This is a genomic window from Bacillus sp. FSL H7-0578, from assembly GCF_038630855.1.
In the GTDB taxonomy this organism is placed as follows: domain Bacteria; phylum Bacillota; class Bacilli; order Bacillales; family Bacillaceae; genus Bacillus; species Bacillus safensis.
The window spans coordinates 2535322-2650664 of the sequence record NZ_CP152045.1 but is presented as its reverse complement, the minus strand read 5'-3'; the positions used below and the strand labels follow the sequence as shown (position 1 = coordinate 2650664).

The 115343-nt window shown below is 42.0% G+C and carries 110 protein-coding genes and 2 other annotated features (2 of these 112 only partly in view); of the genes, 76 read left to right on the top strand and 34 right to left on the bottom strand.

Annotated elements, in window-relative coordinates:
• The 3 genes from MHB41_RS13560 to MHB41_RS13550 form a co-directional block, all read right to left on the bottom strand.
• Positions 1 to 916, bottom strand: partial view of a BCCT family transporter gene (locus MHB41_RS13560; protein WP_034279475.1) — the 5' portion only. Its footprint begins 617 nt before the window's first position; the window shows 916 of its 1533 coding nt (coding positions 1-916); the start codon lies at positions 914 to 916; the stop codon falls past the left edge of the window.
• 140 nt (positions 917 to 1056) lie between these two features.
• Positions 1057 to 1254, bottom strand: a complete 198-nt coding sequence (locus MHB41_RS13555; RefSeq protein WP_024424878.1) for a hypothetical protein — start codon at positions 1252 to 1254, stop codon at positions 1057 to 1059.
• Positions 1251 to 2522: an NAD(P)/FAD-dependent oxidoreductase gene (locus MHB41_RS13550; RefSeq protein WP_340900040.1), complete on the bottom strand. Its 1272-nt coding sequence runs from the start codon at positions 2520 to 2522 to the stop codon at positions 1251 to 1253. The genes MHB41_RS13555 and MHB41_RS13550 overlap by 4 nt, the downstream gene beginning before the upstream one ends.
• 175 nt (positions 2523 to 2697) lie before the next feature.
• On the opposite strand from MHB41_RS13550, the gene MHB41_RS13545 reads away from it, so the two are divergent.
• Positions 2698 to 4320: a polysaccharide biosynthesis protein gene (locus MHB41_RS13545; protein WP_340900042.1), complete on the top strand. Its 1623-nt coding sequence runs from the start codon at positions 2698 to 2700 to the stop codon at positions 4318 to 4320.
• A gap of 16 nt (positions 4321 to 4336) precedes the next feature.
• Complete coding sequence (locus MHB41_RS13540; protein WP_024426193.1) at positions 4337 to 5053, top strand: pseudouridine synthase; 717 nt, start codon at positions 4337 to 4339, stop codon at positions 5051 to 5053.
• Positions 5054 to 5330: 277 nt separating this feature from the next.
• On the opposite strand, the gene MHB41_RS13535 is transcribed toward MHB41_RS13540, so the two are convergent.
• Both MHB41_RS13535 and MHB41_RS13530 read right to left on the bottom strand, forming a co-directional pair.
• Positions 5331 to 5552, bottom strand: a complete 222-nt coding sequence (locus MHB41_RS13535; RefSeq protein WP_008356419.1) for a DeoR family transcriptional regulator — start codon at positions 5550 to 5552, stop codon at positions 5331 to 5333.
• A 372-nt stretch (positions 5553 to 5924) separates the two neighbouring features.
• Positions 5925 to 7223, bottom strand: coding sequence for an NCS2 family permease (locus MHB41_RS13530; RefSeq protein ID WP_034279487.1), 1299 nt, complete (start codon positions 7221 to 7223; stop codon positions 5925 to 5927).
• Positions 7224 to 7317: 94 nt separating this feature from the next.
• On the opposite strand from MHB41_RS13530, the gene pepV reads away from it, so the two are divergent.
• Together pepV and MHB41_RS13520 are read left to right on the top strand one after the other, a co-directional pair.
• Entirely contained in the window at positions 7318 to 8718 is a 1401-nt protein-coding gene (pepV, locus tag MHB41_RS13525; protein ID WP_061109493.1) for a dipeptidase PepV, read from the top strand.
• A 28-nt stretch (positions 8719 to 8746) separates the two neighbouring features.
• Positions 8747 to 9373, top strand: coding sequence for a Type 1 glutamine amidotransferase-like domain-containing protein (locus MHB41_RS13520; protein WP_061109492.1), 627 nt, complete (start codon positions 8747 to 8749; stop codon positions 9371 to 9373).
• A 48-nt stretch (positions 9374 to 9421) separates the two neighbouring features.
• On the opposite strand, the gene cysK is transcribed toward MHB41_RS13520, so the two are convergent.
• Positions 9422 to 10354 (bottom strand): cysteine synthase A, encoded by a 933-nt coding sequence (cysK, locus tag MHB41_RS13515; RefSeq protein WP_183002042.1) that lies wholly within the window; start codon positions 10352 to 10354, stop codon positions 9422 to 9424.
• 91 nt (positions 10355 to 10445) lie between these two features.
• Here cysK and thpR point away from each other — a divergent pair, with 91 nt between their 5' ends.
• The 4 genes from thpR (at position 10446) to MHB41_RS13495 (ending at position 14021) form a co-directional block, all read left to right on the top strand.
• Positions 10446 to 10997, top strand: a complete 552-nt coding sequence (gene thpR / locus MHB41_RS13510; RefSeq protein WP_061109490.1) for an RNA 2',3'-cyclic phosphodiesterase — start codon at positions 10446 to 10448, stop codon at positions 10995 to 10997.
• Positions 10998 to 11022: 25 nt separating this feature from the next.
• Positions 11023 to 11958 (top strand): hypothetical protein, encoded by a 936-nt coding sequence (locus MHB41_RS13505; RefSeq protein WP_024424870.1) that lies wholly within the window; start codon positions 11023 to 11025, stop codon positions 11956 to 11958.
• 48 nt (positions 11959 to 12006) lie between these two features.
• The gene (locus MHB41_RS13500; protein ID WP_034279500.1) at positions 12007 to 12936 is read left to right on the top strand and encodes a YegS/Rv2252/BmrU family lipid kinase; all 930 of its coding nucleotides are present in this window, start codon (positions 12007 to 12009) and stop codon (positions 12934 to 12936) included.
• Between the two features lie 284 nt (positions 12937 to 13220).
• Complete coding sequence (locus tag MHB41_RS13495; protein WP_024424868.1) at positions 13221 to 14021, top strand: phosphotransferase family protein; 801 nt, start codon at positions 13221 to 13223, stop codon at positions 14019 to 14021.
• On the opposite strand, the gene MHB41_RS13490 is transcribed toward MHB41_RS13495, so the two are convergent.
• Positions 14018 to 14293, bottom strand: a complete 276-nt coding sequence (locus MHB41_RS13490; protein ID WP_024424867.1) for a YtzH-like family protein — start codon at positions 14291 to 14293, stop codon at positions 14018 to 14020. The two genes, MHB41_RS13495 and MHB41_RS13490, sit on opposite strands and share 4 nt — an antisense overlap.
• 188 nt (positions 14294 to 14481) lie before the next feature.
• Between MHB41_RS13490 and trmB the strand changes: the two genes are divergently transcribed.
• The 3 genes from trmB to MHB41_RS13475 all read left to right on the top strand — a co-directional run bounded on the left by trmB (position 14482) and on the right by MHB41_RS13475 (position 17860).
• Positions 14482 to 15123, top strand: coding sequence for a tRNA (guanosine(46)-N7)-methyltransferase TrmB (gene trmB / locus MHB41_RS13485; RefSeq protein WP_024424866.1), 642 nt, complete (start codon positions 14482 to 14484; stop codon positions 15121 to 15123).
• Positions 15124 to 15239: 116 nt separating this feature from the next.
• On the top strand, positions 15240 to 16088 hold the full coding sequence (locus tag MHB41_RS13480) for an MBL fold metallo-hydrolase (protein ID WP_340900043.1): 849 nt from the start codon (positions 15240 to 15242) through the stop codon (positions 16086 to 16088).
• A 74-nt stretch (positions 16089 to 16162) separates the two neighbouring features.
• A complete protein-coding gene (locus MHB41_RS13475; RefSeq protein WP_340900044.1) occupies positions 16163 to 17860 on the top strand; it encodes an NAD-dependent malic enzyme in 1698 nt (565 codons plus the stop codon).
• A gap of 41 nt (positions 17861 to 17901) precedes the next feature.
• On the opposite strand, the gene MHB41_RS13470 is transcribed toward MHB41_RS13475, so the two are convergent.
• Positions 17902 to 18216: a PepSY domain-containing protein gene (locus tag MHB41_RS13470; protein ID WP_003217759.1), complete on the bottom strand. Its 315-nt coding sequence runs from the start codon at positions 18214 to 18216 to the stop codon at positions 17902 to 17904.
• Positions 18217 to 18415: 199 nt separating this feature from the next.
• Here MHB41_RS13470 and MHB41_RS13465 point away from each other — a divergent pair, with 199 nt between their 5' ends.
• The gene (locus MHB41_RS13465) at positions 18416 to 19489 is read left to right on the top strand and encodes a M42 family metallopeptidase (RefSeq protein ID WP_034279511.1); all 1074 of its coding nucleotides are present in this window, start codon (positions 18416 to 18418) and stop codon (positions 19487 to 19489) included.
• A 46-nt stretch (positions 19490 to 19535) separates the two neighbouring features.
• Here the strand turns inward: MHB41_RS13465 and MHB41_RS13460 are convergent, their stop codons facing one another.
• On the bottom strand, positions 19536 to 19982 hold the full coding sequence (locus MHB41_RS13460; protein WP_024426182.1) for a YtoQ family protein: 447 nt from the start codon (positions 19980 to 19982) through the stop codon (positions 19536 to 19538).
• Between the two features lie 200 nt (positions 19983 to 20182).
• Between MHB41_RS13460 and MHB41_RS13455 the strand changes: the two genes are divergently transcribed.
• The 11 genes from MHB41_RS13455 to ccpA all read left to right on the top strand — a co-directional run bounded on the left by MHB41_RS13455 (position 20183) and on the right by ccpA (position 31749).
• Positions 20183 to 21211: a PTS sugar transporter subunit IIC gene (locus MHB41_RS13455; protein WP_101676755.1), complete on the top strand. Its 1029-nt coding sequence runs from the start codon at positions 20183 to 20185 to the stop codon at positions 21209 to 21211.
• Positions 21198 to 21518 carry a thioredoxin family protein gene (locus MHB41_RS13450; protein WP_024424860.1) on the top strand — a complete coding sequence of 107 codons (321 nt, stop codon included), beginning with the start codon at positions 21198 to 21200 and terminating at the stop codon, positions 21516 to 21518. Before MHB41_RS13455 ends, MHB41_RS13450 begins: the two co-directional genes overlap by 14 nt.
• A gap of 20 nt (positions 21519 to 21538) precedes the next feature.
• Entirely contained in the window at positions 21539 to 22351 is an 813-nt protein-coding gene (locus MHB41_RS13445) for a DUF1444 domain-containing protein (RefSeq protein ID WP_034279516.1), read from the top strand.
• A gap of 16 nt (positions 22352 to 22367) precedes the next feature.
• On the top strand, positions 22368 to 22973 hold the full coding sequence (gene ytpR / locus MHB41_RS13440; RefSeq protein ID WP_024424858.1) for a YtpR family tRNA-binding protein: 606 nt from the start codon (positions 22368 to 22370) through the stop codon (positions 22971 to 22973).
• A gap of 195 nt (positions 22974 to 23168) precedes the next feature.
• Positions 23169 to 25901: a DNA translocase FtsK gene (locus MHB41_RS13435; protein ID WP_061109486.1), complete on the top strand. Its 2733-nt coding sequence runs from the start codon at positions 23169 to 23171 to the stop codon at positions 25899 to 25901.
• A gap of 301 nt (positions 25902 to 26202) precedes the next feature.
• A complete protein-coding gene (gene murC, locus MHB41_RS13430; RefSeq protein ID WP_025092288.1) occupies positions 26203 to 27501 on the top strand; it encodes a UDP-N-acetylmuramate--L-alanine ligase in 1299 nt (432 codons plus the stop codon).
• Positions 27502 to 27724: 223 nt separating this feature from the next.
• Positions 27725 to 28144, top strand: coding sequence for a DUF948 domain-containing protein (locus MHB41_RS13425; RefSeq protein ID WP_024424855.1), 420 nt, complete (start codon positions 27725 to 27727; stop codon positions 28142 to 28144).
• Between the two features lie 26 nt (positions 28145 to 28170).
• Entirely contained in the window at positions 28171 to 28641 is a 471-nt protein-coding gene (locus MHB41_RS13420; RefSeq protein WP_034279523.1) for a YtxH domain-containing protein, read from the top strand.
• 33 nt (positions 28642 to 28674) lie between these two features.
• On the top strand, positions 28675 to 28998 hold the full coding sequence (ytxJ, locus tag MHB41_RS13415; RefSeq protein ID WP_046312088.1) for a bacillithiol system redox-active protein YtxJ: 324 nt from the start codon (positions 28675 to 28677) through the stop codon (positions 28996 to 28998).
• 221 nt (positions 28999 to 29219) lie between these two features.
• Positions 29220 to 30296: a bifunctional 3-deoxy-7-phosphoheptulonate synthase/chorismate mutase gene (locus tag MHB41_RS13410; RefSeq protein WP_034279528.1), complete on the top strand. Its 1077-nt coding sequence runs from the start codon at positions 29220 to 29222 to the stop codon at positions 30294 to 30296.
• Positions 30297 to 30747: 451 nt separating this feature from the next.
• A complete protein-coding gene (gene ccpA / locus MHB41_RS13405) occupies positions 30748 to 31749 on the top strand; it encodes a catabolite control protein A (RefSeq protein WP_024424851.1) in 1002 nt (333 codons plus the stop codon).
• A 44-nt stretch (positions 31750 to 31793) separates the two neighbouring features.
• Here ccpA and MHB41_RS13400 read toward each other — a convergent pair whose 3' ends face one another.
• From MHB41_RS13400 to MHB41_RS13390, 3 genes are read right to left on the bottom strand one after another with little or no spacing between them, the layout of a single operon-like run.
• The gene (locus MHB41_RS13400) at positions 31794 to 32954 is read right to left on the bottom strand and encodes an acetoin utilization protein AcuC (RefSeq protein ID WP_061109485.1); all 1161 of its coding nucleotides are present in this window, start codon (positions 32952 to 32954) and stop codon (positions 31794 to 31796) included.
• Positions 32951 to 33592 carry a CBS and ACT domain-containing protein gene (locus MHB41_RS13395; RefSeq protein WP_034279532.1) on the bottom strand — a complete coding sequence of 214 codons (642 nt, stop codon included), beginning with the start codon at positions 33590 to 33592 and terminating at the stop codon, positions 32951 to 32953. The genes MHB41_RS13400 and MHB41_RS13395 overlap by 4 nt, the downstream gene beginning before the upstream one ends.
• 39 nt (positions 33593 to 33631) lie before the next feature.
• Positions 33632 to 34264, bottom strand: coding sequence for a GNAT family N-acetyltransferase (locus MHB41_RS13390; RefSeq protein WP_034279534.1), 633 nt, complete (start codon positions 34262 to 34264; stop codon positions 33632 to 33634).
• Between the two features lie 155 nt (positions 34265 to 34419).
• Here MHB41_RS13390 and acsA point away from each other — a divergent pair, with 155 nt between their 5' ends.
• On the top strand, positions 34420 to 36144 hold the full coding sequence (gene acsA, locus MHB41_RS13385; protein WP_061109484.1) for an acetate--CoA ligase: 1725 nt from the start codon (positions 34420 to 34422) through the stop codon (positions 36142 to 36144).
• Positions 36145 to 36203: 59 nt separating this feature from the next.
• Positions 36204 to 36435 (top strand) — a binding site (T-box leader).
• Positions 36436 to 36487: 52 nt separating this feature from the next.
• Entirely contained in the window at positions 36488 to 37756 is a 1269-nt protein-coding gene (tyrS, locus tag MHB41_RS13380) for a tyrosine--tRNA ligase (RefSeq protein WP_025092286.1), read from the top strand.
• 75 nt (positions 37757 to 37831) lie between these two features.
• Here tyrS and MHB41_RS13375 read toward each other — a convergent pair whose 3' ends face one another.
• Positions 37832 to 38188, bottom strand: a complete 357-nt coding sequence (locus MHB41_RS13375; protein ID WP_061109482.1) for an antibiotic biosynthesis monooxygenase — start codon at positions 38186 to 38188, stop codon at positions 37832 to 37834.
• 207 nt (positions 38189 to 38395) lie between these two features.
• Here MHB41_RS13375 and MHB41_RS13370 point away from each other — a divergent pair, with 207 nt between their 5' ends.
• Both MHB41_RS13370 and MHB41_RS13365 read left to right on the top strand, forming a co-directional pair.
• The gene (locus MHB41_RS13370) at positions 38396 to 39037 is read left to right on the top strand and encodes a triacylglycerol lipase (protein ID WP_024424844.1); all 642 of its coding nucleotides are present in this window, start codon (positions 38396 to 38398) and stop codon (positions 39035 to 39037) included.
• Between the two features lie 196 nt (positions 39038 to 39233).
• The gene (locus MHB41_RS13365; RefSeq protein WP_024426172.1) at positions 39234 to 39800 is read left to right on the top strand and encodes a cysteine hydrolase family protein; all 567 of its coding nucleotides are present in this window, start codon (positions 39234 to 39236) and stop codon (positions 39798 to 39800) included.
• A 26-nt stretch (positions 39801 to 39826) separates the two neighbouring features.
• Here the strand turns inward: MHB41_RS13365 and MHB41_RS13360 are convergent, their stop codons facing one another.
• From MHB41_RS13360 to MHB41_RS13350, 3 genes are all read right to left on the bottom strand, one after another.
• Positions 39827 to 40387 (bottom strand): hypothetical protein, encoded by a 561-nt coding sequence (locus MHB41_RS13360; protein WP_056768221.1) that lies wholly within the window; start codon positions 40385 to 40387, stop codon positions 39827 to 39829.
• Between the two features lie 375 nt (positions 40388 to 40762).
• Positions 40763 to 41365 (bottom strand): 30S ribosomal protein S4, encoded by a 603-nt coding sequence (gene rpsD / locus MHB41_RS13355; protein ID WP_024424838.1) that lies wholly within the window; start codon positions 41363 to 41365, stop codon positions 40763 to 40765.
• Between the two features lie 303 nt (positions 41366 to 41668).
• Entirely contained in the window at positions 41669 to 42166 is a 498-nt protein-coding gene (locus MHB41_RS13350; protein ID WP_061109481.1) for a GAF domain-containing protein, read from the bottom strand.
• 126 nt (positions 42167 to 42292) lie between these two features.
• Here MHB41_RS13350 and refZ point away from each other — a divergent pair, with 126 nt between their 5' ends.
• Positions 42293 to 42958 (top strand): forespore capture DNA-binding protein RefZ, encoded by a 666-nt coding sequence (gene refZ, locus MHB41_RS13345; protein ID WP_024426169.1) that lies wholly within the window; start codon positions 42293 to 42295, stop codon positions 42956 to 42958.
• On the opposite strand, the gene hisJ is transcribed toward refZ, so the two are convergent.
• A complete protein-coding gene (gene hisJ / locus MHB41_RS13340; RefSeq protein ID WP_034279551.1) occupies positions 42928 to 43743 on the bottom strand; it encodes a histidinol-phosphatase HisJ in 816 nt (271 codons plus the stop codon). The two genes, refZ and hisJ, sit on opposite strands and share 31 nt — an antisense overlap.
• Before the next feature lie 341 nt (positions 43744 to 44084).
• On the opposite strand from hisJ, the gene ezrA reads away from it, so the two are divergent.
• Complete coding sequence (gene ezrA, locus MHB41_RS13335) at positions 44085 to 45788, top strand: septation ring formation regulator EzrA (RefSeq protein ID WP_340900045.1); 1704 nt, start codon at positions 44085 to 44087, stop codon at positions 45786 to 45788.
• A 41-nt stretch (positions 45789 to 45829) separates the two neighbouring features.
• Here the strand turns inward: ezrA and brnQ (MHB41_RS13330) are convergent, their stop codons facing one another.
• The gene (brnQ, locus tag MHB41_RS13330) at positions 45830 to 47173 is read right to left on the bottom strand and encodes a branched-chain amino acid transport system II carrier protein (RefSeq protein WP_034279555.1); all 1344 of its coding nucleotides are present in this window, start codon (positions 47171 to 47173) and stop codon (positions 45830 to 45832) included.
• Between the two features lie 215 nt (positions 47174 to 47388).
• Entirely contained in the window at positions 47389 to 48729 is a 1341-nt protein-coding gene (gene brnQ, locus MHB41_RS13325; protein ID WP_061109478.1) for a branched-chain amino acid transport system II carrier protein, read from the bottom strand.
• A gap of 186 nt (positions 48730 to 48915) precedes the next feature.
• On the opposite strand from brnQ (MHB41_RS13325), the gene MHB41_RS13320 reads away from it, so the two are divergent.
• From MHB41_RS13320 to MHB41_RS13295, 6 genes are all read left to right on the top strand, one after another.
• Positions 48916 to 50058, top strand: coding sequence for a cysteine desulfurase family protein (locus MHB41_RS13320; RefSeq protein ID WP_061109477.1), 1143 nt, complete (start codon positions 48916 to 48918; stop codon positions 50056 to 50058).
• Positions 50059 to 50062: 4 nt separating this feature from the next.
• Positions 50063 to 51268, top strand: coding sequence for a tRNA uracil 4-sulfurtransferase ThiI (gene thiI / locus MHB41_RS13315; protein WP_061109476.1), 1206 nt, complete (start codon positions 50063 to 50065; stop codon positions 51266 to 51268).
• Positions 51269 to 51357: 89 nt separating this feature from the next.
• A complete protein-coding gene (locus MHB41_RS13310) occupies positions 51358 to 51570 on the top strand; it encodes an alpha/beta-type small acid-soluble spore protein (protein ID WP_024424829.1) in 213 nt (70 codons plus the stop codon).
• Between the two features lie 226 nt (positions 51571 to 51796).
• Positions 51797 to 53380 (top strand): acyl--CoA ligase, encoded by a 1584-nt coding sequence (locus MHB41_RS13305; RefSeq protein ID WP_061109475.1) that lies wholly within the window; start codon positions 51797 to 51799, stop codon positions 53378 to 53380.
• A 128-nt stretch (positions 53381 to 53508) separates the two neighbouring features.
• Positions 53509 to 54123, top strand: a complete 615-nt coding sequence (locus MHB41_RS13300; protein WP_252049705.1) for a LysE/ArgO family amino acid transporter — start codon at positions 53509 to 53511, stop codon at positions 54121 to 54123.
• A gap of 263 nt (positions 54124 to 54386) precedes the next feature.
• Positions 54387 to 55739, top strand: coding sequence for an amidohydrolase family protein (locus MHB41_RS13295; protein ID WP_041114996.1), 1353 nt, complete (start codon positions 54387 to 54389; stop codon positions 55737 to 55739).
• A 38-nt stretch (positions 55740 to 55777) separates the two neighbouring features.
• Here MHB41_RS13295 and MHB41_RS13290 read toward each other — a convergent pair whose 3' ends face one another.
• From MHB41_RS13290 to MHB41_RS13245, 10 genes are all read right to left on the bottom strand, one after another.
• Complete coding sequence (locus MHB41_RS13290) at positions 55778 to 57715, bottom strand: ABC transporter permease (protein ID WP_327827687.1); 1938 nt, start codon at positions 57713 to 57715, stop codon at positions 55778 to 55780.
• Entirely contained in the window at positions 57705 to 58466 is a 762-nt protein-coding gene (locus tag MHB41_RS13285) for an ABC transporter ATP-binding protein (RefSeq protein WP_041115000.1), read from the bottom strand. Before MHB41_RS13285 ends, MHB41_RS13290 begins: the two co-directional genes overlap by 11 nt.
• 105 nt (positions 58467 to 58571) lie before the next feature.
• On the bottom strand, positions 58572 to 59576 hold the full coding sequence (locus MHB41_RS13280) for a sensor histidine kinase (protein ID WP_340900046.1): 1005 nt from the start codon (positions 59574 to 59576) through the stop codon (positions 58572 to 58574).
• Positions 59576 to 60265: a response regulator transcription factor gene (locus tag MHB41_RS13275; protein WP_065214755.1), complete on the bottom strand. Its 690-nt coding sequence runs from the start codon at positions 60263 to 60265 to the stop codon at positions 59576 to 59578. The genes MHB41_RS13280 and MHB41_RS13275 overlap by 1 nt, the downstream gene beginning before the upstream one ends.
• Before the next feature lie 109 nt (positions 60266 to 60374).
• Entirely contained in the window at positions 60375 to 61295 is a 921-nt protein-coding gene (locus MHB41_RS13270; protein ID WP_176966877.1) for an iron-hydroxamate ABC transporter substrate-binding protein, read from the bottom strand.
• A 197-nt stretch (positions 61296 to 61492) separates the two neighbouring features.
• Complete coding sequence (locus MHB41_RS13265) at positions 61493 to 62092, bottom strand: response regulator transcription factor (RefSeq protein WP_024424818.1); 600 nt, start codon at positions 62090 to 62092, stop codon at positions 61493 to 61495.
• Positions 62089 to 63225: a sensor histidine kinase gene (locus tag MHB41_RS13260; protein WP_340900047.1), complete on the bottom strand. Its 1137-nt coding sequence runs from the start codon at positions 63223 to 63225 to the stop codon at positions 62089 to 62091. Before MHB41_RS13260 ends, MHB41_RS13265 begins: the two co-directional genes overlap by 4 nt.
• A gap of 116 nt (positions 63226 to 63341) precedes the next feature.
• Positions 63342 to 64397 carry a fatty acid desaturase gene (locus MHB41_RS13255; RefSeq protein ID WP_034279598.1) on the bottom strand — a complete coding sequence of 352 codons (1056 nt, stop codon included), beginning with the start codon at positions 64395 to 64397 and terminating at the stop codon, positions 63342 to 63344.
• Between the two features lie 188 nt (positions 64398 to 64585).
• Positions 64586 to 66028 (bottom strand): DEAD/DEAH box helicase, encoded by a 1443-nt coding sequence (locus MHB41_RS13250; protein ID WP_041115008.1) that lies wholly within the window; start codon positions 66026 to 66028, stop codon positions 64586 to 64588.
• A 114-nt stretch (positions 66029 to 66142) separates the two neighbouring features.
• Positions 66143 to 66946 (bottom strand): NAD kinase, encoded by an 804-nt coding sequence (locus MHB41_RS13245; protein WP_034279604.1) that lies wholly within the window; start codon positions 66944 to 66946, stop codon positions 66143 to 66145.
• 445 nt (positions 66947 to 67391) lie between these two features.
• Between MHB41_RS13245 and sppA the strand changes: the two genes are divergently transcribed.
• The 14 genes from sppA to MHB41_RS13175 all read left to right on the top strand — a co-directional run bounded on the left by sppA (position 67392) and on the right by MHB41_RS13175 (position 80767).
• A complete protein-coding gene (gene sppA, locus MHB41_RS13240; protein ID WP_024424813.1) occupies positions 67392 to 68393 on the top strand; it encodes a signal peptide peptidase SppA in 1002 nt (333 codons plus the stop codon).
• A gap of 14 nt (positions 68394 to 68407) precedes the next feature.
• Positions 68408 to 68932 carry an RDD family protein gene (locus tag MHB41_RS13235; RefSeq protein ID WP_024424812.1) on the top strand — a complete coding sequence of 175 codons (525 nt, stop codon included), beginning with the start codon at positions 68408 to 68410 and terminating at the stop codon, positions 68930 to 68932.
• Between the two features lie 97 nt (positions 68933 to 69029).
• Entirely contained in the window at positions 69030 to 69737 is a 708-nt protein-coding gene (locus MHB41_RS13230) for a DUF2953 domain-containing protein (RefSeq protein ID WP_041115010.1), read from the top strand.
• 14 nt (positions 69738 to 69751) lie between these two features.
• On the top strand, positions 69752 to 70204 hold the full coding sequence (gene ytfJ, locus MHB41_RS13225) for a GerW family sporulation protein (RefSeq protein WP_007501733.1): 453 nt from the start codon (positions 69752 to 69754) through the stop codon (positions 70202 to 70204).
• A 112-nt stretch (positions 70205 to 70316) separates the two neighbouring features.
• Positions 70317 to 70817 (top strand): thiol peroxidase, encoded by a 501-nt coding sequence (gene tpx, locus MHB41_RS13220; RefSeq protein ID WP_024424810.1) that lies wholly within the window; start codon positions 70317 to 70319, stop codon positions 70815 to 70817.
• A gap of 88 nt (positions 70818 to 70905) precedes the next feature.
• Complete coding sequence (locus tag MHB41_RS13215; protein WP_342474532.1) at positions 70906 to 71880, top strand: class I SAM-dependent methyltransferase; 975 nt, start codon at positions 70906 to 70908, stop codon at positions 71878 to 71880.
• A gap of 229 nt (positions 71881 to 72109) precedes the next feature.
• A complete protein-coding gene (locus tag MHB41_RS13210; RefSeq protein ID WP_024424808.1) occupies positions 72110 to 73294 on the top strand; it encodes an acetate kinase in 1185 nt (394 codons plus the stop codon).
• Between the two features lie 105 nt (positions 73295 to 73399).
• Complete coding sequence (locus MHB41_RS13205; protein WP_024426150.1) at positions 73400 to 73915, top strand: MogA/MoaB family molybdenum cofactor biosynthesis protein; 516 nt, start codon at positions 73400 to 73402, stop codon at positions 73913 to 73915.
• A gap of 172 nt (positions 73916 to 74087) precedes the next feature.
• Positions 74088 to 75299, top strand: a complete 1212-nt coding sequence (locus tag MHB41_RS13200; protein WP_024424806.1) for an argininosuccinate synthase — start codon at positions 74088 to 74090, stop codon at positions 75297 to 75299.
• A complete protein-coding gene (argH, locus tag MHB41_RS13195; protein WP_041115012.1) occupies positions 75296 to 76669 on the top strand; it encodes an argininosuccinate lyase in 1374 nt (457 codons plus the stop codon). The genes MHB41_RS13200 and argH overlap by 4 nt, the downstream gene beginning before the upstream one ends.
• A 118-nt stretch (positions 76670 to 76787) precedes the next feature.
• Positions 76788 to 77693 (top strand): phosphotransferase, encoded by a 906-nt coding sequence (locus tag MHB41_RS13190; protein WP_061109461.1) that lies wholly within the window; start codon positions 76788 to 76790, stop codon positions 77691 to 77693.
• 96 nt (positions 77694 to 77789) lie between these two features.
• A complete protein-coding gene (locus tag MHB41_RS13185; protein WP_034279624.1) occupies positions 77790 to 78545 on the top strand; it encodes an SDR family oxidoreductase in 756 nt (251 codons plus the stop codon).
• 67 nt (positions 78546 to 78612) lie between these two features.
• Positions 78613 to 79296: a metal-dependent hydrolase gene (locus MHB41_RS13180; protein WP_041115017.1), complete on the top strand. Its 684-nt coding sequence runs from the start codon at positions 78613 to 78615 to the stop codon at positions 79294 to 79296.
• A 148-nt stretch (positions 79297 to 79444) separates the two neighbouring features.
• Positions 79445 to 80767 (top strand): CBS domain-containing protein, encoded by a 1323-nt coding sequence (locus MHB41_RS13175; RefSeq protein ID WP_034279630.1) that lies wholly within the window; start codon positions 79445 to 79447, stop codon positions 80765 to 80767.
• A 37-nt stretch (positions 80768 to 80804) separates the two neighbouring features.
• Here MHB41_RS13175 and MHB41_RS13170 read toward each other — a convergent pair whose 3' ends face one another.
• Positions 80805 to 81107, bottom strand: a complete 303-nt coding sequence (locus MHB41_RS13170; protein WP_003216665.1) for a YtpI family protein — start codon at positions 81105 to 81107, stop codon at positions 80805 to 80807.
• Positions 81108 to 81254: 147 nt separating this feature from the next.
• Here MHB41_RS13170 and MHB41_RS13165 point away from each other — a divergent pair, with 147 nt between their 5' ends.
• Positions 81255 to 82196, top strand: a complete 942-nt coding sequence (locus MHB41_RS13165) for a bifunctional oligoribonuclease/PAP phosphatase NrnA (RefSeq protein ID WP_024424800.1) — start codon at positions 81255 to 81257, stop codon at positions 82194 to 82196.
• A gap of 52 nt (positions 82197 to 82248) precedes the next feature.
• Here the strand turns inward: MHB41_RS13165 and MHB41_RS13160 are convergent, their stop codons facing one another.
• From MHB41_RS13160 to MHB41_RS13150, 3 genes are all read right to left on the bottom strand, one after another.
• Positions 82249 to 82434 (bottom strand): hypothetical protein, encoded by a 186-nt coding sequence (locus MHB41_RS13160; protein ID WP_003216400.1) that lies wholly within the window; start codon positions 82432 to 82434, stop codon positions 82249 to 82251.
• 108 nt (positions 82435 to 82542) lie between these two features.
• Positions 82543 to 83046, bottom strand: coding sequence for a sporulation membrane protein YtrI (ytrI, locus tag MHB41_RS13155; RefSeq protein WP_003216226.1), 504 nt, complete (start codon positions 83044 to 83046; stop codon positions 82543 to 82545).
• Positions 83043 to 83384 carry a YtrH family sporulation protein gene (locus MHB41_RS13150; protein ID WP_024424798.1) on the bottom strand — a complete coding sequence of 114 codons (342 nt, stop codon included), beginning with the start codon at positions 83382 to 83384 and terminating at the stop codon, positions 83043 to 83045. Before MHB41_RS13150 ends, ytrI begins: the two co-directional genes overlap by 4 nt.
• Positions 83385 to 83521: 137 nt before the next feature.
• Between MHB41_RS13150 and dnaE the strand changes: the two genes are divergently transcribed.
• The 7 genes from dnaE (at position 83522) to MHB41_RS13115 (ending at position 93952) form a co-directional block, all read left to right on the top strand.
• Positions 83522 to 86857: a DNA polymerase III subunit alpha gene (gene dnaE, locus MHB41_RS13145; protein WP_340900049.1), complete on the top strand. Its 3336-nt coding sequence runs from the start codon at positions 83522 to 83524 to the stop codon at positions 86855 to 86857.
• A gap of 141 nt (positions 86858 to 86998) precedes the next feature.
• Positions 86999 to 88231: a malic enzyme-like NAD(P)-binding protein gene (locus MHB41_RS13140; RefSeq protein WP_025092260.1), complete on the top strand. Its 1233-nt coding sequence runs from the start codon at positions 86999 to 87001 to the stop codon at positions 88229 to 88231.
• A 304-nt stretch (positions 88232 to 88535) separates the two neighbouring features.
• Entirely contained in the window at positions 88536 to 89411 is an 876-nt protein-coding gene (gene accD, locus MHB41_RS13135) for an acetyl-CoA carboxylase, carboxyltransferase subunit beta (protein WP_034279640.1), read from the top strand.
• A complete protein-coding gene (accA, locus tag MHB41_RS13130) occupies positions 89396 to 90373 on the top strand; it encodes an acetyl-CoA carboxylase carboxyl transferase subunit alpha (protein ID WP_024424795.1) in 978 nt (325 codons plus the stop codon). The genes accD and accA overlap by 16 nt, the downstream gene beginning before the upstream one ends.
• Positions 90374 to 90715: 342 nt before the next feature.
• Positions 90716 to 91675 carry a 6-phosphofructokinase gene (gene pfkA / locus MHB41_RS13125; protein ID WP_024424794.1) on the top strand — a complete coding sequence of 320 codons (960 nt, stop codon included), beginning with the start codon at positions 90716 to 90718 and terminating at the stop codon, positions 91673 to 91675.
• Positions 91676 to 91702: 27 nt separating this feature from the next.
• Positions 91703 to 93463, top strand: coding sequence for a pyruvate kinase (pyk, locus tag MHB41_RS13120; protein WP_024426143.1), 1761 nt, complete (start codon positions 91703 to 91705; stop codon positions 93461 to 93463).
• Positions 93464 to 93562: 99 nt separating this feature from the next.
• A complete protein-coding gene (locus MHB41_RS13115; RefSeq protein WP_340900050.1) occupies positions 93563 to 93952 on the top strand; it encodes an FxsA family protein in 390 nt (129 codons plus the stop codon).
• A gap of 25 nt (positions 93953 to 93977) precedes the next feature.
• Here MHB41_RS13115 and ytvI read toward each other — a convergent pair whose 3' ends face one another.
• Positions 93978 to 95096 (bottom strand): sporulation integral membrane protein YtvI, encoded by a 1119-nt coding sequence (gene ytvI, locus MHB41_RS13110; protein WP_340900051.1) that lies wholly within the window; start codon positions 95094 to 95096, stop codon positions 93978 to 93980.
• A 100-nt stretch (positions 95097 to 95196) separates the two neighbouring features.
• On the opposite strand from ytvI, the gene MHB41_RS13105 reads away from it, so the two are divergent.
• The 19 genes from MHB41_RS13105 to thrS all read left to right on the top strand — a co-directional run.
• Positions 95197 to 95661 (top strand): DUF441 domain-containing protein, encoded by a 465-nt coding sequence (locus MHB41_RS13105; protein WP_024424791.1) that lies wholly within the window; start codon positions 95197 to 95199, stop codon positions 95659 to 95661.
• Positions 95662 to 96037: 376 nt separating this feature from the next.
• Positions 96038 to 97156 carry a citrate synthase gene (gene citZ / locus MHB41_RS13100; protein ID WP_024424790.1) on the top strand — a complete coding sequence of 373 codons (1119 nt, stop codon included), beginning with the start codon at positions 96038 to 96040 and terminating at the stop codon, positions 97154 to 97156.
• A gap of 148 nt (positions 97157 to 97304) precedes the next feature.
• A complete protein-coding gene (gene icd, locus MHB41_RS13095; protein ID WP_024424789.1) occupies positions 97305 to 98576 on the top strand; it encodes an NADP-dependent isocitrate dehydrogenase in 1272 nt (423 codons plus the stop codon).
• A gap of 34 nt (positions 98577 to 98610) precedes the next feature.
• On the top strand, positions 98611 to 99549 hold the full coding sequence (gene mdh, locus MHB41_RS13090; protein WP_008356047.1) for a malate dehydrogenase: 939 nt from the start codon (positions 98611 to 98613) through the stop codon (positions 99547 to 99549).
• A 185-nt stretch (positions 99550 to 99734) separates the two neighbouring features.
• A complete protein-coding gene (locus tag MHB41_RS13085) occupies positions 99735 to 100463 on the top strand; it encodes a response regulator transcription factor (RefSeq protein WP_024426141.1) in 729 nt (242 codons plus the stop codon).
• Complete coding sequence (locus tag MHB41_RS13080; RefSeq protein ID WP_065214541.1) at positions 100456 to 102198, top strand: ATP-binding protein; 1743 nt, start codon at positions 100456 to 100458, stop codon at positions 102196 to 102198. Before MHB41_RS13085 ends, MHB41_RS13080 begins: the two co-directional genes overlap by 8 nt.
• Positions 102199 to 102453: 255 nt before the next feature.
• Positions 102454 to 105093, top strand: a complete 2640-nt coding sequence (gene polA, locus MHB41_RS13075) for a DNA polymerase I (RefSeq protein ID WP_340900052.1) — start codon at positions 102454 to 102456, stop codon at positions 105091 to 105093.
• A 26-nt stretch (positions 105094 to 105119) separates the two neighbouring features.
• Positions 105120 to 105953 carry a DNA-formamidopyrimidine glycosylase gene (gene mutM / locus MHB41_RS13070; RefSeq protein ID WP_061109457.1) on the top strand — a complete coding sequence of 278 codons (834 nt, stop codon included), beginning with the start codon at positions 105120 to 105122 and terminating at the stop codon, positions 105951 to 105953.
• A gap of 174 nt (positions 105954 to 106127) precedes the next feature.
• Positions 106128 to 106760, top strand: coding sequence for a sporulation membrane protein YtaF (gene ytaF / locus MHB41_RS13065; protein WP_034279660.1), 633 nt, complete (start codon positions 106128 to 106130; stop codon positions 106758 to 106760).
• A 13-nt stretch (positions 106761 to 106773) separates the two neighbouring features.
• Positions 106774 to 107379: a dephospho-CoA kinase gene (coaE, locus tag MHB41_RS13060; RefSeq protein WP_034279663.1), complete on the top strand. Its 606-nt coding sequence runs from the start codon at positions 106774 to 106776 to the stop codon at positions 107377 to 107379.
• Positions 107380 to 107551: 172 nt separating this feature from the next.
• A complete protein-coding gene (locus tag MHB41_RS13055) occupies positions 107552 to 108574 on the top strand; it encodes a glyceraldehyde-3-phosphate dehydrogenase (RefSeq protein ID WP_024425707.1) in 1023 nt (340 codons plus the stop codon).
• A gap of 235 nt (positions 108575 to 108809) precedes the next feature.
• Complete coding sequence (gene speD / locus MHB41_RS13050) at positions 108810 to 109190, top strand: adenosylmethionine decarboxylase (protein WP_003216492.1); 381 nt, start codon at positions 108810 to 108812, stop codon at positions 109188 to 109190.
• Positions 109191 to 109373: 183 nt separating this feature from the next.
• Positions 109374 to 109760 carry a hypothetical protein gene (locus tag MHB41_RS13045; protein WP_061109456.1) on the top strand — a complete coding sequence of 129 codons (387 nt, stop codon included), beginning with the start codon at positions 109374 to 109376 and terminating at the stop codon, positions 109758 to 109760.
• Positions 109761 to 109764: 4 nt separating this feature from the next.
• A complete protein-coding gene (nrdR, locus tag MHB41_RS13040; RefSeq protein ID WP_003216720.1) occupies positions 109765 to 110223 on the top strand; it encodes a transcriptional regulator NrdR in 459 nt (152 codons plus the stop codon).
• A 101-nt stretch (positions 110224 to 110324) separates the two neighbouring features.
• On the top strand, positions 110325 to 111749 hold the full coding sequence (locus MHB41_RS13035) for a replication initiation and membrane attachment family protein (protein WP_034280722.1): 1425 nt from the start codon (positions 110325 to 110327) through the stop codon (positions 111747 to 111749).
• A gap of 16 nt (positions 111750 to 111765) precedes the next feature.
• Complete coding sequence (gene dnaI / locus MHB41_RS13030) at positions 111766 to 112695, top strand: primosomal protein DnaI (protein WP_034279671.1); 930 nt, start codon at positions 111766 to 111768, stop codon at positions 112693 to 112695.
• Between the two features lie 33 nt (positions 112696 to 112728).
• On the top strand, positions 112729 to 113367 hold the full coding sequence (locus tag MHB41_RS13025) for a TVP38/TMEM64 family protein (RefSeq protein ID WP_046312323.1): 639 nt from the start codon (positions 112729 to 112731) through the stop codon (positions 113365 to 113367).
• Between the two features lie 60 nt (positions 113368 to 113427).
• Complete coding sequence (gene ytxC / locus MHB41_RS13020; RefSeq protein WP_024425712.1) at positions 113428 to 114297, top strand: putative sporulation protein YtxC; 870 nt, start codon at positions 113428 to 113430, stop codon at positions 114295 to 114297.
• A 43-nt stretch (positions 114298 to 114340) separates the two neighbouring features.
• Positions 114341 to 114588 (top strand) — a binding site (T-box leader).
• 45 nt (positions 114589 to 114633) lie between these two features.
• Positions 114634 to 115343, top strand: the start of a protein-coding gene (thrS, locus tag MHB41_RS13015) for a threonine--tRNA ligase (protein WP_024426134.1). Its footprint extends 1231 nt past the window's final position; the window shows 710 of its 1941 coding nt (coding positions 1-710); the start codon lies at positions 114634 to 114636; its stop codon lies beyond the right edge, outside the window.

The window sequence follows — 115343 nt, the reverse complement described above, 5'->3', positions numbered from 1 at the left end:
CTCTCTTTTCAGGATCATTTGGAGATAGACGGAAGCTCATTTGAACGATATTGGATAAGTATTGTCCAATCGAGTCAGTAAATGAATTTAAGATAAAAACAGTTGGACCTACCAAAAGTAAGAAAAACATCAGAACAGCTGCTAATACCATATTGATATTACTTAAGTATTTAATGCCTTTTCCAATCCCGCTTAAAGCAGATGCAAGGAAAAGCACCGTCACAATGATAATAATGATCAATTGTGTGCTAAAGGCAATTGGAATATGAAAAAGATAATTCAATCCACCATTTATTTGTGCCGCACCTAATCCTAGGCTTGTTGCAACACCAACCACAGTTGCAAATACCGCAATACAATCGATGGTTTTACCGATCCATCCGTGAATTTTATTTCCTAAAACGGGCTGCAGTGTTGCACTGATTAAACCAGGTGCATCTTTTCTAAATTTAAAGTAAGCAATGCAAAGTGCAACAATTGCATAAATAGCCCATGCATGAAGCCCCCAGTGGAAAAATGTATAGCGAAGGGAATCGCGGAAGGCCTGCGCAGTTTCAGTCTCCCCTGTTGGTGACTGAATAGCATAGTGGCTGATCGGTTCAGCTGCTCCGTAAAAAACAAGACCAATTCCCATACCGGCACTAAATAGCATAGCAAACCAAGAAAATAAACCAAATTCAGGCTCTTCCCCCGGTTTTCCTAGCGTAATCTTACCGATTGGGCTAAAGATAAAGAATAGACAAAAGCCGACAAGCAGTGATACCACTAACAAGTAATACCAGCCAAAGTCATTTGTAATGTATGTTTGAATTTGATCTGTGACATTTTGCAATGTGTCTGGAGAAAACGCTCCCCACATCACGGCAACAAATGTGATCGCAATCACAATCCAAAATACACTTGATACGTTTTTCACACCATCTCACTCTCCTGTTGTTCTACACGTTTAAGCAGAGGACTTCGCTTAATATCCCCTAACTCAACTTATTTCAAACAAAAAGAGGCGAGCTTCTCACTCGACCTCTACTTTACCGTAACATGTTTTGCTTCCATTTATCAACTATCGATATGGGAAGACGATTTTTCCTCAATCCGTTTGCGAAGACGGTAGACATATTCTTTTAAACATACGGCGAAAATGGTAAACGCCAAAACAATGGCGACTTTTAACGGGGTAATGGACAGCTTCAAGAAAACAGCGGCTGTCAAACTGATAACGACCGCAAGAACAATCGGTAATGCACGTCTGATCATTGATCTCTCTCCTTTGTTTCTAGTGCAGCATTCATGCCGGCAAGCCTGCCTGTCACAAGTGCTGATGTGATATTGTAGCCGCCTGTGTAGCCATGGATGTCTAAAATTTCTCCACAGAAATAAAGACCGGGCATTTTTTTAGACGCCATTTTCTTCGGTTCAATTTCCTTCACAGAAACGCCGCCTCCTGTCACAAACGCTTTGTCCAAGGATAGCGTACCATTTGCATGCACAATAAAATGTTTACAATCATGGGCAAATGCACGCAGTTTATCCTTGGCTAGACCAGAGAATGTGTCTTGTGGATCAATCCCGTTCCGTTCTAACAGAAACAATAAATAGCGTTCTTGCATCCAAGACTTGAGGACATTTTTAATGGCTTTCTTCGGTTCATCTTTAAGGTCACGATGAAGCTTCTGGAACAGCTCCTCGTCATTCAGCTTCGGATATAAGTCTATTTGCAGGCGGACTGTCGGTTGTTTTTTCAATTCCTTCACAACAAATCCGCTGCATCTAAGAACAGCTGGACCTGATAAACCAAAGTGAGTAAAAATCATATCCATGACATGTGTGACGACGGGTTTCCCTTTTTTATTTAAAACACTGACAGCCACACTTCTTAAAGAAAGACCTTGAAGCACTTTTTCTTTAATAAATCGTTCATCGGATGTGACCGGTACCTCTGTTGGGAAGAGCTCTGTAATGGTATGACCGGCTGCTTCTGCCCATGCATAGCCGTCACCAGTAGAGCCGGTATGCGGCACACTTTTTCCGCCGACAGCAATGACGACAGACTTACTTGAAATTTTTTCATCATTATTTGTAACAATTCCAGCTGCTTGTCCGTCTTGATACAGAACTGTTTTAATTTTTTCGTTCGTTCGAATGGTGACATTGAGGGCTCGGAGCCTGTCTAGAAGGGCATCCACAACAGATTGTGCTTTGTTTGAGACAGGGAACATACGTCCATGGTCTTCTTCTTTTAGTTCAATGCCAAGGTTTTCAAAAAACGAAATAATATCCTCGTTGTTGAACTCAGAAAATGCACTATATAGAAAACGGCCGTTTCCGGGAATATGTTTGATGATTTCTTCTACTGGAAGGCGATTGGTGACGTTACAGCGTCCGCCGCCAGAAATGGCCAGCTTTCTGCCAAGTTTGTTTCCTTTGTCAATTAACAGAACAGTCGCACCGTGCTCTGCTGATGCAATCGCGGCCATCAGCCCAGAAGGTCCGCCGCCAATGACAATGACATCATAATGTTTCATGTTACATTCCTCTTTCTACTTTCAGTCATTTTTCTATTATAACGAAGATTAGGGAAGGCTGAAATATGAATTGATTGGTTTTGTGACTTCCGTATTGGATTTGTTACCTGTGTATTGAATTGATGTGGTAAAATAGTTAAGTTGAATATTCATTAGAAAAATGGTGGTTAAGCGCATGTCTAATAAACTGCTTCGTGGTACGTTGGTTTTAACGATAGGGACGTATCTCTCTCGTATTCTTGGTATGATTTATTTAATTCCATTTAGCGCAATGGTTGGAGCTACTGGTGGTGCGCTATTCCAATATGGATACAATCAGTATACGATCTTTTTAAGTATCGCTACGCTTGGTTTTCCAACAGCGGTATCAAAATTTGTTTCCAAATATAATGCGATCGGCGATTATGAGACAACAAGAAAAATGTTCAGGGCGGGTATGTCGGTCATGCTTGTCACCGGGATGATCGCCTTTTCTATTTTATATTTGTCCGCACCGATTTTTGCCAAGATTCAGCTTGGCGGATCAAATGAAACAGGCGGTTTGACTGTCGATCAAGTAGTATATGTGATTCGAATGGTCAGCTTAGGTCTTTTGGTTGTACCGATCATGAGTCTTGTACGCGGGTTCTTCCAAGGACACTCCATGATGGGACCGACAGCTGTTTCCCAAGTGATTGAACAGCTTGTCAGAATCATCTTCCTATTAACGGCAACGTTTATTATTTTAAAGGTGCTTGACGGCGGGCTTGTCATTGCTGTCGGATATGCAACATTTGCGGCTCTGATCGGTGCATTTGGCGGTTTATTCACGCTTTATTTATATTGGCTGAAGCGGAAGGACAGGCTCTTAGCCATGCAGCCGAATACAGGCGCTCACTCTGATTTATCTTATAAGCAAATGTTTACAGAGCTGTTTAGCTATGCGGCGCCGTATGTGTTTGTTGGACTTGCGATTCCTATTTATTCTTATATCGATACAAACACAATTAACAGAGCCATGATTGCATCCGGACATCAGGATATTAGTACAGCGGTATTGTCCATTGTGACGTTATATTTACCGAAGGTCGTGATGATTCCTGTGTCACTTGCCACAGCGTTTGGCTTAACATTGATTCCGACGATTACGGAATCATTTACAGCACGTAATTACAAGCTGCTCAATAGACAAATTGATCAGACGATGCAAGTCATTTTATTTTTCGTGCTGCCTGCTTCATTTGGTATCTCGGCATTGGCTGGACCGGCTTATTGGTTTTTCTATCCGTCTGTTCATCCTGAGATTGGGATTTCCATTTTGTTCTGGTATGCACCTGTTGCATTATTGTTTTCTTTATTCACCATTAATGCAGCGATTCTGCAAGGGATCAACAAACAAAAATTTGCGATCGTCAGTCTTTTGTTAGGGATCATTATTAAAACGGTTCTGAACATCCCGCTGATCAGCTGGCTGCAAGGAAATGGTTCTGTATTGGCAACAGCATTAGGCTACAGTGCGTCCATCTTGTATATGTTTATCATGATTAAACGCCATGCCGGCTATTCGTTCCGCAGAATTTTCAAACGTTTTATTCTCATTGGTATTTTAACGGCGATCATGGGTGTGGTGGCATATATGACAAGTCAGCTTGTGAACCAAGTGATTTCCTATGAAGGCGGAATTGTACAAGCGGGTATCGTGATTTTGATTTCCACGATCACTGGCGGCGGTGTGTATATGTACTTGTCTTATAAGGTGGGATTACTAGAGCGTGTACTGGGCAGCCGTATGCCGAAATTTTTAAGAAAAAAGAGTTAAGAAGAGGTAGATATTCATGAGGCTTGATAAATTACTTGCTAACAGCGGCTTTGGTTCAAGAAAAGATGTGAAAAAGCTTGTCAAAGCCCGGGCGGTCACAGTGAATGGAGAAGTGGCAAAGCAGGTGAAAGATCATGTTGATCCATCAAATGATGAAGTACTCGTACACGGAGAGCGTGTAGAATATAAAGAATTCATTTACTTAATGATGAACAAGCCAGACGGGGTGATCTCGGCAACTGAAGATCTGCGGGATGAAACGGTTGTTGATTTACTTGAGCCGGAGGATATCGCAAGGGAGCCATTCCCTGTGGGGAGACTGGATAAGGATACGGTCGGTCTCCTTCTCCTCACAAATGATGGACAGCTTGCTCATCAATTACTTTCCCCAAAAAAGCATGTGCCAAAAACGTATGAGGTTCATTTGAAAAATCCTTTAGGAGATCAAGACATTAAGCGTCTTGAAGAGGGCGTTGTCATTTTAGATGATTATCACACGAAGCCGGCGAAGGTGGAAGTAGATGCAAATGAAGAGGAAGATACACGCATCCGTTTGACGATTACTGAAGGGAAGTACCATCAAGTGAAGCTGATGGCGCAAGCGGTGGGAAATGAAGTGATCTTTTTAAAAAGGCTCTCGATGGGGGCTGTCTCTTTAGATGAAGATCTAGCACCTGGAGAGTACCGTGAATTGACGGATGAAGAATTAGACAGCTTAATGAATCGTGAATAACGTAAGAACAAAAGAAAAGAACCGGCATATCGCCGGTTCTTCAGCGTGTAGACAAACCCTCGCATTCTTTGTCAGTCCTGCGCGCTGGTGCTCACGAATGTTAAATTCGCTCCGCGCCAGTGCTCGTTCTTCCTAGACTTCAAAGGTTTTCTATCACGCTGTAAAGAAGACAAAGGGCTAAAATAAAAATCATTTTAGCCCTTCGTCAACAATTTGTAAAAGAAAAGAACCGGCATATCGCCGGTTCTTTTTGTTATATGGACAATTCATTATACGCTTAAGATGATATTTTTACTTTTTTTCTCGTTGTTTCCCATTTGCCTCTGCTTGGACTATGAACAAGATCGTTATAGGCAAGCACGTTTAAGTCTCTTTGAATGGTTCTAGGTGTGATCCCGAATTCATCAACCAGCTCTTGTGTCGTCACAAGACCTTTCTCTTGAATGAACATATAGACTGATTTGATTCGAGTCATCATACGGTTTGTTGAAGGTTTCAAAAAACCACTCCCTATCAATAAGATCGGATGGACTTGACTAACCACAACTTACTACACTAAAACTGCGAAATAAGGACAAGCAACAATGGTAAATGTTCGTGTTTCTTAATGTTTTATTCTATTATACACGTTATTATGCATCTAGTTCCACCAAAAAGTCAACTTTACGTGTTTTTAAACTTGTCTTCATGAAATAAAATATGGTATATATCATGATTTGAATCCGGTTACAACCCAATAATGATAAGGGATGCGATTGGAGCTGACATTTTCAAATGTCCGAAAAATAAACACAGAAAATTTACAAAATAAAAAATTCAGTGAAAAGCAAAAAGACACATTCCATGTGAGGATGTGCCTTTTTTGTTTCTGTTATCCTTCTAAGAAAAAGAGCTGAATGAAAAATAAGACCGCAAAGATGAGAACAAGCACATGTACTTCTCTCCATTTCCCTTTCGCCAATTTCACAAGTGGATATGAAATAAATCCAAGTGAAATCCCGGTAGAGATACTAGAAGTCAGCGGCATCGAAAGAATGACAAGAAAAGCAGGGAATGCTTCGTCTAGTTCGTTCCAGCGAATGCGTGACACTGAGTTCATCATCAAACAGCCAACAATGATTAAAACAGGTGATGTGATGGATGGTAAAGAAGAAATCGCTTGAACGAGCGGGCCAAAAAATAATGCCACAATAAACAGTGCAGCGACCGTTAGAGACGTCAGCCCAGTTCTTCCGCCAGCAGCAACTCCTGATGATGATTCAATATAAGCAGTGGTTGGGCTTGTACCAAACATAGAACCAACCGTCGTTGCAGCCGAGTCAGCGAGCAGGGCTCTGCGCACTTTTGGCAGCTGGCCATTTTTCATTAATCCGGCTTGTTCTGCAACGCCGATCATCGTGCCTGTTGTATCAAAAATCGTCACCAGTAAGAAGGAGAAGACGACGGCATACAAATGATGAGAGAACACGTCACCAAAGGCAGAGATTGGATTTGTAATCAGCATGCCTTCAGGCAGTGCAGGGATGTCCATCAGTGTTTTAGGGAAATGAAGCTGGCCGGTTGCGAGCGCAATCAATGTGGTCGCTAACATACCGATAAACAGTGCACCATTTATTTGCAGAACCATTAAAATAACCGAAATCATTAAGCCGACAAGCGTTAAAATGACAACAGGCGAGCTTAAATTGCCAAGCTTCACAAGGTTTTCTGGATCAGCAGCGATGATCCCAGACTGACGAAGGCCGATGAATGCAATGAAAAGCCCAATTCCTGCTGTAATGCCGTACTTTAAATTATCTGGAATGGCTTGAATCAGTTGTTTTCTAAGGGATGTTAACGATAAAATAATAAAGAGTATACCAGCAACAAATACCGCACTAAACGCTGTTTGATAGCTGATGCCGCCACCGCCGACAACGGTAAAGGTGAAATAGACATTCAGCCCCATGCCTGGTGCAATGGCAATCGGATAGTTTGCAAATAGTGCCATCCAGAGCGTACCGACAACAGCAGCGATGATTGTAGCAGTAAAGACTTGGTCAAAAGGAATACCTGCTTTTGAAAGAATTCCCGGGTTGACGGCAACAATATAGACCATAGTAAAGAATGTCGTCATACCAGCGATGATTTCTTTCTTTATGTTGGTTTGATTTTCTTTTAACTGAAACATAAAATCCTCCATTTACGAACATTATTACAAAACAATTAATATAATATTCGTTTTAAGGGTGGATTGCAACCTTTTTTCAAGGAGGAATGGAAAAATGAATTGGGAAGCTGAAGTAATACGAAAAAAAGACGATTTGATCAAGGACACACAATCTTTTTTACAAATTGAAAGTGTCCTTGATGAAGAAGGCGGCAAAGAAGGAAAGCCATTTGGTGAAAAAGTCGATGATGCCCTGCAGTATATGCTGAAAAAAGGGGAAGACGAAGGCTTCACAGTCAAGAATGTCGACGGCTATGCGGGTCATATTGAATATGGGGAAGGCGATGACATTGTAGGTGTGCTTTGCCATGTGGACGTGGTGCCTGCTGGTGACGGCTGGACAACCCCGCCATTTTCAGCTGACATCAGAGAAAATAAAATCTTTGCACGCGGGGCTATTGATGACAAAGGCCCAACCATGGCGGCATTTTATGCGCTGAAGATCTTAAAAGATTCTGGTCTGCAGCTGTCGAAAAAAATCCGCATGATCATTGGAACAGATGAAGAAAGTGATTGGCGCTGTGTGGATCATTATTTCAAGCATGAGCCAATGCCGCAAATTGGATTTGCACCAGATGCCGATTTTCCGATTATTCATGCGGAAAAAGGGATCATTGATGCGGTTGTGTCATTTACATATCAACAAACAGCGAATCATCCGCGCTATACGCTGAAGCAATTTACATCGGGTATGAGGCTCAATATGGTACCAGATGAGGCAGCTGCTACTGTGACTGCTGCACAGGAACACGATGCTGAATCATTAAAAACAGCCTTCGAAGCCTATCTTGCTGATCATCAATTATCTGGTGAGGTAAAAAGCGCAGCAGATGGACTGCATTTTACATTAAAAGGGGTGTCCGTTCATGCCATGGAGCCGGCGCATGGGACAAATGCGGGCATTCATATGGCGAATTTCTTATGCGGACACGAATTAGATGAGCAGGGACTTGCCTTTACTTCCCAAATCAACGCTTTATTTGATCAAGATACAAGAGGACAAAAGCTGGGAATTGCTTGCAAAGATGAGATTAGTGGAGATTTGACGTTGAATGTTGGGACAATCCGCTTTAAACAGAATGAGGAAGCAAAGCTAGGGTTAAATGTCCGCTATCCAGTAACAGCAGACGGCAAGGACGTCAAAAAAGGAATTGAAAGCATCAAAGGGGCAGCCCTGCTAAAATTCGAAGACAGCCCTCCGCATCACGTCTCAAAAAATCATCCGCTTGTGAAAACCTTGCAGCGGGTATATGAGGAACAAACGGGAGATCCTGCAACCCTTATTGCCATTGGGGGAGGAACGTATGCGAGATCTTTAGAAGCAGGCGTTGCCTTTGGACCTTTATTTCCTGGCAGACCAGACTGCGCCCATCAAAAGGATGAATATATTGAAATTGATGACTTACTGAGAGCAGCTGCTCTTTACGCACAAGCTATGTATGAATTAGCAAAATAGAAATGGAAAAGAGAAGAGGGAATTCATAGTGAAAAAAATGTTCTTATGCTCTTCATTCAAAGACAGCTATTCTCTCTTATCTGACTTTGCGGGTGAATCTTTAAAAGGAAAGCACGTGACTTTCTTTCCAACGGCAAGTGCTGTAGAAGAAGTCACGCACTATGTAGAGGCAGCGAAGGAAGCCTTTCAGCAATTAGGGATGCAGCTTGAGACTGTGCAGATAGATGAACAGTCCGCTGAAGAGATCTCGCAGATGATCAAACAAAATGATGTGATCTACGTGTCAGGAGGCAACACGTTTTATTTATTGCAGGAGTTAAGAAAGCATCGTCTCGATGACGTGTTGAAAGAAGAAATCAACAACGGCAAGCTGTACATCGGAGAGTCTGCTGGGAGTATTATCATGGCACCAAGCATTGAATATATCTCTCTGATGGATGATCAAAAGAAGGCACCGGAGCTTTCATCATATCAAGCTTTCAATGAAATAAGCCGCTATCCAGTACCGCATATGCACAATACCTATTTAGGCGAGGCTGCGCAGCAAATCACAGAGAAGCATCAGCAGACGCTTGATTTATGTCCGCTTACTGATGAACAGGCTTTACTTGTCAGAGGGGAGCAGGCTGAGGTGAAATCTGTCAAAACATCTTAACCGTGAAATGAAGAAAAAGGAACAGGGATTCATCGCCCTGTTCCTTTTTTAATCTTGAAAAACATCACTTGATAAGTATCGTTCGCCCGTATCTGCTGTCATACAGATCACAATTTGATCTGCCGGCAATTGCTTGGCTGTTTCAATGGCTGCATAGCAAGCCGCCCCAGAGGATGGGCCTACTAAAATTCCTTCAAGCTGAGCGAGCTGCCGTGTGATGTGATAAGCATCTTCGTCACTTACCTGAACGATGTCATCATAGACGTGCTCGTTTAAAATATGGGGGATAAATCCTGGGCTTGTGCCAACGAGTTTATGCTTCCCAGGTTTCCCGCCAGATAAGACAGGGGAACCCTTAGGCTCTGCCACACGGATGGTTAAATGAGGGAATGCCTTTTTTAATTCCTCTCCAGTTCCTGTAATAGTACCGCCAGTTCCAGCTGTTGCGACAAAGGCTCCAAGTGGCTGTCCAAGTTGTTTCACAGCTTCCATAATTTCGACTGCTGTTGTTCCTCTATGCGCATCTGGGTTCGCCCTGTTGTCAAATTGCATGGGAATAAAGCTGTGAGGAATTTGAGCAGCCAGTTCCTCAGCCTTACGGATGCAGCCTGGCATTTTTTCTTCTCCTGGGGTTAAGACGACCTGCGCCCCGTATGCCTTCAAAATATTGATTCTTTCCTTTGTCATCGTATCAGGCATGACAAGAATGGCTTTATAGCCTCTTGCGGCGGCATTCATGGCTAAACCAATCCCTGTATTCCCGCTCGTAGGCTCAATAATGGTTGCTCCTTTTGTGAGTTTCCCTTGTTTTTCTGCCTCGACGATCATATTGTAAGCCGCGCGGTCTTTTACACTTCCGCTCGGATTAAATGATTCCAGCTTCAAGTAAACAGCCGCCGCATTTTCTGGCTGAAGCCGCTGTAATTTGACAAGCGGTGTATCGCCAATCAGCTCAGCTATATTTTGTGCAACTTTCATCAGATGACACCCTTTCTTCTCATTCCGCATTTCTTTAGTTATACTATCATCAATGGGGATTCGTAAAGTTTGTTAAAAAAGGACAGGTGATATTGTGTCAGAAAACCGTCATTATTTTATAGGGATTCACATCCCTGAACAACTTGCGCATCAAATCAAACAAGACATTGATCAAAGGAGCGGACTGTTCTTTCAAAAATGGACAGCACCACATGATTATCATGTGACCCTTATCTTTTTAGGCGCCATTCCAGAAGAGCGTTTAAAAAAGATCATTCACCTGCTTGACATCCTTTCAAATGAAGCGTCTGCATTTCCACTAGAGCTGAATGAGGTAGGGCAGTTTGGTGCGAAGGAACGCCCAAGAGTCTTTTTTGCAAAGCCTCATGAAAGTGAGCCGCTCATGCACTTAAGAGAAAAGGTAAAGGAAGCCGTCTTGGCAGCAGGACACCCTGTTGAAAAGAGACCGTTTCATCCGCATATGACGATTGCGCGCAAATGGAATGCGGATGACCCTTATGAAAAGCAAGCACCTTTACGCAAAGAGCCATATGTGATGGAGGTTTCTCGTATCACTTTATTTGAAATACGTCCGAAGGAAACCCCTCGTTATCACGCAGTCAAACAATTTACACTACATAAATGATTCTAGAAGTTGGAGTGAGCAGCAGATGGCGCAAATTATCAAAATTCAAGATTATATATCACGATATGAACAAGACCCGCATCACTACATCAATCAATTCAATCGGTTGAAAAAACAAAGATGGGACGAGTTAAAAAAGGCTTCAAAAGAGGAGGCGCAGCAACCGTTTGATCAAATTCCTCAACAAGCGCCAGAACAAGAGGAAGAAAAGAGAAAGAAATTCTCCTTAAAGAGAAAGCAAAAAGAAGCCGATATGAAAAAGGAACGGGACCTGAGTCTTTTTAACGAGCCGACAGATATAGAGCAAGGGGTTTTCAGAAACGTTCCTACCGATGAAACGAAGCTGATTCACTTTTTTAAGGATCATCTCTTTGAAGTGCAATTAAAATGGGCGAGTTCGACGATTTCCCATATTTCAACCGTTTCCCATCATATTCGGTATGATGAAAAGCTGCGGATGCTTGCAAGGCAGCTTCCGGATTCTTATTTTGTGATGTACAAGCCGGTGCTGCTCATTCAAAAAGCTGAGATGGAATTATGTCCGATACTCATCACGCCGCTCGAAGTGATCTGTTTATCTTTCTTAGAGGCTGAGCCAGACAGCGTCTATATCGGAACGAAGGAACGTTTTTGGGAAAAACGGGCGACTGGGAAAGCTGTTCAGTCCGTCTTGAATCCTTGTGCAAGCCTTTTGCGATCTGGCACCGTCGTGTCAAAGATCTTACAGCAAAGTGGTGTAGACCTTCCTGTGAAAAAAATCCTCATCAGCCGAACCTCTTATATTGATTTACCTGAAGTTCCATATGGGATGGAGGTTATCGATAAGAAGAAGGCAGAAGAGTGGTTTGAAAAGCAGCGGAAAAATACGGCGCCGACAAAGCATCAGCAATTTAAGGCGACAAAGGCATTGCTTGCTTATGGTGAATCAGACAGCAAAAGAAGACAGGAATGGCTCGATTAAAGGCATGATGGAAGGTCACGAAAAATGAGACCTGAGTGGAGCTAATATATGAATGAATGGTACTTTATCGTTAATCCAGAAGCAGGACATGGAAAAGGACTCCGCACATGGAGGAGCATAGAGAAAGAATTACAAAAGGTGGAGGTCTCTTATCGATCATTTCTCACCCAGCATGAAGGCCATGCAGAAGTTTTGGCAAGACAAATCAGTGCCATGCAGGATGACAGGCTGAAGCGCTTGATTGTTATTGGCGGTGACGGCACCATTCATGAAGTACTGAATGGCTTAAAGGAAATCGATCATGTGCAGCTTAGTTTTGTCCCTGCTGGTCATTGGAATGATGCTGCGAAGGGTCTCGGTATCCATCGTCATGATGTCCTAAAAGAAGTGAGAAAGCAAAAGAGAATGCTCACCAAAACATTTTCTCTCGGCTCCTTTCAAGATCATGCCGAAAGTCCGCAATCTGTTCTCTTTCTCAATCATATCGGTGCGGGGTTTGACGCACATGTACTGAGGAAAACGGTGCATTTTAGAGGGAAAAAGTGGCTGAAACGGCTGGGGCTTGGCTTTATCATCTACCCTCTGTCATTTCTCCATTCTTTATGGTCGTTTAAGCCGTTTGATCTTGCGTTATTTATTGAAAATGAGAAGAAAGTCTTTCGCCAAGTGTGGTTTGTGATCGTCTGCAATCACCCGTATTACGGGGGAGGGCTGGAAGCGGCACCGGAAGTGAGTGCGAGGCAGCCAGGTTTTCAAACGTTGGTTGTCACAGATTTGAATCCATTCAAAGTCCTCTTGTTTCTAAGCGCGATGGTGTTCCGAAAGCACCTTGGGATGAAGGGGGTTACCCTGTTTCAGCATGAGGAAGCGTTTTTAGAAGCAGATGAAAAAATCTTATTTCACGCCGATGGAGAAGTGATCGGCGCAACGCCTGTCTTTGTAAAGGCAAGTGAACGATCCTTAAAATTACGTGCTTAAATAACTTGCGGTATATCCTTAGTCAAAGAACCATGAAAAAAGCCTTCTTTTTCGTAAGGTTCTTGTCCTGATTTTTTAGTTTTGCTTGACGAGTATAAGAAGGTAACGATAAAATCTATAGGACGGCTATTGTTTAGCATCTCATTCTCAATAGCTGTCCTTTTTGTTTTTATGATCATATAAATAAAAAAAGAAACAGCCAATTGATCCTCAATCGGCTGAATTTTGTCGACTAAAAAAGCAAGATTTAAAATATTTTAAGAAATGATGGGTTGAAAATTGATATGAACTGGTTGGGACAAATATTAGGTAGCGAATGGCACATCTCTCCGGCTGGAGGCGCTACGGGAGATGCGTACTTCGCAACACACAATGACCAAAAGCTATTTTTAAAACGCAATACGTCACCGTTTCTTGCGGTTTTGTCAGCTGAAGGCATTGTGCCGAAGCTTGTCTGGACAAAACGGATGGAAAATGGAGATGTGATTACTGCACAGCACTGGCTGAGCGGCAGAGAGCTGAAGCCAAAGGACATGAATGATCGTCCTGTAGCAGAGCAGCTAAGAAAAATCCATACATCAAAAGAATTGCTCGATATGCTGAAACGATTAGAGAAGCACTCTCTAGACCCAGAATCCATTCTGATGCATCTGAAACAGTCCATATTAAACGAGCAAATTGATTCACAAGACATTTCGCGTGCCATCCAGTATTTAGAGAAGCATGTGGAGGCTGTCCATTTTGAGGACAAGGTCGTCTGTCATTGCGATCTCAATCATAATAATTGGCTGCTGACAGATGAAAACCAGCTCTATTTGATCGATTGGGATGGGGCGATGATTGCAGACCCAGCGATTGATCTTGGACCGCTTTTATACCATTATGTTGAGGAAGAGAACTGGGAAAGCTGGCTCTCTATGTACGGCGCCCCGCTGACGGACAATTTGCGAAAGCGCATGGCGTGGTACGTGCTCGCTGAAACCGTATCGTTTGTCGTTTGGCATAAACGAAAAGGGAATGAAAAGGCGCAAAAAGAAGTGCAAGCGGAGCTAAATGCACTCTTAAAACGGTTAAACATCCATTAAGACAGTGGAATGTTCTCGACCCACTCAGACAGATGTGATTGATGCTCCTCAATATGTGCATCAATTGAACTGACAGAGGTGCCCTTTTGGCTGTAATCATAAATATCTGTTAACAGCTGACGAATGTCGGCATCCAGATCTTCTTTTGCCAGCATTAATTGAATCACGCGTCCCACCTGTTCATATTCTGCAACAGTCCCGCAGCAATCCAGCTGGTGATCGGTTAAAATATCTTTGATTAATTGAAGCTGATGTTGACGGTTTAAACCCATACAAATGCTCCTTTCCTGCGTGTCATTTATGAGGTTAAACTGTGCATTCAGCGTCCAATTTATACATGCGGCAGACCAGCTCAAGCGAAGGGCTGGTCTTTTTATATGGACATAGAAGATGCTGTCTTGCGGGTCTTTATGTTTCATGGTATCTTGATAAAATGTAAAGAAAATAGAGGTGTATCAAATTGAGAATGCGACATAAACCATGGGCGGATGATTACTTAGCTGAGAATGCTCATATTGCTTTAGCAAGTCCCGAGCAATATAAAGGGAAATGGCATGAGCTGTTTGGAAATGATCATCCAATCCATATCGAAGTTGGGACAGGAAAAGGGAGCTTTATTGCTGGAATGGGCAAGCTTCATCCTGATATCAACTATATTGGCATTGAATTATTTAAAAGTGTTATTGTGACGGCAGTAGATAAAATCAAAGAGACAGATGTTGAAAATGTAAAGCTTTTGAACATCAATGCTGAGACGCTGACAGATGTGTTTGCGGAAAATGAGATTGACCGGGTGTATTTGAATTTCTCTGATCCGTGGCCAAAAGCAAGACACGAAAAGCGCAGATTGACGTTTAAAACCTTTTTAGAGCGATATGAACATATACTCCGTCCAGGCGGTGAGTTACATTTCAAAACAGATAACCGCGGGTTATTTGAATATTCCTTAAAAAGTTTTTCTGCATATGGCCTTCTTTTAACGTATGTCAGCCTAGATTTACATGAGGACGGCTTAGAAGGAAACGTGATGACTGAATATGAAGAGAAATTCTCGTCTATGGGACAACCGATCTATCGATCAGAAGTCAAATTCCCAGAATAACAAGTGATATCAAGCTGGCTGCAAAGAAAAATGGCAGTCAGCTTTTTTTATGAAAAGATTGGTGCATGCGATTTTTGGCTGTATTTGCTACGATAGAAAAAGGAGGGATGACAGCAATGGAGACAATGAAAATAGGTGAAATGGAACTGTTTTGGTTAAACGGGGGAGATACGCACATGGACGGCGGAGCGATGTTTGGTGTCGTGCCAAAGCCATTATGGTCAAAAAAATACCCGGTAAATGACCGCAATCAAATTGAATTACGATGTGATCCAATTCTCATTCGGTGGAAGGGTCTTCACCTGTTAGTGGATTCCGGCATCGGATCAGGGAAGCTGACAGATAAACAAAAACGCAATTACGGCGTGACAGAGGAAACCAAATTGGAAGAATCTCTAGCGGCGCTTGGCCTGCGCCCAGCAGATATTGATTACGTATTGATGACACATCTGCACTTTGATCATGCCAGCGGATTAACAAAACGTGAAGGCGATAAGCTCGTGTCTGTTTTTCAGCAGGCAAAAATCATCACATCGAAAATCGAATGGGATGAAATGAGAGCGCCAAACATTCGCTCAAGAAATACATATTGGAAAGAAAACTGGGAGCCTGTGGCAGACCAAGTGGTCACATTTGAAGAAAGCATCGAAGTGACAGAAGGAATCGAGCTACATCATACAGGCGGCCATAGCAATGGTCATAGCATTTTAACGCTCACAAGTGAGGGCGAAACAGCGATTCATTTAGCTGATATCATGCCAACACATGCTCATAAAAATCCACTTTGGGTTTTGGCATATGATGATTACCCAATGACCTCGATTCCAGCCAAGCAAAAGTGGCAGACATTTGCAGAAGAAAAAAATGCGTGGTACTTGTTTTATCATGATGCCATTTATCGTGCTGTAAAATGGGACGAAGACGGGCAGATCACACACGAAATCAAAAGAGAAACAGGAAGATAAAAGATCATCTGTATGTTTTTTTCACCTTTCACACAAAATAACGACAAAATGAACTTGTGAAAGGAAGAGTGCAGGTGAACCAATTTTATCGTGTACATGGTGATGTGATCGAAACACCATTAAGAGGAATGGAAGTCATGTCAGTCCCTTATTTAAACAAAGGGGTTGCATTTACAAAGGAAGAGCGGGAGGAGCTCGGGTTAAAGGGATTTCTTCCGCCTAAGGTCTTAACCTTAGAGGATCAGGCAAAGCGTGCATATGAACAGTTCAAGGCACAGCCTGATGAACTGGGGAAAAATGTGTATTTAACAGCGCTTCATGACAGAAATGAAGTGCTTTTTTACAAACTGCTAAATGAGCACTTGGCGGAAATGCTTCCGATTGTCTACACGCCGACTGTAGGAACGGCTATTCAGCGTTATAGCCATGAATATCGAAAGCCAAGAGGGCTGTATTTATCGATTGATGATCTGGAAGGCATGGAAGAGATTTTTGCCTCTTATGGTGTCGATGAATCAATCGACTTAATCGTTGCAACGGATGCAGAAGGCATTTTAGGCATTGGAGACTGGGGCGTTGGCGGGATTGCCATTTCAGTTGGAAAACTTGCTGTTTATACAGCTGCAGCAGGCATTGATCCCAGCCGCGTGCTGGCAGTAGTGCTTGATGCCGGAACGAACCAAGAAAGTCTCTTGAATGATCCGCTTTATGTTGGAAACCAGCACTCCCGCGTTCGAGGAGAGCGCTATGATCAGTTCATTGATCAATATGTCGAGCTTGCCCGCGCTACTTTCCCAAATGCACTCCTTCACTGGGAAGACTTTGGGACAAAGAATGCCCGTGCGATATTGGAAAAATATAAGGACCGTATTTGTACATTTAACGATGACATTCAAGGGACTGGCGCCGTTTCACTTGCTGCAGTTCTGGCATGTGCAAAAGCTTCGAAGGTTCCGCTGAAAGATCACCGTATTGTCATTTTTGGAGCGGGTACGGCAGGTATTGGCATAGCCGAGCAAATCCGTGATGCGATCGTCAGAGACGGAGTCAAAGAAGAGGAGTCCTATGATCATTTCTGGTGTATTGATAAAACGGGGCTGCTCACAGATGATTCACCTGACATTCAGCCATTTCAAAAGCCGTATGCAAGACGTTCTGACGAAGTAAAGGATTATGCCCGTAATGGTCCAAAGCATACGATTGATCTATTAGAGGTCGTCAAGCAGGCGAAACCAACAATCTTAATTGGCACTTCGACGGTCGGAGGCGCTTTTACAGAGGAAATTGTAAAAGAAATGGCGTCACACGTGGAGCGCCCTGCGATTTTACCGATGTCGAATCCGACACCTCTTTCAGAAGCAAAGCCGCAAGATCTGATCGAGTGGACTGAAGGACGTGCCCTTGTGACAACAGGAAGTCCATTTGATCCTGTCGAATATGGCGGCGTCACATATGAAATTGGACAAGCGAATAATGCCCTTGTCTTCCCAGGCCTTGGTCTAGGCACAATTGTGTCAAAAGCACGCCTCATGACAGACAGTATGTTTGTTGCGAGTGCTGAAGCCATTGCAAGCATGGTCAATGTTGGGAAGCCGGGTGCAGCGATGCTGCCAAGTGTCGATCAGCTTCGAACCGTTTCAGCGACAGTGGCCGTCCGTGTGGCGCAGGCAGCAATTGATGAAGGAATAGCAGAAGAAACGCCTGATGATCTTATTCAGGCTGTGCAGGACGCTATGTGGCATCCTGTGTACAAAAAAATTAAAGCCATATAAAAAAAGCTTCGCAAGGACACGTCTTTGCGAAGCTTTCTTGATCAAGCAACAGAATCAATTACATCCACGATCATGCCAGTTTTGGCATCAATCATCACTTCATACTGTTCAAGCTCACCAAATGCAGAGCGGGTAATGCCAGATTTGTATACATCAATCGTTTCGCCATTTACGGTATACGGTTCTGGTACAGTATAAATCCAAGAGCCATCAATTGGGCCGCGCTGTTTAAAAGCAGATTTCACAATTTTTAATGCTTTTTCAGATGAGATATACGTAGGGAAAAATACTTTCTTTGCAACAATTGCAGCGGCTACGCCAATACTCGCACCAATCAGAACATGTTTTAACTTCAACGTGCTGCACCTCCGTATTGCTGTTTTTTCCATTATACAAAACTTGTCCAACGATGTTAAGGAATCCGAATACTTGAAAGCATATTCAAAATTTCTGGAGAGATACTTGGAAAACCGAAAGAATTCTTATAGTATAAAGTGAGTGTTATTTTTATAGGAATATATATGGTCATTACATAGAAACGAGGTAAACTGTAGAATGAACGAAGAAACATTGTCGCTTTTCCGAAATTTAACAGAATTACAGGGAACTCCAGGAAATGAGCACCATGTGCGTGCTTTTATGAAAAAGGAACTTGAGAAATATTCTGATGAACTCATTCAAGACCGTCTTGGCGGAGTGTTTGGCGTACGCAAGGGACCGGAAAACGCACCGAAAATTATGGTAGCGGGTCATATGGATGAAGTCGGATTCATGGTCTCATCGATTACGAAAAACGGGATGATTCGTTTTCAAACACTTGGCGGCTGGTGGAGTCAAGTCATGCTGGCGCAGCGTGTGGACGTCCATACCGATCACGGGCCAATTCCTGGTGTCGTCTCTAGTACACCTCCTCACCTTCTCACGCCAGAACAAAAAAGCAAACCTGTGAAGCCGTCAGATATGCTCATTGATATTGGTGCAGACAGTGAAGAAGAGGCAAAAGAGCTTGGCGTTCGTCCAGGACAGCAAATCGTTCCTGCAACGGTTTTTACCCCAATGGCGAATCCAAAAAAGATTTTAGCGAAGGCTTGGGATAACCGCTATGGCTGCGGCCTTGCAATTGAATTATTAAAAGAATTAAAAGACGAATCACTTTCATGTCAGCTGTACTCAGGAGCAACTGTTCAAGAGGAAGTTGGGCTTAGAGGAGCTGAGGTAGCTGCGAATATGATTCAGCCAGATCTTTTCTTCGCTTTAGATGCGAGTCCTGCAAACGATGTGACAGGTGACAAAACACAGTTCGGCCAGCTTGGAAAAGGTGCACTTCTGCGTATTTTTGATCGGACAATGATTACGCACCGCGGAATGAGAGACTTTGTACTTGATACTGCTGAGACAAACAACATTCCATATCAATATTTCGTATCACCGGGTGGTACGGACGCTGGACGTGTTCATATTTCAAACCAAGGTGTGCCTTCTGCTGTCATTGGAGTTTGTGCACGCTACATTCATACAAGTCATTCTGTTTTGCATGTGGATGATTACGCAGCGGCAAAAGAGTTAATTGTCCGCCTTGTCAAAAATTGTGATCAAAGTACAGTGGATTCTATTTACCAACAAGTATAAATAGAATAGAAAAAGGCTGCTTCTTCAATGAGAGCAGCCTTTTTTCTTATTGCTGTTCAAACACATAAGATAACGCCTTGATCGCTTGGTTTACGGTTTCCACAGTGATATTTGCTTTGTTTGATAGTTCCTTTAACGGATGGTGCAGCTCTTTTGGACGGATTAAAATAAGAGGTTTACCTTTTGCAATCGCAGCAGATGCATCCATGGCTGTGTTCCACTGCTTATATTTCTCACCAAAGCGAGCAATGACGACATCTGCTTTGTTTAATAAAATTTCAGTACGAAAATTATTCAAATCAGAAGCTGCATCATCTTTGAAAATGGCATTCGGCTGCTCACCTAAAATATCCTCACCGATGTTATCTGAGCGGTCATGATTTTCCATTGGACCGACAAATGTCACCGGCAGCTTCAAAGATTGGCTTTTCTCCTTGATTTCATCACGCCACTGGCTATGAATTTCTCCAGCTAAATAGACAGTTAATTGCATAACGATCTCCTCCTTTTGTACAAACTTAGTAAAGGTTTGTCCTGTTTCTTTTCATGTTACACAAGAAGTGCTTGATAAAGCAAAAAAAATATGATTATGATATTCATGGTAGAGACTATTTTTCATCGCAAGAATACTACATATAATGGGAAGGACAGGCCTCTTCGTCTTTCCTATGAGAAAGCAGGAAGACGACGTTGATGACTTATTTAAAAAGAAAGGGGATCTCCCTTTCGTCAAAGGTGTATTTCATTGATGCACTTTCTTATATGGCTTTAGGTCTATTTGCTACATTAGTGGTAGGTTTGATTTTAAAAACAGCAGGCGGTCTGTTATCACTTCCACTCATCATTAAAATGGGAACCCTTGCCATGGGGCTCATGGGACCGGCGATCGGCGTAGCGGTTGCGTACCGTTTACATGCATCTCCTTTGATCATTTTTGCAAGTGTTGTCTCAGGCGCTGCAGGAGCAGAGCTTGGGGGGCCTGCTGGAAGCTTTGCCGCAGCATTAATTGGTGTGGAACTCGGCAAGCTGGTCAGTGGTGAGACAAGAATTGATATTATTTTAACGCCGTTTGTCACCATTATCACTGGCTTTTTCACCGCTGCCCTAATCGGACCTGGAATTGAAGCCATGATGACAGGGCTCGGCAGGCTCATTATGTGGGGGACAGATCAAAGCCCGCTGATCATGGGCATGCTGGTAGCGACCATTGTTGGACTTGCTCTCAGTTCTCCGATCTCAAGTGCTGCACTTGCGCTCATGCTTGACTTAAGCGGGACAGCTGCTGGTGCTGCAACGATTGGCTGCTGTGCTCAAATGGTCGGCTTTGCCGCTGCAGGCTTTAGAGAAAATCGCTTTGGCGGTCTTGCGGCTGTCGGCATTGGAACGTCAAAGTTGCAGCTTTCGAACATTGTGAAAAATCCCCTCATCCTGATTCCGCCGACAATTGCTGGTCTGATTCTCGCGCCAATTGGTATTATTGGCTTTGGGATGGTCAATAATGCGGCAGGAGCGGGAATGGGAACGAGCGGGCTTGTTGGACAACTCATGACGCTGACCGTCATGGGGTTTCATCCATCTGTATTTCTGGCGATCGCTCTCTTGCATATCGTTGGCCCGGCAGTGATTAGTTTGGTAGTATCAGAATGGATGAGAAAGAAAGGCTATATACAATTCGGAGATTTAACCATACAAACTGGAGGAATGAAACATGAAAAAAATTGAATCAAATGAAGAATTACAAAAAGTGATTCAAGAAGACTTAACGGTATTGCTATTTTCAGCTGACTGGTGCCCGGACTGCACATTTATTGAGCCATTCTTGCCAGAGCTTGAAGCAAACTACCCAGAATTTGAGTACTTCTATGTCGATAGAGACAAGTTCATTGACACTTGTGCAGAGTGGGAAATTTACGGTATTCCAAGCTTTTTAGTCTTTAAAAACGGACAAGAGATTAACCGCTTTGTCAGCAAAGATCGTAAGACAAAGGAAGAGATTGAAGCATTTTTAACAGATTCTCTTTCTAAATAACGAAAGGAGAGTCTAAAACGATGGCAAAAATGACATCAAGACAGCTTGCGAATGAACTCAAAAGCCGTCTGACGAACGACAGCTGGTCACACGAGTTTGACCGGGAAAAAGATACGCTTCGTATTGAAGATAAACAAACAGGCAAAGGCATCACACTAGAGCTCCCGCCAATTATTGCAAAGTGGGAAGTAAAGCCTGATGAAACCATTGATGAGATCGTCTATTATGTGAAAGAAGCGCTGAGTGCCATGAAAGGCGAAGCGCAGCACATTTCAGGAAAAGAAAAGCAGATCTATCCGGTCATTCGTTCCACTTCCTTTCCTGAGGCATCAAGTGATGGGATTCCGCTCGTGTTTGATGAGCATACAGCAGAAACGAGAATCTACTATGCGCTTGACCTTGGAAGCACCTACCGACTAATTGATGAAAAGATGCTCCAAAAGGAAAACTGGACAAAAGAGCGAATCAGAGAAACTGCAAGCTTCAACGTCCGTTCGCTAGAAACAGTAGTGAAAATGGATGAAGTGGCAGGCAACCGGTTTTATTTCTTCCGTGCAAATGACGGGTATGACGCCAGCAGACTTTTAAATGAATCGTTATTACAAGAATACGCGCAAAAAATAGAAGGGCAGATGGCGATTTCTGTTCCCCATCAAGACGTTTTCATCATTGCAGATGTTCGCAATGATTCAGGCTATGATATTTTAGGGCAGATGTCGATGAGCTTCTTCGCCAGCGGCACGGTTCCGATTACCGCATTGTCATTTTTATATGACGAGGGTAAGCTTGAACCGATCTTTATACTTGCAAAAAGCAGACCAAAACAGCAGTAGAAGGGAATTTTGAAGAATGAACGTTTTTTATAATGCAGAAGGTGTAGGCGACACACTCCTTATTTCATTGAAAGATGTGACGAGAGAAGAAGTAGGTCATGAGACGTTTGGAGATGTTGTACGAATCTTCAATCAAGAAACAAAAGAAACAACAGGCTTTAATATCTTCAATGCATCCACTTACATGAAAATTGAAGAAAACGGATCTGTTCCGCTTTCTGAAACCATTGTTCAAGATATCAATGAAATTTTAAACCGTAACGGTGTCAGTGAAACGTTGACTGTGGATTTATCACCAAAATTTGTTGTCGGCTATGTAAAGGAAAAAGAAAAGCATCCGAATGCAGATAAATTAAACATTTGCCAAGTTGATGTGGGCGATGAAACCTTACAAATCGTGTGCGGTGCACCAAACGTTGACCAAGGTCAATATGTTGTGGTGGCGAAGGTCGGTGCAGTGATGCCAAGCGGTATGGTCATCAAAGATGCTGAGCTAAGAGGCGTTCCATCAAGCGGTATGATTTGTTCTGCAAAAGAGTTAGATCTTCCAGACGCACCTGCTGAAAAAGGGATTCTTGTTTTAGATGGAAGCCATCAAGCTGGCGAACCCTTTAAAGCGTAACCTCCCATAAACGGGCACATAGGAGCGAAGAATGTGTTATACCAAAAGTCACTAAGTACGTACTTAGTGACTTTTTTTCATCTACAACAGCATGAACAGCATAAAGCGGCACTTTTCTAGCTTTTCTGCATGAAAAAGCAATGGTATACTAAAAATCGCCCAAGAAAACGTAAGGGGAGTTAAAGTGAGTGATAAATGATGAGTTGGTTAGATAAATTTTTTAGTGTATTTTTAGGAGAAGAAAAGAAAGAAGAAAAAGCTGCAAGACCTGAAGAAGATCTAGCTGCACCAAAGCAGCCAGCTTTTGAACCGCATAAAGAATATAAAAAAATCGAAGATACGAAAGTGTATTATGAATATCCAAAAGGGAACTTTCGCTTTCCGCTCGTTCCAGATGAACCCCAGCGTGATGGAGTGAAGCAGGAGAGAAGACGCGTGAAACCAAGCCAGCCAAAGGCAAAGCAGAAAACCTATCAGCCTAAACAAACGCTTCAGCCTGATATAAATAAAAAGCCATTCAAGCCAGAGCAAATTCCATCACCGATCTATGGCTATCATCAGGATATGCGTCCAAAACGGGCAGATTCAAAAGAAGGAACAGCTTCAGTTCAAAGGAAAGCAGCAGAAGAAACGGCGCAGCGTGTCACACTGTTATCAGAAGAGGCAGAGCGTGAACGGAATGTCAGACAGCAAATGAACATCCCGTCTATACAGAAAGAAAAACGTATCGAGGAAATGGCTTCAGTGTCAGCAGAAGAGAGAACGGACAAAGAGCCAGCAGTAACCCCGCATACATTGCAAGAGGAACTCGCTTATCAAGATCATGTTCAATCGACACTGGAACGTTTAACTGACGAGCCTTTCATCGAGCCAGAAGAAAACGATCCAGAAGATCATCATGAAGCTGATGTACATAAGCAGCAAGCAGAAGTCTATCAGAAGCAGCCCGTTGAGTCTGAGCCGGAACAGACTGTCTCCGGTGATGAAGAAGAAATAAAGGACGATCCTGTCCATCAGTTTGAAGATCATACTGAGGAAATAGACATGTTGACCTTCGAAACACCGGAACCTTCGCAGCCAGCGATTGAAATGGAAGTAGACATGCCATCAGAAGAAGCGGCGTTAACAGAAAACATTTCAGCAGAACCGGTGGAAGAAGTAGCGGCTGATCCAATAGAAGACAAACAAGAAGAAGCGCCTGCGGCAGCATTTGAAGAAGCTGAGCCAGTCAAACATGACCTGCAGGAAGATCAGCTGGTCCAAGAAGCTGAAATTGAAGAAGATCAAGTGATGCCAGTAGAACAAGTAACAGAGGAACAAACTGCATCTGAAGCGGCAGAAACCGTTATAGAGCAGACAGAGCAGCAAGAACAAACGCATGAAGTCAAGAAAGAAGAACCAAAACAGACATCTCCGCAGCCACAACGCACAAGCGGGCAAACCTCTACGGTTCCGTTTAATGTCATGATGTTAAAAAGCGATCAGCGCGTGCAAGGACAAAAGAAAGCAGCCGATACACAAGGGTATGTTTTTCCAAGCCTTGCCCTTTTAGACGTACCGCCAGCTCAAAAAGAAGAGGACGGCACATGGGTGAAAGAGCGGGCAGAGCTGCTCAATGCGACGCTTAAAAATTTCAACGTAAGAGCAAGTGTCGTTCATGTCACACAGGGACCTTCTGTGACAAGGTTTGAAGTACATCCAGAACCAGGTGTCAAAGTGAACAAAATCACGAATCTGTCAGATGATATTAAACTTAGTTTGTCCGCAAAGGATATTCGAATTGAAGCACCGATTCCAGGAAAGAACACGATCGGGATCGAAGTGCCAAATCTGCACAGTAAAATGGTGTTCTTAAGAGAAATGATCAGAAGCAGTGCGTTTAGAGACAATCCATCTCCTTTAACAGCGGCACTCGGATTAGATATTTCAGGCCAGCCTGTCGTGGTTGATCTGCAAAAAATGCCGCATGGCTTAATTGCCGGAGCCACTGGTTCAGGAAAAAGCGTCTGCATTAATACGATTTTAGTGAGCCTCATGTTTAAAGCATCACCAGATGAAGTGAAAATGCTCTTAATTGATCCTAAAATGGTTGAATTAGCGCCGTATAACCACATTCCGCATCTTGTGAGTCCAGTCATCACCGATGCCATGACAGCAACTGCTGCTCTGAAATGGGTAGTGGATGAAATGGAAAGACGCTATGAACTATTTGCACACTCTGGCGTGAGAGAAATTAAACGATTCAATGAGCTTGTGAAAGAAAAACAAATGGGAGAAAAACTGCCTTATCTCGTCGTGGTGATCGATGAGCTGGCTGATTTAATGATGGTCGCACCAAATGAAGTCGAAGAAAGCATCTGCCGAATTGCACAAAAAGCAAGAGCATGCGGCATTCACTTATTGATTGCGACACAAAGACCTTCTGTTGATGTCATTACAGGTCTCATTAAAGCTAATATTCCAACAAGAATTGCATTTTCTGTTTCAAGTCAGGTGGATTCAAGAACGATCATTGACATGGCAGGTGCAGAAAAGCTTCTCGGAAAAGGAGACATGCTCTTCTTAGAAAATGGCTCCGGCAAACCGACAAGGCTGCAAGGGAACTTTGTATCAGACCGTGAGATTGATCAAGTGGTGGCACATGTGAGAAAGCAGCGCAAGCCAGTGTTCCTTTTTGAACAGGAGGAACTCATGCTGCAGGGCTCTGCGATTACAGACGAAGATGAATTGTTTATGGATGCCTGCCGTTTTGCCATCGAGCAGAATAGCGCTAGTACATCAAGTTTGCAGCGAAGATTTAGAATTGGCTACAACCGTGCAGCCAGGTTGATTGACATGATGGAGCGCGAGGGCATGATCTCTGGTGCGAAAGGCAGTAAGCCAAGAGAAGTGCTCATGACACTGAGTGACTTAGAACAGTTGATCTAAACAAACCACTTCATTTTTTTCATAAACATGGTATGATAGCACATAGGTGAAATTTTGTAATTGGACGCTTTTCGCATGTCTGTCAGAGCGCTTTTTTATGTAAAATAAGCGGAAACAGGTGTTAGAAATGGGAAAGTTGTCGGATACTAATCATAGTTAATATTGATTAGAATAGGAAGATCGGAAAAAATCTTTATTTGGAGCTGCGATCTGTGATCAGCTAGAGGCAAAATCACAAGTTGCAAATTGAAATGAGCGTCATATACTGTAAGTCAGATAGACGTTTGTTGGAGGTACAATTATGACTGTTTATCATTTTGTTGGAATAAAAGGGACAGGTATGAGTCCACTGGCCCAAATTCTTCATGATACTGGGTATACTGTCCAAGGATCGGATATCGAAAAACATATCTTTACACAAAAAGCGTTAGAAGAACGAAATATTAAAATTCTACCATTTGACCCAGATAATATTCAGCCAGGGATGACGGTCATTGCAGGAAATGCATTCCCTGATACACACCCTGAGATTGAACGCGCCCTTTCTGAAGGGATTCCTGTCATTCGTTACCATAAATTCCTTGGAGAATACATGGATTCATTCACAAACGTTGCGATTACTGGTGCTCATGGCAAAACATCGACAACAGGACTGCTTGCTCACGTCATGCAGGCAGCCAAACCTACTTCGTACTTAATCGGTGATGGATCTGGAATGGGGAAAGAAAACAGCGAGTATTTTGTTTTTGAAGCATGCGAATACCGCAGACACTTCCTCAGCTATCATCCAGATTATGCGATCATGACCAATATTGATTTTGATCATCCTGATTATTTCTCGGATATTGATGACGTGTTTGATGCGTTTCAAAACATGGCGCTTCAAGTGAAAAAAGCCATTATTGCCTGCGGTGATGATGAGCATCTGCCAAAGATTCAAGCGAAGGTACCTGTTGTGTACTACGGTTTCAACGAAGAAAATGATTTCCAAGCACGCAATGTTGTGAAAAATACGGAAGGTACCACATTTGATGTATTTGTACGCAATACGTTTTATGATACCTTCTACATTCCTGCCTACGGAAATCATAATGTCCTCAACTCGTTAGCTGTCATTGCATTATGTCACTATGAGTCCATTGATGTAGAGCTTATCAAAGGCGCATTAACGACATTTGGCGGTGTGAAACGACGCTTTAATGAAAAAGTGGTCGGTGAGCAGGTCTTAATTGACGATTATGCACATCATCCAACTGAAATTGAAGTCACGATTGAAGCAGCTCGCCAAAAATATCCGGACCGTGATATTGTGGCTGTCTTCCAGCCGCATACGTTCACACGTACACAGCAATTCTTAAGTGAATTTGCTGACAGTCTAAAGAAAGCCGACTATGTCTACCTTTGTGATATTTTCGGTTCAGCCCGTGAAAACATTGGGAAGCTGAGCATTGAAGATTTACGAGAAAAAATCCCGCAGGCCCAATTAATTGAGGAAGAAGATACATCTGTGCTGAAAACGCACGAAGATGCGATTCTGATCTTTATGGGAGCAGGAGACATTCAGAAGTATTTGCGTGCTTATGAAAAAGTCGCTGTATAAATGCTTTAAAAAAGTGCCGTTTCACACGGCACTTTTTTTATTTTGAATAAAATGTGACAAAAGGGCTAAATGTGTCAACATGCGGCGCTTTTTTTCGTTCGCTGTGGACAGGAATTAGCGAATAAGTGTAGAATTATTATTCAATCGGTCATTCTAGGCGATGTTTGAATGATACAACGAGAGGGTAATGAATTGAATATGCCCGCAGCAAAGGAGGTATCAGATGATTATTATTCTATATCTAAGCGTTGCACTGATCGCAATTGCTTTCCTCATTCTTGTCATCTATTTGTCCAAAACATTAAAATCCTTACAGCTGACATTAAAGAATGTTGCATCAACTTTAGAAGGTCTTGAAGGTCAGATGCAAGGCATCACCACAGAGACAGCACAGTTGCTACATAAGACGAATCAGCTTGCTGAAGATATTCAAGACAAATCAGCAAAACTTAACACAGTTGTGGATGCGGTGCAGGGAATTGGCGGCTCGATCAACCAATTTAATACAAGCATAAAGCAGGCAGCTGGTGCGGTTTCTTCATCCGTTGAAAGAAATCAAGAAAAAGTGACGGATGTGGTAAGCTGGAGTAACGCAGCACTTGAAATTTATAAAAAATGGAAACAGCGTAAACATCAAAAATAAACCATATTCGCATAGGAGGAATAATCATGAGCAAAGACGGAATCAATAGCAAAGACTTTTTGATCGGAACACTTATTGGTGGAATTGTTGGTGCAACAACAGCATTATTTTTAGCACCGAAGTCAGGGAAAGAGCTTCGCGATGATTTGAACACCCAAGCGAATGCGTTAAAAGAAAAAACAGACCGGCTCACAACAGATGCAAAAGAAAAAGGCACTGAATATGTGACGATTGCAAAAGATAAAACGTCTGAATTGTCTCAGCTTGTAGCAGAGCAGTCAAACCAGATTTTAGACAAAGTGAAAGACATAAAAGAGCGTGCGGCTGGAAAAGCTAATCATGTGAAAAATGAAGCAGAAGATGCGGCAGCGGATTTGGCAAGCGAAGCATCTGATGTAGCAGATGAAGCAAAAGTAAGAGCACAAGAAGCAAAATCAGAAATTGAAGACGGCATCAAAGATGTCAAAGAAAAAGTAGAACAATCTACTAAAGGCTAACTCTCACTGCTCGAAGTGAAGAAGGAGAACATCATGTCAAAACAACTCATTGAAACAGAAGAACAGTTTGATCAATTAACGAATCAAGATGGGACCTTTGTCTTTTTTAAGCACAGTTTGACATGTCCGATCAGCCAAGCGGCTTTTCAAGAGTTTGAAGCATTTGCGTCTGCACATGAAGACGTGCCAACGTATTTCTTGCAAATTCAAAACACGAGAGAGCTTTCATCCTACGTGGCTGAAAAATCAGGTGTAAAGCACGAAAGTCCGCAGGCACTCGTCTTTAGCGGTGGAAAAGTAAAATGGCATGCTTCTCACTCAAGCATTACAAAAGAAGCGCTTGAACATAATCTGTAAAAGAAAGAAACGTCAGCAGCGGCTGACGTTTTTTTTATAAAAAAGGTTTACTTGAACAAAAAGTATGCTATAATCTTACATACAATACTTTATCGCTTAAAAGCGTTTGGGTAATAAAGAAAATTTTCGTGACAATTCCGAAATCTTTGTTTATAATAAACCCTATCATGCAAGAATGAAAAAATAAAAAGCGAGAGCAGGCAGAGGAAAGGATGACAAAAATGAGCAACAATGAACTAGAAAAATTGAGGCAGCAAGCAGATGAACTAAATCTTCAAATTCTAAAACTGATCAATGAAAGAGGAAACATTGTCAAAGAAATTGGAAAAGCAAAAGAAGCGCAAGGTGTCAACCGTTATGATCCTGTCAGAGAGCGCACAATGCTGAACCAAATTCTTGAAGAAAATGATGGGCCATTTGAAAACTCAACGATTCAGCATATTTTCAAAGAGATTTTCAAAGCAGGTCTAGAGCTTCAAGAAGATGACCACAGCAAAGCACTTCTTGTTTCTCGTAAGAAAAAGCCAGAAAACACAATCGTGAATATCAATGGGGAAGCGATCGGTGATGGAAAGCAGCGTTTCATCGTTGGACCATGTGCCGTTGAAAGCTACGAGCAAGTCGCAGAAGTAGCGGCAGCAGCGAAACAGCAGGGATTAAAACTACTTCGCGGTGGCGCATTTAAACCTCGCACAAGTCCATACGACTTCCAAGGACTTGGTGTAGACGGTCTAAAGATTCTAAAGCGTGTAGCGGATGAATACGGTCTTGCTGTCATTAGTGAAATTGTCAATCCTGCTCATATTGAAGAAGCGATTGAGCATATCGATGTCATCCAAATTGGGGCACGTAACATGCAAAACTTCGAGCTATTAAAAGAAGCCGGTTCCGTGAAGAAACCAGTTCTTTTAAAACGCGGTCTTGCAGCGACCATTTCAGAATTCATCAATGCAGCTGAATACATCATCGCCCAAGGAAATGATCAAATCATCCTTTGCGAGCGCGGTATCCGCACATACGAAACAGCGACAAGAAATACACTAGATATCTCGGCAGTGCCAATCTTAAAACAAGAGACACATCTACCAGTCTTCGTTGATGTGACGCACTCAACTGGACGTAGAGATCTCCTCCTTCCAACAGCAAAAGCAGCTCTTGCGATTGGAGCAGACGGTGTCATGGCAGAAGTACATCCAGATCCATCTGTTGCACTGTCTGACTCAGCGCAGCAAATGGACATTCCACAATTCGAAAAATGGTTAGATGCATTAAGACCACTTGTGAATATTCACGCGTAATCATAGATAGAAATAGCCGCCGGATAACTGCCCGGCGGTTTTTTTATGGAGAAATACCATGAAGTTTGGGAATGAAAGGAAGAAAGCACATTGCAACCCTAAAAAGTGCTTGTTCACAATGTTTTCATTTTTAAAATTCGATAGAATCTGCTAAGATCATTGTCATAGCTGGCGTTCTCAATGTTTTTTTATGAAATATGATTCAATTTACAGGTAACAAGCTGATTAAAGTTTGTTTAATTTAGTTATAAAAAGAAAGGGAACGTTTTCATATGACAAAAAAACGTGTATAATTTCATAAAAGAATGTCATTTTGATGTAGATTGAAAAATTATGTGTCTCTTTTCATCGTTTTAATGACAAATAGGATATTATTTTCCTCGTATCTGACATGTCTCTATCCAATTGGTGAATGCTATAGATATGAAGTGTATTTGAAGGAGTGATTTATGTGAATAATGTTACAATATATGATGTAGCAAGAGAAGCAAATGTAAGTATGGCAACGGTATCACGCGTAGTAAATGGTAATCCAAACGTAAAACCAACAACAAGAAAAAAGGTGCTTGAAGCAATTGACCGCCTTGGCTATCGTCCGAATGCAGTGGCTCGAGGCCTAGCAAGTAAAAAAACAACGACAGTCGGAGTCATCATCCCTGATATTTCTAGTATCTTCTATTCGGAATTAGCACGCGGTATTGAAGACATCGCTACGATGTATAAATACAACATTATTTTGAGCAACTCAGATCAAAATACAGATAAAGAGCTTCATTTGTTAAATACGATGCTCGGCAAACAAGTAGACGGAATTGTCTTTATGGGCGGAAATATCACAGATGTGCATGTGGAAGAATTTAAGCGCTCTCCTGTGCCGATTGTTCTTGCAGCATCTGTTGAAGAGCAGGCTCAAACACCATCGGTTAACATCAACTATGAGCAGGCGATTTATGATTCCGTTCAGCTGTTAGTTGAAAAAGGACATAAACGAATTGCGTTTGTTTCTGGTCCAATGTCAGAGCCAATTAATTCCGTGAGAAAGCTTGCAGGTTATAAGCGTGCGCTTGAAGAAGCGGGTATCGCGTTTGACGATGCACTTGTTGCTGAAGGCGATTACTCTTATGACTCTGGAATTGAAGCACTTGCTCATCTGCTTGAGCAGTCTGATAAGCCGACAGCTGTTATCGCAGCTACAGATGAAATGGCTCTAGGTGTCATTCATGGAGCACAAGACAGAGGGGTATCTATTCCTGAAGACTTAGAAGTGATTGGCTTTGATAATACAAGACTTTCTCTCATGGTGCGTCCTCAGCTGACAACAGTTGTACAGCCGACATATGATATTGGTGCTGTTGCGATGAGATTGCTCACAAAGCTGATGAACAAAGAACAAGTGGACGATCAAATTGTTGAGCTTCCGCACAGAATTGAAGAAAGACAATCAACAAAATAAAACAAAAAAAGCAGGCTTACCTCATGAGGGAAAGCCTGCTTTTCTTATGCCTTTTTCTTTTCTCTTCTAACAGGCATGAGTGCTTTTTCTACTGTTTGAGCATTTTTTTCTGTGATTTCTGCTTTTCTTGGGATCGGTGGATATATATCGTCAGGATCTTTCCATGTAGGTGGAAGGGTAACAGGCGATTGCTTATTCCATGCCTGAATCCAGTCCTGAGGGAGCTCATCTGGCGGTGTAATGCCTTTCATCTCAAGCCAAATGCGGCTCCACGCTCTTGGAACGACGCGCCAAATATCATATCCCCCTCCGCCAACAGCGATCCACTTGCCGTCACAATATTGATGCGCAAGCTCATGAGCAAGTCTAGGAATTTCTTCATATATTTTCATGGTGGCAGATAAATGAGTTAACGGGTCATAGTAGTGTGCATCTGCCCCGTTTTGCGTCAAAATCACATCTGGTTTAAAAAAAGCAGCAATCTCAGTCACTGCTGTTCGGTATGCTTCGAGAAACGATTCATCTTCCGTAAATGCATCTAGTGGAATATTATAAGCATAGCCATAGCCTTTATCGTGGCCTCTTTCCTGTACTTGTCCGGTTCCAGGGAATAAGTAGCGTCCCGTTTCATGAATGGACACCGTACATACCTCTGGGTCGTCATAGAAGCTGAACTGGACACCATCGCCATGATGAGCATCCGTATCAATATATAAAATTCTAGCGCCATATGTCTTTTGAATATATTGAATCGCCACAGAGCTGTCATTATAAATACAAAAGCCAGATGCACGCCCTTTGAATCCGTGGTGAAGCCCGCCGCCAAGATTGAGGGCATGCTGCGAATGACCGAGCATCACTTGGTCAACCGCTGTTAATGTTCCGCCAACAAGGAGAGATGCCGCCTCATGCATGCCTGCGAACATCGGTGTATCTTCAGTGCCAAGACCGTATCGTTCACCCTCTGCCGTAGACAGCTTTCCTTCACTTGCCCGCTGCACAGCCTGGATATAATCTGCTGTATGGACGAGCTTTAATTCCTCCAGAGTAGCCATACGCGGTGCAACGATTTCATCCTCTGTTAACGCCTTCATTTTTTGAAGTAGATCATAAGTTAAGTAGACACGAAGCTGATTGAAGGGATGATCTTGGTTAAATTGGTACGTTTGAAAAGATGGTGAAAAAACAAAGGTCGCTTCCTTCATTTGATCGTCTGCTCCATAGGCCAGAGCACTTTATAGCCTTTTGCGCGAATTAGCTTCGTCACATGATCTGCATGAATGGTTTGAAGGCGGAATACGAGCACTTTAGATGCCTCATTGGCATGCGGGTACACGAGCACACTCAGCATTTGAATATGCTGCTCCTTTAAAATGGCTGTAATATCTGCGAGGCTTTCTGTCATCTGCTCCACTTCAACCTCTAAGTGCGACCCAGGCTGATCTGCACCTGTCAGTCTTACAAACGTACGAAGCAGATCTGTTTTTGTGATAATGCCTACAAGCTTGCCGCGTCTCACCACTGGAAGACAGCCAATTCCGTGCTCAAAAAAGACACTTGATATCTCCTCAACGAAATCAAGCGGGTGAGCCGTGATCGTCTCTAATACCATGATCTCTTCTACTGGCCGCTGAATAAAGAGCTTCCTTTTCTCTGTTTCAAAAATACTTGGACTGGCATTTTTAATATCCCGATCTGTCACCATCCCAATGACAGACCCTTGATCAGATACGATCGGGATATGCCGGATGTGGTGTGCACTCATTTTTTGAATGGCTTCTTCAATCGTATCGGTTTTTCGCAGCGTGATCACATCACGCTCCATAATTTGTTCAATCATCATTGTTTACCAATCCCCTTTGCCAAAAAAACGAATTAAACGTTAATACATAAAACGCTGATGGAAGCGAAGACGATCGAAACGCTCGATCGAATCAGGACTCACATGTTTCCCAATTCTGGCCATTAAACAATTGGCTGGATGTGAGCTGATTTCTGGCTCGTCTGTTGCAAACCAGACAAGACCGCCTGCGTTCATCATTTTCTCCATCATTTTGCGGTACTCCCAAACGTTTTTCTTTGTCCCCTTTAAATCCCAATGCCAGTAATATTCAGTTGTAATGATGATGTAATTCTCCATTTGCTCATCCATCATGCTCACATCAAGCAAATGCTTGCCAAGTGAGCATCCTCTAAATGGAGGAGCGACCTCAATCGCGCCAAGCTCAATTAAATTGTCCATTTTGCCCTCTGACCAGCGCTCAAGTGGATCAGGATACAAATACGTGACATAGCCTACGACAAGCTCATTCGCTCTTGCAATGATAATACGTCCTTCTGGAAGATCTGCTATTTCAACAAGTGCTTGTTTCTGTTCCTCAGGCGTGCGAAATGCCGTTAGTCCTTCATGAAACGTATAGTTCGCAAGCTCTGATGCAGGTACCGGTCCTTCAACCAGGATGGAACCTGTTTCTCGCTCAATGGTTTTTGAATAATAAGTTTTAGGATGCTCCACGTATCCACCGCCCCTAATTCTAGTGAGTCGTCTCTATTCTATCTTAAAACTTGCAATAATTAAAACGGTTTCATCAGAAGTTTTTTAAAAATTGAGAAAAAAAGTCATCTATACTATAATGGTCATTGTAAACGTATGCAAAGGGGGACTGTTTGATGAAATTGGAAACGCTACCATCAGTAAAAGGGGATTATCATTTAAATGATTATGAGCAGGCATACAAAGATTTTTCATGGGAGGAAGCTAGAAAAAACTTCCCCTGGTATGAAACAGGAAAAATAAATGCAGCCTATGAAGCGATTGACAGACATGCGGACTCGTTTCGTCAGAACAAGGTGGCGCTTCACTACAAAGATTCACAGCGGGATGAAAAGTATACGTTCAGGGATATGAAAATCAACACAAATAAAGCGGGAAATCTATTCAGAGAAAAGGCACATGTAGAAAAAGGGGATCGCGTGTTTATCTTTATGCCAAGATCACCTGAGCTCTATTTTCTTCTGCTTGGTGCGGTTAAAATTGGAGCGATCGTTGGCCCGTTATTTGAGGCATTTATGGAAGGTGCTGTCAAAGACCGTTTAGAGAATAGCGAGGCAAAGGTGATCGTGACAACACCTGATCTGCTTGAGCGAATTCCATTTGCAGAGCTTCCGAAGCTTGAATCTGTCGTCATTGTCGGCGGTGAAAACGAAGACGTCGATGGTGTGCGGACAATTCACTATGAAAAGGCGTTTGAGGAGGCAGCAAAGGAGCTTGAGATTGAATGGATGGATGAAAAAGACGGCTTCCTGCTTCATTACACATCAGGATCTACTGGTACGCCAAAAGGTGTGCTTCATGTCCATGGTGCAATGGTCCAGCAAGGCCAGACTGGTAAATGGGTGCTTGACTTGAAAGAGGATGACGTTTACTGGTGTACAGCTGATCCAGGCTGGGTTACAGGCACAGTGTACGGTATTTTTTCACCGTGGTTAAATGGGGCGACGAATGTGATTTTAGGCGGCCGGTTTAATCCTGATACGTGGTATGAAACCATTGAATCACTCGGTGTAACTGTTTGGTACAGTGCCCCGACCGCCTTTAGAATGCTCATGGGGGCAGGGGATGATCTCATTCAAAAATATGACCTCAGCTCGCTCCGCCATGTTTTAAGTGTGGGAGAGCCGCTTAATCCAGAAGTCATCCGCTGGGGAGATGCTGTTTTTGGCAAGAGAATTCACGACACTTGGTGGATGACAGAAACGGGTGCACAGCTGATTTGTAATTATCCATGCATGGACATCAAGCCAGGCTCGATGGGAAAACCAATTCCAGGCGTAGAAGCGGCAATTGTTGATAATGCAGGAAATGAACTTCCGCCATACCGGATGGGCAACCTTGCGATTAAAAAAGGCTGGCCTTCTATGATGCATACGATCTGGAACAATCCTGAAAAATATGAATCTTACTTTATGCCGGGAGATTGGTATGTTTCAGGAGATTCAGCTTATATGGACGAAGACGGATACTTTTGGTTCCAGGGACGTGTCGATGATGTCATCATGACGTCAGGAGAGCGGGTCGGTCCATTTGAGGTGGAAAGTAAACTGGTCGAACATCCAGCTATTGCGGAGGCTGGTGTCATTGGAAAGCCAGATCCGGTCCGCGGTGAAATTATTAAAGCATTTATAGCGCTTAGAAGCGGATATGAGCCGACAGATGAGCTGAAAGAAGAGATTCGTACATTTGTGAAAAAAGGACTCGCAGCACATGCGGCACCGCGAGAAATTGAGTTCAAAGACAAACTGCCGAAAACGAGAAGCGGAAAAATTATGAGACGTGTGCTAAAGGCGTGGGAGCTGAATTTACCTGCTGGCGACCTTTCGACAATGGAAGATTAAATTTTTTCATCAGTTGACTTGATATCAAAAGTGTGTTAAAAATGACATTAGTTGAATATGAAAAGGTTTTGACTGAGATTCAGTAGAATGATCTTTCCCTGTTGAAGAGAGCTGACGGCTGGTGCGAGTCAGTACAAAGAGATATTCGAATTACCCTCACGAACCGCTTTTACGAAAAGGAGCATGCCCTGATTAGTGAAAGAACGGATCTGTCCGTTATCAGTGTAAGTGAAAAGACGAGATTTTTTGTCTTTTAAGCAGGGTGGTACCGCGATATATATCGTCCCTTCGTTCATTCGAAGGGGCGTTTTTTTGTTGAATTGTAAAAAAAGGAGATTTGGAAATGAGTCAATTGATGGAAGAGCTATCGTTCAGAGGATTAATTCAGCAGCAAACAGATGAAGAAGGTTTAACAAAATTATTAGCAGAAGAAAAAATCAAACTATACTCCGGCTTTGATCCGACAGCTGACAGCTTACACATTGGTCATCTATTGCCAATTTTAACATTACGCAGATTCCAAGAAGCAGGTCATCATCCGATTGCTCTTGTTGGCGGCGCAACTGGACTAATCGGCGACCCTAGCTTCAAAAAAGCAGAACGTTCACTCAACCCAGCAGAAATCGTCGAACAGTGGTCAGAAAAAATCAAAGGACAGCTGTCTCAATTTCTTGATTTTGAAGCAGGGGAGAATCCAGCCGTTATCGTGAATAACTACGACTGGATCAGCCAAATGAATGTCATCACGTTCCTTCGTGATGTTGGAAAGAACTTTGGTGTAAACTTCATGCTGGCAAAAGATATCGTGAGCTCACGTATCGAAACAGGGATTTCTTACACAGAATTCAGCTACGTTATCCTTCAGTCTTTAGACTTCTTAAATCTTTACAGAAATGAAAATTGTAAGCTGCAAATCGGCGGAAGTGACCAGTGGGGAAATATCACATCTGGACTTGAGCTGATCCGTAAGTCTGAAGCAGAAGGGGCAAAAGCATTTGGTCTGACGATGCCGCTTGTCACAAAAGCAGACGGCACAAAGTTTGGTAAAACAGAAGGCGGCGCCATCTGGTTAGATAAAGAAAAAACGTCTCCATACGAGTTCTACCAATTCTGGATCAACACAGATGACCGTGATGTCGTGAAATACTTAAAATACTTTACGTTCTTATCAAAAGAAGAGATCGCATCGTACGAAGAAAAAGTGCAAACAGCACCTGAAAAGCGTGAAGCGCAGCGCCGTTTAGCAGAGGAAGTGACAACACTTGTACATGGCCGTGAATCACTAGAACAGGCTGTTAACATCTCAAATGCGCTATTTAAAGGTGAGATCAAATCTCTTACAGCTGAAGAAGTGAAAGTAGGCTTTAAGGATGTTCCATCAATGGAGAAAAGCAGCACAGAAGAATTAACACTAGTCGATATCCTTGTGGAATCAAAGCTGTCTCCATCAAAGCGTCAAGCGCGTGAAGATATCACAAATGGTGCTGTCTCCATCAACGGAGAGAGACAAACAGATAAAGATTATGTTCTTTCCGCTGACGACCGAATTGAAAACCAATTTACCGTTTTAAGAAGAGGGAAAAAGAAATACTTCCTCGTGACGTATAAATAAATCTTTATGAAACAGTAAGCATCATGGAAAAGCACCCCAACATTGAGGTGCTTTTCTTTTTTATGTAGAAGTAGCTCATTCGTCTGCTTCTTGTTCAAGGAGTGAATCTTTGTTTGTATAAGCATGTTCTACCTTACAAATTCGGGTTGTATAGGATTCATACCAATCTTTTTTCCCCTTTTTTTGAACACGCTGATGTGCTGTATGTGCTTTCCATTCTTTGATGGCTTCTAATGAATCCCAGTAAGAGACAGTAATTCCAACACCATGTTCATCTCGTACACTTTCTATTCCAAGAAACCCATCTAGATCTTTCGCTAATTCTTTCATTTTTTGAGCAGCTGCAGCGTATTCTTTCTGCTCGACATTTGTTCGTTTTGATGTAAAGATCGCGGCATAGTAGGGTGGTGCAGGTGTTTGAGTAAATAGCATCTAGTAGAACCTCCTTAGTCTATTGATATTATATATGAAAGAAAGAAGGTCTCGTAGTCTTTTTGTTTTAATTTAAAAAAGTCCAAGGTGCTTTTTGATTATTTATATTTTTGTAAAATCATCTCATAAACATTACCTTGTTCACTTTTCTGACATATTTTTCTTGTATAAAATAGAGTCGTATAAGATGAATAAGGGGGAATGAAAGTGATGTTTGTTAAGAAAAGGAGTTTGCAAATTCTCATTGCGCTTGCATTGGTGATTGGTTCAATGGCTTTTATCCAGCCGAAAGAGGTGAAGGCGGCTGAGCATAATCCGGTTGTGATGGTACACGGCATTGGCGGTGCCTCTTATAACTTTTTTTCTATTAAAAGTTATTTGGCCACACAAGGCTGGGATCGAAACCAATTATATGCTATCGATTTCATAGACAAAACAGGAAATAACCGCAACAATGGTCCGCGTCTATCCAGATTCGTCAAAGATGTGTTAGACAAAACGGGTGCCAAAAAAGTAGATATTGTGGCTCATAGTATGGGCGGAGCGAACACATTATACTATATTAAGAATCTAGATGGCGGCGATAAAATTGAAAACGTTGTCACAATTGGTGGAGCAAACGGACTCGTTTCAAGCAGAGCATTACCAGGCACAGATCCAAATCAAAAAATTCTTTACACATCTGTCTACAGCTCAGCTGATCTCATCGTCGTCAACAGCCTCTCTCGTTTAATTGGCGCAAGAAACGTTCTGATCCATGGCGTTGGCCATATCGGTCTATTAACCTCAAGCCAAGTGAAAGGCTACATTAAAGAAGGACTGAACGGCGGAGGACAGAATACGAATTAAAAAAACGAAAAGACAGCGGCATATGCTGTCTTTTTTGATGTCAACTGGCATATGGCAGCTAGAGATATTGAAAAGGGTGGCAAAACGATGATACAGAAACAGACCATCGTACATAGCCGAATAAAAAACATGTACAAAACGTCCACCATTCCTTACACTACATGTAGTGAATGAGAATTTTCGGAGGTGGACGTTTGTGAAAACGAATCAAAAGGCTTTCATCATTGTAGATGTACAAAAAGCGTTCGAGCATGAAAAATGGGGAGAACGCAATAATCTAGAGGCAGAGGAGAATATTAGCCGGCTATTGACGTTTTGGAGAGAGAAGGGCTGGAAAGTGATTCATATTCAGCATACATCCGACAATCCGGACTCTGTATTTCATCCAGCAAATGAAGGGCACCTTTTCAAAGATATGGCTAAACCGCTAGAGGAAGAAACAGTGATACAAAAGAAAGTCAACAGCAGCTTTATAGGGACAAGCTTGGAGGAACAACTAAGGTCAAATCAGATTGACACGGTCGTAATTGCAGGATTAACAACACCTCACTGCGTATCAACAACCACAAGAATGAGCGGAAATCTTGGCTTTGATACGTATCTGATCTCAGATGCAACAGCCGCCTTTGGACTAACAGATCAAAACGGTACATATTTTGACCCAGATACGATCCACCGGCTCTCACTTGCAACCCTGCATGATGAATTTGCGACTGTCATGACAACAGAGCAGCTCATCAAAAAATGGACAAGTCCAGAATAAAAGTTTGAAAGCTCCTAGAAAGATATCTAGGAGCTTTTTTGCGTATTAAGCGATTGTTTTCGTTGTTTCTTACGTGAGTAAACGAGATCAATCTCAATAAATAAAAAACTGACAAAGAATGATAAAATCAATACGCCGTCATCCCCTATCGATACATTCATAAAGTTTAAGTAAAGGACATACTTGATAGAGAGATGTAAAACGATCCAAGAACTCACCCATTCCAAAGCATAAGTGAGCCATACAGGAAGTTTAAGGAGATAAGCCAGTCCTTTTCCTATGAATAGAAGGACAGGTGACCAAAAAACGACGATAACACTCACGAACAAAGAGAAAGAGATCAAAGAAAGAAACGAATCATACGTGATGGTTTCTCCAAAAAGAAAATTCACGCCTAAAACGACGATGTATAGCAATACACATGGAACCGCGATCACAAAGCAGATAGAAAAAAAGAGCAGGAAGATAAACAGACTTGCAGCAAATCTATTGGGCGGCTCATCGATAATCTGTTTTTTTCTTAGAAGAGAATAGGCAATCACTGATAAGGTTAAAAGTAAGAATAGAATGATCGTGATACTATACATGGAACTCCCCCATCTAAGTACTATAGAAGACCATACGACTGATATGTCATCTATCATGATTGTACCAATAGAAAAAAGGCACTTCAATGAAATATTTCCTATATTTGTATATAAAAAATGAGACAGGTTTAGTTGAAGTAAGAATACAGGGGACGGTCGAGGAAAAGAGGTGATTGGAAATGGGAGGTTTCTTCCAATGATCTTATGTACAAATGTACGGCTTACTCAAAGGTGGTCTTGGCTAAATCCCCTTGAAAAGGGGTGACGCCTATGTCAACTTTTCAAGCATTAAAACCTGAAACAAAAAACCCTAGAAATCCTTGAACAATCAAGGGATCTAGGGTTTGTTTGCTCTCTCTTAGAGAAGTAATGAAATTAACGAGAGTAGAACTCAACGATTAGTTGTTCGCTGATTTCAGGCGCTAATTCAGAACGCTCTGGAAGACGAGTGAAAGTTCCTTCAAGCTTTTCAGCATCGAAAGAAAGGTATTCAGGAACGAAGTTGTTTACTTCAACTGATTCTTTCACTACTGCAAGGTTTTGAGATTTCTCACGAAGAGCAATCGTTTGACCTGGTTTCACAGAGAAAGATGGGATGTCTACACGGCTTCCATCAACAAGGATGTGACCATGGTTTACTAGCTGACGAGCTTGGCGGCGAGTACGAGCAAGGCCAAGACGGTATACTAGGTTGTCAAGGCGAGTTTCAAGAAGGATCATGAAGTTTTCACCTTGTTTACCAGGAAGTTTAGCAGCTTTGTCATATAGTGTACGGAATTGACGTTCGTTGACACCGTACATGTGACGAAGCTTTTGCTTCTCTTGTAATTGTAAACCGTATTCAGATAGTTTTTTGCGTTGTCCTGGACCATGTGGGCCTGGAGCGTAAGGGCGTTTTTCAAGTTCCTTACCTGTTCCGCTTAATGAAATGCCTAAACGGCGGGAAATCTTCCAACTTGGACCTGTATAGCGAGCCATAATGTGACTCCTCCTTATTGTTTTTATTTGTGAAAAATAAAAACCGTCTGTTCTTCCTCTTTTTCGTCATTATGTTTTCATGCATCCTCGCTCCAGCAGCAGGGAGTTACAAGATACACCTTCATAATATAGAAGGAACAAAATGATACAAAAAAGCCGAACAAAAAGGCTGCCATATTTCACACAAACTCTATTATATGACGCTGGGTAGGAGAAGTCAACCTATTTAGAGGCAGAGGTGACGTTCTCCATTATATAAAGAAACATAAAAAAGCAGACAATGTGCCTGCTTTTTCTTCATGATTACGCATCCGTAGAGACGGATAACGCCTGTTGGAGAATTTCTGTAAATTGAATAAGGTAGGACTCATCTACTTCACTGAAGCGGTCTTTCACAGGGCTGTCAATATCGAGCACCCCAATGATCTGTCCATTGACCTTGAGCGGAATGACTATTTCAGATTGCGATGCTGCGTCACAGGCAATATGTCCAGGGAATGCATGGACATCAGCGATACGCTGCACTTCACCTGTCGCAAACGCTGTACCGCAAACGCCTTTTCCAGAAGGGATGCGCACACATGCAGGCAGTCCGTTAAACGGTCCAAGCACAAGCTCGCCGCCCTTTGCTAAATAAAACCCTGCCCAATTGACTTCAGGAAGTGAGTGATAGAGCAGCGCAGCTGCATTTGCCAAGTTGGCAATCAGATCAGGTTCACCATCTGTAATGGCTTCTACCTGTTTGACAAGCAATTGATAGTCTTTTGAAGGATCGCCAGACTGTTTTTCGACATGAAACATGAAAATCTCCTACTTTCTATCTTAAAAATACATAACTTGCGTCTCGCATGTGGGATTTGTCGAGCAATTGTAAAAGGAACTTCCGCCTTCATCTTGAAGTATGTACACATGAAGAGGGGTGAGCGGATGAAAACATCAACAACCGTGCAAACAAAAGACCGTATTATGGATGCTGCCATCAGACTTTTTAACCAAAAAGGATTTTCTGGAACCTCTGTCCGTGAGATTGCGAAGGAAGCAAACGTCAACGTTGCCCACATTTCTTATTACTTTCAAGGAAAAGGAGGGCTGCTTGAGCAGCTCGTATCCGATTTTTATGAAGGTTACATTCACATGATTGAATCACATCTCCATCACATGGAAACCCGTCATGCAAAAGAATGCTTACTACATGTGGTTTTTGATATTTTATCTTATCAGCACAAGCACCGTCAATTAACCCGTTTCGTTTATCGGGAGGTGACGATTGATTCGACACTCATCAGAGAAATCATGTCGACATATTTAACAAAAGAAAAGTATTTGTTTCAGCTCATCATTGAAAAAGGAAAAAGCACCCATGTTATTTGTGAGCAGCTTTCACTCGCATCCTTTATGATTCAGCTTAAATCACTTCTCATGATGCCATATTTACAGCCGCAATATTTAACAGAGGTGCTTTATTTGAACCCAAGTGAGCCGTATTTCTATCAAATGTACTTTAAGGAGCTGAGCCGCTCGCTTCATTATCTGTTAGAACCAAAAGAGCCGGCACTAGATTCTCATCTGAACCTCATGATGTCCTCGAATTGATCATACGCATATCCGAGATCTTCCGCTTGATGGGCATCAGAGCCGAATATGAGCGGAATTTTTTTCTTTTTTGCAAGGTCTATCATCCATTGATCTAAATAGATACTTCTGGCATATGTTTTACGAAGACCTGATGTATTAAAATCTAAGGACATGCCTTTTTTTGCCGTTTCTTCAAGGCAAAGGGTGACCTTTTGACAAAGTTCAGGTGACATTTCATATGGAAAAAGCTGTTTGAATTTCTGGACAAGGGTGATATGACCGATTCTCTTTGGCTTATATTGGCCTAAAGATGATAGAATAGAAGAATGAATTTGGTCATAGTAGCTTTGATAGACCTGTTCGATGCTGCCATAGATGCTTATTAGCTGCTGGAAGGCATGCTCGTCAAAATCAAGGCAAATATAATCATCGCCAGCAGGAAGAAAGTGAACAGATAAAATGGCGTCGTCTAGTTCCGGACCGTAGCAGTCTAAAAAGGTTCTTGTTTCCTCTTCATACTCTTTGATAAAGTCAACCTCAAGCCCAGTTTTTACTATTAATTGTCCTTTGTATTCTTGTTTCAGCTGAGCCAGTTTCGTTATATACGCTTCAAGGTCTTGGAGCTTCATGGCACTATCCTGCTCAGGTGTTGGATCTTGAAACGATGGAGGCAGCGGGGCATGCTCGGTAAAGGTTATGGAATCAAATCCCTTTTTAATGGCTTTTTCAATATAAGAATGAAAAGAATCAAGCGAACCGTGCGGGCAAAACGGTGTATGTAGATGTGCATCTTGTTTCAGCATGTCGTCACCTCTTGTCGATATTTTGAAAAACGTGATGTTTATCAGCGAAAATAATGAAAAATCATGACCAAAAATGCTGGTTACATGGTATCATAATAACAATGAAAACGACAGCTTCCGCATACATAAAAGCAGGTCACATTGATACGTGTGATCAAATGATAGAAAGCGCACAAATACTTTCTTGAAAAAACATACATAAAACCGTGAATGGATGGTATTGGAAAACATACGATCCTGCTTATAAAAAAACAAATGCAAAGCGGACACGAAAGGGTTCTCAGGTCTACTCGGGACACTTTTACCCTGACATCACTTAGATCACAACAAGGGGGCTCATTATGGAGTTAATCATCGGTTTAATTGTCATTTTGCTTGCTTTGTTTTCAGTCGGTTATTTCCTGCGAAAAAATATATATAAAGAGATTGACCGATTGGAAGCATGGAAAATTGAAATTTTAAACAGATCAATTGTAGAAGAAATTTCAAAGATCAAACATTTAAAAATGACCGGAGAAACAGAGCAATTTTTTGAAAGATGGCGTGCAGAGTGGGACGATATCGTCACAGCCCATCTTCCAAAGGTAGAGGAGCTATTATATGATGCAGAAGAGTATTCTGATAAATATCGATTCTCCAAAGCCAAGCAAGTTCTTACGCACATTGAGGACTTGCTGAGTGCTGCTGATTCGAACATTGAAGACATTTTAAAAGAGATTGCAGACCTTGTCACAAGCGAGGAGCAAAATCGCAAGGACATTGAAAAGGTCAAAGAACAATATCAAACAGTTCGAAAAAATCTGCTTGCGTACAGCCATTTATACGGCACCCTTTATGACAAAATGGAGCAGGACTTAGATGAAGCCTGGGAAGGGATCAAGCAGTACGAAGAAGAGACAGAAAACGGCAACTATATGAAAGCAAGAAAGATTTTGCTTGAGCAAGACCGCAGACTCGATCAGCTTCAGCTGTATATCAATGATGTACCGAAGCTCATTGCAGACTGTAAACAAACCGTACCAGGCCAGCTGACGAAGCTGAAAGACGGATATAAAGAAATGACAGACAAAGGCTACAAGCTCGAGCACATCCAGATCACTAAAGAGCTTGAGAACTTAAACAAACAGCTGACCCGTGCGGAAAAACTACTGATTGATGAACTCAATCTGGAAGAAGCATCAAGCATTTTGCAAATGATTGATGATGCCATTCAGACGCTGTATGATCAGCTGGAAGCGGAAGTAGAAGCAGGTCAGGAAATCAAAAGTAAAATGCCTGAGCTGACGGAAGCATTTGAAAAGCTCGAGCAGGATCACACCCAAACAAAGGCAGAAACAGCTCTTGTAAAAGAAAGCTACAAACTGACAGCCGGAGAGCTTGATCAACAGAAGGCGTTCGAAAAACGCTTAGAAGAAATCGAAAAGCTCATGAAACAAATTCGCGAGAAGCTTGATCGTGACCATGTCGCATATTCATTATTAATGAATGAAATCAATCAGCTTGAGACCTTTATCGATGATGCGAAAACATTGCATGATACATTTAAGGATCATCTTCAATCATTAAGAAAAGAAGAGCTGCAAGCGAGAGAAACACTGGCTGAGCTCAAAACGATGCTGACAGATACAGTGCGTCAGCTGCAAAAAAGCAATATTCCAGGTGTACCTGCTGATATGAAAGAGCAGGCTGAAAAAGCGCAGGAGATGATTCAGCAAGTGCACGAGCAGCTGGAGAACCTGCCGCTCAACATGCCAGCTGTGAATGAGCAATTAAAAGAAGCCTCTGACACAGTGAGACATGTTGTGAATGGGACGGAAGAAATGCTCACTAAAGTGGATCAAATTGAACGAATCATTCAATATGGCAATCGTTTTAGAAGCCAAAATCATATTCTTTCAGAACAACTAAAAGAGGCAGAGCGAAGATTTTATGCGTACGATTATAATGGTTCATTTGATGTAGCAGCATCAGCTGTTGAAAAAGCATCACCTGGAGCCGTTCAGAAGCTATTAGCTCAGCACGAAAAAGAATATCAGCATCAATAAAAAAGCTGAAGTCCATTGATAGGACTTCAGCTTTTTTTGTATTATGATGCCTGTTTCTGGCGTTCTTCTGAAGCAGAAGAAGTGAAAAGTGAGATCACGAACCCAATGGCGACCCCAAGTATCGCAGGGACAAGCCAGCCAATGCCAAGGTCATAAAAAGGCAGCACTGTTTGGAAAATGTCTTTTACTGGACCGATTGGAAGCTTTGCTGCTGCTAAGCCGTCAAATAAGCTGACGCACCCTGTTAAAATTAACGAGAGGACATACACAGGTCTTCTATGTCCAAGCCATTTATCAGCAAGTGATAGAACGATGATCACAATCGCCAGCGGATAAATCGCTGTTAAGACTGGAACAGAGAAAGCAACAATATGAGCAAGTCCAAAGTTAGAAATAATGAAACTAAATAATGTAACAAGTGTCACGACCATTTTATAAGAAAGCTTAGGAAGTAACTTTGAGAAATACTCTCCGCATGATGTGACAAGACCGATACTTGTTGTTAAACAAGCGACTGTGATAGCAGCACCTAACACAATATTTCCTAGACTGCCGAAAAGGAACTGAGAAGACTGAGCTAAGATTTTGCTTCCATCTCCAACGAATCCAATGGCATGTGTACTAGAAGCACCTAGATACGCAAGTGACAGGTAAACGAAGGTTAATCCAGCAGCTGCAATCAAACCCGCTTTGATACAAGCAGAAGCCAGTGCCTTTTTACTTGTCACACCGCGTCCTTTAATCGCGTTGATGACAACAATTCCAAATACAATAGAAGCAAGAGCATCCATCGTTTTATAGCCCTCTAAAAATCCTTTGAAAAACGATCCGTTGCTATAAGATACATCTGGTGTACCAATGACGCCCATCGGTGTCAAAATGGCTTTAACAATGATAATAAAAATGATCGTAAATTTAATCGGTGTTAATATTTTCCCTACACGATCCACGATTTTCGTTGGATTTAAAGCAAGGTAATACGTAATACCGAAAAAGACGAGTGTAAATAAAAGAAGGGACAGCCAAGCTGGTACGCTTGATAAAAATGGTAATGCGCCAATCTCATACGAAACCGTTCCTGTACGCGGAATAGCGAAAAGCGGCCCAATGGATAAATATAAAATAACGGTAAATGCTGTTCCAAACACTGGGTGAGCCTTATCTGCAAGTCCTTTTGCATCACGCCCTGTTAAAGCAATTGCAATAATCCCGAGTAGAGGTAAACCGACACCTGTTAATAAAAATCCGCCCATTGCTTTCCATACATTTGTTCCGGCATATTGCCCAAGCTCTGGTGGATAAATCATATTTCCGGCGCCGAAGAATAAAGCAAATAACATAAAACCTATAATAATCGTATCTTTCGTCGACAATGTTGCCTTCATTGAATATAAAGCCTCCAATATTATGTTGAAATATTCTGTTAATTAGCTGCTAAAACGGTTCTTCATTAACATTCACTAATTATAAAGGATGTACGCCTGATGTCAACATGTGTTTTCATACAAAAGTCATGAATTTTTCTATTTTAGTATATGAAGAACATAAAAAAACATCCCTTTCTCTTATGGAAAGGGATGTTTTTAGTTTTGATGCTTGATTAAGCAGGCTGTTTAGGTGGACTCGTAAACAAAGAAATAAGAAGACCAATAATGGCTCCAAGTACGGCAGGGATAGCCCAGCCGATCCCAAGTTTGTATAAAGGAACAACAGCTTCTAAAAATTCAGGTAATCCGCCAAGAGGGATTTCCGCTGCAACTAACCCATCAATCACAGCAAAGACACCTGTGAAAAGGAGTGAAGCGATATAAATGATTCGTCTTCCGTTGATCCAGCGATCGAGAAAAGATAATAGAATGATCACGATGGCTAGCGGATAAATCGAGACAAGAACCGGAACAGAGAGTGAAATAATTTGTGCCAGTCCAAGGTTTGCTACAAATGTACTGAATAAAGATACAACTAAAACTACTGTGCGATAAGAAAAGCGTGGAAATAGCGAAGAAAAATATTCCCCACAGGATGAAACAAGTCCAATACTTGTGGTCAAACATGCAAATAAAATCGCAGCTCCTAACACAATATTTCCAGCAGAACCAAATAAAAAGTTTGCCGCAAGCGAAAGGAGTTTCCCTCCGTCATTTGCCCCGACCATGCCTGTAGCCTCAGGACTTGACGCCCCGACATAAGCGAGTGATATGTACACAAGAGCTAGTCCAGCAGCTGCGACAAGCCCTGCTTTAATACAGGCTGCGGCAATCGATTTTCGTTCTGTAATACCGCGTTCTTTCACAGCCGTGACAACGACAATTCCGAAAACGATTGAAGCAAGAGCATCCATCGTTTTGTAGCCTTCTAAAAACCCGGTAAAGAGCGGGCTTCCTTCATAAGTTGGATGCGGACTGCCAATTCCACCCATTGGTGTCGCGATGGCTTTTATCACAATTAAAGCAATGACAGCGAGTAAAATTGGTGTTAAAATTTTACCGATTCGGTCAACGAGTTTCGATGGATTTAAAGCAAGAGCATAAGTAATGCCGAAAAAAGCAATCGAAAACAAGAATAATGGAATCCATGATTCAGACTGCGCTTCAGTCAGAAACGGCGCCAGCCCAATTTCATAAGAAACCGTTCCAGTACGAGGGATCGCAAAGAAAGGCCCAATGGATAAATATAAAATGACGGTGAAAATGGTACCGAATGTAGGATGAGCTTTGTCAGCAAGCCCTTTTGCTCCAGTTCCTGTCAGGGCAACGGCGATGACACCTAAGAGCGGAAGTCCAACTCCTGTCAGTAAAAATCCACCGATCGCAAGCCATACGTTTTCACCTGCGTACTGTCCAAGTACAGGAGGGAATATCATATTGCCTGCGCCGAAAAAGAGTGCAAACAACATTAAGCCGATGGCTAATGTGTCTGTTTGACTTAACTTATTATTCATAAGGTTATCCCCCTATTATTTTATTTTTCCGCCATGTTTAAATATTCTGTCAATTTAGGAAAAAATATGACAATGGCACTATGCATGATATAGTGAATTGATGAGGTTGTCAATATACCGCTTTATATTGAAATAAAAGGAATTCGGATCATATTAGTTAAACGCAAGAGGATAAGGAGTTTCGCCATGATGTATCTTGATAATAGTGCAACCACAAAACCGTACCCTGAGGTTTTACAAGTATATCAGCAAGTGAGTGAACGTTATTTTGGAAATCCATCTTCGCTTCATCAGCTCGGAATTGATGCAAGCCGGCTGTTAAATGAAACGAGAAAACAAATGCTTCACTACACGGGCTTGAAACAATATGAGATTATTTTTACTTCTGGTGCAACAGAAGCGAATAACATTGCCATTAAAGGGGCAGCACTTGCCAAAATGAACCGGGGCAAGCATATTGTGACCACAGAAATAGAGCATCCTTCTGTTATTGAATCGTTTGAACAGCTGAAGGCGTTATTTGGCTTTGACATCTCCTATATTCAAGTAAATGAGCATGGCCATGCAGATATGACTCATTTAAAAGAAGTGCTTCGCCCTGATACAGTGCTTGTCAGCATGATGCACGTCAATAACGAAACCGGTGCCATCCAGCCAATTGAAGAAGCTGCTGGCATTATTCGCGAGCATGCCGAAAACGCACTTTTTCATGTCGACGGGGTGCAGGGAATGTGCAAGGTAGCACTCAATAAACAGCTGGATGTAGACCTTTTGACGATGTCAGGCCATAAAATTCATGGTTTAAAAGGCACTGGAGCACTCTTTTTAAAGAAAGATGTCACTCTCGCCCCTTTCATTACTGGGGGAGAGCAGGAATTAGGGCTTCGTTCAGGTACTGAAAACCCTGCTGGAGCTGTCAGCTTAGCAAAAGCCATGAAACAATCATTTGAACAGCTTGACAAGTATCATGATGAGATGCTGAACTTAAAAACGCAGCTGCAAAAACAGCTTGGAGACATAGAAGGTATTGTGATGAACACACCGCAGGCGCTAAGTGCGCCGCACATTGTGAATTTTTCAGTGCCGGGTATTCAAATTGAGGTCCTCCTCCATATGCTTGAAAAAGAAGGCATATATGTTTCTACAACCTCTGCCTGCTCAGCTAAGAAAAAAGAGCCAAGCCGTGTCCTGCTGGCAATGGGAAAACCAGAGGAAGTAGCCAAAAGCAGTATGAGAATCAGCTTAACGTATGGACAAGGACCAGAGCTAACGCCGCAAATCATCACATCGATCGCACAAAGTGTGAAAAAATTAAAAGGAATGAGATAACAGCATGAAATATGATCATATTTTAGTCCGTTTTGGTGAGATCTCAACAAAAGGGAAGAATAGAAAGAAATTTATTGAAAAACTAAGACAGCACATTCGATTCGTCTTAAAGGATTTTGGAGCATTAAAGGTTGCATCTGATAGAGACCGCATCACGATTATGCTGAACGGAGAAGACCCTGAACCAATTTCAGAACAGCTCAAAAGTGTATTTGGCATTCAGAGTTTTAGTCTTGCGGTTAAATGTGAGACGAATCTAGATGCGATTAAAGAAGCGGCACTAACAGCGGTACAGGAAGTGTATGAACAAGGAAATACATTTAAAGTCTCAACGAAACGCTCTTATAAACAATTTGAACTTGATTCAAATGAAATGAACCGTGAAATTGGCGGACATGTTCTAAGGAATACGGAAAACTTAACGGTCAATGTGAAACAGCCGGATGTGCATTTACGCATAGAAATCAGAGAGAACGCAACGTACATTACATTTAAAGATGTTAAAGGTGCAGGCGGCCTGCCGGTCGGTTCTAGCGGAAGAGCGATGCTCATGCTTTCCGGCGGCTTTGACAGCCCGGTTGCCGGCTATCAAGCAATGAAACGCGGAATTGAAATTGAAGCTGTGCATTTCTTTAGTCCGCCGTATACAAGTGAACGTGCCAAACAAAAGGTCATTGATCTTGCAGAATGCCTGGCAGCATATGGAGGCGAAGTGAAGCTTCACATCGTACCTTTTACAAAAATTCAAGAGCTGATTCACAAACAAGTACCTGAAAACTATACGATGACATCAACAAGAAGAATGATGCTGAAAATAGCTGACAAAATAAGAGAAAAGCGCGATGCCCTTGCGATTATTACCGGAGAAAGCCTTGGTCAAGTGGCAAGTCAGACACTTGAAAGCATGTATGCCATTAACCATGTGACCAATACACCAATCATCCGCCCGCTCATTGCTGTCGATAAAAATGACATTATTGATGAAGCGAGAAGAATTGGCACATACGATACAAGCATTCAGCCTTTCGAGGATTGCTGTACGATCTTTACGCCGCCGTCCCCTAAAACAAAACCAAAGCTTGAGAAGGTAGAACGCTACGAAAGCTTTGCTGATTTCGAGCCGATGCTGGACGAGGCAGTAGAGCAAATTGAAACAATTATTGTGACAAATGAAAAGAAAGCAGCAGACGAATTCGCTGATCTATTCTAAAACGAAAATTTCATAATAATTACCATAAAATCAATCGCATGAAGTCATGTGTTTCTACACATTCTATATTCACAAGGAGGTGAGAACACATGGCTCAACAAAACAGACAAAGCAGTTCTAACCAATTACTAGTACCAGGCGCTGCACAAGCTATCGACCAAATGAAGTACGAAATCGCTTCTGAATTTGGTGTAAACCTTGGTGCAGAAACTACATCTCGCGCTAACGGATCAGTTGGTGGAGAAATCACTAAGCGTCTTGTATCTTACGCTCAACAACATATGGGTGGCGGATCTTTCTAAGACACACAATTTAAAAGCTATGGCTTATGAGCGGGATCCTTCCCGCTCTTTTCTTTTTGTACATATAAATAGTTAGAATATTTTTAAAAAAGAAGACGGATGAAAAAAATTATGGCATAATACTAGGAGTAGGTCCTAATTCAAGCATTTTTCAGTTATGAGTGTTAAAATAGGTAAATTGAAACATGTTTCGTTTCATAAGAAAGAGGCTAAAAGGAGCTGTACCATGAAAAGAGAAGACTTAATTGCACCAGAACAATATAACTTAGTCAGCGAGATTGAAGCGTTCAGTCATGACAAGGAGAAAATGGCCCTGCACTGGCAGGATGGCAATGGCCACGAAGCACATGTGACGTATGCAGCATTAGTGGAAGAGGCAAATAAAATTGGACATGTTTTATTAAAAGCAGGCTTCAAAAAAGGCGATAAAATCATTGTGATGGTGCCGCGCATGCTCGAGGCATACAGCATTTATTTAGCGATTTTGAAAACAGGAATGGTCGTGATTCCTTGTTCAGAAATGCTGCGTGCAAAAGATATAGATTATCGAATTGAACATGCAGAAGCAAAGGGAGCGATCGTTTACTCTTCATTCATTCAATCGTTCGACGGAACCAAACAGCCAAACGATTTTAAAACATTCTCAATCGGTGAAAACGATCATGGCTGGAGAAACATTCTAGTGCAAAAAGAAGAGCAATCAAACGAACTTGAATTGGCAGATACAAAGCGCACAGACATGGCGTTTTTATCCTATACATCAGGTACAACAGGGAACCCTAAAGGGGTTGTTCATACACACGGATGGGCGTATGCACATTTACGCACAGCTGCCAAAGCATGGCTCTCCATTAGTGAAGGAGATAAAGTATGGGCAACAGCAGGACCAGGCTGGCAAAAATGGGTGTGGAGCCCCCTCTTATCTGTGTTAGGAAGTGGAGCAGAAGGCTTTGTGTATGGAGGAAAATTCAATCCAAATACATACTTAGAGCTGCTTCAAAAAAATGAAATCAATGTCCTATGCTGTACACCGACAGAATATCGCTTTATGGCAAAAGTAGATGATTTAAGTCAGTACGAGCTGCCGAAGCTGCATAGTGCTGTTTCTGCGGGAGAGCCGCTGAACCGTGAAGTCATTGATACATTCAAAAAGCATTTCGATATAGAAGTACGAGACGGCTATGGCCAAACTGAAAGCACACTGCTCGTAGGGGTGCTAAAAGGAATGGACATCAAGCCAGGCAGTATGGGAAAACCAACCCCTGGCAACGAAGTAGATATCATTGATGAGGATGGAAACGTCTGCGCACCTGGAGAAATTGGTGACATTGCGGTCCATCTTGAAACGCCGGCTTTATTTAAGGAATACTATAAAGACGAAGAGCGTACAAAGGCGCAGCGCCGCGGCAATTACTTTATTACGGGTGACCGCGCGAAAAAAGACGAAGATGGGTACTTCTGGTTTGAAAGCCGCAGAGATGACATCATTGTCAGCTCAGGCTATACGATTGGACCGTTTGAAGTAGAGGATGCGCTGATCAAGCATCCAGCAGTGAAGGAATGTGCAGTTGTGGCAAGCCCGGATGAAATCAGAGGATCAATCGTGAAAGCATACGTCGTCCTTCGTGATGGAACTGTGCAAAGTGATGAATTGATCAAAGAGCTGCAAACACATGTGAAAAACACAACAGCACCATACAAATACCCAAGAGAAATCGAATTCATTGACGAACTGCCAAAAACACCGTCAGCGAAAATTCGCCGTGTAGAGCTGAGAGAAAGAGAGCTTGCACGAAAAGGTCAATCATAAAGAAGTGAGAAGCGTATGGATGGAAGCATCCAGCGCTTTTTTGTATGGAAAATCAAATTCGTTGAAAGTGAGCATAATGTTTTATGTTAAAATGTGTAGGAATTGCTGAAAAAGGAGAATGTTAGTAGATGTCCATTGCGATCATTCATGGAATTGTACTTGCCTTTGGTCTCATTTTACCTTTGGGCGCACAAAATGTATTTGTATTTCAACAAGGAGCGCTGCAGCCTCGATTATATCGAGCATTGCCTGTCGTCATCACGGCTGCTCTTTGTGACACACTTTTAATTGCTTTAGCTGTCATAGGTGTTTCTGTTGTGGTGTTTACCATTCCAGTGCTGCAAATCGGTCTTTATATCATTGGTTTTTGTTTTTTAGTTTATATGGGATGGACCGTATGGAACACAAGCTCATCATCAGGTGATCAAGAGAAGCAGAAATTAATGCCTGCAAGAAAACAAATCGTATTCGCCTGTTCAGTTTCTCTTTTAAATCCCCATGCGATTCTCGATACAATTGGTGTCATTGGTACGAATTCGCTGCAATATAGCGGCGCAGAAAAGCTGGCGTTTACACTTGCCTGTATCATCGTGTCCTGGTTATGGTTTATTGGACTCGCCCTTCTAGGGAAGATGTTAGGAAAGTTAGATACAAACGGCAAATGGATGAACCGTATTAATAAGGCTTCGGCGGTCATGATCTGGCTGGTTGCGTTATACATTGCGTATCAATTGATTGTGTAAGGTACATAGAGAATCAAACAAAGAAGCGTTTGGACGTAATGATCCTGCGCTTTTTTTATGTTGGAAGTGTAGCAGCCTTACAATATATCGGAATAAAACCTATGAAATTCTTTGAGTTTGGGATGATCGAAAGAACTATTTCAGAAACGTCTGCTTTTCATATATTGGGATAAGTCACTTTTCTTCTATTTTGATCCTGTTCTGTTTTAAAATGACATTGAGGCGGGGTCACTTATCCTCGTCATTTGAAAAGGGGGATATGGATGAAGAAAACATTGTTTAAAGATGCAGCTCTTTTAACACTGGATCCATCTTTAGGTTTTCTTGAAAAGGGAGATTTATTAATTGAAGGGAAACATATTTTAGAAGTTGGACCTTCAATTGAAGTAAGTGATGCTGACATTGTTGATGCATCTGATATGGTCATCATGCCAGGTCTTGTAGATACACATCGGCATGTGTGGCAGTCTGTCATCCGGGGCATAGGAACAGATTGGTCTTTGCAGACATATTTGAGCAAAATCTATTATGGCAACTATGGATCGATGAGACGCCCATCCGACGATCGAATCGCCAATTATTTAGGGGCATTAGAGGCTTTAGATGCAGGTGTGACCACGTTTTTAGACTGGACGATGATCAATTCAATGGATCATACAGAAGAGCTCATTGAAGGATTAAAAGATGCGGGCATACGAGCTGTTTTTGCTTTTGGGTCCTCTGGAGATGCTGAATATTGGGATAGAGAGAGTACGCTCACCAATATGGAGGACGCAGCACGTGTGAAAAAAGCGCATTTTCAATCATCAGATCAGCTTTTAACAATGGGACTTGCGATTCGTGGACCAGAGTTTTCTTCATGGGAGACGTCGGTATTTGAAATTGAAACAGCCCGGTCTCTAGATGCTCTATGCAGTATGCACATCGGCTTTGGGAATTGGGGAGCGGAGGATCGATCGATTGAGCGGCTTCATAAAGCAGGGTTACTCGGACCGGATTTGAACATGGTGCATATTAATGCAATTGATGCGGATCAAATGAAGATGCTGGCAGACAGCGGAAGCTCCATATCCATTACCCCTGAAATTGAAATGATGATGGGTCACGGTTATCCTGTCACAGGACTTGCGATTGCACAAGGTGTTCTTCCAACGCTCGGTGTAGACGTAGTGACAGCGACAGGAGGAGATTTGTTTGCCCAAATGAAATTCGGACTTCAAGCAGAGCGCGCGATCCAAAATCAATCGTTGTTAATGGATGGGATCATGCCGGGGCCTGAACTTGGGCTGTCTGCTCATCAAATGCTTGAGGCTGCGACGATCAATGGCGCTCGTGCATTACAGCTCGATCATAAAATTGGGTCGCTTACACCTGGGAAAGAAGCTGATTTCATCCTAATCGACCGGACAAGCATGAATCTTCTGCCGATGACAGATCCGGCTGGCGCGGTTGTCCAAACGGCACACCCTTCAAATGTTGATTCTGTTTATGTGGCTGGAAAAGCCGTGAAACAAAACGGAAAGCTTGTCGGTGTGAATCTAGAAGAGGTCAAACGAAAAGCTTATGCAGCAAGAGACCATATTTTATCACACAAGTTTGAATCAACACCTTCGTAAATAAAATAACCCCATAGGCGATGCCTATGGGGAATTGATTACAAGGATTCTTTAATGACCTTTTTATAATATTGGACAGACAGAAATCCGAAGACAGAATAGAGGGCAGTGTAAATCGACATGACGATGAGCATTGGAGTCCACAATTCTCCGCCGAACAAAAACCAGCCTGATTGTACAGCAAAGTAGCTGTGCAGCAATCCGATGATGAGCGGAATCCCAAAGTTAAACAGCTGTTTAAGCCGGATGCCTTTTAATAGATCCTTCTCAGTAAAACCAAGCTTACGCAAGATCGTGTAGGAGCTTTGTTCCTCTTCACTTTCATTCATTTGTTTAAAGTATAAAATGCAGCCTGATGTGACAAGGAAGCTGAGACCTAAAAATCCGACCACAAACATCATCAGTCCTATTGTTTGTTTTTGCTGCTGAGCTGAAGCTAATTGAGACATGCTTTTGTCACTTAGTTTTAAAGATGTAAACACGCTATTTGCTTGTTCAAGATTTTTATCATCTTTTATATTGACTGCGTTATATTGGCTATTCTTAAGCTGCAGCTTTGGATCTTTCTGCTTGTCGAGCTGCTCAAAAACATTTTGACTCACGACGGCAACAGGCAGACCGCCAAAAGTGAAGTTGTAAGAAATGAGATAATCTTTCTTCATATCCATGACTTTCAAATCAACAGGCTTTTTGATGAGAAGTTTCACATTGCCTGAGCTTTGAATCGGCATGAATTTCTTTAATAGATCACTGTAGCCGCTTAAAATCACTTCGCTTTTCTCCACATGAATATTTGGTGCGTTTTTCTCACTGATCACAGGCAGTGTCAATACGCCTGGATCATTATTCATATTTTTCAACTCTGAATCCATGATTTTTTTCGCATCAAATTTTGCTTGAATCACTTTGACCTGCTTTTGATCATAAGCAATATGTTTGTCAGAAAGTGCACGAGTGAAAGTTGCTGCTTCTTTTTCTGAGCCCATGACGAAATGAGCTGGAATTTGCTGCTCAGCGGTTTTTTCTGCTGAGTAATAGGAAATGTAGCTTAGAGCCAGCAAACCGATGGCAAGTGCAGATACGGTTGTAATAATCGTTAAAAGCAGTGCATTTGATTTTAGCCGGAACATAATGGATGACAAAGATAACACTTCGTGAATGGCGAGATAGCCATTTTTTCTTTTGCGTACGATATTGGCAATGAAAGAAACAGAGCCTTTGTAAAAAAGAAAGGTACCGATGATGACAGAGGCTAAAATATAAATCATAGCTAAAAGTAACTCAAGCATCGACTTATATGAGCCGGTAAAAAGCTTAGAAGAAATATAATAGCCTGAGCTGATCAAGACAATACCGAAAACCCCAATGATGATTTCAAACACAGAGATCTTTTTCACACGCTGTTCTGTCGAAGATGTTGTTCTAAACAAAGATAAAATGGTCTGTCTATTAATAAACCATCTATTTCTTAACATGATTAATCCATAGATGATGAAAAAGACGATAAGTGTCTGTAAAAGGGCCATGCCTGAAAAGTGCAGGTTGGCGATGGCGCTGACGCCGGTTACTTTAAATAGCACCATCAGCATGAGTTTTGAACCGATAAATCCAGCTATGATGCCAACACCCATGGAGAATACGTATAGAATAAAATTTTCTGCATTAAGCAGTTTAGCAATTTTTTGTTTCGTCATGCCGATGAGCTGAAGGAGGCCTATTTCTCTCCCTCTGCGTTTAATAAAAATGCTGTTCGCATATAACAGGAAGATCCCAACAATGGCAATGAGTAGTACAGAAGCGGCTTTGATCGCCGCACCGCCCTTAATGGAGCCTTTTACATCATCAAGTGCTGGTGAGTACTGCAAGGTGACAAAGGAAAAATAGAGCGCGACACTAAACACGAGAGCAAACACATACAAATAGTAATTCTTCAAATTTTTCTTCAGGTTACGGAAGATGAGCTGATTAATGTTCATGCTTCACACCGCCTAAGACACCTTGCGTTTTCATAATATCCTCGAAAAACATTTTTCTTTCTAAAGCGCCTTTATTCAACTGTGTATAAATCTGTCCATCCTTGATAAAAATGACGCGGCTTGAATAGCTGGCTGCGACAGGATCATGTGTCACCATCACAATGGTCGCTTTTCGTTTACGATTGAAATCTTGCAGCTTGTTGAGCAGGTCAGATGCAGATTTGGAATCAAGTGCCCCTGTAGGTTCATCAGCGAAAATAAGACTTGGTTCATGAATGAAGGCACGAACCGCCGATGTCCGCTGCTTTTGTCCACCAGAGAGTTCATTCGGGTATTTGTCTCTTAGTTCATAAATCCCCATGTCTTCTGCGAGCTGCTGAAAACGTTCAAAAGCTTCTTTTTTTGGTGTTTTGGAGATGGATAAAGGCAAAAGAATATTTTCTTTGACCGTGAGTGTATCAAGTAAATTATAATCTTGAAAAACAAAGCCAAGCTGCTTTTTTCTAAATTCCGCAAGCTGCTGATCCTTCATTTGCGTCATCTCAGCATCTGCAATACGAATGGATCCGCTGGACACATGATCGATAGACGACAATACGTTCAGAAGGGTTGTTTTCCCCGAGCCTGATGGCCCCATAATACTGACAAATTCCCCGGCTTCAATGTTCAAATCAATACCGCTCAGCACCTCTTGTTTGTTGAATTTATTTCCATAGCTTTTATAAATTTTGCGAGCTTCTAAAATGTTCATTTGCTGAACCCCTTTTTCTTTTAATTGATATCTCTAGTATAAAAAGAAGCCTGCTGGACGTCCTTCGATTTGGCGAACAAAATAGACGAGCATGTGACATTGTTGTCACATGCTCGCAATATGAACAAAATCATTCTTTTTCGGAAAGATGAAGGTGAAGGTTGTACCTTCATCTATCGTGGAGTTGACCTCGATCGTCATATGAAGAGCGTCTGCTCCTTTTTTCGTTAAATAGAGCCCCATTCCCGTTGAGGCGGTGTCATTGTGATGTCTTGTTGAGGTAAAGCCTTTTTCAAAAATACGAGAGATGTCTCTTGGATCAATTCCTCTGCCTTGATCTGTAATCGTCAGCATGACTTGATCATTTATTTGCTTGCTTTCAATGACAATATCGGAAGAATGGCTGTATTTGACTGCATTTGTGAGTACCTGTCTGATCATAAAGGATAACCATTTTATATCACTTAATACGGTACGTTCCTCCAGCGTCAGCTCAAAGCCGATTCCTTTTTGCATACACCATGATTGGAGAGCCTTGATTTCTTTCGCTATGATGCTTTGCAGGTCCAGCTTTTCAATGAATAAATCATTTTCGATATGACGTACTCTGCTTTGGTGCAGCTGGGCATCAAGTAATAAATGGATTCTGAGCCACTCATACGTCATATTTGATTTCAGCTGCTGATCTGTTAAACGGTCAATCATTAAGCGCATCGCTGTAAGCGGTGTTTTGACCTCATGTATCCAAGAGAGCAATTCATCTTTTTCTTCTTCAAGAGCGATTTTCTGCTCTGCTGCCATCCGCCGGTAGCGTGCAATTTGCTCTGACGTCGCATCATGGATGAGCTGCTCAAATGGGGAAGAGGGGATTAACCGCATTTGATGTTCAATGTCATCATCCCATTCTTTGAGCCTCTCATAATAAGCCGTTTCTTTTCGATATCGAAAAAAGAGAAAGACAATCATGAGAAATGTAGACAATAGCACAATATAAAAAAGAGAAGCGATTGGAATGGTCGTATCCAAATAAGCAACAAACAGAATGAGGAGCTGCAAACTAAGAAAGAAAAGAATCCAGCTTCTTCGTTCTTTTAAAAATGCTTGCAGCATCATTGATCATCCTTTTCCTTTGCAAGATAGCCTTGACCCACTTTTGTCTCAATGAAGGCGCCAAGGGAGATCTCGTCTAGTTTTTTTCTGAGGCGGTTGACGTTTACAGTCAGTGTATTATCACTGACAAACCGTTCATCCTCCCACAATGCTTGAATGAGTGATTCACGGCTGACGATATGATTTTTATGCTGAATCAATTCCTTGAGAATAAATAACTCATTTTTCGTTAATTCAACCTCACCGTGATCATTTGTTACGGTGTTTTTTTCTAGGTCAATCGTAGCGCCGCACCATACCTTTAGGCTGGCCGGTTCTGCATTATAATCATGCACACGGCGAAGAACAGCACTAATTTTGGCAATGAGTACGTCAAAGTGGAAGGGCTTTTGCACAAAATCATCGGCTCCGAGCTGCATCGACATGACCATATCAGCAGGGTGGTCTCTTGAGGAGAGGAAGATAATCGGAACATTTGAATGATGCCGAATCATCCGGCACCAGTGAAAGCCATCGTATTTTGGCAGCTGTATATCAATAATGACGAGATCAGGCTGGACAGACGTGAATTCCTGCAGCACCTGATGAAAATCTTGAATCCCATAGACATCATAGGACCAGTTGACTAGACGTTCTTTGATTTCTTGGAAGAGGGTTGTATCATCTTCAATCAGTAGAATCTTAAACAAAATCAGCACCACACTTTTTGTATTCACTTGTTGTCATTGTAGCGGAAAAAAGTCCCTGCCGCTAGAAGCAGACAAGAAAAAAGCAAGGGAAGAGGTCCCTTGCTTCAGCTTATTTACCTAAAAAGTGCTTTTTAAAGAATGATAGTTGGAATTCAAGTGTGAGTGGGTCATTAAAATAGAATTCCTCTGCATTGGCTTCATACACACGATGTTTTTTGACAGCCGGGATGGACTTGTAAATTTCACTGTTTTGATAGGAATTGTCCATTTCGCTGTTTTTACTAATGATCATATAGTCTCCTGCAAATTCAGGGATGACCTCCTGTGAAACTGCGTAGTAGCCGGCTTTTAATGCTTTTTCTTTCACTTTCTCAGGCATTTTCAGTTTCATGGCTTGATAAAGAATTTCTGTTCCGCGGCCCCATGCATCTCCAAAGACGTAAAGATCTTTTGTGCCACTTTCAAAGACAGAAACGGTTGCATCTTCGCCGATTTTTGCTTTGATTTCTTTTCCAGCTTCAGCTGCGCGTTTTTTGAAATCTTTAACCCAAGCTTTTGCTTCTTTTTCTTTGTTTAATACTTTTCCAATTTCAATGTGCTGCTGAAGGTAATCAACTTTGTTATACGTAAATAAAACGGTTGGTGCGATTTTTTTGAGCTTTTCTACATTTTTAGTATTGCTTAAGCCAATGATGACGTCAGGCTTTAGCTTCATGATTTTTTCTATATTGGCATCCGATACTTCTTCCACACCTTTTAATTCCTTTTGGAAGCGCGGATTCTTTTTTGACCAGGAGTCAACGCCGACAAGGTTCACACCAAGTGACATGACATTACCTGTGTAAGAGCCGAGAACAACGACACGTTTTGGATGCGCTGGCAGCTTCACAGGACCATTTTCTGATTGATATGTAATTTTGTCTGATGATGTGGATTGATTTCCTTTATTTGAGGAAGAGGTGCTGCTATTGCCACATGCGCTCAATACAAGTACAAAGATGAGCATCAGAGGGAACAATATTTTCTTCATGAATGTAGACTCCTTTGAAATCGGCACATAAGCCGGATATTGGTGGTATTAGTGATAATGATAATTATTATCACTTGGATATCATATCATAGAACTGTGGGCTGTTGTCAATGACATTTTGATAGCTGGTGATAAAAAATAAAGAGGGGATTTTCGATAAAAAAAAGATCAAGGCAGCATGTGTCCTGATCTTTTTTCTATTTAAACCAGCCTTTTTCTTTTGATCGTGTAATGGCTTCGATGCGGTTTTTCACTTCCAGCTTATCTAAAATAATGGAAATGTAGTTCCGGACAGTGCCGCTTTTAATGCTCAGTTCTTTTGCAATTTCTTTTGTGTTTTTACCATCTGCGACGAGTTCAAGAACCGATTTCTCCCGCTCCGTTAAAGGGTTTTCGTCACTATATAAGTCTTCCATCAATTCAGGTGCGTACACCTTTTTCCCTTTCATCACACTGCGAATGGCACTTGCCAGCTCCTCGCTTGGGCTGTCTTTCAGCATGTAGCCGCTGACGCCAGCTTTTAGCGCCCTTTGGAAATAACCGGAGCGGGCAAAGGTCGTTAAAATGATGATTTTCACATCTGATCCTTTAAGCTCTTCTGCTGCATCAAGTCCGGATTTTCCCGGCATTTCAATATCCATTAAGCAAATATCAACAGGGTGTGTTTTGGCAAAATCGATGGCATCTTGGCCGTTCGTACCTTTCCCAACAACCGTCATATCGTCTTCTAAATCGAGAAGTGAACCGAGTGCACCAAGCAGCATTTGCTGATCTTCTGCGATAAAGATGTTGATCATTTCATCCCCTCCTTTTCTTTTGCTGCTGAATCATTTGGAATGCTCATAATGAGCTTTGTCCCGTCTTTTGTTTCAATACGCAGGCGGCCATTTGCAAATTCCAATCTTTCTCTTATTCCTAAAAGGCCGTGACCCTTCGTTTGAGAGGGCGGATAGTCGCCTTTAAATGTTCCGTCGTCCTCAACGGTGATGATGGCTTCCTTTGATTTTTGGTGAATGGTGATTTTACAAACAGTCGCGTCACTATGTTTGACGACATTTGTCACCGCCTCTTTGATGCACATGCTCACAATGTTTTCGTTCAGAAGTGAGATGTGTTTCGGTGCTTCCTTTTCATCATAGATCAACTCAATGCCAGCTGCATCGAGAATTTGCTCGATGTTCGACATTTCCTCTTTGATTCGGATCCCCTTCATGGAGGAAACAATCTTCCGTACTTCATTGAGAGACGTTCTGGCGGTCTGCTGGACGCTTTTGAGTTCGACACGGGCCTGTTCAGGGTCTTTATACACGAGTTTACGGGCAAGATCACTTTTTAACCCGATCAAAGAAAGCTTTTGTCCAAGGGTGTCATGCAGGTCGCGTGCAATGCGCTGCCTTTCTTCAAGCTTCACAAGATCAGCAATCCGTTCATTGGCATATTCTAATTTCTCCTCAAGCCGTTCACGTTCCTTCCTGCTCCGAATGCTGAGAGGAAGAAGAATGGCACTAATCAGGGTGATCACGACAAAAGGAATTTGTGTGAGAAACCAGCCCTTTTTTAAGATCAAACTAAAGTTCACCGCTATAGCAGCGCTCCCTAGATGAATATAGTATAAGATATAAAAAGGTACTTTTCTTTTAATATGCCCATTGAAATAGGCGATGCAAAAAGCGAAATAAATATAGCTGTAGAGCATCACATAACCAGTTGAAATACCGATCAATAAAAGACCGAAGACATATAAAGACCAGCCTTTTGCGACAAAGGCAAAACGATACACAGCGAAAAAGACGACGTTCAAAATAATGCCGATCACAATACCTAAAGTCGAAGGTGTTTTAAAGATAAAATAGAAGGGCAGGATGAAAAAAATGGCCCATATATAGGGAGAAATCCCATGCAATTTTTGAATTTTAAACTGTTTTTTCATCCGTGTGCCACCTTTTCCGTTTTCGTTCTTTTTCCTTACTTTATCAAATTCAACTTATGGTTGCATCCTGTAAATGACAACAAGCTCCTTCTAGTGTAAGAAAGAGCTTGCACCAATTATGCATTTTTCTTTAGAATGTCTCCTTTAATGACAGGTGCGGGCATCTTCTTAGATTGCCGTGCTTCTTTAAAGGTAACGAATGCTTTCGTTTCTTCATCCCAAAGTCTAAATTTCATTGATTCAATACTTGTTTTTAAAGTGATGGTTGGAACATTTTGAAGCGGCTCACTATGATCATGTGCATGCTCCAAGTGATAATTCGGTACCCTCGGACTTAAATGATGGACATGGTGATAACCGATATTGCCTGTTAACCACTGAAGAAGCTTTGGCAATTTGTAAAAAGAACTGCCTTCTACCGCTGCCTGCACATAATTCCAATGTTCATCTGCTTCAAAGTAAGAATCCTCAAACGTATGCTGAACATAAAACAGCCATACACCGATTGATCCTGAGATCAGGAAGATTGGACCTTGGACAAGCAGGAACTCCTGCCAGCCAAAAAGAAGACACGTTGCAGCTGCTAGCGCAATGATGCTCACGTTTGTGAAATACGTGTTCCAGCGCTCTTTTTTACGTGCATTTTTGACGTTGAAACGGTTTTTTAAGAGAAAGACAAAGATCGGACCTAAAATAAACATCACAAAAGGGTTACGGTAAAATCTGTAGCGAAATTTTGTCCATGCTGATGCTTCTTGATATTCTTTGACTGTCAGGAGCCAAATGTCGCCAGTACCTCGTTTGTCTAAATTACTACTTGTGGCATGGTGAATTGAATGATCTCTTTGCCATTGAAGATAAGGGAAAAGGGTGAGTACGCCCGTTAAAAAACCGAACAGGTGATTCAGCGGCTTCTGTTTGAAAAAGGATTGATGGCAGCAGTCGTGAAAAATAATAAAGACACGTACTAAAAAACCAGCTGCAATAACCGCAAAAAAGAGGGTTAAAAGGTAGGAGATGTTCAGGCTATAATAGGCAAGAAACCAAAGCCCCAAAAATGGAATGAATGTATTAAAGAGTTGAATGATACTTTTTTTTGAATCAGCACCAGAGAATTGGCCAACTTGTTTTCTTAAAGAGGCTTGCTGCTGTGTGTTTGTTGAAGTCGTCATGAACGTTCAAGTCCTTTCCGTTTCTTTCTTCTTCAAAGTATAGAAGGAAAGGTGTCATACTCATAGTAGCACCCATCATGTATTCAATATGACATTTGTCATGTTTGACCTCAAAAAGGCTGATGGGATCACGGTTTTGAGTTTATTTCTCATCAATAAAAAAAGTAAAGGCGCTGGGCCTTTACTTTTTATGAACGAGCTTCATGTACTTTTAACTGCTTGCCTTTAATGGTTGTGTGGCGCATAGCATTCAGCACAAGAGGGCCTTTGCCGTTTAAAATATCGACATATGTTTTTGTGTCTTGAATCGTAATAATCCCAATGTCATCGAATGCAACGCCTTCTATTTTGGCAATGGTCCCAACGAAATCAACAGCCCGCAGTTTCTTTTTCTTTCCGCCGTTAAAATAAAGCTTCATAATATCCTTCTCAACGCCTGCCTGTTTATTTTCCTTTTGAATAGGCGTTTCAATCTTTTCTTCAAAGCTTTCTACATGCTTTTCTGCTTCTTCCTTTGTCGGATAAGGCTGAGTTTGAAAATCTATGCCGGCATCCTGCTTTAATTCATCAATAAGCGGCTTTGCATTCTTTGTCATAAACGCAATCGTTTTCCCGCTTTTCCCCGCTCTGCCTGTTCTGCCAGTCCGGTGAATATAGCGCTCTTTTTCATAAGGAAGATCATAATGAATGACATGCGTCATATCACTGACATCAATTCCCCTGGCTGCTATATCTGTTGCGATCAGATAACGGAATTCACCTTTTTTAAATTCATCCATCACATCAAAGCGGTCTTCCTGTCTCATGCCGCCATGAATTTTGTCACAGGGCACATCCCATTCGTCCAGCTTCAGCGTGAGTTCATTCACCCGGTCTTGTGTATTACAGAAAATAATGCAGCTATCTGGATTTTCAATGACGATCGTACGCTGAAGAAGGGAGAATTTCGATTCTTCTTCTGTTTCAATCACGGTGTGAGTGATTTGCTGTACAGACGTTTCTTCACGTGCGATCTCAATGACTTTGGGTGATTGTAAAAACTGTTCGCTCAATTTCTTCATGTCATCAGACATTGTCGCTGAAAACAGCATCGACATGCGCTTTGGCGGCAGATACTGAATAATAGAAGAGACTTGATCGATAAATCCCATGTTCAGCATTTCATCCGCTTCATCTAACACGAAAAATTTGAGATTTTCTAAAGAAAGGGTGCCTTTCTCAAGGTGATCCAAAATGCGGCCTGGTGTCCCGCACACAATATGGTTTTTCTGTGAAAGCTCTACTTTCTGCGCTTGAAAAGGGGCTTTTCCATAAATGGCTGCGGCTTTGATTCGTTTGAATCGCCCGAGGCTTGTGAGGTCTTGTTTGACCTGCATGGCGAGCTCTCGTGTTGGAACGAGGATGAGGGCTTGAGGTTTATTTTCAGCCCAATCAACCATTTCACAAATCGGCAGACCATAGGCTGCAGTCTTGCCGCTCCCAGTCTGAGATTTGACGATTAAATCCTGCTTTGAAAAAGCAATTGATAATGTCTCGTGCTGAACAGGTGTTGGTGTATGGAAGTGAAGCGCTTCTAACGCTTGTTTCAATTCATCACTTAATGGATATTGATCAAAATGTTGTAATGTCATCGTGTTCTCCTTTTCGTACATTCATACTTGTGACATCATACCATAACCATGACCGTGAATGAAAAGACATAGAAAAAAGCCCCGTAAAGGAGCTTTCAGCGTGCGGACAAATTCTCAAAGGAATCTGCGTTTTACTTTTTCCCAGTAAGAGTTGTCTTTTAATTTCACCGTTTTAATGACTTTTCCTGAAAGGCCAATGTCAATTTGTTTGACGTGTTTTGTGCCGAGTGCTTCGTTATCAAGCCCGATAATTGGATGATCGTTTCCATCCTGCACTACCTTCAGCGTCAGCTTGCGGTCACTGCTCAAGATGAAAGGAGCGCCTAATGTACGGTAAGAGTTGTTATTCAGCGATGCAAGTTCTGTGACCTGCATACAAGGAAGCATCGGATCAACCACGGCGCCGCTCACGGATTTATTGTAGGCCGTTGAGCCAGTCGGAGTGGAAATAATCATGCCGTCGCCTCTAAAAGTTTCAAAGTGGAAATCATCTATATACACATCGATCACAAATGTTTTAATAATGCTGGAGCGGATTGACAGTTCATTTAAGCAATGGAACTGGTTTGTGCTGTCAACGCTTACATCGATGATCGGATATTTTCTCACTTCAAGCTGTTCAGTATTCATGGCATCAATCATTTTATCAAAATGCTCTAACGAGAAATCGCAGTATAGGTGCGTATTCTCTGATTTTGATACCCCTACATACAAGCAGTCATCCCGGAATTTTGTTTTACGTACTGCTTGAAGAAATGTGCCATCCCCGCCAATAGAAGCAATAATGTGGGCATCCTCTGCACGCTTGACGACGTGAAAGCCTTGATCAGTAGCGAGCTTCTCGAGAGAAGAAATGTGTCCATCCAATTCATGATCTTTTTTGTAAAAGAAAAATACATTGCGACGATTGTCTGTCATTGACGTTCTCCCCTTTGCTGTCAAAAATAATTTTCAATGATAAAGGGCTTACATGAAAACCCTTGCTCACATTTTACACTTTTTTCATATGAAAGTAAAAATTTTAGAAAGAACCATCTGAAGATCGGATTGCTTTATGAGAAATGAGTCGATGTGAGTGATTTGAAATGGCTGAATCCTGAGCATAATTGAATAGCCGTTTTCTCATGAAAGAATGGTTTAGGTGTTTCGTTGCGGTGAAGATCTAGCCTATTAGGTGCAGGGAGAGGATAAAAAAGCCAATTTTTCGTCATGCGCATGTCTAAGTAGACGATGTAAAGTTGATCGTTATTTAAGAGAGGTGCTATCATATGCCTACATGAAATGTAAAAAAACCACAATTCCTGTGAAACATTTCGTGTGGGCATTCGTATGAATGAAGTGAGATAAAAAGGAGGAGAAAAAGATGAATGCGAAAAGATGGGTAGCACTAATTATTGCACTTGGTGTTTTCGGATTTTCAATTGTGATTAGTGTCACGATGGCCTTGTTCGATAGCTTCAATGACAATAAAATGAGTTATCAATTCGGGGATGAAATAGAAGAGAAGGTACTAGAGAATGGCAGCGGTGCAGGCAAGATTGCTGTTCTTGAGATTAATGGAACCATTCAAGATAATGGCGGCGCATCGAGCCTATTAGGCGGAGAAGGTTATGATCATCGTGCATTCCTCAAAGAACTAGATAAAGCGAAAGAGGATGCTTCTGTAAAAGGTGTACTTCTGCGCGTAAACTCTCCTGGCGGCGGTGTCTATGAAAGTGCTGAAATACATAAAAAATTAGAAGAAGTGAAAAAAGCGAAGAAGCCGATTTACGTATCTATGGGATCCATGGCAGCTTCAGGCGGCTACTACGTGTCAACTCCAGCGAAGAAAATCTTTGCTTCACCTGAAACATTAACAGGATCGTTAGGTGTCATCATGCAAAGCTTGAATTATTCAAAGCTCGCAGATAATCTGGGTATTAAATATGAAACGATTAAGAGCGGGAAATTCAAAGATATCATGTCTCCAAACCGTGATATGACAAAAGATGAGCGCAACATCATGCAAAGCATGGTCGACAACTCTTATGAAGGATTTGTCAAAGTGATCTCTGAAGGACGCGGCATGTCAAAACAGGAAGTCAAGAAAATTGCTGACGGCCGGGTATATGACGGGACACAGGCAAAATCGAACGGATTAGTCGATGAGCTTGGGTATTATGAAGATGCATTAAAAGCGATGAAGAAAAATGAAAAAGGCTTAAAAGGAGCAACAGTGGTCAGCTATTCTCAAAGCTTTGGCTGGAACTCTCTTTTCAACATGAGTGCAAGCAAGCTCTTTAAAAGCGAAATTGATTTTCTGAATTTAAAAGAAACACTGGCTGGCTCAAATGGGTCTAAACCGATGTATCTCTATTCAAAATAAAGGAGGGATCATAGATGGATTCTACATTCGATGAAGTAAGCGAAAGCCGCAGCCAAGAGGAAGAATCGAAGCCGGCCTTTGTGAAGCGCGCTTCAATTGAAGCACAGGCGTTTGCAGGTTTTTGGATTAGATTTTGGGCATTTATTCTTGATTGGCTCGTCGTCTGGGGTGTAAACCATTTGACGGTTTCTCCAATCTTTAGTCTGTTTGGCTGGTCCAAAGGAGGGGGATGGTTTTCTCCATTTTCCGTCACAACGACGATTGTATTCCTCCTTTATTTCGCCATCATGACGAAAATCTTTCAACAAACACTTGGCAAGATGGTGTTTGGGATTAAAGTGGTCTCACTTCAGCCTGAGAAGAAGCTGGCATGGGATGTTATTTTCTTTAGAGAGATTGTGGGACGCTACATTAATACGATCTTTATTCTCTATGCTATCGTTGGGTTCTCACCGAAAAAGCAAGGGGTTCATGATTACTTTGCCGATACGGTGGTCGTCCATGAACATTTATATGAAAAAACAGAATCAAACGTATAATCAGAGGGAGTTTGGCCGTAACGGTCAAACTCTTTTTTGTTGATTGGGTATAAAATCCAGAATGAGAGCCATAATCGTAGGGGAAGCATCATTTGTTATGGAGGAAGTGAGCACAGTGCTTTACGTTTGGATCGCAGCGTTTTTGTTTCTTGTGATCTTGTTAATTTTCATGAAAGTAACCATTTCGCTGGACTATTCGCATACAAACGACAATGACCACATTGCACTGAAGGTCATCACCTTATATGGATTGGTCAGACTCAAAAAAGAGATTCCGATGGTGAGGATCAATCCAGAAGACCAAACGATTGATATTCGTGAGAAGAAAATGAAGAGCGCCAAAACGCCTGATCACGAAAAAGAATCGATGCATAAAAAAGTAGGAAAACGTGATATGAAGCAGATCCTTCATCAAATGGAGCGCATCACAAAAGAGATTGTCGATTTAAACCGGATCATGCGCAAGTTCTTCATCCACGTAAAGATTGTCTCGTTTCACTGGTCGACATGGATCGGCTTTCAAGACGCCGCTTTAACAGGTGTAGCAGCCGGCGGTGTGTGGTCAGTTAAAGGAGCACTGCTTGCCTTTATGCAGGAGCATCTCACCTTTAAGCATAAACCGATATATGAAGTCATTCCGGCCTTTCAGCACAATGTGTCACAGACTCAGTTTGCATGTATAGCTTATTTCCGTATTGGACATGCTATGCTTGCAGCCATTCGTTTACTTGTCCATTGGTTAAAAGGAAGAAAGGCGAGAAAAAGTGCCTCTCTTCAAGCAACGAAGAATGAATCATCTGTTTAAGGAGGAACCCGAAAATGGCAGATCATCCAATCCAAGGTCTCATGAAGACAGCGATGGAAAACTTAAAAGAAATGATAGATGTGAATACAATCATCGGCGATCCAGTCGAAACCCCTGACGGCAGTGTCATTCTCACTGTGTCAAAGGTTGGTTTTGGATTTGCAGCCGGCGGCAGTGAATTTAACGGGAACCAAAAGAAAGAAAAGCGTTCTGATGAACAGGAACGAAAAGAGCCGAGACTCCCATTTGGCGGCGGAAGCGGCGGCGGGGTGTCGATTACACCAATCGCCTTCTTAATTGTAGGAACAAACGGAGTTCGAATGCTTCATTTGGATGAACACACCCATCTGCTCGATAAAATATTGGATTCTGCTCCTCAAGCAATTGAACGTCTTCAGCACATGTTTAAGAAGGATGAGCGGGAGCACCGTCACAAAGAACGAAAACTAGATGACATAGACCTTTAAAAAGTTAGCTGCGCTGCAGTTAACTTTTTTTGCAAAATGGACGATTAGGCTTTGCAGTTTTTTGCTTTCTCTACTATGATAGAACCATACATTTGAAAAGGGAGGAATTGTTTTGGCATCGATCACATTTAAAGGAAGTCCTGTCACGCTTGTAGGAAATGAAGTAAAAGTAGGCGAGCAGGCTCCTGATTTTACGGTATTAACGAACTCACTTGGAGAAGTTTCACTTTCTGATTTAGCAGGAAAAGTGACGATCATCTCAGTGATTCCTTCTATTGATACAGGTGTGTGTGACGCACAAACAAGACGTTTCAATGAAGAGGCAGCGGGTTTAGGTCCTGTCAATATTTATACGATTAGTGCAGACCTTCCATTTGCACAAGCACGCTGGTGCGGAGCAAACGGAATTGAAAATGTCGAAACATTATCTGATCACAGAGATATGTCATTTGGTGAAGCATTCGGAGTGTATATGAAAGAATTGCGTTTATTGGCGCGCGCAGTCTTCGTATTAGACCCTAACGGAAAAGTGGTTTACACTGAATACGTAAGTGAAGCAACGAATCACCCAAATTATGAAAAAGCCATTGAAGCTGCAAAATCACTGTTATAAAAGCAGCATCGACAAGAGCTCCGGCTTCATCCTGGGGCTCTTTTCAATGAGAACATATAGCTTTTAACAAAGCGAGGAGAGAAAAGCATTGCAGAAAGATCAAGTAAGTACGATTTTTGAACTGCTCGATACAGCTTCTATTCGATTAAAAAAGGAACAGAGCATTTCTTATATTGAAGCATTGGCAGAAGCAGGAGAAGCCTTTTTCCAAGCAAATGATCGAAACGGTTTATTAAAGGATTTAATAGAGAAAGCAGATTTTGCTTCTTATGATCATGAGCAGATTCGTAAAGCGTTTCAGCTCGCCGTATTGAAAGGTCAAAAGGATATTTCTCATCCAAATCGCCAGATGACACCAGATACGATTGGACTGTTTGTCAGCTATTTGGTGAACAAATTTTTAGATGGTCAAAAAGAGCTTGTAGTCTTTGATCCAGCAGCGGGAACAGGAAACTTACTTCTTGCAGTTTTAAATAATCTCACTGCAGAAACAAAACGCGGCTTTGCATCTGAAATTGATGATGTGCTCATTAAAATTGCTTGGGCGCAGGCGAATTTAGAGGAGAAAGAAGTTGAGCTTTTCCACCAGGACAGTCTTGAGCCGCTTCTGATCTCACCGGCAGATGTCACTGTATGCAGTCTCCCAGTGGGCTATTATCCAGATGATGAGCGTGCAGCAGACTTTGAATTAAAGGCAAAAGAAGGACATGCCTTTGCCCATTATTTATTCATTGAACAAAGCCTGCGATACACAAAAGAAGGCGGCTTCTTATTCTTCATCATTCCAAATGATTTGTTTGAAGGAAAAGAGAGCGTACAATTAAAGGATTTCATCAAAGATCATGCGTATATGAATGCGTTAATTCAACTGCCAGTGTCCATGTTTAAGGATAAAAAACACGCCAAAAGCTTATTTGTGATGCAAAAGAAAAAAGAAGGGCTGGAAGCACCAAAACGAATGCTGTTTGCCAATCTTCCATCTTTCTCACAGAAGGAAGCAATGGTCGGTGTGATGAGAAAACTAGACCAGTGGTTTATAGAAGAAAAAGAAACGAAAGAATAGCCAGAGTGATTTCTGGCTATTTTACTATTCAGAAAATAACGACTTATTGATGTAAGCGATAACAGTTTGAAGGTGCACTTGAAATGCAAAGTTTTCAATGTTTAAATGAAAAAGTCAGATATTTTTCGGACTTATCGTTAAACTATAAAAGACCCGTCAAACAGGTTGAATATAGCACCGGAAAAAACGTGAAACCTTATATAACAACTGAGTAAAAGGAGCGACAGTAATGTCCAAAATTATTGCAATTAACGCAGGAAGCTCATCTCTTAAATTCCAATTGTTCGACATGCCAGAAGAAACCGTTTTAACAAAAGGGCTTGTTGAAAGAATCGGAATGGACAACAGTATCTTCACGATCTCTGTAGATGGAGAAAAGAAAACAGAAGTGACAGATATTCCAGATCACGCAGTAGCGGTCAAAATGCTGCTTGAAAAACTAACTGAATTTCACATCATCAAAGACTTTAATGAAATTGATGGCGTAGGACACCGCGTTGTTCACGGCGGAGAGAAATTCAGCGATTCTGTTCTTTTAACTGATGAAGTGATCAATGACATTGATCAGCTTTCAGAGCTTGCACCACTTCACAACCCTGCAAACGTTGTAGGAATCAAAGCATTCAAACAAATTCTGCCTGACGTACCAGCGGTTGCTGTGTTCGATACAGCATTCCACCAAACTATGCCAGAGCAGTCTTACCTATACAGCCTTCCGTACGACTACTACAAAAACTTTGGTATTCGTAAATACGGATTCCACGGGACAAGCCACAAGTTCGTTACAGAGCGTGCAGCAGAGCTATTAGGCCGTCCACTAGAAGAGCTTCGTCTGATTTCTTGCCACCTTGGAAATGGTGCGAGTATCGCAGCAGTTGAAGGCGGAAAATCAATCGATACATCTATGGGCTTTACACCACTTGCTGGTGTTGCAATGGGTACACGTTCTGGTAACATTGACCCTGCCCTTATTCCATTTATTATGGAAAAAACAGGACATACTGCTGAAGAAGTGCTTTCTACTTTGAATAAGAAGAGTGGTCTTTTAGGTGTGTCTGGTCTGTCAAGTGACCTTCGTGATATCGAAGAAGCAACAGAAGAAGGAAACGACCGTGCAGAAGTTGCTCTTGATATTTTTGCGAGCCGTATTCATAAATACATCGGTTCTTATGCAGCTAGAATGAATGGCGTAGATGCGATCATCTTCACAGCTGGAATCGGTGAAAACAGTTCAGAAGTTAGAGCACGTGTACTTCGTGGTCTAGAATTCATGGGCGTTTACTGGGATCCATCCCTAAACAACATGAGAGGCGAAGAAGCATTCATCAGCTACCCGCACTCACCTGTAAAAGTAATCGTCATCCCAACAAACGAAGAAGTAATGATTGCAAGAGACGTTATGCGTTTAGCGTAATCAAGTTTGAGAAGCTCTTTTCCAATAAGGAAAAGAGCTTTTTTCTGTTAAAAGCAGCATGCTATAATGTTGTCCAATATGAAGCAAAAGGGAGCGGTGCGAAAGATGAGCGTGACAGAACATAAACGTGAGGCGAAAGAAAGGCTTTATGTGAAAGTCATTACGGTCAGTGATACAAGAACGAAAGATACAGATAAAAGCGGCCGTCTGATGATTGATTTGCTCAAAGAACAGGGACATCTTGTTCTTGCATACGATATTGTAAAAGATGATATAGGATCGATTCAAGACGCTGTGCTGGAGGGAACAAGCGAACCGAAAATAGATGCCGTCTTGTTAAATGGCGGCACAGGAATTGCTGCAAGGGATGTGACCATTGAAGCAATCACCCCTCTTTTTTCCAAGGAACTGCCTGGCTTTGGCGAAATCTTCCGCATGCTCAGTTATACAGAAGACATAGGTTCAGCTGCTATTTTATCCAGGGCAACGGCAGGGGTCGTCAATCAAAAGGCTGTCTTTGCCACGCCGGGATCTACCGGAGCCGTTCGTTTAGCCATGACCAAACTCGTGATTCCAGAGCTTCCTCATGTCTTACGAGAGCTTGAAAAGGATCAAAAATAGCCCAAAATGACTCTGCCAAGAAAATTTGGCAGAGTTTTTTTCATAAAGGGGTTGAAAAAACAATTTTTCCTTGTTACAGTGTATACATACTAAATGCATGTTTATAAATTAAAACTTATTTTTATGCAAAAACATTCACAGAATCAAAACAAGCGAGAGGAGCTTTTCAATCATGTCACAAAATAAAAAAGTCGTATTAGCATATTCCGGAGGTCTTGATACCTCTGTTGCAGTTAAATGGTTACAAGAGCAAGGATACGAAGTCGTTGCTTGCTGCTTGGACGTAGGTGAAGGAAAAGATTTAGCATTCGTTCAACAAAAAGCACTTCAAGTCGGAGCTGTTCAATCATACATGATTGACGCAAAAGAAGAATTTGCTGAAGAGTTTGCGCTCACTGCATTACAAGCACACACAATGTATGAAGGAAAATATCCACTAGTATCTGCACTATCCCGCCCGCTTATTGCAAAAAAATTAGTGGAAGTGGCAGAAAAAGAAAATGCAGTAGCAGTTGCTCATGGATGTACTGGAAAAGGGAACGACCAAGTTCGTTTCGAAGTATCCATTAAAGCATTGAATCCAGACCTAGAAGTTCTTGCACCAGTGCGTGAATGGAAATGGTCTCGTGATGAAGAAATCGATTATGCACAAAAACACGGTATTCCAATTCCGATTAACTTAGACAGCCCATATTCAATCGACCAAAACCTTTGGGGCAGAAGTAACGAATGTGGCATTTTAGAAGATCCTTGGGCTGCGCCGCCAGAGGGTGCATACGATCTGACAAATCCACTTGAAAAAACGCCTGACACACCTGAAATCATTGAGATCACGTTTGAAAAAGGAAAACCGACTGCGATTGATGGTATCCAATATTCATTATCTGATCTCATCCTTCATTTAAATGAAGTCGCTGGTCAGCATGGTGTAGGCAGAATCGATCACGTTGAAAACCGTCTTGTTGGCATCAAATCCCGTGAAGTGTACGAGTGCCCAGGTGCTGTCACACTTCTTAAAGCACATAAAGAGCTTGAAGACTTAACGCTTGTCAAGGAAGTGGCACACTTTAAACCAATCGTTGAACAAAAAATGGCTGAATTAATATACAACGGCTTATGGTTCTCACCGCTTAAAGAAGCACTAGATGCATTCTTACAAGAAACACAGCAGAACGTAACGGGTGTTGTACGTGTGAAACTATTTAAAGGTCATGCCATTGTAGAAGGACGTAAATCACCATATTCACTTTATGATGAAAATCTAGCAACTTATACAAAAGCAGACGAATTCGATCATGATGCAGCTGTAGGATTTATTAACCTTTGGGGCTTACCGACAAAAGTAAACAGCATCGTGAATAAAAAGGAGCAGGTTAAAGCATGAAAAAGCTTTGGGGAGGCCGATTTCAAAAAACACCAGAAAAATGGGTCGATGAGTTTGGCGCGTCCATTCATTTCGACAAACAATTAGTCAAAGAAGATTTGACCGGCTCCCTTGCTCATGCAAGTATGCTGAATAAATGCGGTATCCTCGGCGATGAGGAGGCCGCTGCCATCAAAGACGGACTAAATACGCTCATGAAAAAGGCAGAGGCGGATGAACTGGAATTCTCAGTCGATTATGAAGACATTCATTTAAACCTTGAAAAAATGCTCATTGATGAGATTGGTCCGCTTGGCGGCAAATTGCACACAGCGAGAAGCCGGAATGATCAGGTTGCAACCGATATGCACTTATATTTGAATAACCAAGTCGAGCATATTATTGAGCTGATCTCTTCCTTTCAAACGGTGCTTGTAGAAAAGGCAGAACAGCACGTTGAAACAATTTTTCCAGGATATACGCACCTGCAGCGTGCACAGCCTATTTCGTTTGCCCATCATATGCTCGCCTATTTTTGGATGCTTGAGCGTGACAAAGCGCGCTTTCAAGATTCATTGAAGCGAATTAACGTGTCTCCACTTGGATGCGGAGCGTTAGCAGGAACGACATTCCCGATTGATCGTGAATATACAGCAGAGCAGCTTGGCTTTGACCACATTTACGAAAACAGCCTCGATGGTGTGAGTGACCGGGACTTCATTTTAGAGTTTTTATCTAATAGCAGCCTTGTGATGATGCATCTCTCACGTTTTTGTGAGGAAATCATTTTATGGTGCTCGCAAGAATTCAAATTCATTGAACTCGATGACACGTATGCAACAGGCAGCAGCATGATGCCGCAGAAGAAAAACCCGGATATGGCTGAATTAATCCGCGGGAAAACAGGCCGCGTGTATGGCAATCTGATGGGGCTTCTCACGATTATGAAAGGCTTGCCGCTTACGTATAACAAAGACCTGCAAGAAGATAAAGAAGGCATGTTTGATACAGTGAAAACCATCGCTGGCAGCCTGCAAATTTTCACAGGCATGATTCAAACGATGACAGTGAACGAAGATGTCATGAAAAAGGCAACAAAAGAAGATTTCTCAAACGCGACAGAAGTGGCAGACTACCTTGCGAAAAAAGGCATGCCATTCCGTGAAGCACACGAAATCGTTGGCAAGCTTGTGTATACATGTATTCAAAAAGGCATCTATCTAAGTGATCTTTCTTTTGAAACATTTACAGAAGCAAGTGAGCTTTTTGAACAAGACATTTACACAGTTCTTGATCCATATGTTGCTGTTGAAAAAAGAACAAGTGCAGGCGGAACTGGATTCAAACAAATTCAGCTCGCTTTAGAAAAAGCAAAAGCCTGCCTGGCATAACTTATCAAAACCATTCATTTATACGGATGGTTTTTTTGTCATGGAAAAAGGAGATTGATGATCATTGGAGAAATGAAAGCATACCTGCGTCAAGCAGAAGAGGGAGTGACAGCAGATCATGAAGAAAACGCTTGAGGCTTTGTTTCATCAACCAATCGTATCAGTGAAAACGTTAGGAGAACAATATGACGGACGGGTTAATGATGTGTGGCTGATCTCCTTACAAGATAAAACGGAATATGTAGTCAAATCTCCTAAAACTGCAAGAGAAGAAAGTGAATTTGTATTTGGGATCAAGATGATCTATGGAGTAGATGACCGTACTGTACAAGAGCATATCGATCAAATCAATCAAAAGCTGTCTCATATGAATTCCTTTCATATTCCAGAAGTTGTTCGTAAAGTGAAGAAGGCAGGGAGACATTTTTATGTAATGGAAAAAGTAGAAGGAACACCTTGTACATCTTTTGAGGGACGTTCATCAGACTTTTATAAGGATTATGGGAGGAAACTAGCACAACTTCATTCATATCGTACTGACTTTTTTGGTGCAGTCTACGGAGCTGAAAAGAAGCATTTGAGAGAATTCCATGCTGTGTTAAAAAAGGCTGTATCCAAACTCATAGACCGCTATTACGCTGATCAGCCTGAATTTCACTGTTATGCAGAAATTGTGCTGCAAAAGATCGAAAAGCTAAGGACGCCTGATTCAGCCAGTCTTATTTTAATTGATTTAGATCCGTCTCAATATATTGAAAATGATGATCAAGTGATGAGTTTAGTTGATACAGAATATGTCGTATATGGACCAGCTGCGTTTGATTTTATTGCATTGGAATACCTTTTGACGAAAGAAGCTGCCCGCAATGTTCAATTGGGTTATGAAGAGATTTGCCCGCTTCCTCGTGATCCTCATGAGGTGAGAGAGTGCTATCGTTTTGTTTCGCTGCTTCTCGATATCCATGGCTCATGGGATTTGAAAAAGTGGATGAATCACCCTATACTGTTTGACTCATATCGATAAAGGGTTCATAAGTGCGCCAGATGCCGGTTTATAGTAAAGTAAAAGATAAGATAAGAAACACGTGAACTTGCAACCTTTGCTTTAGGAGGAGATTGTGTGCGACACGCATTAATAACAGCGGGTTCTAAAGGACTTGGCCGGAAAGTCACCGAGTCTTTACTGAATATGGGGTATTCTGTGACAGTGAATTATCGAAGTGATGATGAAGCTGTCCGGCAGATGAAAGAAGAATTACAGCAGTACGAAGATAAGCTTCAATTTGTCCAAGGTGATGTGACAAAAAAAGAAGATTTAAAAAACATGGTAGAGCTGGCAGCAGAGCGATTTGGGCGGATTGATGCCCTGATTAACAATGCTGGCCCTTATATTTTTGAACGAAAAAAACTGGCGGATTATTCTGAGGATGAATGGTATCAAATGATGGAAGGCAACCTATCAGCAGTATTCCATTTGTTCCGAATGGTCATCCCAATGATGAGAAAACAAGGCTTTGGCCGCATTATCACTTATGGCTTCCAAGGTGCAGACCATGCGCCAGGCTGGATGCACAGATCAGCCTTTGGAGCGGCAAAAGTGGGCCTTGCGTCATTGACGAAAACCATTGCGATTGAAGAAGCCGAAAACGGTATCACGGCCAATATGGTGTGTCCAGGCAAAATCGTTGGAGACATGAAAGAATCGACAATAGAGGAAGCCCGTCAAATCAAAGACGATGAAACGCCGATAGGCAGGTCTGGCACTGGAGAGGATATAGGACGTATCATCTCATTTCTATGCGATGACCGTTCAGATCTTATTACAGGGACCGTCATTGAAGCAACAGGTGGTCTTAACGTGATTCACAGGCATTAAGTTTTTCAGCTTTTTATAGAGGGAATAAATGATATGAGATCAAAAATTGAAAGGTGGATATACTCACATGAAAGCTACATATCATGGACATTCAGTTGTACACATTGAAACAAACGGATACCATATTTGGATTGATCCATTTTTAAATGGAAATAAGCACACAGAGATCAAACCGCAAGATGTGAAAGCGGATGTCATTTTACTGACACATGGACATGGAGATCACATCGGCGACACCATTGAAATGGCTAAAAACAATGATGCACTTGTTGTCGCGCCTTTCGAACTTGCCACGTATTTAAGCTGGCAAGGGGTGAAAACGCACCCGCTTTCTATTGGAGGCGGCCGTGAGTTTGAATTTGGTAAAGTGAAGCTCACGCAAGCGTTCCATGGTTCAGCTGTCATTGATGAAGAGGCACAGACAATTACGTATACAGGGATGCCATCAGGTATTTTATTCACGGCAGAGGGCAAAACCATTTATCATGCTGGAGACACTGCTCTCTTTTCAGATATGAAGCTGATCGGTGAACTGAATCATATTGAACTCGCATTCCTTCCAATTGGTGATAACTTCACGATGGGACCGGAAGATGCAAGAATCGCAGCAGAATGGCTGCGGGCAAAACAGGTCGTTCCGATCCACTACAGCACATTCCCGCCAATTGAACAGGATCCGCATGCATTTGCAGACAGCCTGCATGGCGGCGTCGGGCATGTGTTAAACAGCGGGGAATCAATCGAGATTTAATCCTCATATGAATAAAGCTGGCACACAAATGCCGGCTTTTTTTATTTGCCTTCATCTGCTGAAAGAAAAGACAAATTGCTATTAAAAGCCTCCTGCCCTTATAATGAAACATAGATGAAAACGCTGAAAACAAAAAGGGTGAACGGGATTGGCGACAAAGCATGAGCAAATTTTATCGTATATTGATTCATTAGATGTCGGGGAGAAAATCTCTGTCCGGCGCATAGCGAAAGAAATGAAAGTGAGTGAAGGCACCGCTTACCGGGCCATCAAAGATGCTGAAAATAAAGGATTCGTCAGTACCATTGAACGAGTCGGCACCATTCGAATTGAACAAAAGAAAAAAGAAAATATTGAAAAACTGACATATGCAGAAGTGGTCAATGTCATTGATGGACAGGTCCTTGGAGGACGCGCCGGATTACATAAAACGTTAAACAAATTTGTCATTGGAGCGATGGAGCTGGACGCAATGATGCGCTATACGGCAGCTGGCAACCTGCTCATCGTCGGAAACCGTATCAATGCCCACAGACAGGCATTAGAGGCAGGGGCGGCTGTGCTGGTCACAGGCGGATTCTCAACAGATGATGAAATCATTCAGCTCGCAGATGAGCTGGAGCTGCCGATTTTATCGACAAGCTACGATACATTTACCGTAGCGGCCCTCATTAACAGAGCCATTTATGACCAATTAATTAAAAAAGAAATTGTGCTTGTAGAAGATATTTTAACGCCGATTGAACGCACCGTGTATTTATCACCAGAGGATAAGCTTGAAAAATGGTATGAAAAGAATTATGAAACTGGCCACGGCCGTTTCCCGGTCGCAGATGATCAAATGAAGATTCACGGAATCCTCACCTCAAAGGATATTGCGGGGCATGACCGCTCCACACCGATTGAAAAAGTGATGACGAAAAATCCGCTGACGGTCATTGGCAAAACATCTGTCGCCTCAGCTGCACAAATGATGGTGTGGGAAGGCATTGAGGTGCTGCCAGTTGTGGATGATCATGCGAAGTTGATCGGTATGATCAGCCGTCAGGATGTGCTCAAGGCGCTCCAAATGATCCAAAAGCAGCCGCAGGTCGGAGAAAAGCTGGATGATGTTGTCTCAAGAGGGTTTAAAGAAACCGATACAGAAAAACCAAAAGCGGATGCGGTTTATCAATACGAGGTTACCCCGCAAATGACGAACCAGCTTGGAAACATTTCATATGGGGTGTTCACACAAATTTTAATCGAATCTGCCAACCGCTTCTTAAAATCTCATAAAAAGGGCGAACTGATCGTCGAGAGTCTCTCTGTCTATTTCTTAAAACCGGTCCAAATGGAATCCACAATCCAGATTAAGCCGAATATTTTAGAAGTAGGACGCAAGTTTGGAAAGCTGGAAGTCGAGGTTTATCACCAATCGAATATCGTAGGCAAAGCGATGCTGATGGTGCAGCTGATGGAGAGGGGATAATGATAAAAAGGGCGAACTTATGTCGCCCCTTTCCTTATTACGCGTGATCTTTTTCGCCTTCCTTTAAGAAGAGCGGAAGGTAATGCTTGTAGGCTTTATACCCAGCCCACGTACTGCCGATACCGACGGCAACAAAAATAAATCCGATGACAAATGCGAGTGACGAGCGGTTTAAAAATAATTGATTCACACCGAAGAGCAGGACAAAGCAGCCAAGTGCCATACTGGATTTCGCCGACCAGAATTTTTTCTCGACTGGCCGGTTCGTACGGACATTTTTTGCTTTGTAGTATAAATAAAACATGGCAGAACAAATAATAAACACAATCAAAACAAGCATGTGCCAAGCCTCCATTGTAAGTGGTTACAACCCTATTTTAAACGTAAATAGGCTTGCTTACTAGAATAAATTGTCTATTCCTCACTTTTCCGTCACGATAGATTATGATTTAATAATAAAAAGAGTATCGCATGAGAAGGAGTTTTTATGAAAAAAGAACTGATTAGAACCATATCATTATATGACACCATCATCATCCATAGACATGTAAGACCAGATCCTGATGCGTATGGATCGCAGTGCGGCCTTACGGAAATCTTGCGTGCCACCTATCCAGAAAAAAATATTTATGCGACAGGAACGCCTGAGCCATCCCTTTCATTTTTATATGAACTCGATGAGGTACCAGACGACGTGTATAAAGGGGCCCTTGTCATTGTCTGTGATACGGCCAATCAAGCAAGAATCGATGATCAGCGCTATTTAATGGGCGATAAGCTGATGAAAATCGACCATCATCCAAATGAAGATCCTTATGGTGATTTGCTTTGGGTGGATACAGAGGCAAGCTCTGTGAGCGAGATGATTTATGAATTGTACTTAGAGGGGAAAGAAGAAGGATATCAGCTGAATACAAAGGCGGCTGAATTGATCTATGCCGGCATTGTAGGAGACACAGGCCGCTTCCTTTTCCCAAACACAACGAAAAAGACACTCAAATATGCAGGTGAACTCATCGAATATCCATTTTCATCTTCAGATCTTTTCAATCAATTGTATGAGACAGATTTGAATGTCGTGAAATTAAATGGTTATATTTTTCAACATATTTCTTTGTCAGAGAACGGGGTTGCATCTGTTTTCATTAAGCGTGAAATTTTGGAATCGTTCCAAACAACAGCGCAGCAAGCCTCACAGCTTGTTGGGACACTAGGAAATATTGCAGGCATTAAGGCATGGGTCTTTTTTGTGGAAGAAAACGATCAGATTCGTGTTAGATTCCGCTCTAAAGGAGTCGTCATTAACACCATTGCGAAAAAATATCATGGCGGCGGCCACCCGCTTGCAGCCGGTGCGTCCATTTATGATTGGGCAGTAGCAGATGAGATTTTGCGTGATTTAGAGGAAGTATGTAAATCATCATCATAAGAGAGGAGGGATACTTAAGTCCCTTCTCTCTTTTTTGTCATGGAGAAAAGGGTTACTTGCATACAGGGATAAACCAGCAGCCGATGTCTGTTGAATCTTCATAGGCTTGGAGATTTTGATGCTTTAATTCTTTTTTAATTAAATGAGCCATCATTTCTGTCTCAGCATAGGCGCACATGCCGTCTTTGATCCGGCTTGCTTTGTCTCGTGCCATTTGACGATAGCTGTAAACCTCCATTGTCCTCACCTCTTTCTATTTAAGATCTCGTTCTACTTTTAGTGTATAAAAATGAAGCGTGAAAAGCGATCATTGAGGGCAGAAATTCATAAAAATTCCACAACCTCCTTATTCAGCAAATGAAATACGTACTTCAAGTGAAAGCTTCGTATAAATTGTCAGCTCTGTCACTTTCGCGCGATATGCCTTTTCCCGAATGGTATATTCTTTATTTTCCACTGTCCGTTTTAGTAATTCCTTTGTTTTATAGACACTTTCAATATCCTTTGTAATGACTTCTGAGATATCCTCCTTGACCTGATCTTCAAACTTTAGCGTATCTGGCTCTGGGATTTTATACTGCTCACGATTCACGAGATGAACATCTACGCTTTGAATCAGCAGCCGCTTCTTATTATCCTCATTTAACTTATGCAAATCTTCCCGATAGAGTGTGATTTGTTCTTTCAAACTGTCCATATGATGCTGCTGGCTTCTCAGCAGTGTCACTTGCTTTTCCTGAAAGGTTCCGTATGTAAAGAGAAAAATGAGCCAGCTTACAATCGCACCAAACATCATTCCTGCAAAAAAACGCTGCCAGCCTGGGCGTTTATACAGCTCCGGAACCCTCATGATGACACATGCTCCTGGGTGAGCCACGTAATAATGAGATACCCCGTTTGTGCACCGCCCATGGCAGAGATAATTAATAAAATCTGCTTGAAAATATCACGCGTGTTTCCTTCGAAAATGCCTCGTTCAAAGCTATAAACAGCATCGAATGTTCCGCCGATAGCGGCGACAAGCGCCCAAATCTTTAAACGGTTGGCAAGACTAGTAATAATGGATAAAGGCGGCTGACCAGATAAATACGCACCAACACCGCCTATGATAGCACCACCCAAAATGACCCCAAGGGCGATAAAATAACAGCTGATAAAATTCGGAATAAAAGCTTCCTTCACATCCATTTTGTCCACCTCACTCTATTCAATATATGGCGTGTGCTGGACAAGTATGAACGGACAGAAAAGAAAGAACATTTGTTTCTCATCGCATCGCGTTTTATAATGAAAGAATGACTTTAGACGAAAGGAGTGGATTAAGCATGTCTTATGTTCATCTTCAGGTCCACAGTGGATACAGCTTGTTAAGCAGTGCAGCTAAAGTAAAGGAGCTTGTGCTGAAAGCAAAAGAACTTGGCTGCAAGGCGCTTGCTCTTACCGATGACCATGTGATGTATGGCACGGTTGAATTTTATAAGGAATGTAAAAAACATGGCATCAAGCCGGTTATCGGTTTAACAGCTTCTGTCTTCATAGATGAACAAGAGACAGAGGCTTATCCCTTGGTACTCCTTGCAAAAAACAATGAAGGCTATCAAAACCTGATCAAAATCAGCAGTGTGCTGAAATCAAAATCAAAAGCCGGATTGAAAGAGAAATGGCTCAAAAGCTATCACCGCGGGCTCATTGCCATCACACCAGGCGCATCTGGGTATATTGAAACGCTTTTGCAGCATGATCAGTTAGAAGAAGCGCGTGAAACCGCCAAACAATTGAAGCATATATTCGGCGAGGGACATGTGTATATCGCACTTCAGCCATTTCAGCAGGACGAATCGCTCGCCGGCAAACTGCGGGACGTCTCACAAAGTACGGACATTCCTCTTGTTGCGACGGGTGATGTTCACTATATCAATCGAGAAGACAAAATGGCTTATACGTGCTTAAAGGCGATTAAAGCAGGTAAGCAGCTTTCAGAGATAGAGGAAGACCGAGGAGAAAAGCATTTCAAATCCTTTGATGAAATGTTGGAATGGTATAGAGATGATCGAGAGCTGCTGACAAGAACGGTGGAGATTGCAGACCGCTGTGAAGTCGATTTAAATCTTGGGCAGACAAAACTTCCATCCTATCCAACTCCTGATCAATCAACAGCAGATCAGTTTTTACGCAGAGTGTGCGCAGAAGGGATGAAGCAAAGAAAGATTGCTTCAAATGACATGTATGTCAAAAGGCTTGAATATGAGCTGAGCATTATCCAAAAAATGAATTTCAGTGATTATTTTCTCATTGTGTGGGATTTTATGAAGTATGCGCATGACAAAGGGATTGTCACAGGCCCTGGACGGGGATCAGCAGCGGGTTCACTTGTTGCGTATGTTCTGTTTATTACGGATGTCGATCCGATCCGTCACGGTCTTTTATTTGAGCGTTTCTTAAATCCAGAGCGGATCAGTATGCCAGATATTGATATTGATTTCCCCGATACGAGAAGAGATGAAATCATTTCTTATGTAAAAGACAAATACGGAGACATGCATGTGGCGCAAATTGTCACGTTTGGAACACTTGCAGCAAAAGCTGCTTTAAGGGATGTTGGACGTGTGATGGGAATTGATTCAAAAGCAGCGGACCGTCTTGCCAAGCTGATTCCATCAAAGCCAGGAACGACGCTGAAAGAAGCGGTGACTGCATCTTCTGAATTAAAAACGATGCTTCAGCAATCCGAAGAGCTTCGAAAGGTCTTCCAAACTGCTTTAAAAGTAGAAGGCTTGCCAAGACACACCTCGACACATGCAGCTGGCGTTGTGCTGAGCGAAGAGCCGCTGACAGAGGTCGTTCCGATTCAAGACGGCCATGAAGGTGTGTATTTAACGCAGTACGCCATGAATTATTTAGAAGACCTTGGACTTTTAAAGATGGATTTCTTAGGGCTCAGAAACTTAACATTAATTGAATCCATTAAAAACCAGATTGAAAGACAGGAAAACGTCCACATTAACTTTAGTGACATTTCATACGAGGATCAGAAAACGTTTGAATTGTTATCCGCCGGAGATACAACTGGAATATTCCAGCTTGAATCACAGGGAATGCGGCAGGTGCTGAGACGCTTGAAGCCGTCTAGTTTAGAAGATATCGTGGCGGTCAATGCCCTCTATCGTCCAGGTCCAATGGAAAATATCCCGCTTTTTATCGACCGAAAGCATGGCAGAGTCAAGGTCTCCTATCCTCATCCTGATTTGTATGACATATTAAAGGATACATATGGGGTCATCGTCTATCAGGAGCAAATCATGCTGATTGCAGCGAAGATGGCTGGTTTTCAGCTGGGCGAGGCAGATCTATTAAGAAGAGCTGTTTCGAAGAAGGATAAAAAGGTTCTTGATGAAGAGCGAAGCCATTTTGTTGAAGGATGCCTAAAAAAGGAGTATCCTGTTAACATTGCAAATGACGTTTATGACTTAATCGTCAAATTTGCAAACTATGGTTTTAATAGAAGCCATGCTGTTGCATATAGCATGATTGGCTTTCAGCTTGCTTATTTAAAAGCGCATTATCCGTTATATTTTATGTGCGGTCTTTTAACGAGTGTAATTGGAAATGAAGACAAAGTTGCTCAATATTTCTATGAGGCGAAGGAAAAAGGGATATCTGTGTTGAAGCCTTCTATTAATAAGAGTGAGTTTCCATTTACGGTTGAAAAAGGGGAGATCCGCTACAGCTTAAGAGCGATCAAAAATGTCGGAGTGTCAGCTGTAAAGGATATATACAGAGCAAGACAGGAAAAGCCGTTTGAAGATTTATTTGATTTTTGCGCAAGAGTATCACCAAAGAGTGTCAACCGAAAAACGATTGAAGCGCTCATTTTTTCAGGGGCGATGGATGAATTTTATCCCAATCGTGCTTCGTTATTAGCATCGATAGATATTGCGTTAGACCACGTGTCATTTTTAAATCCAGAGGATCAGCTGGACTTTCTTGGGGATACAACCTTCTCCATTAAGCCAAAATATGCGGAGATAGAAGAAATGCCGCTTGTTGACCTCCTGCAATTTGAAAAAGAGGCACTCGGGTTATATTTATCAAATCATCCAGTACAAGCGTACCGAGACCGCTTAAGAGAGAATAGTGCAGTGGAAATCATCAGGCTTTCTTCCTATATAAAGCGTAAAATCTCAATGGGTGGTCTTTTGACAAAAGTGAAATCGATTCGGACAAAAAATGGACAATCGATGGCATTTGTTACATTTGGGGATGAAACGGGAGAAATGGAAGGCGTCGTCTTTCCAGAGCAATTTAGAAAGCTGTCCCCCTTACTTGAGGAGGGCACCATGCTTTATGTTGAAGGCAGAGTAGAGGTCAGAAATGACAGCAGTCAAATCATCGTGCAAGAAGCTGCTTTGCTGGAAGAGATGGACGCAAAAAGAAAAGAGTCTGTCTACATTCGGGTCAAAGAAGAGAATCATACGCAGGAGCTGCTAGAGCAAGTAAAACGAGTCCTCTCGATGCACAGCGGAGAAGCAGATGTCTATTTGTATTATGAGAAGCAAAAAAAGACGATGAGACTTCCAGATGCATACAAAGTTCATGCAAATCATGCTGTGATTTTCCAGTTAAAAGAGCTGCTCGGTGAACAAAACGTTGTGATTAAATGATGACAAATCGCCTGAATATGTTTTACAAATTCACCTATTGTGTTATCATTTTAAAGATTCTGTGTATTTAAAACTGCCAGTATGTGCTTATCAACTTAGCAAATCATTAAATCATTTTCCACTTGAAGGAGTGTTCATCACATGTCATTAAGAGAAGAAGCATTACATATGCACAAAGAGAATCAAGGCAAACTCGAATCAAAATCAAAAGTACAAGTGAAAAATGCGAAAGACTTGAGCTTGGCTTATTCACCTGGTGTTGCAGAACCATGTAAAGATATTTATGACGACACAAGCAAAGTGTATGATTATACAATGAAAGGCAATATGGTCGCTGTTGTCACAGACGGAAGCGCTGTTTTAGGGCTTGGAAATATTGGCGCAGAAGCATCTCTTCCAGTAATGGAAGGGAAAGCTGTATTATTCAAAAGTTTTGCAGGCGTAGATGCTTTCCCAATCGCGCTTGCAACGAACGATGTTGACAAAATCGTTGAAACAGTGAAGCTTCTTGAGCCGACTTTTGGCGGTGTGAACCTTGAAGATATTGCAGCACCTAACTGCTTTATCATCGAAGAGCGCTTGAAAAAAGAGACAAACATTCCAGTTTTCCACGATGATCAGCACGGAACAGCCATTGTGACAGTAGCAGGACTTGTGAATGCACTGAAGCTATCTGGAAAATCCATGTCTTCAATCAAAGTAGTGGCAAACGGCGCCGGGGCAGCAGGAATTGCGATTATCAAGCTTCTTTATCATTTCGGTGTACGTGATATCATTATGTGTGATACGAAAGGTGCTATTTACGAAGGCCGCCCGAACGGTATGAATGCAGTGAAAAACGAAGTAGCTAAATTCACGAACCAAGACCGCAAAGAAGGTTCATTAGAAGAAGTCATTGAAGGTGCAGACGTCTTTATCGGGGTTTCAGTAGCAGGCGCTTTAACAAAAGAAATGGTTGGAAAAATGGCAAAAGATCCTGTCATATTTGCTATGGCTAATCCAAATCCAGAGATCATGCCAGAAGATGCACATGCAGCAGGTGCAAGTGTTGTAGGAACTGGCCGTTCTGACTTCCCGAACCAAGTGAACAACGTACTGGCATTCCCAGGAATTTTCCGCGGAGCATTAGATGTACGTGCAACTCACATTAACGAAGAAATGAAAATCGCAGCTGTTGAAGCAATTGCGTCTCTTGTCTCAGATGAAGAATTGTCAGCTGAATATGTCATCCCTGCACCATTTGATGCACGCGTAGCACCAGCGGTAGCAAAAGCGGTGGCAAAAGCAGCAATGGAAACTGGTGTTGCAAGAATCAAGGTCGACCCAGAAGCTGTCGCTGAAAAAACAAGAAAATTAACGATTATCGGCGAATAATCAACTGGAAAAGTGTGCACGTTCTTTCTGAAATTGGAGGAAAAGCGTGCACCATTTCCTCTCTTATGCGAAAAATTTTTCATCCGGAATGAGATTTTTTTGTAGACGTTCACAATTCAAACATATCAACTGCTCAGCGCCCCAAACACATACTCATTTCTCATCAATTCCCCACTGAAAAAATTGAATGAAGGATGACAGCGTTTGACAAAAAAAGTACAATAGTTTCGGTACAGTTATGACATGTCCTATAATAGTGGATGTGCGTGTAAAGAAAAAACCCTTCAAAAAGGGAGGTAGTCATTTGTCAATCAAGAATATTTTCAGTAAAAAGAAAAAATATGCATCTGTACCCTCTGAACAGGCAAGTCAAGATGTGCCTGAAGGCATCATGACCAAATGTCCGCAATGTAAAAAAATAATGCTCACCAAAGAACTAGATAAAAATTTACGTGTTTGTATGAATTGCGGCAGACATTTGCAAATGAATGCAAAACAGCGTATTGAAAGCCTTGTAGATGAAGGCACATTTGAAGAATTTAACGGGCACCTCATTTCAGCAAACCCGCTCGGTTTCCCAGGCTACGAAGAAAAGCTTGAGAAAGACAGAGAAAAGACATCTTTGAATGAAGCCATTGTCACAGGTAAAGGTGAAATTGAAGGCCAAAGTGCTGTGATTGCTGTCATGGATGCCACGTTCCGTATGGGCAGCATGGGATCCGTTGTTGGTGAAAAGATCACGCTGGCGATCGAGAAAGCAAAAGCGGACAAGGTGCCATTTATTATCTTTACTGCATCTGGCGGAGCGAGAATGCAAGAGGGAATTCTTAGTCTCATGCAGATGGCAAAAACAAGTTCAGCATTAAAACTGTTCAGCGAGGATCAAGGTTTGATTATCTCTGTGATGACGAACCCAACAACTGGCGGTGTATCAGCTAGTTTTGCGTCTCTCGGTGATTACAATTTTGCAGAACCTGGTGCTTTAATTGGTTTTGCAGGACGAAGAATCATTGAACAAACGATTCGTGAAGACCTGCCAGAGGACTTCCAGACGGCTGAGTTTTTAATGAAGCATGGACAGCTTGATGCTGTCATCCATCGTGCAGAAATGAAAGAAACACTAGGCCGAATCTTAGCACTACACAGCACAGGAGGTGAACGAGAGTGGCTGGAGAACTAGAATTTGAAAAACCTGTCATTGAACTTCGAGCGAAAATTGATGAACTGAAAAAGTTCACACAAAACTCAGAAATGGATTTAAGTGCAGAAATTGAGCGCCTTGAAACACGTCTGAGCAAGCTTGAAGCAGACATTTATACAAATTTAAAGCCGTGGGACAGAGTGCAGATTGCTCGGCATGCGATGCGCCCAACAACTCTCGATTACATTCAAGAGCTGTTTGACAACTTTTTCGAATGTCACGGTGACCGTTTTTATGGTGATGATGAAGCGATCGTTGGAGGAATTGCCACGTTTAAAGGGCTTCCTGTCACTGTTATTGGCCATCAGCGCGGTAAAGATACAAAAGAAAACTTGCGCCGTAATTTCGGAATGCCTCATCCAGAAGGCTATCGTAAAGCGCTGCGCTTGATGAAACAAGCAGATAAATTTAATCGCCCGATCATTTGCTTTATTGATACAAAAGGAGCTTATCCTGGTAAAGCAGCTGAAGAGCGCGGACAAAGTGAAGCAATTGCGAAAAACCTATTCGAAATGGCAGGACTTCGTGTACCAGTTGTCTGTATTGTCATTGGAGAAGGCGGAAGCGGCGGCGCACTAGGCTTAGGCGTAGGAAACCACCTATTCATGCTAGAAAACTCAACGTATTCAGTGATTTCACCTGAAGGTGCAGCAGCGCTGCTCTGGAAGGACTCATCACTTGCGAAAAAAGCTGCAGAATCAATGAAAATTACCGCTCCAGACCTAAAAGAATTAGATATTATAGATGATGTTATTAAAGAAGTGCAAGGTGGAGCACATCGAGACGTGAAACAACAAGCAGCTTACATGGAAAAAACATTAAAACAGTCACTGACATCTTTGCTCAAACTAACACCTGAAGAACTAGTCGAACAAAGATATGAAAAATATAAAGCAATCGGGAAAGTATCGATTGAAAATCAATATATTGGGGTAAACTAAATAAACGTACAGCCATTTTGGCTGGCGTTTATTTTTTTTCATCTTTTTTCATGAAAACCGACTTCATGTAAGCGCTATTTGAAAATAATTTTCTTTTGTTTTCATAAAATTTGAAACGTCTGAAAACCTTGATATGATAAGGTTTATAGCACCTCCCTTCACAGATTTCAGAGAGATTTGCTTTCATGACGTTCTTAACTTTTGTTTAAAAACGGTTTATTTAATTGTATAATAAGTACGGTTTTAGAAATTCGTATTGAAAACATCCAAATTTGCTCATGATTGTTTTCAAGCAGTGGAAATGGTATGTTTAATTCATATATGGTCTCTGAGGTGAAAAAGATGAAGCGTATAGGAGTTTTAACAAGCGGTGGGGATTCCCCAGGAATGAATGCAGCTGTGCGCGCAGTTGTAAGGAAAGCAATTTACCATAATGTTGAAGTTTACGGTATTTATAATGGATACTCAGGTCTAATTAACGGTAAAATTGAGAAACTCGAAATAGGTTCAGTAGGCGATATCATTCATCGTGGAGGAACAAAACTTTACACGGCAAGATGTCCTGAATTCAAGACAGTTGAAGGTCGTGAAAAGGGGATTGAAAACTTAAAAAAATTCGGTATTGAAGGACTTGTAGTCATTGGTGGAGACGGGTCATTTATGGGAGCGAAGAAATTAACAGAGCTCGGTTTTCCATGTGTAGGTGTCCCTGGCACGATTGACAACGATATTCCAGGTACTGATTTCACTATTGGCTTTGATACAGCACTGAATACTGTCATTGATGCCATTGATAAAATTCGTGATACAGCCACATCTCATGAACGTACATACGTAGTGGAAGTAATGGGAAGACATGCTGGTGATATTGCTCTTTGGTCAGGTCTTGCGGGCGGAGCCGAATCTATTTTGATTCCTGAAGCAGACTATGACATGGACGAAATTATTGCTAGGTTAAGAAGAGGTCACGAACGCGGCAAGAAGCATAGTATCATCATCGTTGCAGAAGGCGTAGGCAGCGGTGTTGAATTTGGTAAGCGGATTGAAGAGGAGACAAGCCTTGAAACACGTGTATCTGTCTTAGGACATATTCAGCGCGGAGGTTCTCCGAGTGCGTTTGACCGAGTGCTGGCAAGCCGTTTAGGAGCATATGCAGTCGAGCTTCTTCTTGAAGGACAAGGCGGACGCTGTGTAGGCATTCAAAGCAATGAACTCGTTCATCACGATATTTTAGAAATCTTAGATAAAAAACATACAGTCGATAAAAATATGTACCGACTTTCACAAGAGCTCTCTATATAAAACGAGAAGACCTTAGGAGGAACAGTAATGAGAAAGACAAAAATCGTTTGTACAATCGGTCCAGCAAGTGAAAGCATTGAAAAGCTGACTGAATTGATTGAAGCAGGAATGAATGTAGCCAGACTCAACTTCTCCCATGGAGATTTTGAAGAGCATGGTGCACGCATTGAAAACATACGTAAAGCAGGTAAAACATTAGGCAAGGACATTGCGATCCTTCTAGATACAAAAGGTCCAGAGATCCGTACACGTACAGTTGAAAACGGCTCAATTGAGCTAGTCGCTGGTGCTGATCTTATCGTGAGTATGGAAGACATTGTTGGAAATACGGAAAAAATTAGTGTGACATACGAAGATTTAATTCATGATGTAGAAGTAGGCTCAACGATTCTATTAGATGATGGTCTGATTGGTTTAGAAGTAAAAGAAATTAACAAGGACCGCAAAGAAATCGTCACTAAAGTCATGAATACAGGCACGCTCAAAAACAAAAAAGGCGTCAACATACCTGGCGTCAGTGTGAACCTGCCAGGTATTACAGAAAAGGATGCCAATGATATTCTGTTTGGAATTGAACAAGGCGTCGATTTCATCGCAGCTTCTTTTGTGAGACGAGCTTCTGATGTTCTTGAAATTCGTGAGCTTCTTGAAAAGAACAATGCGACTGATATTCAAATCATCCCTAAGATTGAAAACCAAGAGGGTGTTGATAACATCGACGAGATCCTTGAGGTATCTGACGGTTTAATGGTTGCGCGTGGAGATCTTGGTGTAGAGATCCCGGCAGAAGAAGTACCGCTTGTTCAAAAAATGCTGATCAAAAAATGCAATCGTTTAGGCAAGCCTGTCATCACAGCGACTCAAATGCTGGACAGCATGCAGCGTAACCCACGTCCTACCCGTGCGGAAGCAAGTGACGTGGCAAATGCTATTTTTGACGGCACAGATGCGATTATGCTTTCTGGTGAAACAGCAGCAGGAACATATCCAGTAGAAGCCGTACAAACAATGCATAACATTGCATCACGTTCAGAAGAAGCACTAAACTATAAAGCCATTCTTTCTCGCAGAAGCGAAGAAGTAGAAGTCAGCATTACAGACGCGATTGGTCAATCTGTTGCACATACAGCAATGAAGCTTGATGTAGCAGCCATTGTGACACCGACAGAAAGCGGACATACAGCAAGAATGATTTCAAAATATAGACCAAAAGCACCAATCGTAGCAGTTACTGCAAACGAATCAGTGGCGAGAAAGCTTTCACTCGTATTCGGTGTATTTGCAAAGAGCGGATCAAAAACGACATCTACTGATGAAATGCTTGAGAATGCGGTAGAAAAGTCAATTGAAACAGGCTATGTAAGACACGGCGATTTAATCGTGATTACAGCAGGTGTGCCAGTTGGTGAAACAGGTACGACGAACTTAATGAAAGTATATGTTGTCGGTGACATCATTGCGAAAGGTCAAGGTATTGGCCGTAAATCTGCATTTGGACCAGTTGTCATTGCACAAAGCGGAAAAGAAGCAGAAGAAAAAATGTACGATGGTGCGATCCTGGTTGCAAACTGCACAGATCGTGATATGATGGGAGCTTTAGAAAAAGCATCTGCCCTTATCACAGAAGAAGGCGGTTTAACAAGCCATGCAGCAGTTGTTGGACTAAGCCTCGGCATTCCAGTGATTGTTGGTCTTGACAGCGCAACGACATTATTAAAAGAAGGCGAAGAGATTACAGTAGATCCAGCACGCGGAGCGATCTACAAAGGCCGTGCAAGCGTCCTTTAAATCATACTAGAGGGGAGTTGTCTGACTCCTCTCTTTTTTTATGTTACACTAAAAAAAGTAAACAGCTTTCGATGAAAGATACCCCATGAGGTGATATGGTTGAAGAAATATTTTCTACTATTATTAATTCTGTTCCCTGCGGTGGAAATTAGTTTATTTTTAATCTCAAGTAAAATCATTGGCATTTTGCCAACCATGCTGCTCATCGTGCTGACAAGTGCCTTAGGTGCTTATTTTGCAAGAAAACAAGGTATAGAAGCCTTCCAAAAAGTGCAGCGAGATTTACAATATGGCAAGATGCCAGGGGGGGCGATTGTCGATGGTTTTTGTATTCTAATCGGCGGTCTGCTGCTGCTCATTCCAGGCTTCTTATCGGATCTCTTTGGGGCTTTGCTGCTCATTCCGGTGACGAGAAAGGGAATCAAGCCGCTCTTTGAACGCTGGCTTAGAAACATGTCTAATCGCAACCGCTACACGATCATTCGTTAAAGAGACCTTCAGCTGAAGGTCTCTTTTATTTTTGCATTCCATACCGAATGTACTCATAAATATCTCTGAAAACTCCTGCATTACGGAATGCCTGCCACACGACAAGGGCAGCAGGGCCAATCACAAGTCCTAGAAAACCAAACCATTTTAACCCGACAAATAGCGCCACAAGCGTTGCTAAAGGATTAAGTCCGATGGATTTGCTTAAGACTTTTGGCTCTGATATTTGTCTTTGAATGAGGACGACAATATACAAAATGCCCAGTCCAATGGCGAGGGAAAGATTTCCTGTCATAGCAGAATAAATGATCCACGGTAGAAAAACAGTGCCGCTCCCGATGTATGGAAGTAAATCGACGAGCCCGATACATAGAGCGATGACGAAGGCATGCTTGACCTTTAAAATGATGAGTCCAATCAATACAATACCAATCGTCATGGCAACAAGCAGAAGCTGAGCCTTCATAAAGCCGGTAATGGCTTTTTTGATTTCAGATAAAATAGCGCGTGTATGCTGCATCCATTTTGCGGGAAAGATACGTGAGCCATATGTTTTTAACGTAAACCAATCTTTCGTGATAAAAAAAGTCGCCAGAGCAGAAAATAACAGTGTGGCTGCTGCATCAGGCAAAAGACCTAAAAAAGCCGGAATAAGCTCGAATGTTTTTGAAAGAAAAGACCCGATTTTTGCGGCCGCTTCATCACCAAGTGCTTGAATTTGTCCCAAAATCGATTCCTTTTGACCTGCTTGAAGCGTATTAAATTGGGCCGTCACATCATGATATAAAGGCAGAATCTTGTCTGTGAAAAATTGCTCTACAATCCCAATCATTTGATCAAGATGACGGGGCAGCACCTTTGCCAAATAAGCACTTCCTGAAATGATTTCCGCAACTAAAAGCGTCATTAAGCCGGCGGCTGCGACTAAAAAGAGCAAGAGCACAATGACCACAACAAATCCTCTTGGCATCCCGGTGATCTCTTCGATTTTGCAGACGGCAGGATGAATTAAACAAGACACGATAAGGGCGATCCAAAAAGGATATAAAAACGGAAAAGACTGATATAAAAAGACAACCGCAAAAACAGCAATGCTGATCATCATCAAACTTCGAAGAAAAATGGCCACATAGGCGTGATTCACACAATCCCCTCCAAAAAACAAGCATGTCCGATACTTCATTTTATTCAAAAAGATTAGTAATATGAAAAGGTCGCAATAAAAAGAAAGAAAGGAGCGGCGTATGTTTACTCAAGCAAATTTGTTTTTGGTTCTTTTACTCGTTATTGCACTTATTGCAAAAAACAATTCGTTAATTGTAGCAGTCTCTGTGCTGATCGCGATTAAGCTGATTGGCCTGGATCAAAAAATTTTCCCGGTTCTCCAATCTAAAGGCATTAATTGGGGGGTCACCGTTATTACCATTGCAGTGCTGGTCCCGATTGCAACAGGTGACATTGGATTTAAGCAGCTTGGAGAAGCGATGAAATCTTCCTATGCTTGGATAGCTCTTGGAGCGGGTATATTAGTAGCATTAATTGCAAAAAACGGGATTGTGCTACTCGAAAATGATCCGCATATTACGGCAGCGCTTGTGTTCGGTACCATTTTGGCAGTCAGCTTATTTAAAGGTGTGGCAGTTGGACCGCTTATCGGGGCTGGAATTGCTTATTTGGCGATGCAGGCTGTGAAATTTTTCAGCGGGTGAAAAGAGAGTGGTTCCTGCCACTTTCTTTTTTAAATTTTTTCTTGCGTGAGCTTTTGCAAAAAAACATAATTAAATATATTAAAAGAAGCAAAATCCCTTTATTCCATGCCTGATATGGGAGACTGGAAAAAAAAATATCAAAAAAAATTATAGTTAAACATTTAACAAATGTCTGATTATTGTTTATAATGGGAATAGGCTTAATTTTGAACTCATTGATCACACAAGAGATATGAGGCTAAAAGCGCTCTAACCGTATAGGTAAATGTAAGCATTTTCTTTTCTGAGCCTGCTATCTTATCCGGATTGGATAGCGCTTTCAAAAAGTGAGAATTCTGCAACGAAGGGGAATCTTTTTAAAAAGGGGAGATTGAACATGACAGCAACAAGAGGTCTTGAAGGTATCGTGGCAACAACTTCATCCGTAAGCTCAATTATTGATGATACTCTTACTTATGTAGGGTACAATATCGATGATTTAACTGAAAAAGCTACATTCGAAGAAATTGTCTACCTGTTATGGCACTTAAAGCTGCCGAATGAGCAGGAGCTGAGTGAATTAAAACAGCAGCTCAATGAAAATGCTCAGATTCCGCAAGAAATCATTGAGCATTTTAAATCTTATTCGCTTGATGGGGTTCATCCAATGTCTGCGATTCGTACAGCAGTATCTTTACTAGGTTTACTTGATGACGAATCAGAGATTATGGACAAAGAAGCGAATTACAGAAAGGCGATTCGCTTACAGGCGAAAATTTCTGGACTAGTCGCTGCGTTTTCACGCATCCGCAAAGGGCTTGAGCCTGTACAGCCAAAAGAAGAATACAGCTATGCTGCAAACTTCTTGTATATGCTAAATGGCGAAGAGCCGTCACCAGTAGAAATTGAAGCCATTGATAAGGCACTTATTCTCCATGCGGATCATGAATTAAACGCATCGACATTTACAGCACGTGTATGTGTTGCTACACTATCAGATATCTACTCTGGTGTGACAGCGGCTATCGGTGCGCTGAAGGGACCGCTTCATGGCGGCGCTAATGAAGGCGTGATGAAGATGCTTTCAGAAATTGGCGAAGTTGAAAACGTAGATTCCTATATTCATGGTAAGCTAGAGAAGAAAGAAAAAATTATGGGCTTTGGCCACCGTGTATACCGTCAAGGTGACCCGCGTGCAAAGCATCTAAAAGAAATGAGCCAGCGTTTAACAAACCTCACTGGCGAGCCGAAATGGTATGAAATGTCTGTTCGCGCAGAGGAAATCGTGACATCAGAGAAAAATCTTCCACCAAATGTTGATTTTTATTCTGCATCTGTATATCACAGTCTTGGGATTGATCATGACTTGTTTACACCAATTTTCGTGATCAGCCGATTCTCTGGATGGATTGCTCACATTCTAGAGCAATATGACAACAACCGTCTTATCCGTCCAAGAGCTGACTACATTGGACCTGATCTTCAAACCTTTGTTCCGATCAGTGAAAGAGACTAATGTTTATAGAATAAGCGGGGGCTGATTTCAAAAGGCCAATCAGCCTCCATATCAACAAAAAAACGAATCACGTGAAAAACTTCTTTGTTTGCAGACATCAAGCCAAGAAGTTTCAAATATTCACTACATAACCTGGGAGGTAATATCATTGTCACAAGGCGAAAAAATTACAGTTACTGGCGGCGTATTGAATGTACCAAATAATCCAATTATCCCGTTTATTGAAGGGGACGGAATCGGTCCTGACATTTGGAAAGCAGCATCAAGAGTACTTGAAGCAGCTGTAGAAAAAGCATATAAAGGTGAAAAGCAAATCACTTGGAAAGAAGTATATGCAGGTGAGAAAGCTTACAATAAAACTGGAGAGTGGCTTCCTGAGCAAACGCTTGAAGACATTCGCGAATACTTAATTGCGATTAAAGGGCCACTAACAACACCAATTGGCGGAGGAATCCGTTCATTAAACGTGGCACTTAGACAAGAGCTTGATTTATTCACATGCTTGCGTCCTGTTCGCTGGTTCAAAGGGGTACCTTCTCCTGTGAAACGTCCAGAAGACACAGATATGGTGATCTTCCGAGAGAACACAGAAGATATCTATGCTGGTATCGAGTATGCAAAAGGTTCAGACGAAGTGAAGAAATTAATTGACTTCTTGAAAAACGAATTAGGTGTGAATAAAATCCGTTTCCCAGAAACGTCAGGTATCGGAATCAAGCCAGTTTCTGAAGAGGGAACATCCCGTCTTGTCAGAGCGGCTATCCAATATGCAATTGACCAAGGCCGTAAATCTGTGACGCTTGTTCACAAAGGAAACATCATGAAATTTACAGAAGGTGCCTTCAAAAACTGGGGCTACGAAGTGGCTGAAAAAGAGTTTGGCGACAAAGTCTTTACATGGGCACAATATGATCGTATTGTAGAACAAGATGGAAAAGATGCGGCAAACAAAGCGCAAAGTGAAGCAGAAGCTGCTGGCAAAATCATTGTCAAAGACAGCATTGCAGATATTTTCCTTCAACAAATCCTAACTCGTCCAGCTGAGTTCGATGTTGTGGCTACAATGAACTTAAATGGAGATTACATCTCTGATGCACTTGCAGCACAAGTTGGTGGAATTGGTATCGCACCAGGTGCAAACATCAACTACGAAACAGGACACGCTATTTTTGAAGCGACTCACGGAACAGCACCAAAATATGCTGGTCTTGATAAAGTGAATCCATCTTCTGTTCTTCTATCAGGCGTGCTTTTACTTGAGCACCTTGGCTGGCAGGAAGCAGCTGATCTAGTGATTCAATCTGTTGAAAAAACAATTGCATCTAAAGTCGTCACATACGATTTTGCTAGATTAATGGATGGCGCAACAGAAGTGAAATGTTCTGAGTTTGCTGACGAGCTCATCAAAAACTTGTCTTGATTCTTAAACTTTAAAGTTAAAGGGGAAAAAGGAAATGGCAAACAAGCGTAAAAAAGTATCTGTCATCGGAGCAGGTTTTACAGGAGCAACTACAGCATTTCTAACGGCTCAAAAAGAATTAGCGGATGTCGTATTAGTTGATATCCCGCAGCTTGAGAACCCAACAAAAGGGAAAGCTCTTGATATGCTGGAAGCAAGCCCTGTTCAAGGCTTCGATGCGAACATTACAGGCACTTCTAACTACGAAGATACAGCCGGTTCTGATGTCGTGGTCATTACGGCAGGAATTGCAAGAAAGCCGGGAATGAGCCGTGACGATCTCGTGTCAACAAATGAAAAAATCATGCGCAGCGTGACACGCGAAATCGTTAAATATTCTCCAGAAGCCATTATTGTTGTGTTAACAAACCCTGTTGATGCAATGACATATGCCGTTTATAAAGAATCAGGATTACCAAAAGAAAAAGTCATTGGACAATCGGGCATTCTTGATACAGCACGCTTCCGTACGTTTGTTGCTCAAGAATTAAACCTATCTGTCAAAGATGTGACGGGATTTGTGCTTGGTGGACATGGCGATGACATGGTTCCGCTTGTTCGTTACTCTTACGCAGGCGGTATCCCGCTGGAAACATTGATTCCAAAAGATCGTATTGATGCGATTGTTGAAAGAACAAGAAAAGGCGGCGGCGAAATCGTAAACCTATTAGGTAACGGTAGTGCCTATTATGCACCTGCTGCTTCACTAGTAGAAATGGTTGAGGCGATTCTAAAAGATCAGCGCCGCGTGATTCCAACGATTGCATACCTTGAAGGTGAATATGGCTACGAAGGCATTTACCTTGGTGTACCAACAATCGTAGGTGGAAACGGCCTTGAACAGATCATTGAGCTTGAGCTGACAGAAGAAGAAAGAAGTCAGCTTGACCGTTCTGTTGAATCTGTTAAGAACGTCATGAAAGTATTGTCTTAATATGAAAAAAAGAAGGCTTCTCTTATGAGGGGCCTTCTTTTTGTTTACAAAACCAATCTTGTCGAAATTTTAAATTGTCCTCTTGTTAAGCTTTCGTTAAAATGAAAGAGAAAGCATGACTTCTCGCTTTTCACATAAGATACAAAAAAACGGATGCAGGGGAAATCACTAATTGGAGGCACAACATGAATAAAAAAATATTAGTTGTGGATGATGAAGAATCGATTGTAACACTTCTAAGCTATAACCTTGAAAGGGCGGGCTATGATGTCGTCACAGCAAGAGATGGGGAAGAAGCGCTTGAAAAAGCAGCAAGTGAACAGCCTGATCTCATTGTATTAGATTTAATGCTTCCGAAAATGGACGGTATTGAAGTGTGCAAACAACTGAGAATTCAAAAAATGATGTTCCCTATTTTAATGCTGACAGCAAAGGACGATGAATTTGATAAGGTGCTCGGTCTTGAACTTGGAGCCGATGATTACATGACAAAGCCATTCAGTCCTAGAGAAGTGGGTGCTCGGGTAAAAGCCATCTTGAGAAGAGCGCAGCAATCTCAGCCTGTCCCCGCGCAAGAGGAGAAGGAAGAGGTCATTGCAGACCAAATCAAAATTGGTGAACTGCGCATTTTACCAGAACACTATGAAGTCTACTTCCAAGAAGAACGCCTAGAGCTTACGCCGAAGGAATTTGAACTGCTTCTTTATTTGGCCAAGCATAAAGGACGTGTCCTCACACGTGATCTGCTGCTAAGTGCCGTTTGGAATTATGACTTTGCGGGTGATACTCGTATTGTGGATGTACATATCAGCCACTTGCGGGACAAAATTGAAAAGAATACGAAAAAACCAACATACATTAAAACCATTCGCGGCTTAGGCTACAAATTGGAGGAGCCAAAGCCAAATGAGTAAAATTCGAACCCGTCTGTTTTCGGGCCTTATTTTTCTCCTTTTTATTGTGTTTGTTGCACTTGGCCTTTTTTTGGATCACATGTTCCATGTTTTTTATGAAACAAAATTAACGGAACGAATGGAAAATGAATCGAGCTTTCTCCTTTCTTCCATGGATGGTGATGATCTGCAGGCGAAGCAAAACAAGGAGATCCTCAATCAGGCAAAGCAGCATCTCGATATGAATGCGTCAATTGTGGACCTGAAGGGGAATATCATACATACAACAGGTCAAGCGGAGCAAAGGGGCATCATTCAAAACACACTGAACAATGAACGCCTTCAAACAAAAGGAGTCGTCATTGAGGATGAAAAGGATGCGCTGTTTCATTACGCAGTCCCTATCCTGAAACAAAATGAACCGGCAGGCTATTTATTTCTCCATGCGTCATTCCAGCCTTTAAATGAAATTGACGGCCAGCTTTGGCTCGCATTAGCGGTTTGTCTTGGCTCGGCGATTATTATTATCGTTTTCTTTGGATACCGCATGTCGATGAAATATGTAAAACCGATAGATTATGCCACAAAGGTAGCCAAACAGCTGGAACGCGGGAACTATGATACCAATCATTATGAAGAGCTCATCATTGAAACAAGTGAGCTTAATACATCAATGAAGCGCCTGGCAGAAAGCCTTCAAGAAATGACAAGCACTGGGGAGATGCAGCGAGACCGTCTGCAAACAGTCATTGAAAACATCGGAGCAGGGATTATTTTGATTGATAAGATGGGGTATATTAACCTAGTCAATCGAACTTTCCGCAAGCAGTTTAAGGTGCAAAAGCACATTTACATGCACAAGCTGTATCATGAAGCATTTACACATGAAGAAATTATTGAGCTGATTGACGAAATTTTCATGACAGAAACGAAGGTGCGGAAGTTTTTACGCCTGGCCGTTGACATTGAACGGCGCTACTTCCAGGTGGATGGTGTTCCCATTTTAAGTACAGACGATGAATGGAAAGGAATAGTCCTTGTGTTTCATGACGTGACAGAAACAAAGCAGCTGGAGCAGATGCGAAAAGATTTTGTCGCCAATGTGTCTCACGAGTTAAAGACACCGATTACGTCGATTAAAGGATTCTCCGAAACTCTTCTTGATGGAGCGATTGATGACAAAGAAGCGCTGACACAATTCCTTTCCATCATTCTAAAAGAGAGTGTCCGTCTCGAAACACTCATTCAAGATTTACTCGATCTTTCCAAAATCGAGCAGCAGCATTTCAAACTGAATATTCAAGACGCCAATGCGACAGAAATCATTCAAGAGATTGAAGTCCTTTTAAAACAAAAGGCCGCAGAAAAAGGCATTCAATTACAAGTGCGAATCCCGAAAGAGCCTGTCTATGTGATGGCAGATCCTCTGAGGTTAAAGCAAATCTTCCTCAATCTCGTGAACAATGCCCTTACCTATACACCAGAGGGAGGGAGTGTCACCATTTCGGCAAGACCGCGGAAAGGCGCCTATGAATTTGATGTAGCAGATACAGGAATCGGCATGAAGAAAAGCGAGATTCCAAGAATATTTGAGAGATTTTATCGAATTGATAAAGATAGAAGTAGAAATTCAGGCGGTACAGGACTTGGTCTTGCCATCGTCAAACACCTTGTGGAGGCGCATGAAGGGACGATTTCGGTCCATAGCAAACAAGGTAAAGGAACGACTTTTACAGTGAGCCTGAAATCAAAATAGGGAAAAAAGGAAAGTCGCGTTAAAATTTACATGATCTTTACAATGGATTCATGTTTAGTTAAACAATCATTGGTAGGATGAATAGGAACCCCTTCATCCAAGGAGCCAATTTTGTAAGGACGAAAACACTTGTTGTTTTCGTCCCTTTTTTTATGCAGGTTCGACTATTTTCTTTTCAAAATAAACTTTGATAAAATGATGATACAATGTGTGAAAGAGACGGCTGAAATGGCTCAGCTGATGGAGGATTAAAACATGACAGACAAAAAGAAATTAGTACTAGTGGATGGAAACAGTCTCGCTTATCGAGCCTTTTTTGCTTTGCCGCTATTATCAAATGATAAAGGCGTCCACACAAATGCCATTTACGGCTTTGCGATGATCTTAATGAAGATGCTCGAGGACGAGAAGCCAACCCATATGCTTGTCGCATTTGATGCGGGAAAAACAACGTTCCGCCACGAGACATTTAAAGAATATAAAGGCGGAAGACAAAAAACGCCGCCAGAGCTATCAGAACAAATGCCGTTCATCCGTGAACTATTAGATGCCTATCAGGTGAAAAGGTACGAGCTTCCTCAATACGAGGCAGACGATATTATCGGGACATTGGCTGTGGAGGCAGAAAAAGACGGCTTTGAAGTCAAAATTTTCTCAGGAGATAAGGACTTAACGCAGCTCTCAACAGACCATACGACGGTAGCAATTACGAAAAAAGGCATTACAGAAGTAGAATATTACACACCGGCTCATATTGAAGAGAAATATGGCCTGCGCCCAGATCAAATCATCGATATGAAAGGTTTGATGGGAGATTCCTCAGATAATATCCCAGGGGTGCCGGGTGTAGGTGAAAAAACAGCGATTAAATTGTTAAAGCAGTTTGAAACGGTTGAAAACCTGCTTGAACATATTGACGAAGTCAGCGGTAAAAAACTCAAAGAAAAGCTTGAAGAATATAAAGAGCAGGCGGTGATGAGTAAAAAACTCGCAACGATTCTTGTAGAAGCGCCAATTGATGTATCAAGCAAGGATCTCGCATATGAAGGTCCTCATATGGATCAAGTGATCTCTCTTTATAAAGAACTAGGCTTTCAAACGCTGCTAGAGCGTCTAGGAGAAGCACCAGAAACAGGTGAACAGGTCGAAGTAGAAGCATTAGAAGTGAAAAAAATGACCGAAGTAACGGATGAGATGCTGACAAATCAAGCTGCTCTTGTGGTAGAGCAGCTTGGAGATAATTATCATGAAGCAGATTTGATTGGTTTTGCGATCCATAATGAAAATGGTGCGTTTTTTATCACGAAAGAAGATGCGCTTCAATCAGACGCATTTAAACAGTGGGTACAGGATGAAACGAAGAAGAAATGGGTCTTTGATTCAAAAAGAGCAGTTGTCGCCCTCAGATGGCATGATGTCGATCTAAAAGGTGTCGATAACGATGTCCTGCTCGCTTCCTATGTCGTCAACCCTCAGAAATCGTATGAGGACGTCGCAAGTGTGGCGAAGGAATATGGTCTTAACATCGCTCTTTCTGATGAAAAAGTGTACGGAAAAGGAGCAAAGCAGGCGATTCCACCTGAAGATGAACTGAAGGAACATCTTGGACGAAAAGCAGCGGCGATCTCTGCTCTGCATGATTTAACACTTGAAGCGTTAGAAAAAAATGATCAGCATGAACTATATGAAGACTTAGAGCTGCCGCTTGCCCTCATCCTAGGTGAAATGGAATCCCTTGGGGTAAAGGTAGATATTGAGCGCCTAGAGAAGATGGGTGAAGAGTTAACGAAAAAGCTGAAAGAATATGAAGAAACCATTCACCGCTTAGCAGGTGAAACATTTAACATCAATTCTCCTAAACAGCTTGGCGTGATTCTTTTTGAAAAATTAGGACTGCCGATTATTAAAAAGACAAAGACGGGCTACTCGACATCTGCGGATGTTCTTGAAAAGCTTGAAGATAAGCACGAGATCATTCGGTCTATTCTGCATTACCGCCAAATTGGAAAGCTCCAATCGACCTATGTGGAAGGCTTAATGAAAGTAACGCGCAAGGATACCCATAAAGTGCATACACGATTTAATCAAGCGCTCACGCAAACAGGAAGACTAAGCTCGACAGACCCAAACCTGCAAAACATCCCAATTCGTTTAGAAGAAGGACGAAAGATTCGACAAGCATTCGTTCCATCAAAAGAAGGCTGGCTCATGTTTGCTGCTGACTATTCACAAATTGAGCTGCGTGTACTCGCTCATATTTCTCAGGATGAGAATTTAATCGAAGCGTTTACGAAAGATATGGATATTCACACGAAGACAGCGATGGACGTGTTCCATGTCTCAGAAGAAGAAGTGACTTCCTCTATGAGAAGACAAGCCAAGGCTGTCAACTTCGGTATTGTATATGGGATCAGTGATTATGGGTTATCTCAAAACCTTGGGATCACAAGAAAAGAAGCAGCTGCCTTTATCGAACGCTATTTAACAAGCTTTAAAGGCGTGAAAACCTATATGGAAGAGATCGTGCAGGAAGCGAAACAAAAAGGATATGTCACGACGCTTCTCAAACGCAGACGGTATATCCCGGATATCACAAGCCGTAATTTTAATATCAAAAGCTTTGCCGAACGAACAGCCATGAACACACCGATCCAAGGAAGTGCAGCTGATATTATTAAAAAGGCCATGATTGATATGGCGCGTAAATTAAAAGAAGAAAACTTGCAGGCAAATCTTTTATTACAGGTGCACGATGAATTGATTTTCGAAGCGCCGAAAGAAGAAATTGCCATACTCGAAAAAATTGTTCCTGAAGTCATGGAAAATGCACTTCAGCTAGATGTGCCGCTAAAAGTTGATTTTGCTTCAGGGCCATCTTGGTACGACGCAAAATAATAGAGAGAGAAAAAGGAGCGAGGAGCATGCCGGAATTACCAGAAGTTGAAACCGTCCGGCGCACACTCAAGCGGTTAGTCGAAGGAAAGACGATTGAAACGGTCAATATCAAATGGCCAAATATCATCAAACGTCCTGGGGAGCCGGAAGAGTTCGCAAGAAGGATGGTAGGAGAAACGATACAAACCATTGAAAGAAGAGGAAAGTTCCTGCTCTTTCATTTAGACCACTACGTAATGGTCTCCCATTTAAGGATGGAAGGGAAATACCGTGTACATGAAGCGCATGAGCCATACGATAAACATGTACACGTCGTCTTTACGTTTACAGACGGTACTGAGCTTCGGTATCATGATGTGCGTAAATTTGGCACGATGCATTTATTTCAGCCGGGTGAAGAAGAAAAGGAACTCCCGCTCTCACAGCTGGGATATGAGCCTTTTGATGATCAATTCACTCCGGAATATTTATGGGAGCAATTGAAAAAAACATCCCGTGTGGTCAAAACAGCGCTGCTTGATCAAAAGATTGTCGTGGGACTAGGTAATATTTATGTAGATGAGGTTTTGTTTAAAGCAGGCATTCATCCAGAAACAAAAGCGAATCAGCTCAGCCTTGATTCGTGCAAAGTGCTTCACAGGCATATTATCGATACACTTCAAGTAGCGGTAGATGCAGGAGGAAGCACGATTCGCTCATATATCAATTCACAAGGTGATATTGGCACATTTCAGCTGCAGCTTCTTGTGTATGACCGGCGGGGAGAGCCTTGTCAAACATGCGGAAGCATCATTGAGAAAACAGTAGTCGGAGGGCGCGGCACTCATTTTTGTGTGACCTGCCAAAAGCGTCCTCAATAAAAATCAGCCATCAGCATGCTTCCTTTTTGCTGTGCATACGATAAAAAACATTCATTTTTCAGCAAGGTGTAGACTGACACACAGCCCACCTGCTCTTCATATAGTGAAGAAGAGTCTAAGGACGCCTAGAGACTCTTGATCATCGTTGCATGAACAGAAAGGAAGAGTTCAGGTATGATTTCGATTTCGCTCCTGTTTTTAGCTATTGCAGTCAGCATTGACAGCTTTTCTGTAGGATTTACGTATGGACTTCGTAAAATGAAGATTCCATTTAAAGCGATTGTCATTATTGCGTGCTGTTCAGGGATTGTGCTGCTCATTTCCATGCTGATTGGCAGCCTGCTGACGACATTCCTCCCTGTCTCAGTGACAGATAAACTTGGTGGAGGCATTTTAATCGCCATTGGACTTTGGGTCCTTTATCAATTTTACAAACCAGCGAAAGAGCGTGATTTGCTCCTTCATGAAAAGACATTGCTCAATGTGGAAGTGCAATCGCTTGGTCTTGTCATTCAAATTTTGCGAAAGCCGACAAGTGCAGATATTGACCGTTCTGGGACGATCAATGGAATAGAAGCGGTGCTTCTTGGGATTGCTTTATCCATTGATGCATTTGGCGCAGGGATTGGCGCTGCGATTCTAGGCTTTTCTCCAATTGTCATGAGTATCACTGTGGCCGTGATGAGCTCACTTTTTGTGTGTATCGGGCTCCGTTCCGGTCATTACTTGGCCAATTGGCGCTGGATCGATAAACTTGCATGCTTACCAGGGCTTCTGCTCATTTTAATTGGGGTGTGGAAGCTGTAAAGGAGGAAATCAATTGACGCTTGTCATTGGATTAACAGGCGGGATTGCTAGTGGAAAAAGCACCGTCTCGCAAATGATAAAAGAGCAGGGCATCCGGGTCGTGGACGCAGATGTCATTGCAAAAGAAGCAGTTGCCAAAGGAACACCAGCTCTTCAACAAATCGTTCAAACCTTTGGTGAGGATGTTCTCCTGCCAAATGGGGAGCTGAACCGGCAGCAGCTTGGAGCCGTCATTTTTTCTGATGAAGAGAAAAGAAAGCAGCTGAATGCCATTGTTCATCCTGAAGTGAGAAAAGAAATGCTCAAACAGAGAGATGAAGGGGTTAGTCAGAAGGAAACCTTCGTTGTCCTCGATATCCCGCTTTTATTTGAAAGTCAGCTTGAAAGTCTCGTCGACCGCATCATTGTGGTGTATACAACGCCCGAATTGCAGCTGTCGCGGCTCATGAATCGAAATGACCTCAGCGAGGAAGAAGCGCTGAATCGTATTCACTCTCAGCAGCCTCTTGAGGAGAAATGTAAAAAAGCAGACCGCGTGATAGAGAACACACAAGATCTCGCGTTTATTAGAAAGCAATTGCAGAACATATTAAATGAATGGGAACATACAGATAAGTAAGAGTACATACACGTACTCTTCTTTTTTTATGCTTTATTCTGATTTCCTTTGAAAAGAACAGCCCTTTTTAGAAAATATACGTTTATATACTGGCAATTACATTCTAATGTGATATACTAATTTCATAAATAAATTTATTGAGTATAACACATAATAGAGGAGTGACCTGTTCATGAAGGTAAAAGCAGCGATCAATGGGTTTGGCAGAATTGGACGCATGGTCTTCAGAAAAGCAATGCTTGATGATCAAATTCAAATTGTAGCGGTGAACGCAAGCTATCCTGCCGAAACGCTAGCACATTTAATTAAATATGACACAAATCATGGACGTTACGAATGTGATGTGACAGCAGAAGATGACGCCTTGATTGTGAATGGCAAAAGAGTTCTTTTGCTTAATAATAGAGACCCGAAGCAGCTTCCATGGGGAGAGCTTGGGATTGATATCGTCATTGAAGCAACAGGTAAATTTAATTCAAAAGATCAAGCGATGGGCCATATAGATGCCGGAGCGAAAAAAGTCGTTCTAACAGCTCCAGGTAAAAATGAAGACATTACGATTGTGATGGGTGTCAATGAGGATGATCTTGATCCTGAAAAGCACGTCATTATTTCAAACGCATCTTGTACAACAAACTGTTTAGCACCAGTTGTGAAACTGTTAGATGATGAATTTGGCATCGACAATGGTTTAATGACAACGGTTCATGCTTATACAAATGATCAAAAAAATATCGATAACCCGCATAAGGATCTGCGCCGGGCAAGAGCATGTGCTCAGTCCATTATTCCAACTACGACGGGTGCCGCTAAAGCGCTTTCTTTAGTGCTTCCGCACATGAAAGGGAAATTACACGGACTTGCACTCCGCGTACCAGTTTCCAATGTGTCGATGGTTGATCTTGTCGTTGACTTGAAAAAAGATGTCACAGCAGAAGAAGTCAATGCAGCCTTCTCGAATGCATCTAAAACATCTCTTGCCGGTATTTTAGATTACACAGATGAGCCGCTTGTCTCTACGGACTTTAACACAAACCCTTATTCAGCAGTCGTTGATGGACTGACAACGATGGTAATGGAAGGGAGAAAAGTGAAAGTTCTTGCATGGTATGACAATGAATGGGGTTATTCATGCCGAGTGGTTGACCTTGTAAAGTTTGTCGGCGCACAGATGAAAGAGCTGTCTGCTGTTTGAAATGAAGAAGACGATCGTCCCTTTTCAAGAAATGAGAGAAAATCCCACTAAAAACACAGCTTGCAAAATGGGTCTAAACAAAGTATACTATTTTTCGTGAACTTCTTGTTCGCAGACTCATTCGGGTATACTTAAAGGGTTAGGACCTCTTAGGACTAACTTTCCCCCGTGGTATATGTCCGGTCCGGCTGCTTAGAACTTCACTCTTTCATTCTTGTTTAAAGGGGGGTCCATGATGGAAACAATCGGACGTCACGTTATCTCCGAGCTATGGGGATGCGACTGTGATAAACTGAACGACATGGATTTTATTGAAAAAACGTTTGTAAATGCAGCTTTGAAATCAGGAGCTGAGGTAAGAGAGGTTGCTTTTCACAAATTTGCACCTCAAGGAGTAAGTGGAGTTGTCATTATTTCTGAATCTCATCTGACAATTCACAGCTTTCCTGAACATGGTTATGCGAGCATAGATGTTTATACTTGCGGTGACCTAGATCCGAATATTGCAGCAGATCATATCGGAGATGAATTAGGTGCTGAAACAAGAGAAAACATCGAAATTCCTCGAGGCATGGGACCTGTACAAGTAAAACAGGCACAAGCCAAAGCACTGTAAACATAAAAAAGATTGCAATGGGAGCTGGCCAAAAGCATTGAATGCCTTTGTGTTATGCTCCTTTTTATATTTTTTTGATAAAAAATCCAACATTCCCCAGCTTGTCTATACTTTTGTTCTAGGAAAACAAAGGTTTTTTTTATAAAATAAAGAAAGAGGCATTATGGCAAAGGGGATACGTGTATGACTTTAAGACAAAAGTTTAAACGGTTCATGTCAAACCATACAGAAACATCTGACGAGCATCCAGTGTCAGAACTGAAAAGCCATTACTACAAATCGACGAATGCACAAGTTTTTCAAGCGGTGGAAACCATTCTTTCCCAAAGCGATTCCTATCAAGTGACATCTGTTTCAGCAGAACGAGGTGAAATCAGCGCAAACATACGATTGCCGAAAAAAGCCTTTCTCGTGGCGACTGTCATTTCAATTCGTCCTTTTGAAACAGCTGTCGATTTTAATGTAACAACAGAAACGGCCCTGCCAACAGATTTCGGCTATAGTCAAAAGACCGTTCTGTCCCTTTATGATGAACTAGACAAACAACTTCCAAGAATAGATCGGAGCTGATGAAATGAAATGTCCCACATGTCAGCACCTTGGCACAAGGGTGCTTGATTCAAGACCAGTAGATGAAGGGAAATCCATCCGTCGTAGAAGAGAGTGCGAAAGCTGCCAATATCGCTTTACGACGTTTGAAAAATTAGAAGAATTACCGCTGATTGTGGTGAAAAAAGAAGGGATTCGAGAAGAATTCAGCCGCGAAAAAATGCTGAGAGGACTCATCAAAGCGTGTGAAAAGCGTCCTGTCGCTTTAAAGCAGCTGGAGGATGTCTGCTTTAATATTGAAAAAGAACTGCGCAATCAAGGCATGTCAGAAGTGAAAAGCGAGCTTGTAGGTGAAATGGTCATGGACGAGCTGGCGAAAATTGATGAAGTGTCTTACGTCAGGTTTGCCTCGGTTTACCGGCAGTTTAAAGACATTAATGTCTTTATTGATGAATTAAAAGACCTATTAAAGAAAGAACGCTAAAAAGAGCTGGAGATTCTTCATGCTCTTTTTCCTGCGTAAAGCGTAAAACGCAAAAAGAGTGTACAATGGAAACAATCGCAATTCATGGGGAGGATCAGCATATGACAGAGCATTGGAAGGAAGTGCTAGCCGTCGATCCGTATGTCGTCAAAAGCGCTTCATTGCTCGGTGACATCGATAGACAGCTCATCACTCTTTTATATCAGCCGCTTATTGGCATGTCCGCTTTCAGCTTATACATGACGCTGTGGGGAGAGCTGGAACAAAATCGTATGTGGGGGAAACCTGCACCTCATCGGCAGCTCATGGTCATGCTGCAAACGAATTTAAATGATATTTTTGAGGAACGTTTAAAGCTTGAAGCGATCGGCTTACTCCGCACATATGAACAGGAAACGGAAGAAGGCAGACTGTTTACATATGAGCTTGTACCGCCGCTAAGACCAGATGAATTTTTCCAAGATGGTATGCTGAATGTCCTGCTGTACCATCGTGTAGAGAAAGCAAAATATATGCAGCTGCGTAATTATTTCTCTTATCCGGGTGTTCCTGCAGAAGCAAAGAATATTTCACGGTCGTTTGAAGAAGTGTTTCACGTATTGCAGCCAGGCGAGCGCAAGATGACAGAAGAAATTCATCAGGCGTCATCGCTAGATGAAGGCTATGAATATGTGACCGTTGGATCGAGTCAGCCGGCACCGCTCTCGGACGAATCCTTTGATTTCGATCTATTATTAGCGGGTATGTCTGACATGATGATTCCAAGAAAGGCTTTGACAAAGCAGGTAAAAGAAACAATTAAGAAGTTAGCTGTTGTATACGGCATCACCCCGCTTCAAATGCAAAATATTGTAGCAGGTGCATGCGGTTCGGATCAAATGATCTCAACAGAAGAGCTGAGAAAAGCAGCAAGAGACTGGTACCAAATTGAATACAGAGGCGAACAGCCAAAGCTGATTGATCAAAAACAGCCAAGACACTTGCGCCAAGATGCTTCAAAGACGCAGGCGGCAGATACTCCAGATGCAAAATTAATTGAAAAGCTGGATCATATTTCGCCTAGGGAGCTGCTAAAAGACATGGCAGATGGCATTGAGCCAACATATGCCGACTTAAGAATTGTCGAAGATATCATGCTCGAGCAGCAGCTAGAGCCAGGTGTCATGAATGTTCTCATCTACTATACATTACTCAAAACAGATATGAAGCTGTCGAAAGCATATATGCAAAAAATCGCTTCTCATTGGGTGAGAAAGAAAATCAAAACCGTTGCTGCGGCCATGAAAATTGCAAAAGAAGAGAACAGACAAATGACAGAGTGGGCGCAGCAGAAAAAGCAGCGCAGCCCATATGGTTCAGGAAAAGTCGTCCGGGAAGAGAAACTGCCTGACTGGATGAAAGAAACCGAAACAAAAGAACAGCCGGCAAAAGAGCAAACGGACAATCTGTCTACAGAAGACCTTGAACGAGAAAAAGAAAAACTGTTAGATCAGTTTAAAAATATGAAAAAGTACAATGCACATTAAGGTGAGGTGAGATGGGATGAAACCGATCGGTCGTTCATTTGAACAGCTAAAAGGACGAGTAGATTTTCGCGTGAGATACAATCAGATTAAAGAAAGTGTGTTGTCTGATGAAGATGTGAAGGCATTTTTACAGAAGCATCAAGAAGAGATACATGAAGACATGATCAATCGCAGCTTGAACCGGCTCTTTGAATATGTGCAGCAGTCGAAGGGCTGCTCTTACTGCTTAGATGACGAAAACGTCAATGCCATTTTAGATGGGTATCACCCGAAGCTTGTGATCAAAGGTCAGAGTATTGATATTGAATATTCCCCTTGCCTGGTCAAGCTGCGGCTCGATAGACAGAAAAAACAGCAAGAGCTGATGAAAAGCATGTATATTCCGCAAAATGTCCTTCAAGCGACGTTCGCTGATCTGAACGTTGTGGGAAGACAAGAGGTCATTCAAAAAGTAGGTCAATTCCTCCAAAGCTATGATGAGACTGGAAAAGGAAAAGGCTTGTATTTACACGGAAAGTTTGGAGTAGGAAAAACGTATATACTAGCAGCTATTGCGCAGCAGCTAGCGGAGAAAGAATACCCATCTCTCCTTGTTTACGTGCCTGAATTTGTAAGAGAGTTAAAAAATTCATTAGCTGATCATACGCTAGAAGAAAAGCTGAATATGGTTAAATCCACTCCTATTTTAATGCTTGATGATATTGGGGCAGAATCGATGACAAGCTGGGTGCGGGATGAACTGCTCGGTACGATCTTACAATACCGTATGGCAGAGCAGCTGCCGACATTTTTCTCTTCTAATTTCTCACCAAATGAGCTGAAGCATCACTTTACGTACTCACAGCGGGGGGAAAAGGAAGAGGTCAAAGCCGCTCGTTTAATGGAACGGATTCTCTATTTAGCAGAGCCTGTCTTGCTCGAAGGAGAAAACCGCCGTCATTTATAAAAGCGTATGTCACCTGAAGGAGGAGCAAATGAAATGAACAAAAGAAAATGGCTGCTTTTTCTTGTGATTGGCATTCTTGCTGCTGCGCTGTGGTGGCTGAATAAACAGCATCTTCAGCTGGCGCCGAAAGATGTGAAGAATTGGGTGCTTCAATTTGGAATGCTGGCTCCCTTTGTTTTTCTTTTCTTATCTCTTTTCCGCCCGTTTGTTCTCGTCCCGATTACGGTCTTTTCGCTTGCGGCGGGTTTGGCATTCGGCAGTGTCCTTGGGACGATTTATGCCCTCATTGGAGCGACAGCCGGGGCAACAGGCTCCTTCATGATTGCTTCAACCTTTCGAGCAAAAAAGAAGGAAACGGAATCAAACAGCCGGAAGCTGAAAGCGGTGACGTCCCGTATTCAGGAGCATGGATTTCTTTATATTTTGTTATTGCGTATTGCACCGATTCATTTTGATTTTGTCAGCTATGCGGCAGCTGCTTCACGTGCAAATTATCGTGCATTTGTGACAGCCACCTTTTTAGGCTTAATACCGGGTACAATTGCGTTAAATGTTCTCGGCTCAAGCTTTGTCAGCGGCAATTATGCCGCCTTAGCGGTTGTTTGTTTGATTTATTTGATCTTTATCTCTGTTCCACTCATTTTAAAAAGAAAGATGCCTGATTTATTTTAGGCGTCTATTTTTTATGTTCCCCCCATATATATGTAACAGATGTCGTTAGGGGGGACAAACATGCTTGAAATAATCTTTGAAGATGAATATGATACCGCCGCTTTTTTACATCTTGCTGAACACTTGGACAGTCGGCATCACATGTCAATTCAACAAGGGAAAGACCGGCTTCTCATAGAGGCGAAGGAATCAGAAGAAGCACTTGAGCACATTGTGCGGCCATTATTGGTTCACTTTTTTTTGGAATGCAAAGAAAATGAGCGCATGCGCAGCATCCTTGAAAACACCTATTTGTTTAAAGATCCCGAAGAGCAGCACCAAATTCTTTCCATCGCACACAGTATTATGAACGGGGATTTAGATGATATTCCCGGCATTCAGCAAGACCCGTCAAGAGAAGCCCTTTTAAAAAAGGAGCTTGAGGCGATTTCTTTACAGCAAGGTGTTTTTTCAATTGGTTCATTTATGACATTTAGGCTGTCAGAGTATGACCGAAGGCTGAAGAACTATGTTGAAGTGTCCATTGAAGAATACAAAATGGAGCAAGAGTATCAAAACTTCATTCAATCGCTTCGAGACTATGTGATGGCAAGAGAGCCTAGGCTCGAAAAAGTACATGTTGTGCATCAGGACCGCCTGGTGATTTGGGAATTTCGCTACGCTTCTGAGCGTGATCAAAAACAATACATAGACAGACAGTTTGTAAGAGAGCATCCAATGTATATTGATTCGCAGCTGATTGCACCGCTTGTCTCCATTGCACCGCAAAAAATTGACCTATTTACAAATGATACAGGTCACTCGATGGTGCAAACCATTCAAAATATTTTTCAAGAAAGGGTCGAGGTGTTCCCGTCTCATTCATTCCAAGAGCAGAATGTTCAATTTGTACATGCTCATTTCAACAAGAAAAGTGAAAAGCTTTCTTGATTTTCACGAAAAAACGTTTTATAATACGGTGTAACTTCATACAGAGACCGTATTGATAAGGACATGAACAAATGAACACCCGCTTAAAGAGAGGGAAGCCGCGGCTGAAAGCTTCCTAGCAGAGGACCATTTGCTTTACCACCTTTGAACATCAGCTGTGAACATTTTAGTAATGGCTGACGGGAATTCCCGTTATCGAAACACAAGCCGTATTTGCTTATGAAAAAGCAAGCTGCAAGTACGGGAAAAAGGGTGGAACCACGATTCCGTTTATTCAACCTCGTCCCTTTCCAGGGGGCGGGGTTTTTATATTGCCAAAAAAAGGAGTGACCAGAGATGTCAGAACAAATTCAACTTACATTTCCAGATGGAGCAGTCAAGGAGTTTGACAAAACAGCTACAACAGAAGACATCGCGGCATCAATTAGCCCGGGCCTAAAGAAAAAAGCACTTGCCGGTAAATTGAACGGTAAAGAAATAGATCTGCGTACGCCGCTATTAGAAAGTGGGACAATCGAGATCATCACAGATAAAAGTGAAGAAGCACTCGACATTATGCGCCACAGCACAGCACATTTGCTAGCACAGGCGATCAAACGCCTGTATGGAAAAGAGCATCACGTTCAGTTTGGCGTAGGTCCTGTCATCGAAAATGGCTTCTACTACGATGTGGACATCGATGTTGCAATCACACCTGAAGACTTACCAAAGATTGAAAAAGAAATGAAGAAAATCATTAACAGCAATCTGCCAATTGAGCGAATTGAAGTATCAAGAGAAGAAGCGAAAAAGCGCTTTGAAGCGATTGGTGATGAATTAAAGCTTGAACTGTTAGAGGCGATTCCAGAAGGTGAAGCTGTGACGATTTATGAGCAGGGGGAATTCTTTGACCTCTGCCGCGGGATTCATTTGCCGTCTACAGGAAAAATCAAAGAGTTTAAACTGTTAAGCCTTGCCGGTGCATACTGGAGAGGCGACAGTAACAACCAAATGCTTCAGCGTATTTACGGAACAGCTTTCTTCAGCAAAGAAGATTTAAATGAGCA

Bases quoted from the DNA above. Each gene is read 5' to 3' on its own strand.
- MHB41_RS13170 (WP_003216665.1), bottom strand. From the start codon at position 81,107: ATGCTTGTTTTGATTGTGTTTATTATTTGTTCTGCCATGTTTTATTTA.
- MHB41_RS13285 (WP_041115000.1), bottom strand. From the start codon at position 58,466: ATGAACATTTTAGAAGCTCGCAAAATTTATAAAAGCTATGGAAATAAA.
- MHB41_RS13425 (WP_024424855.1), top strand. From the start codon at position 27,725: ATGATTATTATTCTATATCTAAGCGTTGCACTGATCGCAATTGCTTTC.
- murC (WP_025092288.1), top strand. From the start codon at position 26,203: ATGACTGTTTATCATTTTGTTGGAATAAAAGGGACAGGTATGAGTCCA.
- MHB41_RS13435 (WP_061109486.1), top strand. From the start codon at position 23,169: ATGATGAGTTGGTTAGATAAATTTTTTAGTGTATTTTTAGGAGAAGAA.
- ytpR (WP_024424858.1), top strand. From the start codon at position 22,368: ATGAACGTTTTTTATAATGCAGAAGGTGTAGGCGACACACTCCTTATT.
- MHB41_RS13505 (WP_024424870.1), top strand. From the start codon at position 11,023: ATGGCGCAAATTATCAAAATTCAAGATTATATATCACGATATGAACAA.
- MHB41_RS13295 (WP_041114996.1), top strand. From the start codon at position 54,387: ATGAAGAAAACATTGTTTAAAGATGCAGCTCTTTTAACACTGGATCCA.
- mdh (WP_008356047.1), top strand. From the start codon at position 98,611: ATGGCAAACAAGCGTAAAAAAGTATCTGTCATCGGAGCAGGTTTTACA.
- dnaE (WP_340900049.1), top strand. From the start codon at position 83,522: ATGTCTTATGTTCATCTTCAGGTCCACAGTGGATACAGCTTGTTAAGC.
- MHB41_RS13360 (WP_056768221.1), bottom strand. From the start codon at position 40,387: ATGTATAGTATCACGATCATTCTATTCTTACTTTTAACCTTATCAGTG.
- brnQ (WP_061109478.1), bottom strand. From the start codon at position 48,729: ATGAATAATAAGTTAAGTCAAACAGACACATTAGCCATCGGCTTAATG.
- MHB41_RS13140 (WP_025092260.1), top strand. From the start codon at position 86,999: ATGTCATTAAGAGAAGAAGCATTACATATGCACAAAGAGAATCAAGGC.
- MHB41_RS13455 (WP_101676755.1), top strand. From the start codon at position 20,183: ATGACTTATTTAAAAAGAAAGGGGATCTCCCTTTCGTCAAAGGTGTAT.
- ezrA (WP_340900045.1), top strand. From the start codon at position 44,085: ATGGAGTTAATCATCGGTTTAATTGTCATTTTGCTTGCTTTGTTTTCA.
- MHB41_RS13490 (WP_024424867.1), bottom strand. From the start codon at position 14,293: ATGGGTTTAAACCGTCAACATCAGCTTCAATTAATCAAAGATATTTTA.
- MHB41_RS13245 (WP_034279604.1), bottom strand. From the start codon at position 66,946: ATGACAGACAATCGTCGCAATGTATTTTTCTTTTACAAAAAAGATCAT.
- pepV (WP_061109493.1), top strand. From the start codon at position 7,318: ATGAATTGGGAAGCTGAAGTAATACGAAAAAAAGACGATTTGATCAAG.
- citZ (WP_024424790.1), top strand. From the start codon at position 96,038: ATGACAGCAACAAGAGGTCTTGAAGGTATCGTGGCAACAACTTCATCC.
- MHB41_RS13080 (WP_065214541.1), top strand. From the start codon at position 100,456: ATGAGTAAAATTCGAACCCGTCTGTTTTCGGGCCTTATTTTTCTCCTT.
- refZ (WP_024426169.1), top strand. From the start codon at position 42,293: ATGAAAACATCAACAACCGTGCAAACAAAAGACCGTATTATGGATGCT.
- ytrI (WP_003216226.1), bottom strand. From the start codon at position 83,046: ATGAGGGTTCCGGAGCTGTATAAACGCCCAGGCTGGCAGCGTTTTTTT.
- MHB41_RS13235 (WP_024424812.1), top strand. From the start codon at position 68,408: ATGGATTCTACATTCGATGAAGTAAGCGAAAGCCGCAGCCAAGAGGAA.
- dnaI (WP_034279671.1), top strand. From the start codon at position 111,766: ATGAAACCGATCGGTCGTTCATTTGAACAGCTAAAAGGACGAGTAGAT.
- MHB41_RS13210 (WP_024424808.1), top strand. From the start codon at position 72,110: ATGTCCAAAATTATTGCAATTAACGCAGGAAGCTCATCTCTTAAATTC.
- MHB41_RS13350 (WP_061109481.1), bottom strand. From the start codon at position 42,166: ATGTTTCATGTCGAAAAACAGTCTGGCGATCCTTCAAAAGACTATCAA.
- argH (WP_041115012.1), top strand. From the start codon at position 75,296: ATGAAAAAGCTTTGGGGAGGCCGATTTCAAAAAACACCAGAAAAATGG.
- MHB41_RS13270 (WP_176966877.1), bottom strand. From the start codon at position 61,295: ATGAAGAAAATATTGTTCCCTCTGATGCTCATCTTTGTACTTGTATTG.
- MHB41_RS13420 (WP_034279523.1), top strand. From the start codon at position 28,171: ATGAGCAAAGACGGAATCAATAGCAAAGACTTTTTGATCGGAACACTT.
- acsA (WP_061109484.1), top strand. From the start codon at position 34,420: ATGAAATTGGAAACGCTACCATCAGTAAAAGGGGATTATCATTTAAAT.
- MHB41_RS13495 (WP_024424868.1), top strand. From the start codon at position 13,221: ATGAACTGGTTGGGACAAATATTAGGTAGCGAATGGCACATCTCTCCG.
- MHB41_RS13450 (WP_024424860.1), top strand. From the start codon at position 21,198: ATGAAAAAAATTGAATCAAATGAAGAATTACAAAAAGTGATTCAAGAA.
- pfkA (WP_024424794.1), top strand. From the start codon at position 90,716: ATGAAGCGTATAGGAGTTTTAACAAGCGGTGGGGATTCCCCAGGAATG.
- MHB41_RS13480 (WP_340900043.1), top strand. From the start codon at position 15,240: ATGGAGACAATGAAAATAGGTGAAATGGAACTGTTTTGGTTAAACGGG.
- MHB41_RS13085 (WP_024426141.1), top strand. From the start codon at position 99,735: ATGAATAAAAAAATATTAGTTGTGGATGATGAAGAATCGATTGTAACA.
- mutM (WP_061109457.1), top strand. From the start codon at position 105,120: ATGCCGGAATTACCAGAAGTTGAAACCGTCCGGCGCACACTCAAGCGG.
- MHB41_RS13205 (WP_024426150.1), top strand. From the start codon at position 73,400: ATGAGCGTGACAGAACATAAACGTGAGGCGAAAGAAAGGCTTTATGTG.
- MHB41_RS13530 (WP_034279487.1), bottom strand. From the start codon at position 7,223: ATGTTTCAGTTAAAAGAAAATCAAACCAACATAAAGAAAGAAATCATC.
- MHB41_RS13555 (WP_024424878.1), bottom strand. From the start codon at position 1,254: ATGATCAGACGTGCATTACCGATTGTTCTTGCGGTCGTTATCAGTTTG.
- MHB41_RS13150 (WP_024424798.1), bottom strand. From the start codon at position 83,384: ATGGATGTGAAGGAAGCTTTTATTCCGAATTTTATCAGCTGTTATTTT.
- ytxC (WP_024425712.1), top strand. From the start codon at position 113,428: ATGCTTGAAATAATCTTTGAAGATGAATATGATACCGCCGCTTTTTTA.
- MHB41_RS13265 (WP_024424818.1), bottom strand. From the start codon at position 62,092: ATGATCAACATCTTTATCGCAGAAGATCAGCAAATGCTGCTTGGTGCA.
- MHB41_RS13255 (WP_034279598.1), bottom strand. From the start codon at position 64,397: ATGACGACTTCAACAAACACACAGCAGCAAGCCTCTTTAAGAAAACAA.
- MHB41_RS13465 (WP_034279511.1), top strand. From the start codon at position 18,416: ATGAACGAAGAAACATTGTCGCTTTTCCGAAATTTAACAGAATTACAG.
- brnQ (WP_034279555.1), bottom strand. From the start codon at position 47,173: ATGAAGGCAACATTGTCGACGAAAGATACGATTATTATAGGTTTTATG.
- ytaF (WP_034279660.1), top strand. From the start codon at position 106,128: ATGATTTCGATTTCGCTCCTGTTTTTAGCTATTGCAGTCAGCATTGAC.
- MHB41_RS13305 (WP_061109475.1), top strand. From the start codon at position 51,797: ATGAAAAGAGAAGACTTAATTGCACCAGAACAATATAACTTAGTCAGC.
- hisJ (WP_034279551.1), bottom strand. From the start codon at position 43,743: ATGCTGAAACAAGATGCACATCTACATACACCGTTTTGCCCGCACGGT.
- MHB41_RS13035 (WP_034280722.1), top strand. From the start codon at position 110,325: ATGACAGAGCATTGGAAGGAAGTGCTAGCCGTCGATCCGTATGTCGTC.
- MHB41_RS13445 (WP_034279516.1), top strand. From the start codon at position 21,539: ATGGCAAAAATGACATCAAGACAGCTTGCGAATGAACTCAAAAGCCGT.
- pyk (WP_024426143.1), top strand. From the start codon at position 91,703: ATGAGAAAGACAAAAATCGTTTGTACAATCGGTCCAGCAAGTGAAAGC.
- rpsD (WP_024424838.1), bottom strand. From the start codon at position 41,365: ATGGCTCGCTATACAGGTCCAAGTTGGAAGATTTCCCGCCGTTTAGGC.
- MHB41_RS13310 (WP_024424829.1), top strand. From the start codon at position 51,358: ATGGCTCAACAAAACAGACAAAGCAGTTCTAACCAATTACTAGTACCA.
- MHB41_RS13500 (WP_034279500.1), top strand. From the start codon at position 12,007: ATGAATGAATGGTACTTTATCGTTAATCCAGAAGCAGGACATGGAAAA.
- MHB41_RS13410 (WP_034279528.1), top strand. From the start codon at position 29,220: ATGAGCAACAATGAACTAGAAAAATTGAGGCAGCAAGCAGATGAACTA.
- tyrS (WP_025092286.1), top strand. From the start codon at position 36,488: ATGAGTCAATTGATGGAAGAGCTATCGTTCAGAGGATTAATTCAGCAG.
- MHB41_RS13180 (WP_041115017.1), top strand. From the start codon at position 78,613: ATGAAAGCTACATATCATGGACATTCAGTTGTACACATTGAAACAAAC.
- MHB41_RS13460 (WP_024426182.1), bottom strand. From the start codon at position 19,982: ATGCAATTAACTGTCTATTTAGCTGGAGAAATTCATAGCCAGTGGCGT.
- thiI (WP_061109476.1), top strand. From the start codon at position 50,063: ATGAAATATGATCATATTTTAGTCCGTTTTGGTGAGATCTCAACAAAA.
- MHB41_RS13300 (WP_252049705.1), top strand. From the start codon at position 53,509: ATGTCCATTGCGATCATTCATGGAATTGTACTTGCCTTTGGTCTCATT.
- MHB41_RS13165 (WP_024424800.1), top strand. From the start codon at position 81,255: ATGAAAAAAGAACTGATTAGAACCATATCATTATATGACACCATCATC.
- MHB41_RS13190 (WP_061109461.1), top strand. From the start codon at position 76,788: ATGAAGAAAACGCTTGAGGCTTTGTTTCATCAACCAATCGTATCAGTG.
- MHB41_RS13400 (WP_061109485.1), bottom strand. From the start codon at position 32,954: ATGAAGGAAGCGACCTTTGTTTTTTCACCATCTTTTCAAACGTACCAA.
- MHB41_RS13395 (WP_034279532.1), bottom strand. From the start codon at position 33,592: ATGATGATTGAACAAATTATGGAGCGTGATGTGATCACGCTGCGAAAA.
- MHB41_RS13250 (WP_041115008.1), bottom strand. From the start codon at position 66,028: ATGACATTACAACATTTTGATCAATATCCATTAAGTGATGAATTGAAA.
- sppA (WP_024424813.1), top strand. From the start codon at position 67,392: ATGAATGCGAAAAGATGGGTAGCACTAATTATTGCACTTGGTGTTTTC.
- MHB41_RS13200 (WP_024424806.1), top strand. From the start codon at position 74,088: ATGTCACAAAATAAAAAAGTCGTATTAGCATATTCCGGAGGTCTTGAT.
- MHB41_RS13550 (WP_340900040.1), bottom strand. From the start codon at position 2,522: ATGAAACATTATGATGTCATTGTCATTGGCGGCGGACCTTCTGGGCTG.
- MHB41_RS13025 (WP_046312323.1), top strand. From the start codon at position 112,729: ATGAACAAAAGAAAATGGCTGCTTTTTCTTGTGATTGGCATTCTTGCT.
- MHB41_RS13320 (WP_061109477.1), top strand. From the start codon at position 48,916: ATGATGTATCTTGATAATAGTGCAACCACAAAACCGTACCCTGAGGTT.
- MHB41_RS13105 (WP_024424791.1), top strand. From the start codon at position 95,197: ATGTTTACTCAAGCAAATTTGTTTTTGGTTCTTTTACTCGTTATTGCA.
- MHB41_RS13055 (WP_024425707.1), top strand. From the start codon at position 107,552: ATGAAGGTAAAAGCAGCGATCAATGGGTTTGGCAGAATTGGACGCATG.
- speD (WP_003216492.1), top strand. From the start codon at position 108,810: ATGGAAACAATCGGACGTCACGTTATCTCCGAGCTATGGGGATGCGAC.
- MHB41_RS13375 (WP_061109482.1), bottom strand. From the start codon at position 38,188: ATGCTATTTACTCAAACACCTGCACCACCCTACTATGCCGCGATCTTT.
- ytfJ (WP_007501733.1), top strand. From the start codon at position 69,752: ATGGCAGATCATCCAATCCAAGGTCTCATGAAGACAGCGATGGAAAAC.
- MHB41_RS13230 (WP_041115010.1), top strand. From the start codon at position 69,030: ATGGAGGAAGTGAGCACAGTGCTTTACGTTTGGATCGCAGCGTTTTTG.
- MHB41_RS13045 (WP_061109456.1), top strand. From the start codon at position 109,374: ATGACTTTAAGACAAAAGTTTAAACGGTTCATGTCAAACCATACAGAA.
- MHB41_RS13160 (WP_003216400.1), bottom strand. From the start codon at position 82,434: ATGGAGGTTTACAGCTATCGTCAAATGGCACGAGACAAAGCAAGCCGG.
- MHB41_RS13280 (WP_340900046.1), bottom strand. From the start codon at position 59,576: ATGCTGCAAGCATTTTTAAAAGAACGAAGAAGCTGGATTCTTTTCTTT.
- MHB41_RS13260 (WP_340900047.1), bottom strand. From the start codon at position 63,225: ATGAAAAAACAGTTTAAAATTCAAAAATTGCATGGGATTTCTCCCTAT.
- polA (WP_340900052.1), top strand. From the start codon at position 102,454: ATGACAGACAAAAAGAAATTAGTACTAGTGGATGGAAACAGTCTCGCT.
- MHB41_RS13540 (WP_024426193.1), top strand. From the start codon at position 4,337: ATGAGGCTTGATAAATTACTTGCTAACAGCGGCTTTGGTTCAAGAAAA.
- MHB41_RS13290 (WP_327827687.1), bottom strand. From the start codon at position 57,715: ATGAACATTAATCAGCTCATCTTCCGTAACCTGAAGAAAAATTTGAAG.
- ytxJ (WP_046312088.1), top strand. From the start codon at position 28,675: ATGTCAAAACAACTCATTGAAACAGAAGAACAGTTTGATCAATTAACG.
- nrdR (WP_003216720.1), top strand. From the start codon at position 109,765: ATGAAATGTCCCACATGTCAGCACCTTGGCACAAGGGTGCTTGATTCA.
- MHB41_RS13545 (WP_340900042.1), top strand. From the start codon at position 2,698: ATGTCTAATAAACTGCTTCGTGGTACGTTGGTTTTAACGATAGGGACG.